The organism is Serratia sp. CY52157 (assembly GCF_052168495.1).
Taxonomy (GTDB): Bacteria; Pseudomonadota; Gammaproteobacteria; order Enterobacterales; family Enterobacteriaceae; genus Serratia; species Serratia ureilytica.
Genome location: NZ_JBJNMO010000003.1, coordinates 459499 through 572499, shown reverse-complemented (window position 1 = coordinate 572499; position 113001 = coordinate 459499). Strand labels below are relative to the sequence as shown.

Here is a 113001-nt window from a genome sequence, read left to right as displayed (position 1 = left end):
GTAACGCATGTCTGCACGCGGCTGTTCGGAAGACTGATTGCCCTCATGCAGATGGCTCTCCAGCATAATGCCGGTGATTGAGCGGTTACCCGCCTTGATCTGCTCCACCACGGACTCGGCAACCGCCGGCTGACGGCGATAGTCTTTATTCGAGTTGCCATGGCTGCAATCTATCATCAAGGACGGGTGGAGTCCCGCCTCAAGCATCTGTTTTTCACAGGCCGCAACGTGCTCAGCGCTGTAGTTCGGCGTTTTGCCGCCGCGCAGGATCACGTGCCCATCCGGGTTGCCCTGAGTCTGCAGCAGGCAAACCTGACCTGCCTGGTTAATGCCGACGAAGCGATGCGGCATGGCAGCGGCGCGCATGGCGTTGATGGCGGTGCCCAGGCTGCCGTCGGTGCCGTTTTTGAACCCGACCGGCATCGACAGGCCGGATGCCATTTCTCGGTGGGTCTGAGATTCGGTGGTACGCGCGCCGATCGCCGACCAGCTGAACAAATCGCCCAGGTACTGCGGGCTGTTCGGATCCAACGCTTCGGTAGCCAACGGCAAGCCCATGCCCACCAGATCCAGCAACAGGCGACGCGCGATATGCAAGCCTGCTTCAACGTCAAACGAACCGTCCATGTACGGATCGTTGATCAAACCTTTCCAGCCGACAGTGGTTCTGGGTTTTTCAAAGTAGACGCGCATAACGATATACAGCTGATCGCTCAAGTCAGCCGCCAGGGTTTTCAAACGACGGGCGTAGTCCAGCGCCGCATCCGGATCGTGGATCGAACAAGGCCCACACACCACCAACAGGCGATGATCGCGCCCCTGCAAAATGTTGGCGATGGTGTTACGCGCAGTGGCGATTTCATTTTCGTCGTCGGCGCTGAGCGGGAACTGGTTCTTCAGCTCCTCCGGCGTGATGAGAACCTGTTCTGCACTGATGTGTACGTTATTGAGCGCGTCTTTTTGCATGATGCTATTCCTGTCGTTTGGCGTTATGCGTTGAAATGGAACATTGAGCGTTTCAGGGGTCTACCCTAACACGATATGTAAAGTTTTCAATCCATTTTCTGTAAATAAAAGATTACCGTCATTATCTTGCTTAAAACACCTTTGAGCCAGGGTTGCGAAAATAGATTTAAACCAAACAAATACAATATATTAAACAATTAAACAGCCCATCATCACGCTGTAACCCCTCCTGCCTAACAAAGCCATTTATCGTAAACATATTTGTACATTATATTTTACAGCGAGGATGCACGCCCCATCTCGGCACCGGCGGCCGGGCGAAGCAGGATCAGCACGAAATGCCGTCGAAAGCGATGAATTTAAGTAGAAGAAAAGCGAATAAATGAGGGATAAAAATTAAAAACTTAAGCTAATGGCGGCTATTTTTGTCGCCGAAATGAACCGATATAATGTGACCGTCATCAACAATAATCACCCTTAACAACTGGATCCAAGATGCTCTCTTCCCGCGCTCGTCGCGCTTTTCCGCTGTATATTTGCTGCTTAACGACTTTCACCAGTGTTTCAGCCCTTGCCGACAATACGCTTTTCACCGCGATGGACGATCCGGCCACCGCCAAGAAACCGTTCGAAGGCAACGTGCAGGCGGGCTACAACGCGCAGTCCGGCAACTCGCAGAGTTCCACTCTGTTGGCCAATACCAACATGACCTGGTTCAACACCGACGCGGCGTACAGCCTGTGGGGGGCGGCCAACAACACCACCTCCTCCAACGTGCGCTCGTCCGAAAAGTATCAGGCCGGCGGCCGTACGCGCTATAACCTGACCGATCGCAACTACCTGTTCGGCCAGGCCAGCTGGCTGAGCGACCGTTTCAACGGTTACGACTCACGCTCCACGCTGACCAGCGGCTATGGCCGTCAAATCCTCAACGGGCCGCTCAGCGACCTGCGGGTGGAATTCGGTCCCGGCGTGCGCCATGACGAATACCATGGCGGCGGCCGCTCGACCAAAGGGCTGGCCTATGGCGCGGCCAACTATTCCTATCAGCTCACCGACAACACCAAGTTCATTCAGGGCGTCTCCGCACTGGCGAACGAAGAAACCACGCTGAACTCGGAAAGCGCGTTGAACGTGGCGATCAACGATCGCTTTTCACTGCGCGTAGCTTACACTGTGACCTACAACAGCAAGCCACCGGCCTCCGCGCCGAAGAACACCGACACGACAACCTCGGTCACGCTGGTCTACGGCCTGTAACCTGCCCGCCCATTATTTCTCGAAGCCCATCATCGATGGGCTTTTTTTATGCCTGCAGTCACCTTTTGCACAATCTGCTAAAAATATTCACCCCACCCATTGACGACTTTAGCAAATAGCTTAATACTGTATGCATATACAGTAATTATTATACGGGCCAGGAGCATGACGGATATCGATAGCGAGCTGCCACGCATCGATACCTTCGGATCCCGAGGTTCTGTAAACGAAGCGAGCATAAGCTATGGAGAAAATCACCTCATTCATCACCTATGCCATGGCGCTGTTCCTCGCCTGGCTGGGCAAACTGTCTCCGCAGGACATTGCCTTTTTAGTCGGCGCCGCAGTAGGCATCGGCACTTTCCTGGTGAACTGGTATTACCGACGTAAAAGCCTGCAGATCTTGAAGGCTATTGAGCGCAATGCGGCATCACGGAGGAAAATTTTCGATGAGTGCAATCGTTAAACGCTGCAGCGTCGCCGCCGTTTTAGCCATCGCCGTGTTGTTGCCGTCGTTCGGCGAGCTGCAAACCTCAGAAACCGGCCTCAGGCTGATCGCCGATCTCGAAGGTTGCCGACTGTCTCCTTACCAGTGCAACGCCGGGGTATGGACACAGGGCATTGGGCACACCGCCGGCGTCATCCCGGGCAAGGCGATAGATGAACGGAAAGCCGCTGTGGATTTGGTAGACGATGTTCGCCGCACCGAGCGCGGCATGGCCGCCTGTCTGCCGCAAACGCTCTCGCAAGAAACCTATGATGCGGTGATCGCCTTCGCCTTCAACGTGGGTATCAGCGCCGCCTGCCATTCCACGCTGGTCGCGCTGCTGCAGCAGGGTCAGTGGCAGCAGGCCTGCGATCAGTTGCCACGCTGGGTTTATGTAAATGGAAAGAAAAACAAGGGGCTGGAACAGCGACGCGCCATGGAACGCGCACTGTGCTTGCAAGGTATTGCCTCATCATGACGGGCTCGCTCGCCTAAGTAGTGATGCCACAACAATTTCACTTAATTTGTTCAAGGGGGTTCTTATGATGCACTGTCCATTATGCGGTCACGTGGCCCACACTCGCTCCAGCCGCTATCTGAGCGAGTCGACCAAAGAGCGTTACCATCAATGCCGCAACATCAATTGCAGCTGCACGTTCGCCACGCACGAATCCGTCGCGAGGGTGATCGTCAAACCTGGCGATGACATTATCCCGGCGCAGCCTCACCCGCCGGAGAGTCAGCAGAAACAAAGCGCCGCGGCGCTGTAATGCAAAAAGCCTGCTTATGCAGGCTTTATTATGTTGGCGGTGCGCAGACGAAATCTCGCAAATGCAACACAGCCGGATTTTCAGATAAAAAAAGGGGTTGGCATAGGCCAACCCCTGATAACTATTAACTTTTGGATGCAGCGTTAGTTAACGCGGTTCAGACGCTCTTTGATACGAGCAGCCTTACCAGTACGTTCACGCAGGTAGTACAGTTTAGCTTTACGAACGGCACCACGACGTTTAACAGTAATGCTGTCGATTACTGGGGAGTGAGTCTGGAATACGCGCTCAACACCTTCGCCGTTGGAAATCTTACGAACAGTGAATGCAGAGTGCAGACCGCGGTTACGGATAGCGATAACCACGCCCTCGAATGCCTGCAGACGTTTTTTGCTACCTTCAACGACCCATACCTTCACTTCCACGGAATCACCCGGACGGAATGCAGGTACGTCTTGTTTCATCTGCTCTTGTTCAAGTTGCTTAATAATGTTGCTCATAATATGTCTCTTACCCTAGGTAAACTGATATATCGGTCCCGTCTGATGTCAGACGTTTCCTTCATAGTCCTGTTGCCTGGTCTGATGTTCCCGTTGGAACTCAGCCAGCAACACCGCTTGCTCGTCAGTCAGAGCTAGGCTTTCTAGAAGTTCAGGTCTTCTAAGCCAGGTTCGGCCCAGCGACTGCTTTAAGCGCCAGCGACGTATCTCGGCATGGTTGCCCGACAGCAGAACCGGCGGTACTTCCATTCCTTCCAACACCTCGGGGCGGGTATAGTGCGGGCAGTCCAGCAATCCGTCGGCGAAGGAGTCTTCCTCCGCTGAGGCCTGATGGCCCAGCACACCCGGTATGAAACGGGCGACTGAATCAATCAGGGTCATCGCCGGCAGTTCCCCGCCGCTGAGAACGTAATCGCCGATTGACCATTCTTCGTCAATTTCGGTTTGGATTACGCGCTCGTCTATCCCTTCGTAACGGCCGCACACCAGAATCATCTTCTGATTGGCCGCCAGTTCGCACACGCCGGTTTGATCCAGCTTGCGCCCCTGAGGTGACAGATAAATCACCTTTGCTCCCTCGCCTGCCGCTGCTTTCGCCGCATGAATGGCTTCCCGTAAAGGCTGCACCATCATCAGCATTCCCGGGCCGCCGCCGTAAGGGCGATCGTCCACGGTACGATGCCGGTCGTAGGTGAAGTCGCGCGGACTCCAACACTGCACGCTCAGCAGGCCATTTTTTACTGCCCGGCCAGTCACCCCGTAATCGGTGATAGCGCGGAACATCTCAGGAAACAGGCTTACAATACCGATGAACACAAGCCAATCCCCTTACCGTTATTCCACTTGCTTCGACCGTTTGATCCGGGGGTCAAAAACCAGGATCCCAATCTGCCTCAATCACGCGGGCAGTGAGATCGACTTTCTTGATAACCTGCCCATGAAGAAACGGAATCAACCGCTCCTTCATGCCGAACGCATCTTTCAGGTTCGCTTTCACAACCATCACATCGTTCGAGCCGGTTTCCATCATATCGATGACTTTACCCAGCTCGTAGCCGGCGGTGGTGACTACCTGGCAGCCCATCAGGTCTTTCCAGTAGTAATCGTCACCCTCCAGCGGAGGAAGTTGCTCAGAATCCACCATAATCTCGCGATTAGTCAGCAGATTCGCCGCGTCCCGATCGTCAATGCCTTTGACTTTGATGATCAGATCCTGACTGTGGCGCTTCCAGTCTTCCAACTCGATATGCTGCCACTGACCCGCCTGCTGGATAAACCACGGCTGATAGTCAAAAATGCTTTCGGCGTTCTCGGTGGATGAAAACACTCTGAGCCAACCACGAATGCCGTAAGCGGACCCCATTTTACCGAGTACAATCGGCTGCTTAGGCGCTACCGGTTTGAGTTGCTTGCTCATTGCCACCACCGCGACAGATTAAGCTGCTTTCTTAGCGTCTTTGATCAGCGCGTGAACGCGATCAGAAACGGTTGCACCCAGACCAACCCAGTGCTCGATGCGGTCCAGGTCCAGACGCAGTGCTTCAGCCTGACCGGAAGCGATCGGGTTGAAGAAGCCTACGCGCTCGATGAAACGACCATCACGAGCGTTGCGGCTGTCGGTCACTACTACTTGATAGAACGGACGCTTTTTAGCGCCGCCACGTGCCAAACGAATTGTTACCATAACATCCTCTTTAGTTAATAAAACAGCCGGGCCCCATTGAGGGACGGGGCCCGGTTGCAATATAAAAAGCCCGAAAATTTTACTCATTTTGGCGCAAAAAGCAATCTAAAGCGTCGATCGCAGGGGACAACTTTTGCAGCCTGTCAAATTTCGGGCGGTTTTCACCGCGAACGGCGAATGCTGAAAGCGCCCGCACTCGGCGTGCGGAGGCCCGTCAGCGGCCAGGGAAGCCCGGCGGCATCATACCTTTCATGCCGCGCATCATCTTCGCCATACCGCCTTTCTTCATCTTCTTCATCATACGCTGCATTTCGTCGAACTGCTTCAGCAAGCGGTTGACGTCCTGCACCTGCATGCCGGCCCCCATCGCGATGCGGCGCTTGCGCGAGCCCTTGATGATTTCCGGTTTGGCACGCTCTTTCAGCGTCATCGAGTTGATGATCGCCTCCATGCGCACCAACACTTTGTCGTCCATCTGCGACTTGACGTTATCCGGCAGCTGGCCCGCGCCCGGCAGCTTGCTCAGCATATTGGCCATGCCGCCCATGTTGCGCATCTGCTTGAGCTGCTCCAGGAAGTCGGTCAGATCGAAACCGTCGCCCTTCTTCAGCTTGTTGGCCAGTTTCTCCGCCTGCTCGCGGTCGACCTTGCTTTCGATATCTTCGATCAGCGACAGCACGTCGCCCATGCCCAGGATGCGTGACGCCACGCGATCCGGATAGAACGGCTCCAGCGCTTCAGTCTTCTCGCCGACGCCGAGGAACTTGATCGGCTTGCCGGTGATGTGGCGGATGGACAACGCCGCACCGCCGCGCGCATCGCCGTCGACCTTGGTCAGCACCACGCCGGTCAGCGGCAGCGCTTCGTTAAACGCCTTGGCGGTATTGGCGGCGTCCTGGCCGGTCATGGCGTCGACCACGAACAGGGTTTCCACCGGCTTGATGGCCGCGTGCACCTGTTTGATCTCGTCCATCATCGCTTCGTCAACGTGCAGACGGCCGGCGGTATCGACGATCAGTACGTCATAGAACTTCAGCTTGGCCTGCTGCAACGCGCGGTTGACGATGTCGATCGGTTTTTCTTTGACGTCGGACGGGAAGAAATCGATGCCGACACCTTCCGCCAGCGTTTCCAGCTGTTTGATCGCCGCCGGGCGATAAACGTCCGCGGAAACCACCAACACTTTCTTCTTCTGTTTTTCTTTCAGGAACTTGCCGAGCTTACCGACGCTGGTGGTTTTACCGGCGCCCTGCAGGCCCGCCATCAGCACCACGGCCGGCGGCTGAGCCGCCAGATTCAGCTCGGTGTTGACTTCGCCCATCGCGGCGATCAGCTCACCCTTGACGATCTTGACGAACTCCTGCCCCGGCGTCAGGCTCTTGTTGACTTCATGGCCAACCGCGCTCTCTTTTACGCGGTTGATGAAGTCGCGCACCACCGGCAGCGCAACGTCCGCTTCCAGCAATGCCATACGCACTTCACGCAGGGTTTCCTTGATATTTTCTTCGGTCAGCCGCCCGCGGCCGCTGATATTGCGCAACGTGCGCGACAATCGATCGGTTAAATTTTCAAACATCGTCTCATGCTCAACGTGTAATGACAGGCCGCTCCGGCGACACAATTGCGCCGATGATAACACGAAGCGAGCAGGATCTCTGCCTCAGCGTTGGAGATAGGTTGGAGTGAAACGCGCGCAACGTTATACTGACACTCCAATTAACCACGCCGAAGCAAAATTAAACGCTATGCCAGTTTTCTCCATTGTGGCTTTGATGGCCTACCTGCTCAGCCTTGGACTGATCATTCCCAGTTTGTTGCGGAAGAATAGCGCATACCGTCGGCTTGCCCTCGTCTCGGCGGTGGTGGCGCTGATTTGCCACGCCATCGCGCTGCAGCAGCGCATCTTTGACGTCAGCGCCGGGCAGAATCTCAGCCTGCTGAACATTGGTTCCATCGTCAGCCTGATCATCTGCTCGGTGATGACCTTCGTCGCTTCGCGCGATCGCGGCTGGTTCCTGCTGCCAATCGTCTACAGCTTCGCGATGATCAACCTGGCCTTCGCCAGCTTTATGCCCGGCGAGTTCATCACTCACCTGGAGGCCAGCCCGGAACTGATGGTGCATATCGGCCTGGCGCTGTTCTCTTACGCCACCCTGATCATCGCCGCGCTCTATGCCTTGCAGCTCGCCTGGCTCGACTACCTGTTGAAAAACAAGAAGCTGACCTTCAGCGCCGACATGCCGCCGCTGATGAGCATTGAGCGCAAGATGTTCCATATCACCCAGATCGGCGTGGTGCTGCTGACGCTCACCCTGTGCACCGGCCTGCTGTACATGGATAATCTGTTCAGCAAAGAGAACGTGCATAAAGCCGTGCTGTCGATCATGGCCTGGTTCGTGTATATCGTGCTGTTGTGGGGCCACTACCATGAGGGCTGGCGCGGCCGCCGCGTCGTCTGGTTCAGCTTCGCCGGCGCCTTCCTGCTGACGCTCGCCTACTTCGGCAGCCGTCTGATTCAGCAGGTGATGGTGCGCTAGGCCAGCCTGGCTCAATTCTCCCTCTCTATAAGGAATACTGCATTGGAGCATGTGTCGACGGGGACCCTCATCATTATCCTGGTGATCATGATCGTGGTCTCCGCTTACTTCTCCGCCTCCGAAACCGGCATGATGACGCTCAACCGTTATCGCCTGCGTCACCTGTCCAAACAGGGCAACCGCTCGGCGCGTCGGGTCGAGAAGCTGCTGCAAAAACCGGATCGGCTGATCGGCCTGGTGCTGATCGGCAACAACCTGGTCAACATCCTCGCTTCGGCGCTGGCGACCATCGTCGGCATGCGGCTGTATGGCGATCTCGGCGTGGCGATTGCGACCGGCATACTGACTTTCGCCGTGCTGCTGTTCGCCGAAGTGCTGCCGAAGACCTTCGCCGCACTCTATCCGGAACGCATCGCCTTCCCCAGCAGCGTCCTGCTGGCCCCGTTGCAAAAGGTGATGTTCCCGCTGGTCTGGCTGCTCAACGGCATCACCAGCCTGACCTTGCGCCTGTTCGGCATTCGCACCAACGTGCGCATCAGCGACGCCGTCAGCAAGGATGAGCTGCGCACCATCGTGCGCGAATCCCAGTCGCAGATCTCCCGCCGCAATCAGGACATGCTGATCTCGGTGCTGGATCTGGAAAAGGTGACGGTCAACGACATCATGGTGCCGCGCACCGAGATCGTCGGCATCGACGTCAACGATGACTGGAAGTCGATCATGCGCCAGCTGACCCACTCGCCGCACGGCCGCATCGTGCTGTATCGCAGCTCGCTGGACGATGCGATCGGCATGCTGCGCGTGCGCGAAGCCTACCGCCTGATGACCGAGAAAAAAGAGTTCAACAAAGAGAACCTGCTGCGCGCCGCCGATGAGATCTATTTCGTTCCGGAAGGCACGCCGCTCAACGTGCAGCTGGTGAAATTCCAGCGCAACAAAGAGAAGGTCGGCATCGTGGTCGACGAGTACGGCGACATTCAGGGCCTGGTCACGGTGGAAGACATCCTCGAGGAGATCGTGGGCGATTTCACCACCTCGATGTCACCCACGCTGGCGGAAGAAGTCACGCCGCAGAGCGACGGTTCGGTCTTGATCGACGGCACCGCCAACGTGCGCGAGCTGAACAAGGCCTTCAACTGGACCTTGCCGGCCAATGAAGCCCGTACCGTCAACGGCATGCTGCTGGAAGAGCTGGAAGAGATCCCCGAAATCGGCACCCGGGTGCGCATCGGTCATTACGATATCGACATCCTCGACGTGCAGGGCAACATGATTAAACAGGTGCGGGTCACGCCGATCACCTCGCTGCAGTCCAGCGTCGGCCATCATTAGCCCTCGGCCAGAACGTAAAAAAGACGCGAAATCGCGTCTTTTTTTATTTTGCGGGCCACGCACGACTAGATATGCAGTTCCTGCAGCTTCTCTTTCGGCAGCGCCAGCTCGTCGTTGTGGTTCACCACCACGCCGTGATCCAGAATGTGCTTGGCGATTTCCTGCGCTTCTTCCAGCGAGTGCATATGGTAGGTGCCGCACTGGTACTCGTTAAGCTCAGGGATCTTGCGCTGGTCGGTCACTTTCAGCACGTCGGCCATTGCCGCTTTCCAGGCATCGGCAACGCGCTGCTCTTCCGGCACGCCGATCAGGCTCATGTAGAAACCGGTGCGACAGCCCATCGGGGAGATGTCGATAATTTCCACGCCCTGGCCGTTCAGGTGGTCACGCATAAAGCCGGCGAACAGGTGCTCCAGCGTGTGAATGCCGCGCTCGGGCATCACTTCCAGGTTCGGGCGGCAAAAGCGCAGATCAAACACCGTGATGGTATCGCCATGAGGCGTTTTCATGGTTTTTGCAACGCGGACAGCCGGAGCTGCCATACGGGTATGATCGACGGTAAAGCTATCCAGCAATGGCATTTCGCTACCTCCTCGTAAAAGAGCATTTATTTCGAAACTTTTTTTCCTAACCGGGAAACCTTTTCCAACCCTGCGAGTCTGAGTATGTGAAAGACGCGCATTTGTTATCATCATCCCTGTCATCAGAGATGCATATTTGGCCACATTGATGTGGCCTTTTTCTTTTTCAGCTTCCGCCGTTTTGCTTCAGGAACGCTTCAAAGCTTAGCGTATCATTGGCTTCTATGTCGCGTTGACGCTGCCACGAGGCTTCCCGCTCTTTATCCAGCTCGGCTTCGTTCAGGATTTCCAACGGTTCTTCCAGCAATGTCTGGCGATACTGCTCCGCCAGCTGCAAACCGACGCGCCCGGTGCCTTCCGCCTTCATTGCCTTGAGAATGCGCGCGGAGAAGGTCAGCTCAGGATCGTCAAACGCGGCGACCAGCTCATCGCACACCTGCTGGTATTGACGATCGCCGGCTTCGCCGTCCAGCACTTCTGCCACCCGACGCAGATCGGCGAACAGCGCCTTGCCGACTTTCTCCAGCGGCTCATGGCTGGCGCCACAGCCGATGCCGATGGTCTGGCCCGGCTTGCGCCCTTCGAGGATCACCCGGTTCCAGTTCTTGCGCGTGCACAGCAGCTCATCGCTGCTCATCTCCGGTGCATCCGCCAGCGCGCACCACACCAGGAACAGATCCAGGAAACGCGCCTGCACCGCATCCACGCCGATCGGCGAGAATGGGTTGATGTCCAGCGAACGCACTTCAATGTATTCGATACCGCCGCGCAGCAGCGCGTCCGACGGCGTCTCGCCGCTTTGGGTCACGCGCTTTGGCCGGATCGGCGCATACAGCTCATTCTCGATTTGCAGAACGTTGCTGTTCAGCTGCAGGTAGCGATCGCCCTCTTTCACGCCCAGCTTGGCGAACTCTTCGGAAGGCGTGGCGATCGCCCGCTTCAAACCGGCCACATAGCTGTGCAGATCGTTGAAGGTGATGCCCAGATTACTCTGCGATTTATTGGTATAACCCAAGTCGCTCAGGCGCAGCGAAGTGGCGTACGGCAGGTAGCACATCCCCTGCTCGGTGCGCTCGAACGGCAGATTGGTCTCGCGCCCTTTGAGGAACGAAGAACAAATGGCCGGCGATGCGCCGAACAGATACGGGATCACCCAGCCGAAACGGTAATAGTTGCGGATCAGGCGGAAATAACCGGCCGAGATCTGCTCTTTACCGCTTTCTGCGTCCTGCACGCCGGCCCAGGCCTGCCAAAACTCCAACGGCAGCGAGAAGTTGTAGTGCACGCCGGAAATGGTCTGCATCAGCGCGCCATAGCGATTCTTCAGCCCTTCACGGTACAGCGTCTTCATGCGGCCGATGTTCGACGAACCGAACTGCGCCAGCTCGATGTCCTGCTCGGCTTCGATAAAGCACGGCATGCTGAGCGGCCACATGCGCTCATCGCCAATGTTGCGCGCCACGTAGCGATGAATATCGCGCAGGAACGTCAGCAAGTGATCGATATTGTCATCAACCGGCGTAATGAACTCTAACAGCGCCTCGGCGAAATCCGTGGTGATCCAGTGGTGCGTCAATGCCGCCCCCAGCTTTTCCGGATGCCCGGTGGTCGCCAAGGTGCCGTTCGGCGTGACTCGCAGCGTTTCACGCTCGATGCCGCGACGAATGCCTTTTAATGCCTGGGGATGGGCTTCCAACCAAGAAAGCGCCTGTGATACGTCCGGGATCAAATTGACCTCCCGCTTCTAAAAACAATAACTCGTAAGCATACTGAATCCGCATCCGAGAGAATATTGAGTTATATTCACTTGGTTACTGCCACCAGGCGATGCCCTGTACCGTTATCATAGCCAAAACGATGTAACGCAGCGCCTTTCCGATACACAGAAACAGCGCGACAGAGCCCCAGGGCATGCGCAGCCAACCTGCCAACACGCACAACAAATCGCCCACCACCGGCACCCAGCTGAGCAACAGCGCAGCCGGGCCAAAGCGTTGCAGCCACCCGAGCGCCGTTGCCAGCCCCCGCTGTGGTTTCAACGCCGGTAACAGGCGCCCGATAATGACATTGGTCAACCCGCCAAGAGTGTTGCCCAGGGTCGCGGCCAGCACCAGCAACTCCGGCGAGACGCGACTCTGGGTCAGCAAGGCGACCAGAACGATTTCTGAATTTCCCGGCAGCAGCGTCGCACTGAGGAAGCTGCTGCCAAATAACGATATTACGGCTAGCGTACTACTCACAGCGTACGAACGTCTACCACAGCCATGCCGGCATTTTTTGCCGCCTGAATGCCAAACTCGGCGTCTTCAAACACCACGCATTTTTCCGGAGGCACGCCGATCAGTTCGGCACAGCGCAGGAAGGTATCCGGCTCCGGTTTATGGCGCTGTACATCGTCCGCACCGACGATCGCGTCGAAGCAGTTGAACAGGCCGAGATGACGCAGCAGCATTTCCGCCATGCGGTGCTCGCTGCCGGTGCCGACCGCCATCGGACGGCGGCCGTGATAGGACTTCACCACCTCGATCAATGGCAATGGACGCACGCTATCCAGCAGCATCGCTTCCACCGCGCGCGTTTTCTCCGCCGCCAGGTGATGGGGATCGAGATCGGCCTGATGGCTGGCGATAATCGCCTGAGCGATGCGCCAGGTCGGTGAACCGCTCAGCGCCACCATGGCCGCTTCATCAAACGTCATGCCATAACGGGACAGCACTTCGCGCCACGCTTTACGGTGCGTTGGCTCAGTGTCCAGAATCGTGCCGTCCATGTCGAAAATAAGACCCTGATAGCGGTCGTACATCGTTACTCCATGATCGTTGAGGAAAGAAAACTACTTTAGCGTAAAGCCGTTGGGTTGTCGCTGACTGCGTCATAGCGGAATGTGCTGTGATCGATCGGATGCAAAGAAGGAAAGGGGTGAAGAGAGAATGGCTAAATGCTGAAAAGCGAAAAACCCGCCAAAGCGGGTTTCTCTTAGATGGTGCATCCGGGAGGATGATTCGGCGCTAGCGCCTCCCCCTGCGGGCCGTTGCTTAAGCAACGTTATCCTCCCTGGTAACACTTTCTTTTTACCACCCGCATGACGATTTCTCTTCGCGATACGGGAGGTTAAACATGGTGCATCCGGGAGGATTCGAACCTCCGACCGCTCGGTTCGTAGCCGAGTACTCTATCCAGCTGAGCTACGGATGCATGACTGTTTTTGCCGCTTGCCTGTTTCACGAATAACAGAAAAGCAAAAACCCGCTAAGGCGGGCTTCTCTTAGATGGTGCATCCGGGAGGATTCGAACCTCCGACCGCTCGGTTCGTAGCCGAGTACTCTATCCAGCTGAGCTACGGATGCATTACTATTTTTACCGCGTGCCGGCTTTGCTAATAAAACCAGACTTGAAGAATGGTGCATCCGGGAGGATGATTCGGCGCTAGCGCCTCACCCTGCGGGCCGTTGCTTAAGCAACGTTATCCTCCCTGGTAACACTTTCTTTTCTTCCACCCGCTTGAAGATTTCTCTTCGCGACGAGTGAGATTAAGAATGGTGCATCCGGGAGGATTCGAACCTCCGACCGCTCGGTTCGTAGCCGAGTACTCTATCCAGCTGAGCTACGGATGCACAGGAATTCTTTTTTGATACCGTATGGTACGTTGTTACTACCCCACCATACTGCAAAATATGGTGCATCCGGGAGGATTCGAACCTCCGACCGCTCGGTTCGTAGCCGAGTACTCTATCCAGCTGAGCTACGGATGCAAATGGCGGTGAGGCGGGGATTCGAACCCCGGATGCAGCTTTTGACCGCATACTCCCTTAGCAGGGGAGCGCCTTCAGCCTCTCGGCCACCTCACCATACGCTTCTTTCGAATTGTGCCTAACTTGCTTTGGAGAAGCTCATCGGCACTGCGTGGCGCACATATTACTTTCTCCGACTTTTAAGTCAAACAATTTTTCCCAACTCATGCGCGTTTGCACAATTCGCACCCAACATGGGCGATTTCACGGCAAAAAGGGCGTTTTATCAACAGGCAACCGCAACGTCTGCAGCAATAAAGCAGGAAACTAACCGGGAAAATAATCACGAAAAAGAGAGGGGAGAACGAAAGAAGTGGGTAAAACGATGCAGTAGCGTCTCGTCTGGCAACGAGACGCTGCTTCGGAATCAGTAAGTCGTCTGCTGAGACTTCTCTGCCTGAATGCGCTGATAGATTTCTTCACGGTGAACTGAAACCTCTTTGGGGGCGTTCACACCAATACGCACCTGGTTGCCTTTTACCCCTAGCACAGTGACCGTAACCTCATCGCCAATCATGAGGGTTTCACCAACTCGACGAGTCAGAATTAACATTCTTTGCTCCTTGAAAGATTAAAAGAGTCGGGTCTCTCAGTTTCCCCGTCATTATCCATCATATGTGGTGAAAACGTAAGCCGCGCAATCCACAATAAGTGTAAGCAGACTTGGTCCCACCTCAGATAATGGTAAGTTTAGCCGACCAGAAAAACTTTGTTCCCGCAATTGTAACTAAATTGTGTTAGCACAGTATGAAAACGCCATAATCAACAAAGTATTATGGCGTTTGTCCGTGCTATTTATTTATGTTCACAGCTTTGAGGCCACCCAGGCTTCTACGCTGTTTAACGCCGCTGGCAGGGCGTTGATATCCGTCCCCCCCGCCATCGCCATATCAGGGCGACCACCGCCCTTGCCGCCGACCTGCTGCGCCACGTTGCCGATCAACTCGCCGGCTTTCACGCGGTCAGTCAGATCCTTGGTCACGCCTGCGACCAGGCTGACTTTGTCATCAGCCGTCGTCGCCAACACGATAATGGCCGAACCCAATTGATTTTTCAGGTCATCCACCATGGTGCGCAGCATTTTGGCTTCGACATTGTCCAACTGGCTGACCAACAGCTTCACGCCGTTAACCACTTTCGCCTGGCTGGACAGCGACGCGCTTTCCTGCGCCGCCTGCTGATCTTTCAGTTGCTGCAGTTCTTTTTCCAGCACGCGCGTGCGATCGAGCACCGAGCGCACTTTATCGGTCAGGTTGTTGCTGTCGCCCTTCACCAACTGAGCAACGTCTTGCAACAAATCGCTTTGCTGATGCAGCGTAGCGATAGCGCCAGCGCCGGTCACCGCTTCAATACGGCGGATGCCCGCCGCGGTGCCCGATTCGCTCAGAATGCGGAACAGGCCGATATCGCCGGTGCGGCTGGCGTGGGTGCCGCCGCACAGCTCGGTGGAGAAGTCGCCCATGGTCAGCACGCGCACGTTGTCGTCGTACTTCTCACCGAACAGCGCCATTGCGCCCTTCTCTTTCGCGTCTTCCAACGCCATCAGCTCGGTCTGCACCGGCAGGTTACGACGCACCTGCTGGTTAACCAGATCTTCCACCGCGCGAATTTGTTCCGGCTTCATCGCTTCAAAATGCGAGAAGTCGAAGCGCAGGTATTTGTCGTTAACCAGAGAGCCTTTCTGCGCAACGTGCTCGCCCAACGTTTGGCGCAGCGCGGCGTGTAGCAGGTGGGTCGCGGAGTGGTTCAGACGGATGCTGTTGCGGCGCTCGGCGTCGATCTGCGCATCCACGCGATCGTTCAGCTTCAGCGAACCTTGCGCCAGCTTGCCTTGATGGCCGATAGCCTGACCGTATTTCTGGGTGTCGTTGACCACAAACTCGGCGCCGGTGGCTTTCAGCACGCCTTTATCGCCGACCTGGCCGCCGGATTCACCGTAGAACGGCGTCTCGTCCAGCACCACCACCGCCTCTTCGCCGGCGTTGATCTGATCGACAGGCTGGCCGTCGCGGAACAGTGCGATGACCGTCGCCTGCTGCTCGTCGTGATCGTAGCCGCTGAACTGGCTGCTGCCGTCCACGCGGATCAGGCTGTTGTAGTCGGCGCCGAAGCCGCTGGATTCGCGCGCGCGGCGACGCTGTGCTTCCATCGCTTCTTCAAAGCCCGCTTCGTCGACTTTCAGACCGCGTTCGCGGCAGACGTCAGCGGTCAGATCCACCGGGAAACCGTAGGTATCGTACAGACGGAAAGCGGTTTCGCCGTCCAGGGTATCGCCCTGCAGCTTGGCCAGCTCTTCGTCCAACAGCGCCAGGCCACGCTCCAGCGTGCGGGCAAACTGCTCCTCTTCGGTTTTCAGCACCTGTTCCACCAGCGATTGCTGGCGTTTCAGCTCGTCGGCCGCCGGGCCCATCACTTCGATCAGCGGCGCTACCAGCTTGTAGAAGAAGGTATCTTTCGCGCCCAGCATGTTGCCATGGCGGATCGCGCGGCGAATGATGCGACGCAGCACGTAGCCGCGGTTTTCGTTAGAGGGGATCACGCCGTCAGACACCAGGAAAGCGCAGGAACGGATGTGGTCGGCAATAACGCGCAGAGATTTGTTGTCCAGATCGGCCGCGCCGGTCACTTTCGCCACGGCGGCGATCAGGGTGCGGAACAGGTCGATCTCATAGTTGGAGTTCACATGCTGCAACACCGCCGCGATGCGTTCCAGACCCATGCCGGTATCCACCGAAGGTTTCGGCAGCGGCAGCATGGTGCCGTCGGACTGACGGTTGAACTGCATGAAAACGATGTTCCAGATCTCGATGTAACGGTCGCCGTCTTCTTCCGGGCTGCCTGGAGGGCCGCCCCAGATGTGATCGCCGTGATCGTAGAAAATCTCGGTGCACGGGCCGCATGGACCGGTGTCGCCCATCTGCCAGAAGTTATCGGAAGCGAAAGGCGCGCCCTTGTTGTCGCCGATGCGGATAATGCGCTCCGCCGGTACGCCGATTTGCTTCTGCCAGATGTCGAACGCTTCGTCATCGGTTTCATACACGGTGACCCACAGTCTCTCTTTCGGCAGGTTGAACCAGTTTTCACCGGTCAGCAGTTCCCACGCGTAGCTGATCGCGTCGTGCTTGAAGTAATCGCCGAAGCTGAAGTTGCCCAGCATTTCAAAGAAGGTGTGGTGACGAGCGGTATAACCGACGTTTTCCAGGTCGTTATGCTTGCCGCCTGCGCGCACGCAGCGCTGCGAGGTGGTGGCGCGGGAATAGGCGCGTTTGTCGAGCCCCAGGAAAACATCCTTAAATTGGTTCATGCCGGCATTGGTAAACAGCAATGTCGGATCATTGTTAGGCACCAGGGAGCTGCTTGCTACAACCTGATGACCCTTACTATGAAAGAAATCGAGAAACGCTTGACGGATCTCAGCGGTGCTCTTGCTCATAATTTTCCTGGAAAGGCTAGAATAACGACACGTGAGCCGGTGGCGCGTCATCCCGACGATGACAACCAGCTCACGAACAAAAAGTGGGGATAAGATAAATTTTCTTCAGAGGGAAGTAAAACCCCGTGTGCGCTCATTGCGCAAAATCACGGTAAATTGACTGAATTTCTTCCTGGAAGAAGCCGCGATAGAGCAGATAACGCTGCACTTTGGCTTTCTCTTTCCAGTCAGTTGGCAACGCATCGCCAAATTTTCGCTGCGCCACCTGTTTCGCCTGCTCGCACCAGTCGATATCGCATTCCGCCAGCGCGTCCTGCACCAGCGCTTTATCCACGCCCTTTTGCATCAGTTCGCTGCGGATGCGCTGCGCGCCATAACCTTTGCGGCTGCGGCTGCCGATGTAGCTGTGGGCGAAACGCTTATCGTCCAGCCAGTTGTGCTGGTAACAGTAGACGATAACCTGATCGATCAGCGCAGGATCCACCGGCTCTTCGGCCACCGTCGGCGATGTCGGCGCATGCGGCCCCTTGCCGCCAAACCGGGCTTTCGCCACAAACGGCTGCGCCGCAAGTTTGCGGCGCAGTTCAGCTTCACTATGATCGCGTTGCGACAGCAGGCGCATGGCGCGGCTTAGCAAGTCATTCATCATTCAAGCCTGAATTCAGAGGATATGCGCCACATAAACGGCGGCGCACATCTTCAGCGATTAGAACTGCTCGCTGGTTTCTGCTTCGTCATCTTCGAAGTCGTCACCGGAGGCAGCCACCAGCTCACCGCCGCTGTGCAGCAGCAGGTCGCGCAGCTTCTTATCCAGCTCGGCGGCGATAGCCGGGTTTTCTTTCAGGAAGTTACAGGCATTCGCCTTGCCCTGACCGATCTTCTCGCCGTTATAGCTGTACCAGGCGCCGGCTTTTTCGATCATCTTGTGCTTCACGCCCAGATCGACCAGTTCGCCACGGCTGTTGATGCCTTCGCCGTACATGATTTGGAACTCAGCCTGTTTGAACGGCGCAGCGATTTTGTTCTTCACCACTTTCACGCGGGTTTCGCTGCCCACCACTTCGTCGCCTTCTTTGATGGCGCCGATACGACGGATATCCAGACGCACCGAAGCGTAGAACTTCAGGGCGTTACCGCCGGTCGTGGTTTCCGGGTTGCCGAACATCACACCAATTTTCATACGGATCTGGTTGATGAAGATCAGCAGGGTATTGGCGTTTTTCAGGTTGCCGGCCAGCTTACGCATGGCCTGGCTCATCATGCGCGCCGCCAACCCCATGTGCGAATCGCCGATTTCACCTTCGATTTCCGCCTTCGGCGTCAGCGCCGCCACGGAGTCGACGATGATGACGTCAACCGCGCCGGAGCGGGTCAGCGCATCACAGATTTCCAGCGCCTGCTCGCCGGTGTCCGGCTGGGAGCACAGCAGGTTGTCGATATCGACGCCCAGCTTTTTCGCATAGATAGGATCCAGCGCGTGCTCGGCATCGATGAACGCACAGGTTTTGCCTTCGCGCTGCGCGGCGGCGATCACCTGCAGCGTCAGAGTGGTTTTACCGGAGGATTCCGGGCCGTAAATTTCGACGATGCGGCCCATTGGCAGGCCGCCGGCGCCCAGAGCGATATCGAGTGACAGTGAGCCGGTGGAGATCGTTTCCACGTCCATGGAGCGGTCTTCACCCAGGCGCATGATGGAGCCTTTGCCGAACTGTTTCTCAATCTGGCCCAGTGCCGCAGCTAACGCCTTTTGCTTGTTCTCATCAATAGCCATTTTTGCTCCTTCGTTTCGCAATGCCGGTGTTACCCCACACTGCCACTGAATGTATGTTGTGCAGGAAATGCCACTAATTATACTGTATGGTCATACAGTATCAAGCCTAATTTACAAAAATTCGTCGATGGCGGTTTGCAGCGCGAAAATCGTCGCCTGCAGCCGCACCGCGTCGCGGTCGCCCTCGAATTGCATCTTGCGCGACAGCCCCCGGCCATCGCTGCTGGCGAAGCCGAACCACACGGTGCCGACCGGCTTTTCCGCGCTGCCGCCGTCCGGGCCGGCGATGCCGCTCACCGACAGCGCCAGATCGGCCTGCGCCGCCCGCAGCGCCCCTATGGCCATCTCGCGCACCACCTCTTCGCTGACCGCGCCGTGCGCCGCCAACGTCGCTTCGCTCACTCCCAGCAGATCATGTTTCGCCGCATTGCTGTAGGTGACGAAACCGCGATCGAAATAGGCGGAGCTGCCGGCGATATCGGTAATGGCCTTGGCGATGCCGCCGCCGGTGCAGGATTCCGCGCAGGTGATCCAGCGGCCCTGAGCCTTCAGTTTCTCCCCTGCCAGCACGCTGAGCCGGCGCAGTTGGTTTTCACTCATAACCCCTCCCTTGCGAATTCAGATATATGCGCCCGATAGTAGCATTTATCAAGGCGCTGCAGCGGCTGGCGCGTGGAAATGCGCAGCGCTTCGCAGGAGGTGCGGTTTTAAGCGCCCGGCCAAGCTGCTAGTATCAAAAGAAGCGCCCCATCGAGCGGCGGCGCACCAGCACAAGGAACATCACGGAGGCGGCACGCTGCGGCGGCCTCAGGGCGCACCAGAAGAGATTAGGATGATAGCGTGAAAAAAACGTTGGGCGTATTCTTGCCGTTGTACACCACCACCCTGCTGCTGCTGTTGGGCTCGGGCCTGCTCACCACCTACGTCTCGCTGCGGCTGACCTCCATCCACGTCAGCAGCGCGCTGATCGGCGCCATCATCGCCGCCAACTACATCGGGTTGGTGATCGGCGGCAAGGTCGGCCACTTTCTCATCGCCCGCGTCGGGCATATCCGCGCCTACGTGGCCTGCGCCGGCATCATCACCGCTGCGGTGCTGGGGCACGGCCTGACGGCGTTCATTCCCGCCTGGGTTGCGCTGCGTCTGGTGATCGGGTTGTGCATGATGTGCCAGTATATGGTGCTGGAAAGCTGGCTGAACGACCAGGCGGAATCCAACCAGCGCGGCATGGTGTTCGGCTTCTATATGGCGGCGACCTATCTTGGCATGTCGCTGGGCCAGATCGTGCTGATGCTGCAGAGCAACCTGGGCATCACCACGCTGCTGGTGATCGCGCTGTGCTTCGCGCTTTGTCTGGTGCCGATCGCGCTTACCACCCGCACCAATGCGCGCCATATGTCGCCGGCCCCGATGGAGCTGCGTTACTTTGTCGGCGCCATTCCCAAGGTGCTGGCCACCACGCTGGTGATCGGCATGGTGGTGGGCTCGTTTTACGGCCTGGCGCCGGTCTACGCCAGCCTGCAGTCCTTAACCACTCAGCAAACCGGCCTGTTCATGGCGCTGGCCATCTTCGCCGGGCTGATCGCGCAGTTCCCGCTCAGTTGGCTGTCGGATCGCTATAATCGCCCGTTGCTGATGCGCCTCAACGCCATTTTGCTGATCGTGGCGGCGCTGCCGCTGGCGCTGCTGCCGCACATCGATTTCCCGCTGCTGCTGGCGGTCGGGTTCGTCGTCAGCATGTTGCAATTTACGCTCTACCCGCTGGCGGTGGCGCTGGCCAACGATCTGATCGAGCCGGAACGCCGCGTCTCGCTGGCCGCCTGTCTGCTGATGGCGTTCGGCGTCGGCGCCAGCATCGGGCCATTGGCGGTCGGCGCGCTGATCGAACCGCTGGGCGGCAATATCCTGTACGCCTTTTTCGCCCTGTGCGGCGTGCTGCTGGCGGCCCTCAGCCGCACGGCGAAAGCGGAAGAACCGCAGCTGGCGCAGGACGCGCCGGTGCCCCACATCCCGCTGCCAGACAGCCTCGCCAGCTCGCCGCTGTCGCCGGCGCTCAATCCAACCTTCGATGAGCAGATCATTCACGACACCATGCCGCCGCCGGAAGCGGCGCCCGATGTCGAGGAGCCGCAGCCCGAAGAACAGGAGGCGGAACCCTCAGCTCAGGGGGCGGATCCGGAAGAAGACACCGGTCTGAAAAAGGCGCACGCCATGCTGTAAATGACTGCGTTACAGATCCCGGAAAGAGCCCAGCAGAAAACCGCGTTCGGCGATCGCCGCTTTCAGCGTCGGCGCAGTCAACACATCCAGCTCGGCGAGGCGCGGATGGCAGTATTGGCTCTGCAGGATCGTCGCGTCGAGAAAGGCCGGGTGGCACATCATTTCCAGTGACTCGGCGCCCTGCTCGTCGGCACGCGCCAACCTTTGCAGGAACAACGTTTCGGAAATCGTCTCACCGTAGAATCCCGCGTCAAACGCGTCGGTACTGCAGGGAGTCTGCAACGCCAGTTCGCGCCGTTTCGCCTCTTCGCGATCGAGACGCAACGGCAGACCCTGCGCTTGCGCGAACGCCTCCACCAGCGGATAAATTTGCGGCTGCATATGCACATGGTGATGGCTGTCGATATGCGTCGGCGGGCGGCCGAACAGCGTCACAAACCGCGCGAACTGGCGCTGCAGCTCCTCGTGAATTTCGTCCAGCGACAGCTCGCCGGCCTCGGCGCGGCGCCACAGCCATTTGCCCAGTTCGCCATGTTCGTTGACCAACGAAGGCATGGCGCCCAGCGGCTTGCCATGGGTCAAAACGAAATGCAGCCCGATCGGCAATCCGGGATATTGCCGGCTGAGCGCTGCAGCATGCTCCGCGCCGCCGCCGTTCACCATCGCCGTGGTGGAGGAAACGACGCCATGCTGATACGCCTCGATAACGCCATAGTTCTGCCCTTTGCTCAGACCGAAATCGTCGGCATTCACGACCAGTAGTTTTTCCATTGTGGCTCCCGCGGGATGAATTTTTGGCAAGGGAGGGCCGACCGACCGGTGCGGCATTCCCTTTCGCTAAGATAAAAATCAAATGATTAACCGGCCGGCGCCCTGAAGCTCATCGGCATATCGGCGTTGATACTGATCGGGAGCGGCCCTAAAGAGGGCCGTAACACTTTTTTCGGTAGTTGCCTGGGGTCACGTCGGTGAGCCGCTTGAAGTTTTTAATGAACAGGCTGACGTCGCCATAGCCGGAATCAAAGGCGATATCGGAAACCGAATAGTTGGTGACCTCCAGCTGCGTCTTGGCGAAGTTGATGCGGATCTCATTGATCACCTGCATCGGCGTTTTATGGTAGTAACGCCGCATCGCCCGGGTCAGGTACTCCTGGGTTTTCCCCGACAGCGCCACCATGTTCGCCAACGCCTTTTCGCCGAACATCGCCTTGTCATGCATGCCGGCCAGAGTGTTCTTCAGCCACTGCGGGATATCATCGCCGCCGTCGTTTTCTTCTTTGTAATGTCGGATGCGGCTGATCACGTAGAAGGTCAATGTTTCGAGGAATTCGGCGAAGTCGTCCTCACGAAACTGCGGGGAACTCACCACCGATTCGATATAGGCCAAAAACTCGCTTCTCAGGCTGTAGGCCTGCGAGGCGACAAAACAACGCGGCAGCTGTTGCAAGTAATGCTCTTCAAAGAACGCTTTGCTGACCGCCACGTTGAAGATTTTCGTCGCGCCGAACTCGTAAAAGCTCTGGTGGTAAGAGCCGATGGGGATAAAGACGAAATCCCCGCGTTCCAGCAGCACCCGCTTGCCGTTGATCTCCTGATAGCATTTGCCGCTCAGCACGATGGTGAATTCGTAATAGTCGTGCTGATGCAGCCCGGTGGCGCTTTCCACCTTGTTATAGATAAACAGGTGAAAGTCTTTGCTGTTAAAGAAATCCTGCTCGCGAATCAGCTTCACGTCGTTCGCACTCAGCGAAATTCGGTTATCGGACACGGCGCCGGCCTCCCGTTAGTCAAATCCGTTGCGTCTGGCCGCCTCGGCAAACCAGTAGCCGCTTTTTTTGATGGTGCGCCGCTGCTCCGCCCGATCCAGCCGCACCAGCCCATAACGATTCTTGTAGGCGTTCAGCCAGGACCAGCAGTCGATAAAGGTCCACAGATGATAGCCTTTGCACTGCGAGCCTTCCGTCAGCGCGCGGTGCAGCCACTTCAGGTGATCGCGAATAAACTCGATGCGGTAATCGTCCTCCACCCGCCCATCGGCGCCGATAAACGCCTCTTCGCCCTCAACGCCCATGCCGTTTTCGGAAATATAACAAGGCAGATTGCCGTAGTTCTCTTTCAGATCCATCAGAATGTCGTACAGCCCCTTCTCATAGATCTCCCAGCCGCGATGCGGATTGATTTTGCGGCCCGGCATTGCATAGTAACTGAACAAGTCCTCCGGCAGCGCGATCGGCTCCCCGGCGCGGCGCCCCGCTTTCGCCTGTACCCTGCGCGGCTGGTAGTAGTTGACGCCGAGGATATCCACCACGCCGCCTTCGATCAGCTGCGCGTCCTGCGGTTCGCAGTAGGGCATCAGCCCATGTCGCTCCAACAGGTGCAGCAATGCGGCCGGGTAACGCCCTTTGGCGACCGGATCGAGGAAACTGCGGTTGAGCAGCAGATCGGCGTCGTGTGCGGCCTGCCGATCCTCCGGCGCGTCGGAGCGCGGATAGGTCGGGCTCAGATTCAGAATGATGCCGATGCTCCCCGGCAGCCCCCGCGCTCTGAAACGCTGCACCGCCATGGCGTGCGCCAGTACGCTGTGATACGCCACGGTGACCGCCCGTTTGAAGTCCACCACGCAAGGGTAGTGCAGGTCATTCAGGTAACCGGCTTCCACCGGCACGATCGGCTCGTTGAAGGTGAACCAGTGGGTGACCCGATCGCCAAACAGGCCGAAACAGGTATCGGCGTAACGCGCATAGGCTTCGACCACCGCCCGGCTTTCCCAGCCGCCGCGCTGTTGCATGCACAGCGGCATATCGAAGTGATAGAGATTGATAAACGGGGTGATGCCCTGCGCCAGCAGCTCGTCGATCATCGCGTTATAGAACGCCACCGCCTGCGGGTTCACTTCACCGTCGCCGTCCGGGATCAGCCGCGACCACGAGATCGAGGTTCTGAAAGTATTATGGCCCAGCGTTTTGAGCAGCCCGATATCGGTGCGGAAATGGTCATAAAAGGTCGAGGCCTCGGCCGGCCCCACCCGATCGTGAAAGCGCTCGGGCGCGATCTCGTACCAATAGTCGAAGATGTTGCGGCTCTTGCCATCGCGCGCGGCCGCTCCTTCAGACTGCGGCGCGGAGGTGGCGCTGCCCCACCAGAACCCGTCGGCAAATTGATATTCCATATTCGCGTCCCTCGCGGGGCGACCGCGCCGCCCCGTTCCACAGTTAGAATTTCAGCGCCTTGGCGATGTCTTCTTCGCTTTCCGTCGCCGCGTCGATCTGGCTTTGCGCCTTGTTGGAAATCGCCACGAACGGCAGATAAATCACGGTGGCGACCGCCAGGTTGAACAAGCTCAGCAACAGGGCCATGATGCTGCCGTTGGTGTTGAAGAACGCTCCCAGGCCGACCGGCATGGTCCAGGGCGCGATGTTGGTGATCGGCGGGATCAGCCCGGAGTAGTAAGCCAGCGAGGTGATGAGGGTCAGCACCGGCTGCACCAGGATGAACGGAATAAACATCACCGGGTTCATGATCACCGGCAAACCGAACAGGATAGGTTCGTTAATCTGGAAAATGCCGGATGGCGTCGCCAGTTTGGCGACCTGGCGGTAATCTTCGCGGCGCGAGGCGATGAAGATGGCGATGATCAGGCCCAGCGTCGAACCGGTGCCACCGAGGTAAATATAAGAGTCGACGAACGGTTTCGCCCACATGTGGAACTCTTTGCCGGCGGCCACCGCCGCCTCGACCGAACCGTATTTATTGTACAGCTCCACGTTTTCCAGCGCGAACGGCGTCATGATGCCGCTGTCCAGCGCCGCCAGCGCCATGGAACCGTGTACCCCAAAGAACCACAGCAGCGAAGAGAAAAGCACGTATACCCAGCCCACCACGCTGCCCATCTTGGCCAGCGGTGCCGAAATGCCGTCCATGATGATCTGGTGGAAGTTGGTGCCCCAGTGCGCCAGCGCGAACGCCACCAGCCCCATGATGGAGAGGATGATGAAGCCGGGGATCAGCGCCGAGAAGGAGCGCGACACCGAAGCCGGCACGCTGTCCGGCAGGCTGATCACCCAGTTGCGCCGCACGATGAAGGCAAACATCTCAGCCACCGCCAGCCCGATCACCATACCGGAAATGATGTTGGCGCCGCCCAGCCAATTGGCGCCCACCGCATAGGCCTCGCCGACGTTGAACGGCGTGACGGTCATGAAGGCCGCCACCGCCAGCAGCGCCGAGGCCAGGGGATCGACCTTGCGCTCTTCGGCCAGCGCCATGCTGATAAAGAACGGCGTCATCAGGGACATGATCCCCAACGTACCGTTGTAAACGCTGCCGCCAATACTCTTCAGGCTATTGAGCGTCTCGATGGTGGATGCGTCCAATCGCACGCCCAGCGAATAGAAGAACGATCCCTCGCCAAAGCTCAGGAACACGTTGTTGATCAACACGAACATCGCCCCGGTCAAGGTCAGCGGCATCAGGCGGATAAAGCCGTTTTTGATGGCGTTGACGTGGGGCTGCTTACCGATTTTTACGGCGAAAGGCAGGATAACCTTCTCGAGCGAGGCAATGAGGGTATTCACGGCGGCCTCCTGTTATTGATTGGCTTTCTTGATGGCGGCCACCGCGGCCTTCAGCACGCCCAGCCCATCGACCTTGCCGTACAGCAGCGGATCGATGACTTCAACAGGTTTATTGGGCAACTGTTTCTGCACTTCCGGCAGGGTGTAGGCGATCTGCGGCCCCAGCAGGATCAGATCCGCTTCAACCCCCTTCTCCGCGGCCAGCGCTTCCGGATAGGCGGCGATGATCACCGGCACTTCATATTTTTCGGCCTGCGCCTTCATTTTTGATACCAACAGGGAAGTGGACATTCCGGCAGAACAAAACAGATAGATTTTTTTCTTTTCCATACCAAGCACCTCAGATAATCAAAAAAACCCGGTGTTATTTGTATGCCAGATGCAATCACGATTGCTTCACGCACATTCCTTATGAAAATTTCCGTCACGTTGCCCTGGTTACAGACAGTATACGGAGCATGAAAAAAGGATCGGTAAGCCAGAAGGAGACAGAACCGTCTCTCATTGACCTGATGGATTGACCCTCTTCACATTTCGCACAAAAAAATAGTGTGACCGGGCTCTCAAACAACCGATAAAAACTCAGAATATTCGTAATAAATAATCAAATAACAATTATAAACAGCAAGTTATGAACTCGCTGGGAATTTAAGGGTTTATTTGCGTCTGAACAAACGGCGAGGGAATAAAAATAGTTCAAGCTTGATTCGCCTGCGGCCATCCGAACGCGATGGCAGGTGAAGAGGATTACGTGGGCAGACGCAGCAACTCAATCACCGTGGCCAACGCCACGGAATGGTTTCTGCGGTTGGGGTAATAGAGGTAAAAACCGGGAAACGGCGCGCACCAATCGGCCAGCACCCGCCGCAGCCGCCCGCTCGCCAGATATTCTTCCACCTCCTGCTCGATGGCGAAAGCGATGCCGACGTTCGCCAGCGCCGCCTGCACCATCATCCTGCCGTCATCGAGTATCAACGGGCTGTTAACCGCCACGGAAAATCGCTGCTCCCCCTGCTGAAAGGCCCATTTGTAGCGCTCGCCTGAAGAAGCTTTGCGCCAACCGATGCAGCGATGCTGCAGTAAATCCTGCGGGTGCGTCGGTTCACCGTGCCGTTGAAAGTAATCCGGCGTGGCGACGATGGCAAAACGCAGATCCGGCGTCAGGCGCACCGCGCGCATATCGTTGTGCAGATCCTCGCCGAGCCGGATGCCGGCGTCAAAGCCCTGCTCGACGATGTTGGCGAACCCCTCGTCCGCCACCACTTCCAGCGTAATGCCGGGATATTCGCTGGCCAGCCGTCCCAGATGCGGCACGATGGCGAGATCGATCGCCGAACGCGGCGCGTTGATACGCACCAGGCCACGTGGCCCTTCGCGAAACGCATTCAGGCTCTCCAGCGCGGCGTCGATGTCGGTAAAAGCCGGCACCAGCTGCGCCAGCAGATGCTCTCCGGCCTCCGTCGGCGAGACGTTGCGGGTGGTGCGGTTCAGCAGGCGAATGCCCACCTGCGCTTCAAGTTCGCGCAGGGTGTGGGTCAGCGTCGGCGGCGTCACGCCCAATCGGGCGGCGGCGCGGCGGAAGCTGCGTTCACTGGCGATAGCCACGAAGGCCGCCAGGCCGGACAGTTCGGGTTTCTTCATGCTATTGATATAAATTATCTAATAGTGAGATGAATTTTTAGCGGATAGTTATCCGTCATCTAACAACATAGCATTGCGATCGAACCCATTACCAGGTATCGATGCGATGATTAATGCTACAGCTCCAACCCATGAAACGCCGCGCCGTCTGGCGGGCAAAGTCGTACTGGTGAGCGGCGGCGGCACCGGCATCGGCCGCGCCGCCGCGCTGGCCTATGCCCGCGAAGGCGCCAACGTGGCGCTGGCCGGCCGGCGCGCGGCGGAGATCGAAGCCACGGCGCGCGATATCGCGCTGGCTGGCGGCGATGCCCTGCCCATCGTGACCGACGTCTCCCAAGAAGACGATATCCGCCGGCTACTCGCCGCGGTGACCGCCCACTACGGCCGGCTCGACGTCGCTTTCAACAACGCCGGCATCATCGGCAACTTCGCCCCCATCACCGAACAGAGCAGCGAGGATTTTGACCGGGTGATTGCCATTAACCTCAGAGGCGTCTGGCTGGCGATGAAATACGAGATTGAAACTTTCCTGGCTCAGCACTCGGGCGGCGTGATCATCAACACCTCCTCCTGGCTGACCCACGGCGCGCTGGCCGGCTCATCCAGCTACTCCGCCAGCAAAGGGGCGCTCGATGCGATGATCCGCGCGGTGGCGCTCGAATACAGCGGCCAGGGCATCCGCGTCAACAACATCAACCCCGGCATCATCGACACGCCGATGGCACGCGGCAGCGTGGCCGACAGCGCGGCGTTCGCGCCCTTTATCGCCCATACGCCCGCCGGCCGCCTGGGTGAATCGGAAGACATCGGCGATGTGGCGCTGTGGTTGGCGACGGACGAGGCCCGCTTCATCACCGGCCAAAGCCTGCTGGTGGACGGCGGTTACACCATCGCCGGCATGCGCTGAGGAGACGATGCCATGAACTACGTTCGGCTTGGCGACAGCGGCCTGAAAGTGTCTCGTCTCTGCCTGGGCTGCATGACCTATGGCGAGCCGGCCTGGCGCCCCTGGGTGCTGAAGGAAGATGAAGCGCGCCCCTTTATCCGCGAAGCGCTGGAAGCGGGCATCAATTTTTTCGATACCGCCAACATTTACTCCGGCGGAGAAAGCGAGCGCATTCTCGGCCGCGCCCTGAAGGCGTTCGCCCGCCGCGAAGACGTGGTGATCGCCACCAAGGCCTACTTTCCGATGGACGCGCAGCCGAACAGCCGAGGGCTGTCGCGCAAGCACCTGCTGTACAGCGTCGACGCCTCTTTGCAGCGGTTGGGGACGGATTACCTCGATCTGTTTGTACTGCACCGCTTCGACACCGAAACGCCGATCGAAGAAACCGCCGACACCCTCGACGGCCTGGTGCGGGCGGGCAAAATCCGCTATCTCGGCGCCTCCTCGCTGCACGCCTGGCGCCTGATGAAAATGCTGGCCTTTCAGCGTCAGCACCGCCTGGCGCCGTTTATTTCGCTGCAAAGCCAATACAACCTGGTGACGCGTGAAGATGAAGAGGAGCTGATCCCGCTTTGCCTGGAGGAGGGGCTCAGCCTGACGCCCTGGTCGCCGCTGGCCCGCGGCGTGCTGGCCGGTTCCGGCAACGCCGGCACGCTGCGCGCCGCCACCGACGAACAGGCGCCCCGTTGGTACGGCGGCAGAAACGAAGTGGAACGCACCGTCGCAGCGGTAGCGGAGGTGGCGGCCGCGCGCGGCGTTCCACCGGCGCAGATCGCGCTGGCCTGGCTGCTGGCCAAACCCGGCGTGGCGTCGCCGCTGGTGGGCATGTCCAAGCCGCACCATCTGCAGGATGCGCTGGCGGCGCTCAATCTCAGCTTATCGCCGCAAGACGTGGCCGCGCTGGAGGCGCCGATGGCGCACGCTGCCCGCCCCGATCGCTGGTAGCCCCTTTTCTTTTCCGTCATTCCAGGAGAGAAGACATGTCATATGCGCTTACCGCGCGAGCAGCGTTGTTCACCCTCGCCGCCGCACTCCCCCTGACCACTCCGGCGCAGGCCGCCGCCAATACCCACTGCGCCGAAAGCAGCATGACGCTGCCGCCCGGCGCGCTTTATCCCAACGGCATCGCCCGCGCGGCGGACGGCACGCTGTATGTCGGCCTGATCACCAGCGGCAACGTGCTTCGCAAGCGGCCGGGTAAAGCGTGGGAAACCTTTTTCCCTGGCGCTGACACGGTGTTCGCCTCAAACGCGCTGCGGCTGGACGAACGGCGCGGGTTGCTATGGGGCAATTCGCCGGACTTCCTTTCCGGCGGCAAATCGCGCGCCAACCGCATCTATGCGCTGAACGTCGCCGATGGCACGCTCAACCGCAGCCTGGCGCTGCCGACGGGGGAAATGGGCAACGATATCGTGCTCGGCGCAGACGGTACGGTGTACGTGACAGAAACCCGAGGCGGCGGCATCCTGCGCTTGCGGCCGGGCGAAGCGGCATTCAGTACGCTGTTTCAGGATGCGCGGTTGGCGGCTCCGAGCGGGCTGGGCGCCGCCGGGATCGTGCTGCTCGACGATCGGCTGATGGCTGTCGCCAATTTCGGCACCGGTAAGCTTTACACTCTCAGCTATCACGATCCAAAGCCGCAGCTGACGGAAATGCAGCTGCCGCGCCTGATTGAAAACCCGGACGGAATGGGATTGGCGCCAGACGGCGCATTGATCGTGCTGGAGAACGGGATCCAGAGCGGCCAAGGGCGGATCCTGCGGATCGCGTTGCCAAAAGCGACCGGCATGCATCGGATTGAGGTCTTGCGCGAAGGCATGGAGTCGCCGGTCAACCTGACTATCACCCCACAAGGCTGCGCCTTCGTCAGCGAGTCGCGCATCCGCCACCGCCTGCTGCCCGGCCATGAAACCGAAGTGCCCGACAGCTTCCGCATCTATCAACTGCCCTTGCCTCTCACCGCCGCGCAATAACCTCTACGCCGCCTCAGCGGGCGGCCACTCGCGTTGTATCGTTAACATCCAAAAAATTGAAACTATTTACTTCGATGTCATTAATCATACTTATGATTAATCCTGACTTAACAACCTGATTTTAATTAAATTGTTCCGCCGCGTATCGCTGATTATACTTGCCTTATCTCCCGCCTCATTTACCGAGCGTAAGCATGAGCCGATACCATGTTTCCAGCAGCGAAGGCCAATATGAGAAAGAATCCGGCGAGCAAGTTCTAGCCAACAAGCTGGGTATTGCCGATAGCAATGAACTCGACGATGCCGAATTGGTATTGCTGGAACAGCTCTACCATTCCGTTTTCGAACAGCATTTTCCGTTAGGGAAAATCACAGTCGAGATGATCAAGGGCTGGCATCGCCGCTGGTTAGGCAATATCTATGCATGGGCTGGACAAGCAAGAACTGTCAATATCAGCAAAGGGGGCTTTATGTTTGCCCCTTCGACGCGATTGCCCAAACTACTGGACGATTTCGAGGTGGAATACCTGGCTCGTTACACACCTTGCTCAGCCATGAGCGAAGAACAGCTGATAGAAGCGATTGCAATAATCCATGTTGAACTGATACTCATACATCCCTTCAGAGAAGGGAATGGCCGTTTGTCACGGCTGTTGGCCGATGTGATGGCGGTTCAGGGCGGGCATAAACCGTTGGATTATCAAAGCTGGGAACAAAACAGAGCCCAATATATCTCAGCGATTCACTCAGGTATGAACATGAACTACGAACCGATGAAACACTGGGTCAGTCAAGCACTAAGAAGGTATTAGGCAAGGCGTAAATGAGCAAATTTTTTACGCGCTTCTTCTAAAGAAGCTTCAACTCTGGCTGAGGGTTGACCTGTTTCAACCGCCGTTGACGTCGCCACGGAACGCGCAATGTCCGTACGGGACGGCTTAGCATAACCCACCTGCACTTTTTTGCTGTTACTCATGACAACCTCTGTTCGCAAATTTGCTGAAGACATTATATCAAGGAATGTACAGGACTTCATTCCCTTGCCTCTCACTCCCGAGCAATAGCTTCACCACCACTCCGGGCGGCCACTTGCGTTGTTGCCCGCAGGCGAACAACAATCTCGCCGCGTTACAAACCCGCCTTGCGCAGCGCTTCCCATTTTTACCTGTGACAGCCGATTGCCCGCTGGGCTAGTATAAGCGTCTGTGCAAACCTCAGGTTTGAGCGCGCCGTTTGGCGTTTTGATGATTTGATTTGCGCCGCCCGCCAAGCGCTGAGTGGGGCGACGCCTGCTGAAACAATGTGATAGCGAATGACGACAATGAAAATCACAGTTCCCTTTACATTCAATGGATTGGAAAAATAATCGCATGAATAGCACCGATAAACTCGATTCGCACACGCCGATGATGCAGCAGTACCTGCGCCTCAAGGCCCAGCATCCTGAAATCCTGCTGTTCTACCGCATGGGCGACTTCTACGAGCTGTTTTACGACGACGCCAAGCGCGCTTCCCAACTGCTGGATATCTCGCTGACCAAACGCGGCGCCTCGGCGGGCGAGCCGATCCCGATGGCCGGCGTACCGCACCACGCGGTGGAGAACTACCTGGCCAAGCTGGTTCAACTCGGCGAATCCGTCGCCATCTGTGAACAGATCGGCGATCCGGCCACCAGTAAAGGGCCGGTCGAGCGCAAAGTGGTACGCATCGTCACCCCCGGCACCATCACCGACGAAGCGCTACTGCAAGAGCGCCAGGACAACCTGCTGGCGGCGATCTGGCAGGATGCGCGCGGCTTCGGTTACGCCACGCTGGACGTGAGCTCCGGCCGCTTCCGCGTCGCTGAACCGCAGGATCTAGAGACCATGGCCGCCGAGCTGCAGCGCACCAATCCGGCCGAGCTGCTCTACCCGGAAACCTTCGAACAAATGGCGCTGATCGAGCAGCGCCACGGCCTGCGCCGCCGTCCGCTGTGGGAATTCGAACTGGAGACCGCACGCCAACAACTCAACCTGCAGTTCGGCACCCGCGATTTGACCGGCTTCGGCGTCGAGCAGGCGCATCAGGCGCTGCGCGCCGCCGGCTGTCTGTTGCAGTACGTGAAAGATACCCAGCGCACTTCGCTGCCGCACATTCGCGGCATCACCATGGAGCGTCAGCAGGACGGCATCATCATGGACGCCGCCACCCGCCGCAACCTGGAGCTGACGCAGAGCCTGTCCGGCGGCAGCGACAACACGCTGGCGGCGATCCTCGATCGCACAGTCACGCCGATGGGCAGCCGCATGCTGAAACGCTGGCTGCACATGCCGACCCGAGACATCAAGGTGCTGACCGCCCGCCAGCAGGCGATCGGCGCATTGCAGGAACGGTTCGCCGATCTGCAGCCTTCGCTGCGCCAGGTGGGCGATCAGGAGCGAATTTTGGCGCGCCTGGCGCTGCGCACCGCGCGGCCACGCGATCTGGCCCGCATGCGTCATGCTTTCCAGCAACTGCCGGACATCCGCGCGGTGCTGCAAGATGTGGATACGCCGCATGTGCAGCAACTGCTATCTCAGGTAGGCCAGTTCGACGAGCTGCGCGAACTGCTGGAACGCGCGATCGTTGAATCGCCGCCGGTGCTGGTGCGCGACGGCGGCGTGATCGCCCCCGGTTACAACAGCGAGCTGGACGAGTGGCGCGCGCTGGCCGACGGCGCCAGCGACTACCTCGATCGGCTGGAGATCCGCGAGCGTGAAAAGCTGGGGCTGGATACGCTCAAAGTCGGCTTCAACGGCGTACACGGCTACTATATTCAGGTGAGCCGCGGCCAGAGCCACCTGGTGCCGATCCACTATGTACGTCGCCAGACGCTGAAAAACGCCGAGCGCTACATCATCCCGGAATTGAAAGAGTACGAAGACAAGGTACTCACCTCCAAGGGCAAAGCGCTGGCGATCGAGAAAAGCCTGTACGACGAGCTGTTCGATCTGCTGCTGCCGCACCTGGCGGAACTGCAGCAAAGCGCCGCCGCGCTGGCCGAGCTGGACGTGCTGGCCAACCTGGCCGAGCGCGCCGACACCCTGAACTACGCCTGCCCGGTCATGAGCGACCAGCCGGGGATCCGCATTACCGAAGGCCGCCACCCGGTGGTGGAACAGGTGCTGAGCGAACCGTTTATCTCCAACCCGCTCTCCCTGTCGCCACAGCGCCGCATGCTGATCATCACCGGCCCGAACATGGGCGGTAAAAGTACCTATATGCGGCAAACGGCGCTGATTGTGCTGATGGCGCACATCGGCAGCTACGTTCCGGCGGCCAAAGCCACCATCGGCCCGGTGGATCGCATCTTCACCCGCGTCGGCGCGGCGGACGATCTGGCTTCCGGCCGTTCCACCTTCATGGTGGAGATGACCGAAACCGCCAATATTCTTCACAACGCCACCGAGCACAGCCTGGTGTTGATGGATGAAATCGGCCGTGGCACCTCCACCTACGACGGCCTGTCGCTGGCCTGGGCCTGCGCCGAGAACCTGGCCAACCGCATCAAAGCGATGACGCTGTTCGCCACCCACTACTTCGAGCTGACGACGCTGCCGGAAAAAATGGAAGGCGTGGTCAATGTGCATCTGGACGCGCTTGAGCACGGCGACACCATCGCTTTTATGCACAGCGTGCAGGACGGTGCCGCCAGCAAAAGCTATGGCCTGGCGGTCGCCGCGCTAGCCGGCGTGCCGCGCGACGTCATCAAGCGCGCCCGCCAAAAGCTGCGCGAGCTGGAATCCATCTCCAGCCACACCGCGTCGGGCAGCGTTGATGCCACCCAGATGACGCTGTTGCAGGAAGAGACTTCGCCGGCAGTAGAAGCCCTGGAGGCGCTGGATCCGGATTCCCTGTCGCCGCGCCAGGCGCTGGAATGGATCTACCGGCTGAAAAATATGGTGTAGTCAGACGTCAAACGCGGGCATAAAAAAACGGTGAGCATCATGCTCACCGTTTTTATTTGATGCGGTTCAACAACCGGCGTTATTCGCGGAACAGCGCCTCAATGCTCAGGCCCTGCATCTGCAGAATCTCACGCAGGCGACGCAGACCTTCAACCTGAATCTGACGGACGCGTTCACGCGTCAGGCCAATCTCCCGGCCCACGTCTTCCAGCGTCGCCGCTTCATAGCCCAGCAGGCCGAAACGACGCGCCAACACTTCACGCTGTTTGGCGTTCAGTTCGAACAGCCATTTGACGATGCTTTGCTTCATGTCGTCGTCTTGCGTAGTGTCTTCAGGCCCGTTGTCCTTCTCGTCGGCCAGAATGTCCAGCAGCGCTTTCTCCGAATCCCCGCCCAACGGCGTATCCACCGAGGTGATGCGCTCATTCAGGCGCAGCATGCGGCTGACGTCATCCACCGGCTTGTCGAGTTGCTCGGCAATCTCTTCAGCGCTCGGTTCATGATCCAGTTTATGGGAAAGCTCGCGCGCGGTGCGCAGATAAACATTCAGTTCTTTGACGATATGGATAGGCAAACGAATGGTGCGGGTTTGGTTCATGATCGCCCGTTCAATCGTCTGACGGATCCACCAGGTTGCGTAAGTGGAGAAACGGAAACCGCGTTCCGGGTCGAATTTTTCCACCGCGCGGATCAGACCGAGGTTACCCTCTTCGATCAGATCCAGCAGCGCCAGACCGCGGTTGCTGTAGCGGCGGGCGATTTTCACCACCAGCCGCAGGTTGCTTTCAATCATGCGACGGCGGGACGGCACGTCACCGCGCAGAGCACGCCGCGCAAAATAGACCTCTTCCTCTGCGGTCAACAGAGGTGAATAACCGATCTCACCCAGATAGAGCTGCGTCGCATCCAATACGCGTTGCGTAACGCCTTGAGACAACAGCTCTTCTTCCGCTAAATCGTTCTCGCTGGCCTCTTCTTCTACCAGCGCTTTTTCATCAAACGACTCAGCCTCAGCTCCATTCTCGTCGAAATCCGCATCATCATGTAACTCGTTAACTTTCAGCGTATTTTGGCTCATATGCTGCTCCTACCCGTGATACCGCGAGCAGAATCTCAGCGTATTCTGCCCAATCTATCGCTGCGGAAGATAACGCAGCGGGTTTACGGATTTCCCCTTGTAACGAATTTCAAAATGCAAACGTACTGAACTGGTACCGGAGCTACCCATGGTGGCTATTTTTTGACCCGCCTTCACTTCTTGTTGTTCCCGGACCAGCATTGTGTCGTTATGAGCGTAGGCGCTCAGGTAATCATCATTATGTTTGATGATGATTAGATTACCGTAACCCCGTAAAGCGTTGCCTGCATACACTACGCGACCATCGGCGGTAGCGAAGATAGGCTGCCCACGGGAACCGGCGATATCGACGCCCTTATTCCCACCTTCTGATGAGGAAAAGTTATCAATAATCTTGCCGTCAGTCGGCCATCTCCAGGTACTGACCGGAGCGCTGTTGCTGACGGTGCTGCTCACTGGTGGAGCGGCTTCCGGCGCGGTAACAGGCGCAGTCGCGGTCCCAACCGCTGCGGCGCCCGCTGCAGGTAACATCTTACCTACATTCTGTTTACCCGAGTTTTCAGAATACGCGTTAGTTGATTGAGAATCAACCGTTGCCGTCTGGATCTGGGTGCTGGAAGGTGGCTTCGGAACACCGCCTTTGGTCGCGTCAGTCGTCGCCAGCATACCGCCGCCGCCATTGGCAGAACCATTACCAAGTTGAATGGTTTGGCCAACATTCAGGCTGTAAGGCTCGGGAATATTGTTGCGCTGCGCCAGGTCGCGGAAATCATTGCCGGTGATCCAGGCGATGTAAAACAGCGTATCACCGCGCTTGACCGTATAGGTGTCGCCGCCGCTGTAGCTCCCTTTAGGGATAGCGTTATAACTGCGGTTATAGACAATGCGGCCCTCTGGGCTGGCCTGCTGCGCTCCGCCATTATTATTGCCGGATGGAACGGCGCCGCCGCCGCCCACGCTGCTGATAGGGGCTGACGTCGAGGCCGTGTTTGTACAACCCGCCAACCACAAACTTACCATCGTACACACCGCAACCCGGCGTAACGTAATCATTGGGCTTCCCGTGCTCATGCTTCCCCCATGACAGCAATATCAGTGATATATCCAAAATACCCTTTACATCGTAGCCGAGCTTTTGCCACTTCCCAGTTTCTGCGATGTAAAGGCGCCGCCGGCCGATCCCTGAACGCCAGGTCATCTCCCGCCGGAGCATCAAAACGCGCGCCAATGCTAACCACATTGGCGTCACCGCACCATAAGACAACTACGTAGAAAGGCCAATTCTAGTGAAAATTAGCCTGATTGGAACGAGAAAACCTTATCCGCACGTGATGAAAGTGCAACAGATTTTTCAGACGGTCGAAAAATCAGACAATCGCTAGGCCAATTCGCCTTTCACCAGCGGCACAAAGCGCACCGCCTCTACCGCGTCGACCACGAAATCGTTGCCATGGCGCTGAATGCGTTTGAGGGTTTGGGCCTGCTCGCCCACCGGCAACACCAAAATGCCGCCGTCGTCCAACTGCTCAACCAGCGCCTGCGGGATCTCCGGCGGCGCGGCAGTGACGATGATCGCATCGAACGGGCCGCGCGACGCCCAGCCCTGCCAGCCGTCGCCGTGACGAGTGGAAACATTATGAAGGTCGAGCTGCTTTAGGCGGCGCTTGGCCTGCCACTGCAGCCCCTTGATGCGCTCGACGGAACAAACGTGTTGCACCAGATGCGCCAAGATGGCGGTTTGATAACCGGAACCGGTGCCGATCTCCAGCACCCGTGAAGTAGGCTTCAGATTCAGCAGCTCGGTCATCCGCGCCACCATATAGGGCTGAGAAATAGTCTGGCCGGAACCGATCGGTAATGCAGTGTTTTCGTAGGCTTTATGATCCAGCGCTTCGTCGACAAAACGCTCGCGCGGCACCGCTTCGATCGCTCGCAGCAGCTTTTCGTCCCGGATCCCTTGCTGACGCAGCTGCGTCAGCAATGTTTGCATACGCTTGTTCACCATTCCCCGCTAACCTCTGCCTTGGTTAACCATGTTTTCACGACTTCCTGCGCCGCGTAGGCGGTCAGATCCACCTGTAGCGGCGTGATCGCCACATAGCCTTGTTCCACCGCCGCAAAGTCGGTATCCGGCCCGACATCAAATTTATCACCAGGCGGCCCGATCCAGTAGAGATTTTGTCCACGCGGATCCTGCTGGCAGAAGACCTTATCGGCGGGATGGCGGCTGCCACAGCGAGTGACGCGCAGGCCTTTGATCTCCGCCAGCGGCAAATCCGGCACGTTGATATTCAGGATTTTTCCGGTGCGTAACGGTTCACGCTGCAGCGCACGCAAGATGCGGCAGGTAATGGCCGCTGCGGTCGCGTAGTGTTGGTGACCGTTCAGCGACACCGCCAGCGCGGGCAGCCCCAGGTGCCGGCCCTCCATCGCCGCCGCGACGGTGCCGGAATAGATGACGTCATCGCCTAAATTCGGTCCGGCGTTAATGCCGGAGACCACGATATCCGGCGCAGGGCGCATCAATGCGTTGACGCCAAGATAAACGCAGTCGGTCGGCGTCCCCTGCAGCACCGCGATATCGCCGTTGGCCAGCGTCTGCGTGCGCAGCGGCGACTCCAGCGTCAGGGCATTGGAAGAACCGCTGCGGTTACGATCCGGCGCCACGACCTGCACCTCGGCAAACTCCCGCAGCGCCGCCGCCAGCACCTGAATGCCTGGGGCGCTGACGCCGTCATCGTTACTCAGCAATATCCGCATCACTGTTATCCTGCTGCATGATTTCGCGAACCACGCTGGTAGCAAAGCTGCCTGCCGGCAACCAGAAGCGCAGTTCCACGGTAACGTCATCCCACCAGTTCCACTGCAAATTTTGCGGCTGCAACAGCAGGGCCCGGCGAGCGGGTTCGACACGCTCGCGCTTTAAAAGCGTAAGCAATTCCGGTTGTTCCGCCAAGCATTGTTGTTCAAAAGCCAAGGCTTGGCCGGCGGTGCCTGGCTCTCCGTCGCCCGGCAAGGAGGCCGTGATCGCCAGTTCGCCGGCATCCAGCCGCTGTTGCAACGTCTCCAGCTCATCGGCTTTGGCGACGAACCAGCTACCGCGGCCGCTCAACTGCAGGGCATCCCCTTCCAGCACGGTGCGCTGCAGGCCGTCGGCCAGGCGCCGGCCGGCTATCAGATTGAACAGCGCACTGCGGCTGGCGGAAAGGTAGAAGCTGCGCTTGCTGCGCTCTTTAACGCGGATTTCGTCGTTCGCCCAGCGGCGTGCCATCACCAGATTGTTGCCGCCGCGGCCGAAGCGTTGGCTGCCGAAATAGTTTGGCACGCCCTGCGCGGCGATAGCCTGCAGGCGGCGCTCAACGTCCTGACGATCGGAAATCTGGCGCAGCACCAGCGTAAAGTGGTTGCCCTTCAGATTGCCGATGCGCATTTTGCGCAGGTGGCGGGCGAACGAGAGCACCTCGCAGCCTTCCAGCGCAAACGGTGAGAAATCCGGCGTGTCTTTGCCCGGCATATGCAGGCAGAACCACTGTTCGGTCACCGCGTGGCGATCCTTCAAGCCCGCATAGCTGACGGAACGGGCGTGAATACCGGCGAAGCGCGCCAGATAGTCGGCCACGAACTGGGTATTGCAGCCGTTTTTACGGATGTTCACCAGCACATGCTCGCCTTCGCCGTCCGGCGCAAAGCCCAGGTCTTCCACCACCACGAAGTCTTCCGGATTGGCTTTCAACACCCCGGTGCTCTGCGGCTGGCCATGCAGCCAGGTCAGATTCGCCATATCCATGCGGTTATTCCTTGATCAGCAAGGCGACCGCTTCGCAGGCGATGCCCTCGCCGCGCCCGGTGAAGCCAAGCTGCTCGGTGGTCGTGGCCTTCACGTTGACGTCATCCATATGGCACTGCAGATCTTCCGCCAGGAAGACGCGCATCTGCGGGATGTGCGGCGCCATTTTCGGCGCCTGGGCAATAATCGTGATGTCGAGGTTGCCGAGGCGGTACCCTTTGGCGCGGATGCGCTTCCAGGCTTCGCGCAGCAGCTCGCGGCTGTCCGCGCCCTTGAAGGCCGGATCGGTATCGGGGAACAGCTTGCCGATATCGCCCAGCGCCGCCGCGCCCAGCAAGGCGTCGGTCGCGGCGTGCAGCGCAACGTCGCCGTCGGAGTGGGCCAACAAGCCTTTGTCGTAAGGGATGCGAACACCGCCGATCACCAACGGGCCTTCGCCGCCGAATTTATGTACGTCAAAACCGTGACCGATACGCATGGTGCGCTCCTTAATTGTCCAACTGAGTCAAATAGAACGCCGCCAGCGCCAAATCCTCCGGCCGCGTTACTTTAATGTTATCCGCCCGGCCGGCGATCAGCAGCGGATGATAACCGCAATGCTCCAGCGCCGAGGCTTCGTCGGTGACGTTCGCGCCTTCATCCAGCGCGCGCTGCAGGCACTGCTTGAGCAGCGGCAGCGGAAACAGCTGCGGCGTCAGCGCATGCCACAGATCCTGCCGTTCAACGGTGTGGGCGATGGTGTCGCGGCCAGGTTCGGCGCGCTTCATGGTGTCGCGCACCGGCGCGGCGAGAATACCGCCCACCTTGCTGTGTGCGGTGATCGCCAACAGGCGCTCGAGATCGTCGGCGTGCAGGCAGGGGCGCGCAGCGTCGTGCACCAGCACCCAGTCCGCATCACCCGCCAGTTTCAGCCCGGCCATCACCGAATCGGCGCGCTGTTTGCCGCCCTCGGTGACGGTCACCCGCGGATCCTGAGCGATGGGCAGCCGTTCGAACTGACGATCTTCCGGGCCGATTGCCACGATCACCCGTTCAATGCGCGGGTGGCGCAACAGGGCATGGATAGCGTGTTCGACGATGCTGTGCCGGCCGATGGTTAAATATTGCTTCGGGCATTCCGCCTGCATGCGGCTGCCGATACCGGCAGCGGGCAGGACGGCAATCACCGAGGGAAAGGTGCCTGCGGAGTGATTCATGCGTTATTTTTGTGCGTTATTTTGCGAGGAAGACGCCGCGTTGCGTCTGGATTGGTCAGGAACCAGACGATAGAAAGTCTCACCGGGCTTGATCATGCCCAGCTCATTACGCGCTCGCTCTTCGATCGCTTCCTGACCGCCGTTCAAATCATCGATTTCGGCAAACAGCTGATCGTTACGCGCTTTCAACTTCGCGTTGTTGCCCTGTTGGACCGCAACGTCTTCATTGACCCGCACGTAATCGTGAATACCATTTTTGCCCAGCCACAGTGAATACTGTAACCAACCGAGCAATGCCAGCAATAGCAGCGTAAGTTTTCCCATCTCCGCCCCCTGAAAAACCGACCAATCATCCCACAACTTCTCGTTGGACTCCACACTGAGAGCGGCATTTCAACGCCAAATTCAGAATACGGATGAAGGATTCCCGTGTTCAGCGCCTAATTCCGCTGCGAAAGCGGCAAAAAAAGCCGCTTTAGTCCGGCGCGCGCGCCGCGTTTTCCGCTGATACACACACTGCCCTTCCTCCATTATGCAGCAAGAATCACTGCACCATCGCATCCTGACCCGTCGCTTACGCCAAGGCAAAGCAAGAAGTGAATATTTAACACCATAGAAAGAATAATCCTCATGCAGTGGTTGCACTTTCATTTATTGAAGCTTATTTTTATGCACTCATAGTGCATAAATAATTCCAATATATAACCATTCATTATCGGGGATCGCGATGTTAAAACGTTTAGTTCTGATCGGCGCCTGCCTGGCCGCCACCTTCTCCACCGCCGCGTTGGCGGCTGAACCTACCTACGTCGTTGGCTCCGGCGGCACCTATCGGCCGTTCGAATTTGAAAACAGCCAAAAGCAGCTGGAAGGTTTCGACATCGACATAATCAAAGCCGTAGCCAAGGCCGAAGGTTTTCAAATAAAACTGATCAATACGCCGTGGGAAGGGATCTTCGCCACGCTGAATTCCGGCGATCGCGATATCATCATCTCCGGCATCACCATCACCGATAAACGCAAACAAATGGTTGATTTTTCTGCGCCTTACTTCCCGGCAGAGCAGGCCATCGTGGTGCCGCAAGACTCGAAGGTAGACTCCATTGCAGCGTTGAAAGCGCTGAAGGTCGGCGTGGTGAACTCCAGCACCGGCGACATCGTGGTGTCCGACGCACTGGGCAAAAACAGCACCGCCATCAAACGCTTCGACAATACCCCGCTGATGCTGCAAGAGCTGTATGAAGACGGCATCGGCGCGGCGGTCGGCGACGTCGGCGTGGCCAAGTTCTACATCAAAACCCACCCTGAGAAAGCCTTCAAGCTGGTGCCCGACGCCAAGTTCGAACGTCAGTATTTCGGCATCGCCGTCGCCAAAGGCAACGATGAGCTGCGCAACAAAATCAACGCCGGCCTGAAGAAAATCATCGCCGACGGCACCTACGCCAAGATCTACCAAGCCTGGTTCGACAGCAACGTACCGACGCTGCCGGCGGAATAATGCCCTGCCGCCGGCGCCCGCAAGGCCGTCGGCGCGCCACCGTTTCAGCATACCAAGAAGGAATACCCATTGAACTTCCGCTGGGAGATCATCCAGGAATACGCGCCGCTGTTTATGGAAGGCGCCTGGATGACCATCAAATGCACCATTATCTGCGTGCTGCTGGGCACCACCTGGGGATTGATCCTCGGTCTGGGGCGCTTGGCGCAGGCGCCGCACGGCATCTGGAAACCCATCCTGCATTACGGCGTTCAGTGGCCGGTGCGTATCTACATCAGCGCCTTTCGCGGCACCCCGCTGTTCGTGCAGATCATGGTGGTGCACTTTGCGCTGGTGCCGCTGTTCATCAACCCGCGCGACGGCCTGCTGGTCACCAGCGGCCTGATGAGCGTCGACTTCGCCCGCGCGCTGCGCGCCGACTACGGCGCCTTTCTCTCCTGCGTGGTGGCGATCACGCTCAACGCCGGCGCCTATGTGTCGGAGATCTTCCGCGCCGGGATCCAATCGATCGACCGCGGCCAGATGGAAGCATCCCGCTCGTTGGGCATGAGCTACGGCAAGACCATGCGACAGGTTATCTTGCCGCAAGCCTTCCGGCGCATGCTGCCGCCGCTGGGCAACAACGCCATCGCCATCGTCAAGGATTCGTCGCTGGCCTCCGCCATCGGCCTGGCGGATCTGGCCTATGCCGCCCGCACCGTCTCCGGCGCCTACGCCACCTATTGGGAGCCCTACCTGACCATTTCGCTGGTCTATTGGGTCATCACCTTCCTGCTCTCGCTGCTGGTGCAACACATGGAAAAGAGGTTCGGTAAAAGTGATTCGCGTACATAACCTGCAAAAACAGTTCGGTGAAAGCCACGTGCTGCGCGGCATTTCCTGCCGGATCGCCGCCAACGAAGTGGTGTGCGTCATCGGCCCCTCCGGCTCCGGTAAAAGCACCTTCCTGCGCTGCATCAACGCGCTGGAAACGCTCTCCGGCGGCGAGATAGAGGTGAATGGCTTCGCCGTCCACGATCAGAAAACCGACCTGAATAAGATGCGTGAAAGCGTGGGCATGGTGTTCCAGCGCTTTAACCTGTTCCCGCACATGACGGTGTTGGAAAACATCATCATGGCGCCGGTAAGCGTGAAAAAACTGCCGCGCGCCGAAGCCATCGCGCAAGCGGAACAGCTGCTGCGCAAGGTCGGCCTGCTCGACAAAATCGACGCCTATCCCAGCAGCCTGTCCGGCGGCCAGCAGCAGCGGGTAGCGATCGCCCGCGCGCTGGCGATGGAGCCGAAAATCATGCTGTTCGACGAACCGACCTCCGCGCTCGATCCGGAGCTGGTGGGCGAAGTGTTGGCGGTGATGAAATCGCTGGCCCATGAGGGCATGACCATGGTGGTCGTCACGCATGAGATGGGCTTTGCCCGCGAGGTGGCCGACCGGGTACTGTTTATCGATCAGGGGATCATTCAGGAAGAGGGGCAGCCGCAGCAGATCTTCAGTCACCCGTCCAATCCGCGCACTCAGGCATTTTTGAGCAAAGTTTTGTAACCTTCGGCACGGCTTTGCAATCCTGTGGGCGCCGGCATCGGCGCCCACTCTCTCACCACCCGGTCAGGAAGCTGAACACCAGCCAGAACAGGCACAGCACAACGGCGCCGGTCAGCAGCAGCGTCAAGATCAGACGGCCGCGCAGCAGCATGCTGAGGGTGATGCCGATCAGCACCGACAGCGGCATCAGCGCCAGGAAGAATGGCCAGGTATAAAGCAGGAAAAACAGCGTATTGGAACCGTAAACCAAAAACGGCAACGCGAACGCCAGCCAGTAGAAAACAAAGCCGCTGACGCCGCCCAGGAAAGAATAAGAAGGCTCCTCTTTCTCCTGTTTTGACTGCTTGGAGTCGATCAAGATAGGCGTGACATTTTGCATAGTGATCCCTGGTTATTCGGCTCGCTCTGCGGCGGCTTAGAGTAAAAAGCGCATGGCGAAAAACGCCACACGCTTTTTTTGAATTCAGGGTTTGATAATAGCCTGACCACGCAACACGTCTAACAATTGCGCAATCAAATTTGTTACCAATTGTTGGCCATCAAGGTGGATTTCCGGCTGCTGCGGCGCCTCGTAAACCGCGTCGATACCGGTGAAATTGCGCAGCTCGCCGGCGCGCGCTTTCTTATACAATCCCTTCGGATCGCGCGCCTCGCAGATCGCCAACGGCGTATCGACAAACACCTCGATAAAGCGATCGTCGCCGAGCATCTCACGCACCATCTGTCGTTCGGCGCGGTGCGGCGAAATGAACGCGGTCAGCACCACCAGCCCGGCGTCCACCATCAGCTTGGCCACTTCCCCCACCCGGCGAATGTTCTCGCGCCGATCCTCGTGGGAGAAGCCGAGATCGCGGCACAGGCCGTGGCGCACGTTATCGCCGTCCAGCAGGTAGGTGCTGACGCCGAGCCCATGCAGCGCCTGCTCCAGCGCGCCGGCGACGGTGGATTTGCCCGAGCCGGACAGCCCGGTAAACCACAGCACCGCGCCGCGATGGCCGTTGCGCGCTTCGCGATCCGCGCGCGTCACCGCGTGCGGATGCCAAACCACATTTTCGTCGTCCGGCCCGGTCGCCCTCAGTTCAACGGCCACCTTATCGGCCACCGAGCAGATCGCGCGCGCCCCAGTGCGGGAAGTGCTTGCGCACCAGCGCATTCAGCTCCAGCTCGAAGGCGCTGAATTCGCCGCGCGCCGCCGATGCGGCCTGCAGCGTTTCACGCACCAGACCGGCGCCAACCGTCACGTTGCTCATGCGATCGATGAAGATCAGCCCGCCGGTGTCGTGATTGCTCTGATAGCTGTCCAGCATCAGCGGCTCGTCGAAGGTCAGTTCCACCAGGCCGATGCCGTTGAGCGGCAACGTGTCGGCCGGATGCTGCGCCAGCGTATTGATCTCCACCTGATGGCGGATGCTCTCCACGCGTGCGCGGGTCTTTTTACCGGCGATCTTGATGTCGTAGCTCTGGCCCGGCACCAGCGGCTGCTCGGCCATCCATACCACGTCTACCAGCGCGCTCTGCGCCGCCTGCAGACTTTCGCCGGCGTCGACCAGCAGATCCCCCCGGCTGATGTCTACTTCATCCTTCAGCACCAGCGTAATCGCTTCGCCCGGCACCGCCTCTGGCAGATCGCCGTCGAAGGTCACGATGCGCGCCACGCTGGACTCCACGCCGGAAGGCAGCACTTTGATGCGTTGCCCCACCCGCACCACGCCGGCGGACAGCGTGCCGGCATAGCCGCGAAAATCGAGGTTCGGGCGGTTGACGTACTGCACCGGGAAGCGCAGCGGCTGGTTTTCTCGCTCGCTGACCACGTCAACGCTCTCCAGCACTTCCAGCAGGGTCGGGCCGCTGTACCACGGCATATGGGCGCTTTCGCTCGCCACGTTGTCGCCGTCCAACGCCGACAGCGGCACAAACTTGATGTCCAGATCGCCTGGCAGCTGCTGGGCAAAGGTCAGGTAATCCTGTTTGAACTGCTCGAACACCGCTTCCTGATAGTCCACCAGATCCATTTTGTTTACCGCGACCACCAGATGGCGAATGCCCAGCAGGGTCGCGATAAAGCTGTGGCGGCGAGTCTGATCCAGCACCCCTTTACGCGCGTCGATCAACAGGATCGCCAGATCGCAGGTGGAGGCACCGGTGGCCATGTTGCGGGTGTACTGCTCATGCCCCGGGGTATCGGCGATGATAAACTTGCGTTTTTCGGTCGAGAAGTAGCGATAGGCCACATCGATGGTGATGCCCTGCTCGCGCTCGGCCTGCAGACCGTCCACCAGCAGCGCCAGATCGAGCTTCTCGCCCTGGGTGCCGATGCGTTTGCTGTCGCTGTGCAGCGTCGACAGCTGATCCTCGTAGATCTGGCGGGTATCGTGCAGCAGGCGGCCGATCAGGGTGCTTTTGCCGTCGTCGACGCTGCCGCAGGTCAGAAAGCGCAGCAGGCTCTTGTGCTGCTGCGCGTGCAGATAAGACTCGACGCCGCCCTGGTCAGCGATTTGTTGTGCAATTGCGTTATTCATCCGGCGGCTCCTTAGAAATACCCTTGACGCTTTTTCAGCTCCATCGAGCCGGACTGATCGCGATCGATCATCCGCCCCTGGCGTTCACTGGTGGTGGAGACCAGCATTTCTTCGATGATCTCCGGCAGGGTTTGCGCCTGCGAGTCCACCGCGCCGGTCAGCGGCCAGCACCCCAGGGTGCGGAAACGCACCATGCGCTGGCTGATCACTTCACCCGGCTGCAGATCGATGCGATCGTCGTCCACCATCATCAGCATGCCGTCGCGCTCCACCACCGGGCGCGGTTTCGCCAGATACAGCGGCACGATGTCGATGTTTTCCAGGAAGATATACTGCCAGATATCCAGCTCGGTCCAGTTCGACAGCGGGAAGACGCGGATGCTCTCCCCTTTGTTGATCTGGCCGTTGTAGTTGTGCCACAGCTCCGGCCGCTGGTTTTTCGGATCCCAGCGGTGGAAGCGATCGCGGAACGAATAGATGCGCTCTTTGGCGCGCGATTTCTCCTCGTCGCGCCGCGCACCGCCGAAGGCGGCGTCGAAACCGTACTTGTTCAACGCCTGCTTCAGGCCCTCGGTTTTCATGATGTCGGTATGCTTGGCGCTGCCGTGCACGAACGGGTTGATGCCCATCGCCACCCCTTCAGGGTTTTTATGCACCAGCAGCTCGAAGCCGTACTCCTTCGCGGTGCGATCGCGGAATTCGTACATTTCGCGGAATTTCCAGCCGGTATCGACGTGCAGCAGCGGGAATGGCAGCGTGCCGGGGAAGAACGCCTTACGCGCCAGATGCAGCATCACGGAAGAGTCTTTGCCGATGGAATACAGCATCACCGGGTTGGCGAATTCAGCGGCGACTTCACGGATGATATGGATACTCTCCGCCTCCAATTGCCGCAAATGAGTGAGTCGTTTTTCGTCCATAACAGGTCCTTAAAAGCCTTGCCTATGCCAAATTCACGACGGCCGGGCGCGCGGCCCCTTCCGTCTGCGATTGATGCCCGAACCAGGCGATTTGGTGGTGCAGTTCCACCACTTCGCCGATCACCAGCAGCGCCGGCAACGGCGCCCGTTGGGCCAGATATTCCAGTTGTTCCAGCGTGCCGATCTGAACCTGCTGATCGGCGCGCGTGCCGCGGCTGATCACCGCCACCGGCGTCGAGGCGTCGCGACCGTGGGCGATCAGGCGCTGGCTGATGTCCGCCGCCTTCATGGTGCCCATGTAGATAGCCAGCGTCTGCCGCGCCCGGGCCAGATCGGCCCAGTCCAGGCCATCGCCGTCGGGGCGGCAGTGGCCGGTGATAAAGGTCACGCTCTGCGCGTGGTCGCGGTGCGTCAGCGGAATGCCTGCGTAGGCGGTCGCCCCCGCGGCGGCCGTGACGCCCGGCACCACCTGGAACGGAATGCCGGCGGCGGCGGCCACCTGCAGCTCTTCGCCGCCGCGGCCAAAGATGAACGGATCGCCCCCCTTGAGGCGCACCACCCGTTTGCCCTGCTGCGCTAGCTCCACCAGCAGCCTATTGGTCTCTTCCTGGATCACTGAGTGCGCGCCGGCGCGCTTGCCCACGCAGATGCGCTCGGCGTCGCGGCGCACCAGATCGAGGATTTCGCCGCTGACCAGATGGTCATACAGCACCACGTCCGCCTGCTGCATCACCTGCAGCCCGCGCAGGGTCAACAGCCCCACATCGCCCGGCCCGGCGCCCACCAACGCTATCTCGCCCTGGGCGCCCTCATCGCCTGTGGCGAAGCGGTGTAAATCCTGCTCCAGCTGGCGTTCCGCCTGCGCCGTCTGGCCGTTGGCCACCAGCGTGGCGAAACGGCCGCCGAAGGTGTTTTCCCAGAAACGGCGACGTTCGCCGATCGAAGCCAACCGCTGTTTGACCTGGCCGCGCCAGCGGCCCGCCACCTGCGCCATCAGCCCCAAACTGGCGGGCAGCAACGCCTCCAGCTTTTCGCGCAGCAACCGCGCCAGCACCGGCGCCTGGCCGCTGGACGATACGGCCACCACCAGCGGCGAGCGATCGATGATCGACGGGAAGATGAACGAACAGCGCGGCTGATCGTCCACCACGTTGGCCAGCACCCGGCGTTTATCCGCCTCGGCGAACACCGCGGCGTTCAGCGCATTGTCGTCCGTGGCGGCGATCGCCAGAAACACGTCGTCCAGCTGCTGCGGATCAAAGGTTTTCCCCAGCCAGAGCACCCGCCCTTGCTGACGTTGTTGTTCCAGTTCCGGTGAGAGCGACTGCGCAACTATCCGTATTTCAGCCCCGGCGCGCTGAAGCAGGGAGACTTTGCGCGCCGCCACGTCACCACCGCCAACGATCAGCACCGGACGTTGTTTCAGGTCGGCGAATATTGGTAGATAGTCCACAACAGCCTTTTCATATAACAGAAAGATAGTGTGACTATACGGGCTGAGATTTAGCCTCTGAAATGACGAAAAGGAATGATTAGTTCCTTTATGGAATATAGGCCGCAGCGCAGGAGGCAAACCATGCTCATCGCGACGGCAATTTGCGCGTTCGCGCGAAAATTAAGAGACAGGGAAATTGTGTAATGCCGCCCGTCGTCTCATACTGGGCGCCGAAGAAAAATGATCGGCAGCGCCGATAGCAAAGAAGGATTTTTCGGTATGTTTTCCCGTTTTTACCTGAAGACCAGCCTGCTGGCCCTCGCACTCGGCGGCGTCTTCAGCGTGTGTGCCGCACAGCCCGTAAAAGACGCGCCAATGGGCCGTTTCGCCGCCGAACAGACCCGCCACATCGCCACTTACTTCCCCGGCCGCATGGCGGGCAGCCCGGCAGAATTGCTCACCGCCGACTATCTCAAGCAGCAGTTCGGCAAGATGGGTTACCAAAGCGATATTCGCAGCGTCAATACGCGCTATCTCTACACCAGCAAAGACGGCAAGAAGAACTGGAATAACGTCACCGCCAGCTCGGTGATCGCCGCCCGCAACGGCAACAGCCCGAAACAGGTCGTGATCTTCGCCCACTTCGACACCTATACGCCGCAGAGCGACGAGGATCTGGATAACAATCTCGGCGGCCTGACGCTGCAGGGCGTCGACGACAACGCCTCCGGCATCGGCGTGATGCTGGAGCTGGCGGAACGCCTGAAGGATATCCCCACCGCCTACGGCCTGCGCTTCGTCGCCACCAGCGCTGAAGAGATCGGTTCGCTGGGCGCGCAGAACTACCTGCAGCGCATGAGCGCGGAAGAGAAAAGCAACACCGTGCTGGTGATCAACCTCGACAGCCTGATCACCGGCGATCGTCTGTACTTCAACGCCGGGCGCAACACGCCGCCGCAGATAGCGAAGCGCTCCCGCGATCGCGCACTGGATATCGCCCACCGCTACGGCATCGCCGCCGCCACCAACCCAGGCAACGCGCAGCATCCGCAAGGCACCGGCTGCTGTTCCGATCAAGAGGTGTTCGACGCCGCAGGCATCCCGGTATTGTCAGTGGAGGCCACCAACTGGTCGCTGGGCGACAAGGACGGTTACCAGCAGCGCGCCGTCAGCCCGCACTTCCCGCAGGGCATCACCTGGCACCGCCCGCAGTACGACAACCTGCAGTATCTGGATCGCTACCTGCCGGGGCGGATCGACAAACGCAGCCGCGACAGCGTGCAGATCCTGCTGCCCTTGATCAAAGAGCTGGCGCAGGCGCACCCGCCGAAAGCGCAAAAGAAAAAGTAGCCCGCAAAAAAACAGGGCCCAGCATTGCTGAGCCCTGTGATGTCATTCGCGTCGTTTAGCCTTCGTGCAGGCCGCACTCGCGCTTCAGGCCGAAGAAACGCGTCTCTTCCTCGCTCATGCCCGGCTCCCACTTCTGGGTGGTGTGGGTATCGCCGACCGACAGGTAACCCTGCTCCCACAACGGGTGGTAGCTCAGCCCGTGTTCGGTCAAATACTGGTAAATCTTGCGGTTGTCCCAGTCGATGATCGGCAGGATCTTGAACACCCCACGCTGCACCGCCAGCACCGGCAGATTGGCGCGGCTGCCGGACTGTTCGCGCCGCAGGCCGGCGAACCAGCTCTGCGCGCCCAGCGTCTCCAGCGCGCGGTTCATCGGCTCGACCTTGTTGATCTGGTTGTATTTTTCAATCCCTTCCACGCCCAGCTCCCACAGCTTGCCATAGCGCGCCTCTTGCCAGGCGGGAGACTGCTCCGCGCGGAACACCTGCAGATTCAGCTTCAGCTGGTCGGTCAGTTGATCGATAAAGCGATAGGTTTCCGGGAACAGATAACCGGTGTCGGTCAGGATCACCGGGATATCCGGCCGGATGCGCGTCACCAGGTGCAGACATACCGCCGCCTGAATGCCGAAACTGGACGAGAGTACAAACTCGCCGGGCAGATGCTCCAGCGCCCATTCGACGCGCTGTTCGGCGCTGAGGCTCTCCAGCTGGCCGTTGACCACCGCCAATGCCAGCGCCTGCCCGGATTTGGGCAACGCGTTTAGCGCCGCCAGATCGAATTCAGCCATGTTGTCTCTCCTGATACTTGAAATTACCTGTGCGGCCCCTCTGCCCAGGGGCCGCCCGGCCTCACTCCCAGAAATCTCGCGCCGGATCCAGCACCGGTTTGACGATGCCCGCGCGAACGGTGAAGTCGCCGAAGCCTTCGCCGGCGTTGCGCTCCTTCGCCCAGCGCCCCACCAACAGGTCGATCTCGCTCAGGATCTCGTCTTCGTTGATGTTTTCGCGGTACATGCGCGGAATGCGCGTGCCTTCGCGGTTGCCGCCCAAATGCAGGTTATAGCGGCCGACCGCCTTGCCCACCAGCCCCAGCTCCGCCAGCAGCGCGCGGCCGCAGCCGTTCGGGCAGCCGGTGATGCGCAGCACGATATGCTCGTCGCCCATCCCGTGCCGATGCATGATCTCCTCAACCTTGGTGACGAACTGCGGCAGGAAGCGCTCGGCCTCCGCCATCGCCAGCGGGCAGGTCGGGAACGACACACAGGCCATCGAGTTCTTGCGTTGCTCGCTGATCTGGTCGTCGATCAGGCCATGATCGCGCGCCAAGGCGTCGATCTTGGCCTTCTCGCTTTCCGGCACGCCGGCGATGATCACGTTTTGGTTCGCCGTCAGACGGAAGTCGCCTTTATGGATCTTGGCGATCTCCGCCATGCCGGTCTTCAGCGGGCGCCCCGGATAGTCCAGCAGGCGGCCGTTCTCGATAAACAGCGTCAGATGCCACTGATCGTCGATGCCCTTCACCCAACCGATGCGATCGCCGCGGCCGGTGAATTCATATGGGCGGATCGGCGCGAAGGTGATGCCGGCGCGCTTTTCCACTTCGGCGCGGAAAACGTCCACCCCGACGCGCTCCAGCGTGTATTTGGTCTTGGCGTTCTTGCGGTCGGTGCGGTTGCCCCAGTCGCGCTGCGTGGTGACCACCGCTTCCGCCACCGCCAGCGTATGCTCGAGCGGAATGTAGCCGAACTCGCTGGCCTGACGCGCGTAGGTTTTCTTGTTGCCGTGCTCAATGGACAGCCCGCCGCCCACCAGCAGGTTGAAACCCACCAGCTTGCCGTTTTCGGCGATCGCCACGAAGTTCATGTCGTTGGCGTGCAGATCGACGTCGTTCTGCGGCGGGATCACCACCGTGGTTTTGAATTTGCGCGGCAGGTAGGTCGGCCCCAGAATCGGCTCTTCGTCGGTGGTGGCCACCTTTTCCTGATCCAGCCACACCTCTGCATAGGCGCGGGTGCGCGGCAGCAGGTGTTCAGAGATCTTCTTCGCCCACTCGTAGGCTTCCTGATGCAGCTCGGACTCCACCGGGTTGGAGGTGCACAGCACGTTGCGGTTCACGTCGTTGGCGGTCGCCAGCGCGTCCAGCCCCAGGCGATTCAGCAACTGGTGCACCGGTTTGACGTTGCCTTTCAGGATGCCGTGAAACTGGAACGTCTGGCGGTTGGTGATGCGAATGCTGCCGTACAGCGTGCTCTCCTGCGCGAACTTGTCGATGCCCAGCCACTGCTGCGGGCTGATGACGCCGCCCGGCAGGCGGCAACGCAGCATCATGGCGTGGCGCGGCTCCAGCTTCTGCTCGGCGCGTTCGGCGCGAATGTCACGATCATCCTGCTGGTACATGCCGTGAAAACGGATCAGCAGGAAGTTGTCGCCGTTGAAGCCGCCGGTCAGGCCGTCGTTCAAATCTTCGGCGATGGTGCCGCGCAGGAAGTTGCTCTCCTTCTTCATGCGCTCCGCATCGGCCAGTTTGCCTTCGACTACCAAAGGCCCGGGGTGTTTATCACTCATCAGTAAACATCTCGCTGATAACGGCGCTCAAGGCGCAGCTCACTTAAAAATTCATCCGCCTGCTCGGTATCCATGCCACCGTGCTCGGCCACCAGTTCCAGTAATGTATGTTCCACGTCTTTCGCCATGCGATTGGCATCGCCGCAGACGTAAATGTGCGCGCCTTCCTGAATCCAGCGCCACACTTCCGCGCCCTGTTCGCGCAGTTTGTCTCGTACGTATATTTTATGTTGCTGGTCGCGGGACCAGGCCAGATCGATGCGGGTCAGCAGGCCGTCTTTCACGTAGCGCTGCCATTCAACCTGGTACAGGAAATCTTCGGTAAAGTGCGGGTTGCCGAAGAACAGCCAGTTTTTGCCGCCGGCGCCGTCGGCGTCGCGCTGCTGCATAAAGGCGCGGAACGGCGCGATGCCGGTGCCCGGGCCGATCATGATCACCGGCGTTTCCGGGTTGGCCGGCAGACGGAAGTTGTCGTTGTGCTCGATAAACACCCGCACGTCGCCGTCCTCCTCCAGGCGGTCCGCCAGGAAACCGGAGGCGCCGCCGCTGCGAGCGCGCCCGTCGATGTCGTAACGCACGACGCCCACGGTGATGTGCACTTCGTTCTCATTTTCCGCCTGTGAAGAGGCGATGGAGTACAGGCGCGGCGTCAGCGGACGCAGCAGCCCGACCAGCTGTTCGGCGCTCAGATCCGCCGGCGCCTGACGCACCATGTCGACGATCGGCGTGTTGTGCGCATACTGCTGCAGCGCGGCTTTATCCGCCAACAGACCGATCAGCTTTTCGTCGCGCGACAGCGCGGCGTATTTATCGACGATCGGCGTGGTGTTCTGCGTCAGTTCGAAATGGCTGCGCAGCGCCTGCGCCAGCGGCAGGGTTTGCCCTTCCACCTCGACCGGTTCGTCGCCTTTCAGCCACAATAGCTGCACCAATTCGTCCACCAGTGCCGGATCGTTGTCGAACCATACGCCGAGCGCATCGCCAGGCTGGTAGCGCAGGCCCGAATCGCCCAAATCGATCTCGATATGGCGCACGTCTTTATCGGACGCGCGGCCGGTAATTTTCTGCTTGACCGCCAGTTGGGCGGTGAGCGGTTGTTCCTTGCTGTACGGGCTGCTGTCGATCAGGTCGACCGCGCCGCTGGCCAACGCGCCCGGCGCGGCGCTTTCCGCCGGCGCGCGCGCCTTCAGCACCGACACCACCTGTTTGCGCCAGGCGGCGGCCAGTTCCTGATACTCCACGTCGGCATCCACGCGCTCCACCAGGCGCTCGGCGCCCAGTTCGGCCAACTTGGCGTCGAAATCTTTACCGGACTGACAGAAATTCTCATAAGAGGTGTCGCCCAGCCCGAACACCGCAAACGCGGTGTCACTCAGCTTCGGCGCCTTTTTCGAGAACAGGTATTTATGCAGCGCCACCGCTTCTTCCGCCGGCTCGCCTTCCCCTTGCGTGGAGGCGACGATCACCAGCAGGCGCTCTTGCGCTATCTGTTTGAATTTGTAGTCGCCGGCGCTGATCAGCGTGGCGTTCAGATTGGCGGCCAGCAAATCGTCGCGCAGCTGCTCCGCCAGGCGGCGCGCATTGCCGGTCTGCGAAGCGGAAATGATGGTGATGCCGGCGGCGGCAGGGGCGGCGGGCGCAATGGCCACGGCTCCTGGCTGTTGATTGACCATGCCCCAAAAATAACCGGACAGCCACGCCAGCTGCGTCGGCGAATAGTCGCCGATCGTCGCCTGCAGGCGTGCCAGCTGTTCGGGCGTCAGCGGGAGCAAAGATGTTGGAGGAGCCTGAGTCGTCATTGCTGTACTTATTTCCTATACTTAGCGCCTTTCCTGCCAGGCGCGCGCCAGTGTCAGTCGCTGTCTCTTCGCTGCGTCGGGTGTGCGGAAAAGATCAGGAGAGTTTGTAAGGTTACCGAGCAGAATAGCAACGATTAAATAAGGGATAGCAATAAATCATAACCAAAATGACTAAGCTGTTTTTCTGGTAAGGGATAACGCTTAAACCGTTAAACAAAGTTTTTTATCCAGATGAAAATAAAGCACTTTTTTTCATCATTTTTTCACCGTTCAACATTTCGGCTCATAACCCCAGCCGATAGGTGCCGCAGACACCAAACAAAAAAAGTGTTAACCGGATGCGTTTGCCGTGGCGGTAGACCATAACGGTATAAATGGCAAGCAGACGCGCTTTCCGGTACTATGCGGCGGTTTTTGAGTCAATGAGGCCGTAATAATGGCAACCACGCTGTTTAAAGATTTTCAGTTTGAAGCCGCACACCGTTTGCCGCATGTGCCGGAGGGCCACAAATGCGGCCGTCTGCATGGGCATTCGTTTATGGTGCGTCTGGAAGTGACCGGTGAAGTGGATCCCCACACCGGTTGGGTGATGGATTTCGCCGAGCTCAAGGCTGTGTTTTCCCCGATCTGGGAGCGGCTGGATCACCATTATCTGAACGATATTCCAGGATTGGAAAATCCCACCAGCGAAGTGCTCGCCGCCTGGATTTGGCAGCAGCTCAAGCCCCAGTTACCGGAACTGACTGCGGTGATGGTGAAAGAGACCTGTACGGCGGGATGCGTATATAAAGGTTGATGCCGTGAGGGTATGTGCAGATACCCTCACACTACCTCGCCTTGCAGATCCAGACGCCGCGCCGTCCAGGGCCTTTCCGACAGGCTCAACGCCATTCCCCCTCGATAGACAAACGTTTTGCTCTCGCCGTCCTCAATGAACGACGTCTCGTTTTCCATCGCCCGATAGCCGGCGCCGGTATAGTACTTTTCGCTTACCGCAAACAGTATGGAATACGCGATCCCTTTACTGCGCAAATAGTCATGCGCCTTCACCAGCATGTTTGCGGCCACGCCGCGGCGCCGATGCGTGTGTGCCACGGCCACCAGCCCGATGATGCCGATCACCTCGGCCTCACCGTCAATCAACACCGGCCGCTCATGCACCGCCAGTTGGCCGACGATCGCCTCGCCTTCCGTGGCGGTCACCAGGCAAGCCGGCACCTGCCGCCGATAAAATCCGTCGGTTATCTCGGGGAAAGCGTCGGACAACAACGAACGAATCGACCGCAATTCCGCTTCCGTCACCGCCTCGAATGCACGCGATACAATTTTCACCGTAACTCCCGTCCCGTTCGAAGGCCTGCGGCCAATAAAAAACTCAGGCGATATTCAGATATTTGTGGGTCTGCATCGACAACCGCCAATTGCGCGCAATGCAGGTTTCGATGCACAGGCGGGTCGCCTCTTCTTTCTGGCTGATCGGCTGCAGCGCGATAATGCGCGCCTTATCGTCCTGCAGCGTCGCCAGCAGCGCATCCAGCGCCTCGATATCGCGCTCGCGCGCCACCGGATGCTTCACCTCGTCGGCGCGCCGCAGCGCCTGATCCAGCACCTTCATGCCGCCGCGCATATTCACCTTGGGCGAAACCGTCACCCAGGTGTTGGCGGAGCAGCGGATTTCGTGGGTGCCGCTGGTTTCAATCTGGCAACGGTAGCCGTGCTGTTCGAACAGCTCGGTCAACGGCGCCAGATCGTAGATGCAGGGTTCACCGCCGGTGATCACCACATGGCGCGCGGTGTAACCTTGTTGGCGCATCACCGCCAACAGCTGCTCGGCGCCGGCATTGCCCCAGGCGTCGCTCTCTTCTGTTTTGACCAGGATCCGTTGCAGGTCGACTTCTCGATGGGCTTCCTTTTCCCAGGTATGTTTGGTGTCGCACCAGCTGCACCCTACCGGGCAGCCCTGCAGGCGGATGAAAATGGCCGGAACGCCGGTGAAAAAGCCTTCGCCCTGCAAGGTTTGGAACATCTCGTTGATCGGGTACTGCATCGGTTTCTCAATCTGGAAAAGTAAAAAGCGATTATCGCAGATTCCGGCCCGGCGACCAAACGGCCAAAATTGTATTAAATTTTATCCTCCGCGCCGCCGTCAGCATATCTCACCGCCAATGGCGTTCATTTAATTTGTTAACCGGTCTTTGGCCTTTCATCGGCGGTGCAACCTGCTCCACAGAAAACAACACGCAGTTAACAAATAAGATAATTATATTTGACATAAAGCGCCGACGCGCAGATGTATATACAAGCAAACACAAGCCGAGCGCCAGTTTCGGCCACGTTCCATCCATCACGACTACATCTGCGTTTAGAGGGTGCCATGACTCATTCCACCAGCGAGTTAAACATTCAACAGGCCATCGACGACAGCAAGTTTTCGCTGTTTCACTGGACACTGATCATTCTCGGATTTCTGATCCTCGCCATCGACGGCTTCGATACCGCCGCCATGGGCTATATCGCCCCCTCGGTCGCCAAAGACTGGGGCATCGTGAAGCAGGATCTGGGGCCGGTGCTGAGCGCTGCGCTGCTGGGGCTGTCGCTCGGCGCACTGATCGCCGGGCCGATCTCCGACCGCATCGGCCGCAAGCGCGTGCTGGTGTTTTCCTGCCTGTTCTTCGGCCTGTCGAGCCTGGCCACCGCCTACGCCGGTTCGCTCAACAGCCTGACGCTGTGGCGCTTCCTCACCGGTCTCGGGCTGGGGGCGGCGATGCCCAACGCTATTACCTTGATCTCCGAATACGCGCCGCAGCGCTGCCGTTCGCTGGCGATCAACACCATGTACTGCGGTTTTCCGCTGGGCGCGGCCGGCGGCGGCGCCATTTCATCGTGGCTGATCCCGAACTACGGCTGGCACAGCGTGCTGCTGCTCGGCGCCATCGCGCCGCTGGTCTTGACTGTCCTGCTGATCCTGCTGCTGCCGGAGTCGGTTAAATATATGGTTAACCGCGGCCAGGATGCGGCGAAGATCAAGCGCATCGCGCAGCGCTTCGTCAGCCGGAGCCTCGACGGCGTGACGCGGTTTTATCTGTACGAAGAGAAGCTGGCGCAGACCAAGACCAGCGTCGGCCTGCTGTTCAGCCGCCCTTACCTGCTCGGCACGCTGATGCTGTGGCTGACCTACTTTATGGGGCTGGTGATCTACTACGTGTTGCTGAGCTGGATGCCAATCCTGATGCAGGGATTGGGCTATCAGTTGGAGCAATCGGCGATGCTCACCTCGCTGTTCACCTTCGGCGGCACGCTGGGCATCCTGGTGGCCGGCTGGTTGATGGACCGCTGGAATGCGCACAAAGTGGTCTCGAGCGGCTTTGTCGTCACCGCCCTGCTGATCGTGGCGATGGCCACCGAGGATAAACAGATCGTGCTGCTGGGCGCCTTCATCTTCCTGATGGGCGTCACCATGAACGGCGCGCAGTCCGGGCTGCAAACGCTGGCGGCGACCTTCTACCCGACCCACAGCCGCGCCACCGGCATCGCCTGGATGCAGGGCATCGGCCGCTTCGGCGGCGTCGCCGGCACCATGATGGGCGCCCAACTGCTGGCCATGCAGTGGGAAGTGCAGAGCATCCTGATGTTCCTGTGCGTGCCGGCGCTGATCGCCGCCATCGCCACGGTGTGCAAGATGAGCCGCAAACCGACGCTACAGCCGGCCGCCTGACCCTTGCAAGCCCGCCCACGGCGGGCTTTCTTCCTGCGGTGATAGGGCTTTTTTATCCTCCGCCGTCAACTGTAATCAGACTGTAAAAATATTGTGACTAGCCGCCCAAAAATGAGTCAATTTTAATTCATTTTTGCCGAACAGCTCACTTTTCTCCGGCTTTCCGTACCTGAGACCGGCGATAAAAAATCGCATATCAACCTGATATAAAAAGAAAATAACTTTTTCTTATGCCACTTTTCAGCGGCAACTGGTCAGTGTTGCATATGCTTGTACATACAAGTATATGTTAATAAGCCCTACGCATTGTTATGCCGTGGTACTCATCCCCACCGCGGCATGGAATCTGCACCGATACTGTTTGAGGAAAATGCTGTGACTACAAATAACAAAGTTCGCAATGTCGATGTACGCGCGCCACGCGGCACACAATTAAACGCAAAAAGCTGGCTGACCGAAGCGCCGTTACGCATGCTGATGAACAACCTCGATCCTGAAGTTGCGGAGAACCCACACGAGCTGGTGGTGTACGGCGGCATCGGCCGCGCCGCGCGCGACTGGGATTGCTACGACAAGATCGTCGAAACCCTGAAAACGCTGGAAGAAGACGAAACCCTGCTGGTGCAGTCCGGCAAACCGGTCGGCGTCTTCAAAACCCACAGCAACGCGCCGCGCGTGCTGATCGCCAACTCCAACCTGGTGCCGCACTGGGCAACCTGGGAACACTTCAACGAGCTGGACGCCAAAGGCCTGGCGATGTACGGCCAGATGACCGCCGGCAGCTGGATCTACATCGGCAGCCAGGGCATCGTTCAGGGCACCTATGAAACCTTCGTCGAAGCGGGCCGCCAGCACTACGACGGCAGCCTGCAGGGGCGCTGGGTGCTGACCGCCGGTCTGGGCGGCATGGGCGGCGCGCAGCCGCTGGCCGCGACGCTGGCGGGCGCCTGCTCGCTGAACATCGAATGTCAGCAGAGCCGCATCGATTTCCGTCTGAAAACCCGCTACGTCGATGAGCAGGCCAAAGATCTGGACGACGCGCTGGCCCGCATCAAGAAATACACCTCAGAAGGCAAAGCCATCTCCATCGCTCTGTGCGGCAACGCGGCGGAAATCCTGCCTGAGCTGGTGCGCCGCGGCGTGCGCCCGGACATGGTCACCGACCAGACCAGCGCCCACGATCCGCTGAACGGCTACCTGCCGAAGGGCTGGAGCTGGGAAGAGTATCGCCAGCGCGCTCAAACCGAGCCGGCCAAAGTGGTCGCCGCCGCCAAGCAATCGATGGCCGATCACGTCAAAGCCATGCTGGCGTTCCAGCAGATGGGCGTGCCGACCTTCGACTACGGCAACAACATTCGCCAGATGGCGAAAGAAACCGGCGTCGACAACGCCTTCGACTTCCCGGGCTTCGTGCCGGCCTACATCCGTCCGCTGTTCTGCCGCGGCATCGGGCCGTTCCGCTGGGCGGCGCTGTCCGGCGATCCGCAGGACATCTACAAAACCGACGCCATGGTGAAAGAGCTGATCCCGGATGACGAGCACCTGCACCGCTGGCTGGACATGGCGCGCGAGCGCATCAGCTTCCAGGGCCTGCCGGCGCGCATCTGCTGGGTTGGCCTCGGCCAGCGCGCCAAGCTGGGCCTGGCGTTCAACGAGATGGTGCGCCGCGGCGAACTGTCCGCCCCGATCGTCATCGGCCGCGACCATCTGGATTCCGGCTCCGTTTCCAGCCCGAACCGTGAAACCGAAGCGATGAAAGACGGCTCCGATGCCGTTTCCGACTGGCCGCTGCTGAACGCGCTGCTGAATACCGCCAGCGGCGCCACCTGGGTTTCCCTGCACCACGGCGGCGGCGTCGGCATGGGCTTCTCCCAACACTCCGGCATGGTGATCGTCTGCGACGGCACCGACGAAGCCGCCGAGCGCATTGCCCGCGTCCTGCACAATGACCCGGCTACCGGGGTCATGCGTCACGCCGACGCCGGTTACGATATCGCTATCGACTGCGCCCGTGAGCAAGGCCTGAACCTACCGATGGTTGCCGCGACCCAAGGAGAAAAAGCATGAAAGCGCTGACTATTCGCCCAGGCAAACTGACGCTGGCCCAGCTACGCGACGTGTATCAACACCCGGTGACGCTGACGCTGGACGACAACGCCTACGGCCCTATCCAGCAGAGCGTGGCCTGCGTGGAACGCATCGTTGAAGAAAACCGCACCACTTACGGCATCAACACCGGGTTTGGCCTGCTGGCTTCGACCCGCATCGCCCGCGACGATTTGGAAAACCTGCAGCGTTCGATCGTGCTGTCACACGCCGCCGGCGTGGGCGAGCCCACCGACGACAATCTGGTGCGCCTGATCATGGTGCTGAAAATCAACAGCCTGTCGCGCGGCTTCTCCGGCATTCGTCTGGAAGTCATCCAGGCGCTGATCGCGCTGGTCAACGCCGAAGTTTATCCGCATATCCCGCTGAAGGGCTCGGTCGGCGCCTCCGGCGACCTGGCGCCGCTGGCGCACATGAGCCTGGTGCTGCTGGGCGAAGGCCAGGCGCGTCATCAGGGCCAATGGCTGCCGGCGACCGAAGCGCTGGCCAAGGCCGGTCTGAAACCGCTGACGCTGGCAGCGAAAGAGGGCCTGGCGCTGCTGAACGGCACCCAGGTCTCCGCCGCCTTCGCGCTGCGCGGCCTGTTCGACGCGGAAGACCTGTTCGCCGCCGCGACCGTGGCGGGCAGCCTGACGGTGGAAGCGGCGCTGGGCTCCCGCAGCCCGTTCGATGCGCGTATCCATGAGGTGCGCGGCCAGCGCGGCCAGATCGACGCCGCCCTCGCCTACCGCCACCTGCTCGGCGCGCGCAGCGAAGTCTCCGACTCGCACCGCAACTGCGAAAAAGTGCAGGATCCTTACTCCCTGCGCTGTCAGCCGCAGGTGATGGGCGCCTGCCTGACGCAGATCCGCCAGGCCGCCGAGGTGCTGGAGATAGAAGCCAACGCCGTCTCCGATAACCCGCTGGTGTTCGCCGAGCAGGGTGACGTGCTGTCCGGCGGCAACTTCCATGCCGAACCGGTGGCGATGGCCGCCGATAACCTGGCGCTGGCGTTCGCCGAAATCGGTTCACTGTCCGAGCGCCGCATCTCGCTGATGATGGACAAACACATGTCGCAACTGCCGCCGTTCCTGGTGGAAAACGGCGGCGTAAACTCCGGCTTCATGATCGCTCAGGTCACCGCCGCGGCGCTGGCCAGCGAAAACAAAGCGCTGGCGCATCCGTCAAGCGTCGACAGCATCCCGACCTCCGCCAACCAGGAAGACCACGTCTCCATGGCGCCGGCCGCCGGTCGCCGTCTGTGGAGCATGGCGGACAACGTGCGCGGCATTCTGGCGGTCGAATGGCTGGCCGCCTGCCAGGGCCTGGATTTCCGCAACGGCCTGAAGACCTCGGAAGGTCTGGAGCAGGCGCGCCGTCTGCTGCGCGAGCATGTCAGTTTCTACGACAAGGATCGTTTCTTCGCCCCCGACATTGAAGCCGCCAGCCAACTCTTGGCGGCCGGTCACCTGACATCGCTGCTGCCTGCGGCGCTGCTGCCTAGCCAGGCATAATCATCACACACTGAATCACGCAGTTTGTTCTGCCCCGCCGGGTGCGTTCCACCCGGTGCGGGCAGCGCGTGCCTGTTCGGCAAACACTTAACGGGAAACAACATGCGTAACGAAACGACACAACTCAGACGCGGACTAAACGCGCGGCATATCCGTTTCATGGCTCTCGGCTCGGCGATCGGCACCGGCCTGTTCTACGGCTCCGCCGGCGCCATCCAACTGGCCGGCCCGGCGGTGCTGCTGGCCTATCTGGTGGGCGGCGCGGCGGTATTCATGGTGATGCGCGCGCTGGGTGAAATGGCGGTGCATCAGCCGGTTTCCGGCTCGTTCGGCCACTACGCCAGCCACTATCTCGGCCCGCTGGCCGGGTTCCTCACCGGCTGGACCTACACCTTCGAAATGGTGATCGTCGCCCTGGCGGACGTCACCGCCTTCGGCATCTATATGGGGCTGTGGTTCCCGGACGTCGCTCAATGGGTTTGGGTGCTCAGCATCATCCTGTTTATCGGCGCGCTCAACCTGTGCAGCGTCAAGGTCTTCGGCGAGCTGGAGTTCTGGCTGTCGCTGGTCAAGGTCGCCGCCATCGTGGCGATGATCGTCGGCGGTGCAGCGGTGATGCTGTTCGGTTTCGGGCAAACCCAGCACGCCACCGGCATCAGCAACCTGTGGCAACACGGCGGCTTTATGCCTAACGGCATCGGCGGCGTGGTCGCGTCATTGGCGGTGGTGATGTTCGCCTTCGGCGGCATCGAGATCATCGGCATTACCGCCAGCGAGGCGAAAGACCCCGCCAAAGTGCTGCCGAAGGCGATCAACGCCGTGCCGGTGCGCATCCTGCTGTTTTACGTGCTGACGCTGACGGTGCTGATGGCTATCTATCCGTGGAACAGCATCGGCCAGAACGGCAGCCCGTTCGTTGAGATCTTCAGCAACCTCGGCATCAGCTCCGCCGCCAACGTGCTGAACGTGGTAGTGATCACCGCCGCCATTTCGGCCATCAACAGCGATATCTTCGGCGCCGGCCGCATGATGTACGGCATGGCGCAGGACGGCCAGGCGCCGCGCAGCTTCACCAAACTGACCGCCAGCGGCGTGCCGTGGATGACGGTGCTGGTGATGTCGGTCGCCCTGCTGTTGGCGGTGGTGCTCAACTACCTGATCCCGGAGAAGGTCTTCATGATCATCGCTTCGATCGCCACCTTCGCCACCGTCTGGGTGTGGCTGATGATCCTGCTGTCGCAGATCGTCATGCGCCGCACGCTGTCGCTGGAAGAAACGCGCCAGTTGAGCTTCCCGGTGCCGTGGTGGCCGGTCGCGCCGGCATTGGCGACCGCCTTTATGGCATTCGTCATCGGCCTGCTCGGCTATTTCGAAGAGAGCCGCATCGCGCTGTACGTCGGGCTGGTGTGGATCGCTTTACTCACCGTGGCTTACTGGCTGTGGGTACACAAGAAAGGCGGCGGTTCGCCGGTGACCGCGGCGACGCAACAGATGTAACGCTCGCTTCTGCTAAAACCCGCTGCGGCGGGTTTTTTATTGCGCCTGCGCCAACGCCTGCAGGATATCCGCCTGCAGATCGTCAAACGCCTCCAGCCCGGCGGACAACCGCACCAGCCCCTCGCTGATGTGGTGCCGTTTCCGCTCTTCCGGCGTGTAGGCCGAGTGCGTCATGCTGGCCGGGTGCTGCGCCAGGCTTTCGCAATCGCCCAGGCTGACCGCGCGCAAGATGAGCTGCAGCGCGTTGAGGAAACGAATGCCCGCACGCAGGCCGCCCCGCAGCTCAAACGCCAGCATGCCGCCGGGGCGCGCCATTTGCCGCTGCGCCAACGCATGCTGCGGGAAGTTCGCCAGGCCGGGGTAATATACCCGCTCGACCGCCGGATGCTCCGCCAACATCTCCGCCAGGCGCTGCGCGTTATCGCAATGACGATCCATGCGCAGCGGCAAGGTTTTCATCCCGCGCAGCACCAGCGCAGCATCCTGCGCCGACAGTACCGCCCCGGTCATGTCCTTTAGCCCCTCCAGACGGATCGCCTCGGCCAACGCCTGACGCGTCACCGCTATTCCGGCCAGGAGATCGCCGTGTCCGCCGAGGTACTTGGTCGCCGAGTGCACCACGATATCGGCACCTAACGCCAAAGGCCGCTGCAGATAGGGCGTGCAATAGGTGTTATCCACCAGCAACAGCGCCTGATGCCGATGGGCAATCTCCGCCACGGCGGCGATATCGATCAAACGCATATTGGGATTGGCCGGCGTTTCGCAATACACCAGGCGGGTACGCGGTCCAATGGCCGCCGCCAGCCGCTCCGGCCGGGTCAGATCAACGTGGGTTATCTTGACGCCAAAGCACGCCAGGCCATGATGAAAGTAGCTGAAGGTGCAGCCATACACGGTTTCGTCGACAATCAGCTCATCGCCCGGTCTGAGCAGCGTCCAGCAACAGGCGGTGATCGCCCCCATGCCGGAAGCGAACGCCACCGCCGCCTCCCCCTCCTCCAGGTTGGCGACGCGTTGCTCGAGCAGGTTTAACGTCGGATTGGCGATGCGCGAGTAAAAGTACCCCGGCTCGGTGCCGGCAAAGCAGGCGCCGCCGTATTCCGCAGTGGAGAAAGCAAACGTAGAGCTCATAAACACCGGCGGAGACAGTGCCCCCTGATACCGCTGCGGATCGTAGCCGTAATGGATAGCCCGGGTGGCAAAGTCGTGGCCAACTGCTGTAGCGGACATAACACAACTCCTTACCTGAGTGGGTGAAGCTTAATTTTTTGATTCATCCGAAAGGGCCGGCGGCAATGCGCTGTCTCGCGTGCGCTGGCCGATGATTTGTAAAGTACGCAGCAGCAGCGTCAACCCCAGCAGAGTATCCGGCTGCTTCAGCAAGGCGTACAGCGCGCGAAAACTGGCCGGCGGAGGATTCAATTGCAGCTCGCTGTGCGCCATCTGCAGCGCCGTTCCACCTTCCCAACCGATGGTCACCAAACCTTCAAAGACGCCGGCCAGTTTCTCCACCAGCGCGTTGTCGGCGATGTCCACCGCGTCCGACAGCAGCGACAACAGATCGACCACGTTATCCAAACGGCCGCCCGCCAGCAGCGGCTGCAGTTTCTCGAGCAACGCCGCCAATGATTGCAGGTCAGCCGCATGCACCGTGCTTTCCGTCATATCAGTCCCCTTACCGTGGCCCAGTAAAGGCCGCGGTTGAACCCGTTGCGCAGCATACCGCCCGCCTTGGTGGCGGGCGTCGGCAGCACGTCGTGACGGTAGTCATACACCAGCGGCATGCCGGCATTCAGCCCCATTTGCGCGACCGCCTGCACCTTGCCGTCATAATGGCTCACGGTTTGGCCCAGCCGCATTTCCGCCACGATGTTGTCGGCAATGACCGGCGCCTGATTATGGCAAGAGCCGCCGGCCTTGCTGACCGGCAAATCCACGGTATCACCTATGACATACACCCCCTGCTGGCCGTAGACCTGCAGCGTTTGATGATCGGTCGGCAGCCAGCCTTCGCCGTTTTGGCTCTCGCTCAACCCGGTATTGCGCACCGCCTCCACTGCACGGATGGGCGGCGTCGCCATCAGAATGTCGAACGGCTGTTCTTCCCCCTCGGCGGAATAGGCGATGTTGCGCTGAGCGTCCACCCGGCTGAGGGTAAACCCACGCTGGTGGCGAATGTCGCGCGCGGCAAAAATGGCGGGTAGCGCTTCGCCGGTCGGGCGCTGTAAAAACAGACAGTTGCGCAGCAGTTGAGAAATGGTTGGGTAGGTATAAACGATCTCCACCGCCTTGCGCACGCCGCGCCGCCGCAGGTAGTCGTCCAGCATCAGGGTGGTTTCGATCGGCGCGATGCCGCACTGATGGGGCACATTAGGCGTTTCAGGGAAGGACACGGTGATGAAAATGCGGCCTTTCTCGATCGTCGCCAGCTTATGCGCCAACCGCCGCGCGGCCTGATACTGGTAGAAATGATCGCCCGCCTGCGCCAACCCTTCGATGCGCTCCGGCCAGGGCACGCAGCCGGTGGCGAAAACCAGGAAGTCATACGGATAATGCTTGCCGCTTTGCGTAATGATATACCGCTGTTTTAAATCAAAAGATTCCGCTTTATCGACGACAAACTGTATTTCCGGCCGCAATAAACTCCGCTGTGAACGCGTGAGCTCCTGCTTGAAAAAATTATTGAATGCAACATACATAAACGCCGGCTTGTAATAATGCAGCGGCGAATCCGAAATCATTAATAACTCAACTTTATTATTGAGAATTTCCCAGTGCAATTTCACGGCCAGCAGATTGGCTAGCATGGTGCCGCCGGTTCCACCGCCGACAATGACGACTCGCTGTCGCATCTGGCCCTCCCCCAGCCGAAACCCGGCAGTATGAAAGAACGCATTACGATGATGGCGATATTTAACGGCAAGAAAAAAATAACGCCGCCTTATTGGCAGTCTAGTAACGAATAGTTATAAAGCAAATAAAAACGGAATATAAAAACCGGCAAGAAAACTGCACAATAAATTTATTAGGTAAACGCAGAGATTGTTAATAAATAAAACAGGGTTAACATCGGGACGTCAGCCATAAAAAAACCCGCCGCGGCGGGTTTTTATTTAGCAACCGAATCGGTCGAACTTACTGGCCTTTAACTTCTTTCAGGCCGTTGAACGGCGCACGGTCACCCAGCGCTTCTTCGATGCGGATCAGTTGGTTGTACTTGGCAACGCGGTCAGAACGGCTCATGGAACCGGTTTTGATCTGGCCAGCCGCAGTACCTACCGCCAGGTCGGCGATGGTTGCGTCTTCGGTTTCACCGGAACGGTGGGAGATCACTGCAGTGTAGCCGGCGTCTTTCGCCATCTTGATAGCCGCCAGCGTTTCGGTCAGAGAACCGATCTGGTTGAACTTGATCAGGATGGAGTTAGCGATGCCTTTCTCGATGCCTTCTTTCAGGATCTTGGTGTTAGTCACGAACAGATCGTCGCCCACCAGCTGGATTTTGTCGCCCAGCACTTTGGTCTGGTAAGCGAAGCCCGCCCAGTCGGATTCATCCAGGCCGTCTTCGATAGACACGATTGGGTACTGTTTGGTCAGCTCTTCCAGGAAGTGAGTGAACTCTTCGGAAGTGAAGGCTTTGTTGCCTTCGCCGGCCAGCACGTATTTACCGTCTTTGTAGAATTCGGAAGCCGCGCAGTCCATCGCCAGAGTGACGTCTTTGCCCAGCTCGTAGCCCGCCGCTTTTACCGCTTCAGCGATAACGGCCAGCGCTTCGGCGTTGGAACCCAGGTTTGGCGCATAGCCGCCTTCGTCGCCTACTGCGGTGTTCATGCCTTTGGCTTTCAGAACTTTCGCCAGGTGGTGGAACACTTCGGAACCGATACGCACCGCTTCTTTCAGGGTCTTCGCGCCAACCGGCTGAATCATGAATTCCTGAATGTCGACGTTGTTGTCAGCGTGCTCGCCGCCGTTGATGATGTTCATCATCGGCAGTGGCATGGAGAATTTGCCTGGGGTGCCGTTCAGTTCAGCGATGTGCTCGTACAGCGGCATGCCTTTAGAGGCTGCGGCCGCTTTCGCTGCTGCCAGGGAAACCGCCAGAATGGCGTTGGCGCCGAAGTTGGATTTGTTTTCGGTGCCGTCCAGCTCGATCATGATCTTGTCGATGTTCGCCTGGTCTTTGGCATCTTTACCCAGTACTGCCTGAGCAATCGGACCGTTTACTGCAGCAACGGCTTTCAGTACGCCTTTACCCAGGAAACGAGACTTGTCACCGTCACGCAGTTCCAGCGCTTCGCGGGAACCGGTAGAAGCACCTGACGGCGCAGCAGCCAGGCCGACGAAACCGCCTTCCAGATGAACTTCGGCTTCAACAGTCGGGTTACCGCGGGAGTCGATGATTTCACGACCGATGACTTTAACGATTTTGGACATTAGGTTTTCCTCAGTACAAGTTAAACTAAAACTCCAGACAAACAGCGCGCGGTTCTCACCGCGCGCCGCCTACCAAATATTTTATTTCACCTGGCGCTTCTGATGCTCGCCTGCGGCTTTCACGAAGCCGGCGAACAGCGGATGCCCATCACGCGGCGTCGATGTAAATTCCGGGTGGAATTGACAGGCCACAAACCACGGGTGATTCGGCAGTTCAATGATCTCGACCAGCTTGTTGTCGGCGGAACGACCGGCGACACGCAGCCCTGCGGCTTCGATCTGCTTCAACAGCATGTTGTTAACTTCGTAACGGTGACGATGACGCTCGACAATGGTCGGTTCGCCGTACAGCTGACGCACCAGGCTGTTGTCGCTCAGGTTGCACTGTTGGCCACCTACGCGCATCGTGCCGCCCAAATCGCTTTCTTCGCTGCGCACTTCGACGTTGCCGTCTTCATCGCGCCATTCGGTGATCAACGCCACCACCGGGTACTTACAGTCTGGCATAAACTCGGTGGAGTTGGCGTTCTCCATCCCCGCCACGTTGCGAGCGAACTCCATCAACGCCACCTGCATGCCCAGGCAAATGCCCAGGTAAGGAATGTTGTTCTCGCGCGCATAGCGTGCGGTCATCACTTTGCCTTCCACGCCGCGGTAGCCGAAGCCGCCCGGGATCAGGATCGCGTCCAGCCCTTTCAGCACTTCCACGCCGCGGGTTTCCACGTCCTGCGAGTCGATCAGCTTGATGTTCACGGTCAGACGGTTTTTCAGCCCGCCGTGCTTCAGCGCTTCGATCACCGACTTGTAGGCGTCCGGCAACTCAACGTATTTGCCGACCATACCGATGGTCACTTCGCCGCCCGGATTGGCTTCTTCGTAGATCACCTGTTCCCATTCGGCCAGGTTGGCTTCCGGCGCGTTCAGGCTGAATCGTTTACAAATATAATCGTCCAGCCCCTGAGATTTCAATAGGCCTGGGATTTTATAAATAGAATCAACGTCTTTCAGAGAGATAACCGCTTTTTCCGGCACGTTGCAGAAAAGCGCGATTTTCGCGCGTTCGTTAGCAGGAACCGCGCGGTCGGAACGGCAAATCAGCACATCAGGCTGAATACCGATGGAAAGCAGCTCTTTTACGGAATGCTGGGTCGGCTTGGTTTTCACTTCGCCCGCCGCCGCCATGTACGGCACCAGCGTCAGGTGCATGTACAGGGTGTGCTCGCGGCCCACTTCCACCGCCATCTGACGGATGGCTTCGAGGAACGGCAGCGATTCGATATCGCCGACGGTGCCGCCGATTTCCACCAGCACCACATCGTGGCCTTCGCCGCCTTCGATGATGCGTTCTTTGATCGCGTTGGTGATGTGCGGAATGACCTGCACGGTCGCGCCCAGATAGTCGCCGCGGCGTTCTTTACGCAGCACGTCGGAGTAGATGCGGCCGGTGGTGAAGTTGTTGCGACGCGACATTTTGGTGCGGATGAAGCGCTCGTAGTGACCCAAATCCAGATCGGTTTCTGCGCCGTCTTCGGTGACGAAAACTTCCCCATGCTGAATCGGGCTCATGGTGCCCGGATCCACGTTGATGTACGGGTCCAGTTTCATGATGGTAACGTTGAGGCCACGGGCTTCAAGAATAGCCGCCAGAGAGGCTGCGGCAATGCCTTTACCCAGAGAGGATACGACCCCGCCGGTCACAAAAATATAATTAGTTGTCATGCTGAACCTGAGAGTTTAGGTTTAAAGACGATGGAAGAACCAGGACGGGAAAGTAGTATACCCGAACCTCTCCTGACCTACAAACGATCGTTTTGCTGTCCATCATCTCGGCCGCCCTCCCGTGTTCATCAGGGTTTACTCCGCCGGCGCGCCCAAAACCCTCCAGGAAATACAAAGAGTTAGCGGAGAAAATTTCTTTTTACCGCCCCTCTCGAGCGATAAAACACCTTAGATTTCAGTTTGTTGGCCTTTTGCTGCCGACGGCAGCCCTGAACCCGTGGCCTGACCGCAAGCTTAACCGTTTCAGCCTGAGTGAACCTTGTTTGTGATCAACATTCAACATTGTCGTTGCAGCGATTCAACTTTCCTGGCGTTTCACCTGCTGCCAGGCGTCTTCCATCTGCTCCAGCGTGGCGTCTTCCAAGCGTAGCCCGCGTTGCTTGACGATCGCCTCCACTTCGCGGAAGCGGCGTTCGAACTTGCGGTTGGCCGCCTGCAATGCGTTCTCGGCCTTGTGGCCCAAATGGCGCGAGAGGTTCACCGTCGCGAACAGCAGATCGCCGATCTCCTCTTCCAGCTTGCTCTCATCGACCACCGCCTGGCGGGCTTCGTGCATCACTTCGTCGATCTCTTCATACACTTTGTCCAGCACCGGGCCCAGCGTGTTCCAGTCGAAGCCGACCGAGGCGCAGCGTTTTTGGATCTTGTGCGCCTTCATCAACGCCGGCAACGCCTGCGGAATGTCGTCCAGCACCGAGTGCAGCGCTTTTTCGGCGCGCTCGCCGGCCTTGAGCTGCTCCCAGCGCGCCGCCACGGCTTCGCTGTCTCCGCCCTCGGCGTCGCCGAAGATGTGCGGATGGCGGCGCTCCAGCTTGTCGCTGATGGCGGTGCACACCTCATCAAAATCGAACAGCCCCTGTTCCTGCCCCATCTGGGCGTAGAACACTACCTGGAACAGCAAGTCGCCCAGTTCGTCGCGCAGATCGGCGTAGTCCCGCCGTTCGATGGCGTCCAGCACTTCGTAAGTCTCTTCCAGCGTGTAGGGCGCGATGGTGGCGAAGGTTTGCTTACGGTCCCATGAGCAACCGTTCTGCGGGTCGCGCAGCGTTTTCATGATGTTCAGCAGACGCTGCAGCGGAGTGAATTGGGTCATAAAAAAATCTCTGAGAAAATGGGGGCGCACGGACATGTCCGCCGGAACTGATGGAGTTCGGGCCGCATCAACCTCGGATGCGGCCCGAAAGGCGCAGGAGTTAGTTGCCGTGCAGACGCTTGGCGTCTATCACGTCCGGGAGCTGGTTCAGCTTCGCCAGCACCCGGCCCAGCACCTGCTGGTTATAAATTTCAATGTCCATATCGATGGTGGCCAACTGCTTCTTGGTATCGCTGCGGCTGGCGACGCCCAGCACGTTGACCTTTTCGTTGGCCAGAATGGTGGTGATATCGCGCAGCAGCCCGCTGCGATCGTTGGCCATCACGCGCACCACCAGCGAATAACCGCTGGAGTAGCTTTCTCCCCACACCGCATCGACGATGCGCTCCGGCGCATGCGATTGCAAATCGGCCAGCTGATCGCAGTCCGCACGGTGGATCGAGATGCCGCGTCCCTGGGTGATAAAGCCGACGATGTCGTCGCCTGGGATCGGCTGGCAGCAGCGGGCGATGTGGTGCATCAGGTTGCCCACGCCCTCCACCACCACGCGGCCGTTATCCTTGTTGCGGGCCGGCGGCGGCGCTTTCTGCAGCACCAGCTGGCGCAGCGCCTCGCGATCCTGCTCTTCGGCGCTCGGCTTGTTGAACTTGCCCTGCAGGAAATTCACCATCTGGTTCAGGCGAATGTCCCCGCCGCCGATCGCCGCCAGCACCTCGTCCAGCGAGTTCATGTTGTAGCGCGGGATCAGCAGCTTCTCGGCCTCTTTCAGGCTGATGCCGAGGTGTTCCAGCTCGTTGTCCAACATCTGGCGGCCGGCGAGAATGTTCTTGTCGCGATCCTGCTTGCGGAACCAGTTGTGGATCTTCGAGCGCCCGCGGCTGGTGGTCACGTAGCCCAGGTTCGGGTTCAGCCAGTCGCGGCTCGGGTTCGGCTGTTTCTGGGTGATGATCTCAATCTGATCGCCCATCTTCAGTTGATAGGTAAACGGCACGATGCGGCCGCCGATCTTGGCGCCGATGCAGCGGTGACCAACGTCGCTGTGAATGTGGTAGGCGAAATCGAGCGGCGTGGAGCCGGCCGGCAGATCGACCACGTCGCCTTTCGGGGTAAAGACATAGACCCGATCGTCGAACACCTGGCTGCGCACTTCGTCGAGCATCTCGCCGGAGTCCGCCATCTCTTCCTGCCAGGCGATCAGCTTACGCAGCCAGGCGATGCGCTCTTCATAGCCGGAGCGCACGGTAACCCCCGCGCCCTCTTTGTACTTCCAGTGCGCGGCCACCCCCAGTTCGGCGTCTTCGTGCATTTGCCGGGTGCGGATCTGAATCTCGACGGTTTTGCCGCGCGGCCCCAGCACCACGGTGTGGATCGACTGGTAGCCGTTGGGTTTGGGGTTGGCGACGTAGTCGTCGAACTCATCCGGCAGATGGCGGAAGTGGGTATGCACGATGCCCAATGCCGCATAGCAATCCTGCAGACGCTCCGCCACGATGCGCACCGCGCGCACGTCGAACAGTTCGTCGAACGCCAGGTGCTTTTTCTGCATCTTGCGCCAGATGCTGTAGATGTGTTTCGGCCGGCCGTAGATCTCCACCCGAATGCCTTCTTTGGCCATCTCGGCGCGCAGCCCGGCGACGAAATCGTCGATGAACTGTTCGCGATCGATGCGGCGCTCATGCAGCAGCTTGGCGATGCGCTTGTATTCTTCCGGGTGCAGGTAGCGGAAGCAGAAATCCTCCAGCTCCCACTTCAGCTGGCCGATGCCGAGCCGGTTAGCCAACGGCGCATAGATGTTGGAACACTCTTTCGCCGCCAGCACGCGTTCGTCTTCCGGCGCGTCTTTCACCTCGCGCAGGTGGGCGATGCGCTCCGCCAGCTTGATGACGACGCAGCGGAAATCCTCCACCATCGCCAGCAGCATGCGGCGCACGTTGTCGACCTGTTCGGAGGCCATCGAATCGTTTTGGGTGGCTTTCAGTTGGCGAATGGCGTCCATGTCCCGCACGCCATGCACCAGGGCGACGATGCCCTTGCCGAACGTTTCCGTCAGGATCTCTTCCTGCACGATGCCGGCATCCACCAGCGGGAACAGCAGCGCGGCGCGCATGCTGTCGTTGTCCATGCTCAGCGTCGAGAGGATTTCCACCATCTCCAGGCCGCGCCACAACAGCAGCGAGGCGTCGGGATGGTTTTGGGTCTGCTGCTCACAATAACGCCAGGTTGCGGCCAATCGCTCACATGACTGCGGGTTGGGTAGCCCCAAGCCGGCGATCCACTCATCGAGAGCGAACTCACCCGCCGTATTCAGATGTGCACTTCTTACCGCAACCATAACTTCTCCCTACTTTGCAGCGACCTCTGGCGCGCGCTCGTTGATAAACAGCGCCATTGATTCAAGATGCCCCGTGTGCGGAAACATATCCAACATCCGCACGCGCGCAAGACGATAACCGGCGTTCAACAGCACTTTGCTGTCGCGAGCCAGCGTGGTGGGGTTACAGGAAACATACACCACCCGCGCCGGCGCCAGTTTTACAATGTGTGACATCACCCCGGCCGCACCGGCGCGGGCGGGATCCAGCATCACCTTATCAAACCCTTGTGCTGCCCAAGGTTGCCGCTCAACGTCGTCCTCCAGATTCTCATGGAAGAACGACGCATTATTCAGCTTATTCTTATGTGCATTATATTGCCCATTCGCTACCAGCGTGGCAACACCTTCGATGCCCACCACCGCAGCGGCGCGGCGCGCCAGCGGCAGGGTGAAATTCCCCATGCCGCAGAACAGGTCCAGCACCCGATCATTGGGTTGAATGTCGAGCCATTCAAGGGCCTGCGCCACCATTTGTTGGTTTACGGCGTCATTGACCTGAATAAAGTCGCGCGGACTGAAGTCTAAGCGTAGCCCGTCAACCTGATAATACGGCGTTTCACCGCACAGTTTTTCCACCCGATCGCTGTCCGGCGCCAGATAAACGGCGACCTTTTCCCGCTCGCCAAACGCCAACAGCGCCTGGCGATCCGCCTCTTTCAGGGCATCGAGATGGCGCAGCACCAGCAGCGGGCCGTTATCCGCCAGCACCAGCTCCACATGCCCCAGCCGCCGCACCGCCTGCAGCCCGCTCAGGCAGGCGCGCACCGGCGCAAGCAGCTGTTCCAGCTCCGGGCGCAGCACCGGGCAGTGCTCCACCGCCACCAGCTCGCTGGAGGCCGCCTGTCGAAACCCCATCATCAGGCGCTGCAGCTTCGGCTGCCACGCCAGGCTCAGGCGGGCGCGGCGGCGATAGCCGTATTCCGGGCCGGCGATCACCGGTTCCTGTTGCGGGGTCACCCCGGTTTCGCGGGCGATCATGCGCACCAGCGCCGCCGCCTTGCTCTGCTGTTGCAGCGCCTCATCCGCATGTTGCTGCTGGCAGCCGCCGCACACGCCGAAATGCGGGCAGCGCGGCTCCACCCGCTGCGGGCTGCGGCTCAGCAGGCGCTTGAGCTTGCCTTTGGCGAACTGGCGCTTGTCTTCGGTCAGCTGGATTTCCGCCTGCTCGCCCGGCAATACGCCCGGCACGAACACCGCTTTGCCGTCGTGGCGCGCCACGCCCTGGCCGAAAGGATCGAGATCGCTCACCGTCACGGTGAAGATTTGTGAGCTCTGCCGGGTCGTCACGCGGCGTTTGGGAGAGTAGAATTGCGCCATATTTGTCGATTGTGTGCTGGTTCATTAAGCTAGTGTCAGCTGTCAATTCTCCCACATTGGAATCCCATGACCAAATACAGCCTGCGTGCGCGCATGATGATCCTGATTCTGGCCCCGACCTTGCTGATTGGTTTGCTGCTCAGCACCTTCTTCGTGGTGCACCGCTATAACGAGCTGCAGGAGCAATTGGTCGACGCCGGCGCCAGCATCATCGAGCCGCTGGCGGTAGCCAGCGAGTACGGCATGACGTTCCGCAGCCGCGAATCGGTCAGGCAACTGGTCAGCCTGCTGCACCGCCGCCATTCGGACATCGTGCGGTCGATCACCGTGTTCGATGCGCAGAACAACCTGTTCGTCACCTCCAATTATCACCACAACTTCGCCCAGCTGCAGTTGCCGAAAGGCGTGCCGTTGCCCACCGAACTGATGCTCACCCGGCGCGGCGATTCGCTGATCCTGCGCACGCCGATCCTGTCGGAAAATCAGTATCCGGATGAAACCGCCGACGGCGGCAGCCACCCCGACAACAACCTGGGCTATGTGGCGATCGAGCTGGATCTGCAGTCGGTGCGGCTGCAGCAGTATAAAGAGGTGTTCGTCTCCACCCTGCTGCTGCTGCTGTGCATGTGCATCGCCATCCTGTTCGCTTACCGCCTGATGCGCGACGTGACCGGCCCGATCCGCAACATGGTGAACACCGTCGATCGCATCCGCCGCGGCCAGCTCGACAGCCGCGTGGAGGGCTACATGCTCGGCGAGCTGCACATGCTGAAGAACGGCATCAACTCGATGGCGATGTCGCTCACCGCCTATCACGAAGAGATGCAGCAGAACATCGATCAAGCCACGTCTGACCTGCGTGAAACGCTGGAGCAGATGGAGATCCAGAACGTCGAACTGGATCTGGCGAAAAAACGCGCGCAGGAGGCGGCGCGCATCAAGTCCGAATTCCTGGCCAACATGTCGCACGAGCTGCGTACCCCGCTCAACGGCGTGATCGGTTTTACCCGCCAGATGCTGAAAACCGATCTGAGCGCGACCCAAACCGACTATTTGCAGACCATCGAGCGCTCGGCCAACAACCTGCTGACCATCATCAATGACGTGCTGGACTTCTCCAAGCTGGAGGCCGGCAAACTGGTGCTGGAGCATATTCCGTTCGCCCTGCGCGAAACGCTGGACGAAGTGGTGGTGCTGCTGGCCCCCAGCGCCCACGACAAAGGGTTGGAGCTGACGCTCGATGTGCACAACGACGTGCCGGAGCAGGTGATCGGCGACTCGCTGCGCCTGCAGCAAATCATCACCAACCTGCTGGGCAACGCCATCAAGTTCACCGAAACCGGCAATATCGATATTCGCGTCGAGCTGCGCAAACAGCTGGAGCGCCGGGTGGAAGTGGAAGTGCAGATCCACGACACCGGCATCGGCATCTCCGAACGCCAGCAGTCGCAGCTGTTCCAGGCGTTCCGCCAGGCGGACGCCAGCATCTCCCGCCGCCACGGCGGCACCGGGCTGGGGCTGGTGATCACGCAAAAGCTGGTGAAGGAAATGGGCGGCGACATCTGCTTCCACAGCCAGCTGAATCGCGGCTCGACCTTCTGGTTCCACATCACGCTGGATCTGAACGAGGGCATGCTGTCGCTGGCGCCGAACCTGCCGGACCTGAACGGCAAAACGCTCGCCTACATCGAGTCCAACCCGACGGCGGCACAGGCGACGCTCAACATGCTCAGCGTCACGCAGCTGGTGATCACCCACTCGCCGACGCTGGGCCAGCTGCCGTCAGGCCATTACGATTTCCTGCTGGCCGGCGTGCCGATCCCGTTCCGCGACAACATGGCGCAGCATCAGGACAAATTGTTGGCCTCGCTGAAGCTGGCCGATCGGGTCATTCTGGCGCTGCCGTGCCAGGCGCAGATCGACGCCGAGCTGCTTAAGCAACAAGGCGCGCTCGGCTGCCTGATCAAGCCTATCACCAGCACGCGTCTGTTCCCGCTGCTGAGAATGGAAACGCCCGATCGGCTCGCCGCCCCGCCTGAGCGCAAACGTCTGCCGCTGACGGTGATGGCGGTCGACGACAACCCGGCCAACCTGAAGCTGATCGGCACGCTGCTGGGCGAACAGGTGGAAAAAACGCTGCTGTGCGAGAGCGGTGAGGAAGCGCTGGCGCTGGCGCGCAACAACGTGCTGGATCTGATCCTGATGGACATTCAAATGCCGAAGATGGACGGCATTCACGCCAGCGAACTGATCCGCCAACTGCCGCACCACAACTCCACGCCGATCGTCGCCGTCACTGCCCATGCCGCCAGCGGCGAACGCGAGCATCTGCTGCAGGCGGGGATGGACGACTACCTGGCCAAGCCGATCGACGAGAAAATGCTGACCCGCGTGCTGTCGCGCTACCACAGCGGCGACGTGGAAAGCGCCGTCGCCGACGATGCCCCGCTGTCGCTCGACTGGCCGCTGGCGCTGCGCCAGGCGGCCAATAAACCGGATCTGGCGCGCGATCTGTTGCAAATGCTGCTCGATTTCCTGCCGCAGGTGCGCGAACGGGTGCAGGCGCTGCTCGAGGGGCAACACGACGACGAGATCCTCGACCTGGTCCATAAGCTGCACGGCAGCTGCAGCTACAGCGGCGTGCCGCGCCTCAAGCAGCTGTGTTTCTACCTCGAGCGGCAGCTGCGCCAGGGCATCACCAACGACGAGCTGGAGCCGGAGTGGCTGGAGCTGTTGGATGAGATTGAACTGGTGATCCACGCGGCGCGCGCGCATCTGGCGCAACCGGCCTGAATCCTCATGCCATTGCCATAATGCAAAAAGGCACGCCGTAGCGTGCCTTTGTTGCTTTTAGCGCCTGACGTTTATCACTGCGCCAGCAGGTACAGCTGGCTATCGCCGCGCTGAATATTCAACGCCAGCACCGACGGTTTGCTGTCGAGGATTTTACGCAGCTCGCCCAGGTTCTGGATCGGCTGTTGGTTCACGCCCAGGATCACGTCGCCCTTTTTCAGGCCGATGCGCGCGGCGGCGCTGCCGGCTTTCACGCTGTCGACCTTGACGCCTTTCACGTTGCCGACCTGGGTATTGCTCAGCTCGGCGCCTTCAATGCCGGTGTAGATATTGCCCGAGGCCACCTGGGTCTGCGCGCTTTGCTCCAGCGTGACGTCAATCGTTACCGGCTTGCCGTCGCGAATAATGCCCAGCGACATCTTGCTGCCGACCGGCAACGTGCCGATCTCCGCCCGGAACGAGGCGAAGCTGGAGATGGCCTTGCCGTTCATAGTGACGATCACATCACCGGCCTTGATGCCCGCCTTCGCGGCGGAAGATTTCGGCATTACCTGGCTGACGAAGGCGCCGCGCTGCGCGTCGACCTTCATCGCCTTGGCCAGCTCCGAGTTCAGCTCGGTGCCCATGATGCCCAGCTCGCCGCGTTTCACCTGGCCATACTCGACCATTTGCGCCGTCAGGTTTTTCACCATATTGCTCGGAATGGCGAAGCCGATGCCGATGTTGCCGCCGTCCGGCGCCAGGATCGCGGTGTTGATGCCGATCAGCTCGCCGTTCAGGTTAACCAGCGCGCCGCCGGAGTTGCCGCGGTTGATTGCCGCATCGGTCTGGATAAAGTTTTCGTAGTTTTCGATGTTCAGGCCGCTGCGCCCCAGGGCGGACACGATGCCCGAGGTGGCGGTTTCACCCAGCCCGTACGGGTTGCCGATCGCCACGGTGTAATCGCCGACGCGCAGCTGATCGGAGTCCGCCATCTTGATCGCCGTCAGGTTCTTGAAGTCTTTCAGCTGGATCAGGGCGATGTCGGAACGCGGATCCTTGCCGATCACTTTGGCGTCGAAACGGCGGCCGTCGCTCAGCTGCACCTGGATCTTGTTGGCGTTGTCCACCACGTGATTGTTGGTCACCACATAGCCCTTGGCGGCATCGATAACCACCCCAGCGCCCAGCGCCTGGAATTTCTGCTGCGTGCCCTGCGGCTGCTGGCCATCCGGTCCGGGCTGTTCAGCGCCCTGACACATCGGCGAGCCCTGGAACGGTGAACCGTCCTGGCAGAACGGCGAATCTTCACCGAAGAACTGTTGGAACTGTTGCGGCATGCGCGGCGTATTGACCGTGGTGCTACCCTCAACGTTAATGCTCACGACGGAAGGCATCACCTTCTCCAGCATCGGCGCCAGGCTCGGCAACTGCTGGGTGCTGGAAGACGCGGTTTCAGCGGCGCTGGCCGTAACCGGGCCCATCGCCATACCGATGCTGAATGCCAGTGCGCTCAGAACTAATGCGGTTTTTTTCATCTGTGTGTCTCTTATAAAGTCGTTCAAAAAAGAATGGCTGTCTTGCGTGCTTATTCAGAGTTAATTAATAGCCCGAAGTTCCGGCACAGATGATTGGCAATAGTAAACAAATATTGTTCGTCTTTACAAAACTCGAGACAGCCAACCGGTTGGAATTGCTGATAATTATTCCTCCGCTTAATTATTCCGCCGCCATTAATCGACGATATTCATCATAGGCATAAAGGTCGGTCATTCCGCTGATATAGTCCTGCAATAAACGCGCGCGGAAATAATATTCCCGAATGGTTTGCTGCTCCGGCGATAAATGCTGCAGTCCTTCTACCGCTTCCACATAAGCCAGCCGATGCTTGGTGGACAGCTTGTGGAACAGGCGCGTTTCGATCGGGTAAGCGCGATGGCTGTCCTCGCGCACCAACCGGCTGAAGTCCGCCAGCGACATCGCCAGCAGCGGGCTGTAAATGTCCAGCAGGCCGCTGATCACCCGGTAGCCTTGCAGCTCGAGCTGCTCGACCTCCGGGTGGTTGAACACGTGCTTGAACGCCACATTTTTAAATATTTTCAGTAGCTGATAGGCCGGGCTGGAATCTTCCAGCAGCGCCTGATTGAAACTGCCCTGATAAACCGCGTCAAGATTGTCGATAAAGCGCTGCGCCGCGTGCGGCACCAGCCGCGCCACGGTAAACACCCGCAGATACATGAAGAACTGATCTTCCGCGCTGCGCCGCGCGCCGCCGCGGTCGATCTTGCGAAACGCGCTGGCGACGGTCTTGTCGAACAGATCGCCCGGCGCCACCTCGCCCCACTCCTGAATCAGGTGCTGATACAGCTGCTCGACGGTGAAAATGCTCTTCTCCACCGCGTCTTCCAGATCGGCCACGCAGTATGAGATATCGTCGGCGGCCTCCATGATGTAGGTCAGCGGAAAACGATCGAACTCGCCCATGTGCAGCTCGCGCCGCAGCCTATCGACAAAGGCTTCTTCCGCCAGATAATAGCCGGGCTTTTTCATCAAATAGCTGTGGCTGGCGGGGATGTCGCCCGCCCAATAAGCCGGGCGGGTGTATTTCAAAATGCAGCCGACCTGCGCGTAGGTCAGATTGAGTTTCAGCAGGCTGTACACCATGCGGATCGCCTGGGCGTTGCCCTCGAAATGGCTGAGATCCTGACGGATCCGGCTGCGCAGCCGGTTCAGATCGCTCTCCCCTTCATGCAGCCGCAGCGACGCGACCTGGCAGCGATCGTGACTGCCCGGCTCGCTGCCGCAGCTGGCAGGATCGAGCCGCTGGGCGAACCAGTCGTTGATCGCCGACTCGCCGAAGTGACCGAACGGCGGATTGCCGATATCGTGCATCAGACAGGCCATTTCCACGATGCTTTCAAACGGATCGAGCAGCCGGGTCAGGCCGAATTCATCGATCTTACCCGCCTGTTTGAAGCGGTTGAGGATCTCTTTGGCGATATGGCGCCCGACCTGCTGCACCTCCATCGAGTGCGTCAGGCGGCTGCGCACCGCCGCGTTGCGCTCCAGCGGAAACACCTGGGTTTTTTGCTGCAAACGGCGAATGGCGGCCGAGTTGACGATGCGCCCGCGATCGCTCTCGAACTGCCGCACGATGTCGTACTCTTCCTCGGCCTCGATCGGTTTGCTGAAAGGCCGTTGGAAGCTGATTTTTTGCTTGAAGTCGATCCCGGACATCTGTTTCTCCGCCGTTGCGCCCTGCCCCCGTGATAACAATTCCCGGCGGCGGATGCAACGCATTATCTCTGATACACAGCCATGATAGACTATGCCGCAATTCTCACGGCCAATCAGCGAGTGTTATTTATGAAAGTAGGCATCATCGGCGCAATGGAGCAGGAAGTCACCCTGCTGCGCGATCAAATCGAAAACCGTCAAACCATCCAGCGCGCGGGCTGCGAAATCTACACCGGCCAGATCGGCGGCGTTGAAGTGGCCCTGCTGAAATCCGGCATCGGCAAAGTCTCCGCAGCCATGGGCACCACCCTGCTGCTGGAGCACTGCAGCCCGGACGTGGTGATCAATACCGGCTCCGCCGGCGGCCTGGCCAGCACGCTGCGCGTGGGCGACATCGTGGTGTCGGAAGAAGTGCGCTACCACGACGCCGACGTCACCGCCTTCGGCTACGAGCCGGGCCAGATGGCCGGCTGCCCGGCGGCGTTCGTCGCCGACGACGCACTGATCGCGCTGGCGGAAAGCTGCATCAAACAGCTGGATCTGCACGCGGTGCGCGGCCTGATCTGCAGCGGTGACGCCTTCATCAACGGCGCCGAGCCGCTGGCGCGCATCCGCGCCACCTTCCCGCGCGTCGCCGCCGTGGAAATGGAAGCCGCGGCGATCGCCCACGTCTGCCATCTGTTCGGCACGCCGTTCGTGGTAGTGCGCGCCATTTCCGACGTCGCCGACAGCGAGTCGCACATGAGCTTTGACGAGTTCCTGGTGGTAGCGGCCAAGCAGTCTACGCTGATGGTCAACGCCATGCTGCAAACCCTGGCCAAGCGCGGTTGATGTGAGGCTGCGCTTCACCTCGGCGCTCTGGCTGCTGGCGTTCTGGCTAGCCCTGCCGGCCGGGGCCACCCAGCGAGTGATCAGCCTGGCGCCCAACGCCACCGAACTCGCCTATGCCGCCGGCATGGGCGAGGTGCTGGTGGCGGCGAGCGCCTATTCCGATTATCCGCCGCAGGCCGCCAGGCTGGAGCAGGTGGCCTCCTGGCAGGGCATCAACCTGGAGCGGGTGCTGGCGCTCAAGCCGGATCTGATCCTCGCCTGGCGCGGCGGCAATCCGCAGCGCGTGCTGGATCAGCTCGCCGCATTCGGCATCCCGATCTTCTATGCGGACGCCGATAATCTCGAAGGGATCGCCGGCTTGCTGGATAAGCTGGCGCAATACAGCCCGCACCCGGACCAGGCGCATCAGGCCGCCGCCGGCCTTCGCCGCCAGTTCGCAGTTCTCAGACAACAGTACGCCGATAATCCTCCGCGACGCGTGTTGCTGCAGTTCGGCACCCAGCCGCTGTTCACCAGCTCCGGCGCCACGCTGCAGAGCCAGGTGTTGGCGCTGTGCGGCGCGCAGAACGTCTTCGCCGACAGCCGCACGCCTTGGCCGCAGATCAGCCGTGAGCAGGTGCTGGCGCGCCAACCCCAGGCCATCGTCATCACCGGCGGCGCGAAAGAGGCCGCCAATGTGAAAGCCTTCTGGGCGCCGCAGCTGCAGGTGCCGGTGATCGCGCTGAATGAAGACTGGTTCAATCGCGGCGGGCCGCGGCTGCTGTTGGCGGCGCAACAACTGTGCCGCCAGCTGGCGGAGATCCGCTGATGCTGGTGTTCTGGTTGGATATTCTCGGCACGGCGGTGTTCGCCGTCTCCGGTGTGCTGTTGGCCGGCAAGCTGCGCATGGATCCGTTCGGCGTGCTGGTATTGGGCGTGGTTACCGCGGTCGGCGGCGGCACCATCCGCGATATGGCGCTGGCCAACGGCCCGGTGTTCTGGGTCAAGGATCCCACCGATCTGGTGGTGGCGATGATCACCTGCGTATTGACGCTGCTGCTGGTGCGCCAGCCGCGCCGCCTGCCGAAATGGGTGCTGCCGGTGCTCGACGCCGTCGGGCTGGCGGTGTTCGTCGGCATCGGCGTCAACAAGGCTTTCGCGGCCGGCACCGGCCCGCTGGTGGCGATCTGCATGGGGGTGATCACCGGCGTCGGCGGCGGCATTATCCGCGACGTGCTGGCGCGCGAGATCCCGATGATCCTGCGCACCGAAATTTACGCCACCGCCTGTATCATCGGCGGCATCGCGCACGCCACGGCGTTTTACACCTTCAACATGCCGCTGCAACAGGCCATGATGCTGGGCATGGTCATCACGCTGGCCATTCGGCTGGCGGCCATCCGCTGGCACCTCAAGCTGCCCGCCTTTATTCTCGAACGCTGAGCCGCCGCCCTGCGGGGCGGCGGCCTGGTGATTTATTAGACTATAAACGGGTTTGGTGGTATTATTTTCGTCCAGAAAATAGCGTAGTGACGATGTAAAGTTCTGTAACCCTCAGGTTAATTCCTTCCCCGCGCTGTTAAAACTTTTTAACTTTTTGCCGATAAGTCATCACAAGATGGCTTACGGATGGCTATTCCCGCAATGATGAAAAAAATTCTGCTTGCCTGCTGTGGCTCCCTGCTGAGTGGAGCCGCCTATGCCGATGCCGTCAGCGGCCAGATCGGCATTACCCTGACTATTGAACCGCAATGCACCGTGCGCCTCGAAGCCGCCGCCCCACGGGCCGAATGCAGCCACGCGACAGCACAGCCGAATATCATCCACAGCCCACCGGCCCAGGAGAACGGCGTGGCAGTGATCCTCGTGGAATGGTAGGCATAAAAAAACCCGCCGGCCGGAAAGCGAGCGGGTTGATATTCTGACAGACAAACTCAGATGCTGAACGACGAACCGCAACCGCAGGTGGTTTTGGCATTCGGGTTGGTCACCACGAAGCGCGATCCTTCCAGCCCTTCGGTGTAGTCCACCGAACCGCCAACCAGATACTGCAGGCTCATCGGATCGACCACCAGCGCCACGCCCTGCTTCTCGATGGTCATGTCGCCATCGTTGACCTTGTCGTCAAAAGTGAAACCGTACTGGAATCCGCTGCAGCCGCCGCCGGTAATGTAAACCCGCAACTTCAGGTTCGGATTTTCTTCGTCAGCAATCAGGTACTTGACCTTGTTTGCTGCTGCCTCGGTAAATTGCAGGGGCAGTGCCGTTTCATCACTCATACTCTTTACTCCCAACATTGTTCAGCATCAGATCGCGACCAGGGCTGCCTGATTAATATTAACGATTATCCGATACCTGAGTGTTGCGTTCAAGTATTCACCGCATTTGTTGTATTTTCTTTACTTGTTTTCTCCGCCGCTTCCCGCGCCAACTGCGCCTCCTGCCGTTGCAGGGTGCGCGCCAGGATCGACGAATACAGCGGCTTGCCGCCGAGCAGCTGTGCCACCACCGTAGCGCCGAGGCAGGTGATGATCATCGGTAAAATCAGCTGGTAGTTGTCGGTCATTTCCAGCACCAACACGATACCGGTCAGCGGGGCGCGCACCGTGGCGGCGAACAACGCCCCCATGCCGGCGATAGCGAAAGTGCCCGCCTCGATGCCGTACTGCGGGAACAAATGCGCCCCCGCCAGCCCGAAGGCGGTGCCGAACAGCGTGCCCAGCGCCAGCATCGGCGCAAAGATGCCGCCCGGCGCGCCGGAACCGAAGCACAGCAGCGTGGTGAAGATGCGGGTAATGAAAATGAACATCAACATGCCGACGCTGTAATTGCCCGCCGCGGCGATCGGGATCAGCCCAAAGCCGCCGCCCGCCGCCTCCGGCTGGATCAACCCCAGAATGCCGCACACGCCGCCGAGCAGCCCGCCCATCAGCAGCACATTGCGCATTCTGCCGCCGTGCAGGCGCGCGAACATGTCCTGAGTGCGAAAGATCAGCGCGTTGAATCCCACGCCCACCGCGCCGAATATCGCGCCCAGCACCAGATAGAGCCACAAGGTGTTGATGGGCGCCGAGGCGAGTTTGCCGACCGCGATCACCGAGCCTTGGCCGTTGAACAGCTGGAACACCACGCTCGACATGATAACGCCGATAAACACCGCTTTAATCGAGATCAGGTTGTAGCGAAACTGCGGCCGCATCTCTTCGATGATAAACAGAATGCCGGCCAGCGGCGCGTTGAACGCGGCGGACAGCCCGGCGGCGGCCCCGGTCGCCAGCAGCGAATGGCGCGCCTCGGCGCCGCGAATGCGCAGCACGTCCAAGACCATGCGCCCGACGTTGCCGCCCATCTGCACCGTAGGCCCTTCGCGCCCCAGCACCATGCCCGCCCCCAGCGTTCCCATGCCGCCGATGAATTTCACCGGTATCACGCGCCACCAGCGCACCGGCCGCAGCTCCTCCAGCGCGCCTTCGATCTCCGGGATGCCCGAACCGCCCGCCTCAGGCGCAAAGCGCCGCACCAGGTAATAACCCAGCGCCGCCAGCGCGGCGGACAAGATAAACGCCAGCGGCCACACCAGGATCCAGAAGTCGGCGACCTGCGCCAGCGAAGCCAGCCGCTGCTGCTGCACCCACTCAACCGCTTTATCGAAGGCCACGCCGAGCAAACCGGCCAGCGTCCCCACCAACGCGGCCATCAACAGGATCGCCACCGGCGTTTTATCGCGGCGGATAAACTGGCGCACCGCATCGCTGCGGCTAAGACGCGGGCTCAACGTCCCGACTGGCTGTGATTGTGATTCTGTCATCGCGAGTGATTCGTCAGGTAATTTGTAATACAAATAGGCAGGGCGATAATTCTACCCCAACCCGGCGGCGGGCGCTGCCGTTAATGGTATCTGACTGTGATCGTTTCATAACGCGGCGCTCTCCTCTAGAATAGCGCGGTCAAATCATTCAAAAGAGAATCCAGGAGCCGATTTATGAGCCTACACAGCAAGTCCGAAAGTCTGTACGCCCAGGCGCAACAGTTGATCCCCGGCGGGGTAAACTCTCCGGTGCGTGCATTCACCGGCGTGGGCGGTGTGCCGCTGTTTATCGAGCGCGCAGACGGGGCTTACCTGTTCGATGCCGACGGCAAGGCCTATATCGACTATGTCGGTTCCTGGGGACCGATGGTGCTGGGGCATAACCACCCGGCGATCCGCGACGCGGTGATCGAAGCGGCGCAGCGCGGCCTGAGCTTCGGCGCGCCGACCGAGATGGAAGTCAAAATGGCGCAGCTGGTCACCGAACTGGTGCCGACGATGGATATGGTGCGCATGGTGAACTCGGGCACCGAAGCCACCATGAGCGCCATCCGCCTGGCGCGCGGCTACACCAACCGCGATAAAATCATCAAGTTCGAAGGCTGCTACCACGGCCACGCCGACTGCCTGCTGGTGAAAGCCGGCTCCGGCGCGCTGACCCTCGGCCAGCCGAACTCACCGGGCGTGCCGGCCGACTTCGCCAAACACACCCTGACCTGCACCTATAACGATCTGGATTCGGTGCGCGCCGCCTTCGAACAGTACCCGTCCGAGATCGCCTGTATCATCGTCGAGCCGGTCGCCGGCAACATGAACTGCGTGCCGCCGCTGCCGGAATTCCTGCCGGGCCTGCGCGCCCTGTGCGACAAGTACGGCGCGCTCTTGATCATCGACGAAGTGATGACCGGCTTCCGCGTCGCGCTGGCCGGCGCGCAATCCTATTACGGCGTCGAGCCGGATCTGACCTGCCTCGGCAAAATCATCGGCGGCGGCATGCCGGTGGGCGCCTTCGGCGGCCGTCGCGAGGTGATGGACGCGCTGGCGCCGACCGGCCCGGTCTACCAGGCGGGCACCCTGTCCGGCAACCCGATCGCCATGGCGGCGGGCTACGCTTGCCTGACCGAAGTGTCGCAGGTCGGCGTGCATCAGACGCTGACCGAACTGACCGAGATGCTGGCCGCTGGCCTGCTGCACGCGGCGCAGGAAGAGAATATTCCGTTGGTGGTCAACAACGTCGGCGGCATGTTCGGCCTGTTCTTCACCGACGCGCCGGCGGTCACCTGCTACCAGGACGTGATGCAGTGCGACGTGGAACGCTTCAAGCGCTTCTTCCACCTGATGCTGGAAGAGGGGGTGTATCTCGCGCCGTCCGCCTTCGAAGCGGGTTTCATGTCCGTGGCGCACAGCAAGGAAGACATCCAGCGCACCATCGACGCCGCGCGTCGCTGCTTCGCCAAGCTGTAATCCCGGCCGGATGGCCAAAAAGAAACGGGCGCCGAGGCGCCCGTTTTGTTTTTCACGGCGGTTTACAGCAGCGTGCCGTAAATGGTCAACAGCGCCACCACCACCACGATGATCATCGTCACCTTGCGCGCCAGCGTCACCGCCGCCCGCGGCGTTTGCACCGGATCCATATGCGGATCGCGCGCCAGCGAGAACTGCGCCAGCCGCGTCAACACCTGATACGACGACGAATGCCGATCGCCGAGTGAGGCGAACCAGGCCGGCAACGCGCGCTCGCCGTGGCCGAACAACGCATAGGCCACCCCGGCCAAACGCACCGGGATCCAGTCCAACCAGTTCAGCAGATGATCGATGCCCGACTGCGAACGCTCCAGCGGCGTATTGTGGCGCGCCAGCCAGGTTTGATAGGCGCGCAGGAAGGCATATCCCGCCAGCGCGATCGGCCCGTACGGCCCAAAGACCACGAACCAGAACAGCGGCGCCAGGTAATAACGGAAGTTGATCCACAGCAGCGCGTTTTGCAGCTCGCGCAGACGCAGCTCTTCACTGCAGTCCACCGGCAAACCGTGGATCAACGCCAGCTCTTCCGCCATCTGATCGCTGGCATGGGTATCCCCCTGCCGCGCCGCTTTCAGGTAGGCGCGATAGTGTTTGCGCTTGATGCCGGCGCCGACGCACAGCAGATCGATGACGATCCACAGCAGCAGCGTCACCACGCCGAAGAATAACCCGTGCGACAACCACAGAACGCCCCAGACGATCACCATCCAGGCGGCGGTCATCGCCAGCGTCTGCGCCAGCGAAACCCGATGCAGCCGCTGAAATACCACTTCGAGGCGATGATCCAGCTGCCAGTGTTCCCCCAGCTTGAACAGGCGCTCCCAAGCCAAAACCAGCAACAGCGTAAACAGCGTCATTAGCGATTCCTCTCCCTTTTTCTTGTCTCAAGCATAGCGTCGGCGGGCGCGCCGCGTTGTTCCAGAGATGCCAGATAGCGATCCCAATCGAACGCCGGCCCGGGATCGGTTTTGCGGCCGGGGGCGATATCGCAATGCCCGGCGATATGCGCCGCCAACGGCGGATAATGTTCGGCCAGCAGCGCGGTGACCGCCTGCAGCGTGCGATATTGCGCCTCGGTGTAGGCTAACTGGTCGGTGCCTTCCAGCTCAATGCCGATGGAGAAATCGTTGCACCGTTCGCGCCCCTGATACAGAGAAACGCCCGCGTGCCACGCGCGCTGGTCGAAGGGCACATACTGCACGATCTCCCCGTCGCGGCGGATCAGACAGTGCGCAGACACTCGCAGCTGATGGATCTCGGCGAAATAAGGGTGCTGCGCGGGATCGAGCGTGCCGGTGAACAGCTGGTCGATATAGGGGCCACCGAATTCGCCGGGCGGCAGGCTGATGTTATGGATGACCAGCAGCGAGGGCGGCTCGTCATCCGGGCGCCGATCGCAGTGCGGCGAAACCACTCGCGTCACCCCGACAATCCAGCCATTTTCCAACTGCATCAGACACCTCTCTGCGGTGGTACTTATTCCTGCAACAGAGTAGCATGTTCCCCTACGAACTAACCGTCCATTTCGGAGTTTTCCATGCCGACACGCCGCTACAGTGCCGACCGTCGCCGCACCGAGCTTCTTGAACGTATTGAAAGTGATATTCCCTATGCCGTCGCCCAGGCGCTGCGCGAAGACCTGGGAGGTGAAGTTGACGCCGGGCGCGATATTACCGCGCAATTGTTACCGGCGGACAAGCAGGCCGAAGCCACCGTCATTACCCGCGAAGCCGGCGTGTTCTGCGGCCGCCGCTGGCTGAACGAAGTCTTTATTCAGTTGGGCAACCAGGTGCAGGTGGAGTGGCTGGTGGCAGACGGCGACCGTCTGATACCGAACCAACCGCTTTGCCGGCTGCGCGGCCCTGCGCGGGTGCTGTTGACCGGCGAGCGCACCGCGCTGAACTTTGTGCAGATGCTCTCCGGCGTGGCGACCGAGGTCAGCCGCTACGTGGCTCTGCTGGAAGGCACCCAGACTCGCCTGCTCGATACCCGCAAGACCTTGCCCGGCCTGCGCACCGCGCTGAAATACGCCGTGCTGTGCGGGGGCGGCAGCAACCACCGGCTGGGGCTGTCCGATGCCTTCCTGATCAAGGAAAACCACATCATCGCCTCCGGCTCGATCAAAAACGCGGTGGAAAAAGCCTTCTGGCTGCACGCCGACGTGCCGGTGGAAGTGGAAGTCGAGTCGCTCGATGAGCTGCAGCAGGCGCTGGACGCCGGCGCCGACATCATCATGCTGGACAACTTCAGCGTCGAGATGATGCGTCAGGCGGTCGCCCAAACCCAGGGCCGCGCCCAGCTGGAGGTGTCCGGCAACGTCACCAGCAAGACGCTGCGCACCTTCGCCGAGACCGGCGTGGATTACATTTCGGTCGGCGCGCTGACCAAACATGTGGCCGCGCTCGATCTGTCGATGCGCTTCAAATGATCCCCTCGCCCCCGGCCGCCGCCGGGGGCGTTACCGCAGATTTGCGAATCCCCTCGCACCGTTTTTCCCTCCGCTGCAAACGACATCAATACTGATGGAAGCACGCCGAGAAACGCGTAAAACCCGCTCGCCGTTCCCCCGCGCAAACCGCTACCGTTGTTTTCCACACCCTTATGGAGGAAACAACGCATGGAAACGCAACGCGGCTTTAGCCTGATCGAACTGATGGTGGTGATCGCCATCATCGCCATCCTCAGCGCCATCGGCATTCCCGCCTACCAGCGCTACATCCAGAAAGCGGCGATGACCGACATGCTGCAAACCATGGCGCCGTATAAGCTGGCGGTCGAGCTGTGCGTACTGGATGAAGGCGCGCCCGCCGGCTGTGAAGCCGGCAGCAAAGGCATTCCCACCGGCGGCGCGTCGCGTTACGTCAGCGGGGTGAAAGTCGTTAAAGGCGTAATCACGCTGACCGGCACCCAAACGCTGCAGGGGCTGGCGGTGGCGTTAACCCCCAAGTCGAACGCCGATGGGCTGACCCGCTGGACCCGGCTGTGCAGCAGCGAAAACGCGACGCTGGTTGAGGTGTGCCGGGAAGTCTTCCGCTTCGACGACGCGGCGGAGTAACGGCGATGAACGCGCAAATCAGCGAAGAGGTTCACACCCTGTGTCGGCGCTATCAGGCGCTGGCGTTGAGCGAGGACCCGACCACCCTGACGGTCGCGCTCAGCGAAGAAGCGCCGCAGGGGCTGCTGGCGGCGCTGCGTTTCGCCACCGGCAAACGCATCCATCTGGAACAATGGCCGGCGGCCAGGTTGGAGCTGGCGCTTAACCAGCGCCACGAACCGCTCTCGGCGCCGCTGGCGGCCGAAGAGGACACAACCGACATCGCCTACCCCGACGACGGCGATGCGCCGGTGGTGCAATTCATCAACCAGACGCTGCGCCTGGCCATCCAGCGCCGCGCCTCGGACATCCACTTCGAGCCTTTTCGGCAGCATTTTCGCATTCGTCTGCGCATCGACGGCGTGCTGCAAACCCTCGCCTCACCGCCGCCGCAGCTGACCGCGCGCCTCATCGCCCGGCTGAAGATCCTCGGCCAACTGGATATCGCCGAGCGCCGTCAACCTCAGGACGGGCAGCTCAGCCTGACGCTGGACAGCGCGCGCTATGCCATGCGTATCGCCACTCTGCCGACGCTACACGGCGAAAAGGTGGTGCTGCGCGTTCAGCAGGGCGAGCAACAAGAACTGCCGCTGGATCAGTTAGGCATGAGCCGGGCGGATCTGGCGCGCTACGCGACGGCGCTGGCCTGCCCGCAAGGGTTGATCCTGGTGACCGGCCCGACCGGCAGCGGCAAAACGGTGACGCTGTACAGCGGTCTGCGCCAGTTGAACGATGCGCAGAGCAACCTGTGCAGCGTCGAGGATCCGGTCGAGATCCCGTTGTTCGGCGTTAATCAGACCCAGATCAACGCCAAAACCGAGCTGAGCTTCGCCCGGGTGTTGCGCGCCCTGCTGCGCCAGGATCCAGACGTCATCATGATCGGCGAGATCCGCGATGCGGAAACCGCCGAGATCGCGGTCAAGGCCGCGCAAACCGGCCACCTGGTGCTGTCGACGCTGCATACCAACTCCACCGGCGAAACCCTGACGCGGCTGATGCACATGGGGATCCCCGGCTACCTGCTCGCCGGCTGTCTGAAGCTGATCGTCGCGCAGCGGTTGGTGCGCAGACTGTGCCGCCACTGCCGCTATCCGCACAGCCAGCCGACGCATTTTCCCAGCGCGATCTGGCCGGAACCGCTCACTGTCTGGCGCGCCGATGGCTGCGAGCATTGCTTCGGCGGTTACTATGGGCGCATCGGCGTGTATGAACTGTTGGCCATTACGCCGGAAATACAGGCGGCATTGCTGGCGAACGCCGCTCCCAGTCTGCTAGCGGATATCGCCCGCGAACAGGGGCAGCTTTCGCTGCTGCAAGCGGGCCTGGCGCTGGCCGCCGAAGGCACGACCTCGCTGGAAGAACTGTACCGCGTGATCGACGTCGTCCAGCCTGGCATAGCCGCGCCATGAAAGCGCGCCGGCTGTTTCTTTGGCAGGCTTTCGACGCACAGGGCGCCTTACGCCGCGGCGAACTGATGAGCGAGGAAAAATGGCAGGTGAGCCGGTTGCTGATCGAACAAGGCCTGCAACCGTGCCGAATCGGGCACGGCAAACGCGTTACGCCCGGCCAATGGCGTGGAGAACCGTTAATCCACTTCACCCGCCAGCTCGCCACTCTGCTGCAGGCGGGGTTGCCGCTGGTCAATGCGCTGCAGTTGCTGGCAGCAGAGCATCCTTCGGCAGCCTGGCGCTGCCTGTTGCGCCAGCTGGCCGACCAGGTGCGCGAAGGGCAACCGCTTTCCGAAACCCTCGCCGAACAACCGGGGATTTTTCCCCTGATCTATCGCCAGCTGATCGCCATCGGTGAACTGACCGGCAACCTCGATCGCTGCTGCCTGCAGCTGGCGCAACAACAGGAAGCCCAGTTGCTGCTGCGCCGCAAGGTGACCAAAGCGCTGCGTTATCCCCTCTTCATCTGCGCGGTGGCGCTGATGGTCAGCGTGTTGATGCTGGTGATGGTGCTGCCGGAATTCGCCAAGGTTTATCAATCGTTCGATGCGCCGCTGCCCTGGTTTACCCAAGGGTTGCTGGCGTTGTCTGCGCAGTTGATCGCCACCGGCCCCTATCTGGCGCTGCTGCTGGGCGCGTCGCTGTTCGGTTATGGCCGCTGGCTGCACCCGCGCCCGCCGTGGCGCAGACGTGAACAGGCTCTCTTGCTGCGCCTGCCGCTGATCGCCCGGCTGGTGAGCGGCGGCGCGCTGAGCCAAACATTTCGCATCCTGACCATGACCCAACGCGCCGGGCTGACGCTGGTGGAAGGGTTGAACGCGGCGGCGTTGGCGGCTGACCATCTGCTGTACAAACAGGCGCTGGAGCAGGTGCAACGGCAGATCGCCGAAGGCGAAGCCTTTCATCATGCCCTGGGCCTGCAACCGCTGTTTCCGCCGCTGTGCCGGCAGCTGGTGCGGGTGGGCGAAGAGTCCGGTTCACTGGACGCCTTGCTGGATAAATTGGCGCAGTGGTATGAACGGCAAACGCACGAGCTGGCCGATACGCTGGCGCAAACGCTGGAGCCGCTGCTGATGCTAGTGGTAGGTGGGATTGTCGGCGCTTTGGTGATCGCCATGTATCTGCCTATCTTTCAACTGGGCAGCGTGTTGGGATAAGGGTAAAAGGATAGCGGGCGCCGCGGTGCGCTGCGCCCGAATGCAAGGTGCGGCTTATTTGCTGCCGAAGACGCGGTTTTCCTGCTCCGCCACGCGGATAAAGGTGGTGCGCTTGGTCAGCTCTTTCAAACGCTCGGCGCCGACGTAGGTGCAGGCGGAACGCAGGCCGCCGAGGATATCACGCACGGTGAACTCCACCTCGCCTCGCAGCGGCAGCTTGACGGTTTTGCCTTCGGCCGCGCGATACTCCGCCACGCCGCCGACGTGGCGCTTCATCGCTGACTCGGAGCTCATGCCGTAGAACAGCATGAATTTCTCGCCGTTCTCTTCCACCACGGTGCCTTCGCACTCGTCGTGGCCGGCCAGCATACCGCCCAGCATCACGAAGTCCGCGCCGCCGCCGAAGGCTTTGGCGACATCGCCCGGCACCGAGCAGCCGCCGTCGCTGACGATTTGGCCGCCCAGCCCGTGGGCCGCATCGGCGCATTCGATCACCGCCGAGAGCTGCGGATAGCCCACGCCGGTCTTCACACGGGTGGTGCATACCGATCCCGGCCCGATGCCGACTTTAACGATGTCGGCGCCGGAGAGGATCAACTCTTCCACCATCTCGCCGGTCACTACGTTGCCGGCGCAGATGACGTGATTCGGGCAGGCTTCGCGCGCTTTCTGCAGGAAGGCGACGAAGTGTTCAGAGTAGCCGTTGGCCACGTCGATACAGATGAATTTCAGCGCCGGAGACAGGGCCAGGATCTGCTGCATTTTGGCGAAGTCGGCTTCTGAGGTGCCGGTGGACACCATCACGTGGCGCAGCACCGATTCCGGCATGCGCTGCACGAAGTCAGCCCATTGCTCGACGCTGTAATGTTTGTGTACGGCGGTGAGAACGTCGAAAGAAGCCAGGGCCTCAGCCATGCGGAAGGTGCCCACCGTGTCCATGTTGGCGGCGATAATCGGCACGCCGGACCAGCTGCAACCTGAATGCTTGAAGGTAAACTGACGTTCCAGTTCAACCTCGGAACGGCTTTTCAACGTGGAACGCTTAGGGCGGATCAACACGTCTTTAAAGCCTAACTTCAAATCTTCTTCAATACGCATGACTTATGATTTCCTGGTTAATGGCGACGGATCGCAAGGAGGATATTCGAACCTCTGCCCGACGGCTTTCCCGTGACGCGGAAAGATGACGGCGAGATTAATGCCAGTTCCAGTGACGTTATAATACGCGCTAATAATCGCCGAACAAGACTGCGAATTCGCCTTTATTTACGCTACAATCCGACAAATTTACCTGCATAATCGCAGTGTGATTGCCCGCTCATTTCTGCCGTGCCGCTGCGCTTTTTCTCGCCGTCCAAACGGGGCCGAGGCGCAAGCGCCGCCTGCCGACTTGCACTTCTGCGCGATCGCTTTATGATTCGTCTATTATTTTTTTATGAACATCGGATGCACCTAACACCATGGCCTACATTGTTGCGTTGACCGGGGGCATAGGCAGCGGCAAAACGACCGTTGCGAACGCCTTTGCGCGCCACGGCGCAGCCATTGTCGATGCCGACGTGATCGCCCGTCAGGTCGTTGAGCCAGGCACCCCTGCTCTGGCCGCGATCGCCGAGCGATTTGGTAATGAAATGTTGCTGCCGGACGGCGCGCTCAACCGCGCTGCTCTGCGTCAGCGCATCTTCAGCCACCCCGATGATAAAACCTGGCTGAACCAACTGCTGCATCCGCTGATACACCGCGAGACCCAACGCCAACTGGCGCAGGCGGCCAGCCCGTACGCGCTGTGGGTCGTGCCGCTGCTGGTGGAAAACGGCCTGCAGGATCGCGCCGATCGGGTGCTGGTGATCGACGTCGACACCGAAACCCAGTTGGCTCGCACCATCGCGCGCGACGGCATCAGCCGCGAGCAAGCGCAGAGCATTCTCGCCGCCCAGGCCACGCGCCAGCAGCGCCTCGCCGTGGCGGATGACATTATTGACAACAGCGGCGCCGCTCAGGGGATAGAGCCACGGGTCGCCGCACTGCATCGTCGCTACCTTGAACTGGCGGCAACAGCGCCCCAACAGGATTAAACTGCATGAGTGATGTTTCCCCAACCGTTCTCTTTGAACACCCGCTGAACGAAAAAATGCGTACCTGGCTGCGCATCGAGTTTTTACTGCAACAGCTGCACGGCCAGCGCGCCCTGAGCGAAACCGCCATCGCCCTTACCTTTTTCCGCACCGTCTCCGATTTGCTTGACGTACTGGAGCGCGGCGAGGTACGCACCGAACTGCTCAAAGAGCTGGAGCGTCAGCAGCAAAAACTGTTGGCCTGGGCCGATGTGCCGGGCGTGGATATGGCGCTGATCGAGCAGTTGCGCGGCCAGTTGAAGTCGCGTTCATCGGCGCTGATGGCGGCACCGCGCCTCGGTCAGGCACTGCGTGAAGACCGGCTGATCGGTCTGGTGCGCCAGCGTCTGAACATTCCCGGCGGCTGCTGCAGCTTCGATTTGCCGACCCTGCACATGTGGATGCACGCGCCGCAGCAGGATCGCGATGCCGACGTCGCCGCCTGGCTGCAGTCGCTGGATCCGCTGAACCAGGCGCTGATCATGGTGCTGGATCTGATCCGTCAGTCGGGGCCGTTCCGCAATCAAATCAGTCTGAACGGCTTTTTCCAGGACAACGCCGAAGGGGCGGATCTACTGCGCCTGCGCCTCCATCTGGCGCCGCAGCTTTATCCGCAAATTTCCGGCCACAAGACGCGTTATGCCATTCGTTTCCTGCCGTTGGACAGCGAACATGGCATGGTGCCTGAACGCCTGACGTTCGAACTGGCCTGTTGTTGAACTCATGAAAGCAAGCCTTCTCAGCACCGCCAGAAGGCGTAAGGAACCGTTATGACGACCGTAGTGAAATGCCCAACCTGTGGCACCGGCGTGGTTTGGGGCGAAGTCAGCCCGTTCCGGCCGTTTTGCAGCAAGCGCTGCCAACTGATCGATCTTGGCGAGTGGGCCGATGAAGAGAAGCGCATTCCGAGCAACAGCGATCTGTCGGAAAGTGAGGACTGGAGCGAACTCGACGACCGCTAATCGCCGATTGAAGGCCTGGCGCACGCCAGGCCGATAGTGTTATTGCGCGGCGCCAGCCTGCGCCACCAGCAGTTGGATAATGCCGGCGTTGGCTTCCGGGAACTCGTCTTCACGCAGCTCCGCCTGTTTTACCCAGCGCATCGGCTGCCCCTCACGGCCAAACGGCTCGCCCGCCCAATGCTCCACCAGATAAAAATTCAGCGTCACGATGCGATCGCTGAAGCGATGTTCCACCACCTCCAGCAGTTCGGCCCGCTCGGCTTCGATACCGGTCTCTTCACGCAGCTCGCGGCTCAGCGCCTGTTCCGGCGTCTCACCCGGTTCGATCTTGCCGCCGGGAAACTCCCAAAATCCGGCCATGTGCGCGTCAGCGGCGCGGCGGGTAATAAAGATTTCCCGTTGAGCATTGCGGATGATGCCCACGGCGATATTCAGATGTTTCATCTCACCCTCCTGATGGGTGCCAAAAAACAGGGGCTCAGCAAGCTGAACCCCCGGGTATTATCGGTCAACCGCGGCCGGCATTACTGCAGGCGGCCGTGGCACTGCTTGTATTTCTTGCCGGAACCGCATGGGCAAGGATCGTTGCGGCCCACTTTGCGCTCGGCGGTCGCCGGCGCGTTCGGATCTTCGGTCACCAGCGCGTTCTCGTCGTGGTGGCTCAGCTGTTGCTGCTGCGCCAGACGCTCGGCCTCTTCACGGCGCTGCTGTTCCAGCGCTTCCACTTCTTCCGGCATCCGCACCTGTACCTTGCTCAGCACGCTGATCACTTCATATTTCAGCGATTCCAGCATGGTGGCGAACATGTTGAAGGATTCGCGCTTGTACTCCTGCTTCGGATCCTTCTGCGCATAGCCGCGCAGGTGGATGCCCTGACGCAGGTAGTCCATCGCCGCCAGGTGCTCTTTCCACAGGGAATCCAGCGTCTGCAGCATCACGCCCTTCTCGAAGTTGCGCATCATTTCGCTGCCGACCACTTCTTCCTTACGCAGGTACTGCTCTTTGGCGTTCTCCAGAATACGTTCGCGCAGCGTCTCTTCGTGCAGCTCCGGCTCTTTGTCCAGCCACTGGGCGATCGGCATCTCCAGATCGAAGTCGTTCTTCAGACGCTCTTCCAGCCCCTGAATGTCCCACTCTTCTTCCAGCGACTGCGGCGTGATGTAGTTGTCGATGGTGCTCTTGAACACGTCCTCGCGGATGCTGGCGATGGTTTCGCTCACGTCGGACACGTCCAGCAATTCGTTACGCTGGCTGTAGATGGCGCGGCGCTGATCGTTGGCGACGTCGTCGTATTCCAGCAGTTGCTTACGGATATCGAAGTTGCGGCTTTCCACTTTGCGCTGCGCGTTGGCGATCGCCTTGGTCACCCACGGGTGCTCAATGGCTTCGCCTTCTTTCATGCCCAGTTTACGCATCATGCCGGACACGCGATCCGAGGCGAAGATACGCATCAGGGCATCTTCCATCGACAGGTAGAAGCGGGATGAACCGGCGTCGCCCTGACGGCCGGAACGGCCGCGCAGCTGGTTATCGATACGACGCGATTCATGGCGCTCGGTGCCGATGATATGCAGGCCGCCCGCCGCCAGCACCGCGTCGTGGCGCTCTTTCCAGGCGGCTTTGATGGCTTCGATCTGCTCTTCGGTCGGTTCTTCCAGCAGCGCCACTTCGGCCTGCCAGCTGCCGCCCAGCACGATATCGGTACCACGGCCCGCCATGTTGGTGGCGATGGTTACCGCACCGCTCTGGCCGGCCTGGGCGACGATGTCCGCTTCCATGGCGTGGAATTTGGCGTTCAACACCTTGTGGTCGATGCCCGCTTTGGTCAGCTCTCGGGACACCACTTCGGATTTCTCGATCGAGATGGTCCCCACCAGCACCGGCTGGCCTTTGGCGGTACGCTCTCGGATGTCTTCAATGATGGCGCCGATCTTCTCTTTCTCGGTCATGTACACCAGATCCGGCATATCCTTACGGATCATCGGACGGTTGGTTGGCACCACGATCGTGTCCAGCTTGTAGATCGAGCTGAATTCGAAGGCTTCGGTATCGGCGGTACCGGTCATCCCGGCCAGCTTCTCGTACAGACGGAAGTAGTTCTGGAAGGTGATCGAAGCCAGCGTCTGGTTTTCGTTCTGGATCTCCACGCCTTCTTTGGCTTCCACCGCCTGGTGCAGACCGTCGGACCAGCGGCGGCCCTGCATGGTACGGCCGGTGTGCTCATCGACGATGATCACTTCGCCGTCTTTCACGATGTAGTCCACGTCGCGGGTGAACAGCACGTGGGCGCGCAGCGCGGCGGTAACGTGGTGCATCAGCATGATATTGGTCGGCGAGTACAGCGATTCGCCTTCATCCATGATGCCGGCTTCCACCAGCATCTCTTCGATCAGGATCAGACCGCGTTCGGTCAGGTGTACCTGACGCGCCTTCTCATCCACCGAGAAGTGCCCTTCACCTTTGAAGGTGTCGGAGTCTTCTTTTTCCTGGCGGATCAGTTTAGGGATCAGCTTGTTGACCTTGATGTACATCTCGGAGCTGTCTTCTGCCGGGCCGGAGATGATCAGCGGCGTACGCGCTTCATCGATCAGGATGGAGTCCACCTCATCCACCAGCGCATAGTGAAGTTTGCGCTGCACGCGCTCTTCCGGGCTGAACGCCATGTTGTCGCGCAGGTAGTCGAAGCCGTACTCGTTGTTGGTGCCGTAGGTGATGTCGGCAGCGTAAGCTTCGCGCTTGGCCGGCGCCGGCATGCCCGGCAGGTTGATGCCGATGCTCAGGCCGAGGAACTCGAAGAGCGGACGGTTGTTTTCGGCGTCGCGCTGCGCCAGATAGTCGTTGACGGTCACGACGTGCACGCCGCGGCCGCTCAGGGCGTTCAGATAAGCCGGCAGCGTCGCGGTCAGGGTTTTACCTTCACCGGTGCGCATCTCGGCGATGCAGCGGTCGTTCAGTACCATGCCGCCCAGCAGCTGCACGTCGAAGTGACGCATGCCGAACACGCGCTTGCTCGCCTCACGCACCACGGCGAAGGCTTCCGGGATCAGGCTTTCCAGCGATTCGCCCTTCTCCAGGCGCGCGCGGAATTCGTTGGTTTTCGCTTTCAACTCATCATCGGACAGCTTTTCCATGTCCGGTTCCATGCGGTTGATCTGCTCAACCACTTTGCGCATGCGGCGCAGGGTACGATCGTTACGGCTGCCAAAAACTTTGGTTAATAATTTCACTAACATAATGTTTGATATCTCTGTCATGACCGCCGAGCGCGGCAGTCAACTTGCTATTATTTATGGTTTTTGTGCCCAAAGGGCGAGATCAGACGAGGGCGACGGGCCCGGCGCGAATGCCCTGCACCTGCGCCACCCACAGGCCGGTCTGGTGCCGCGCCAGCGTTGGCAGCACCTCAAGGTGGGTGTGGCGAATGATGGTCGGCGGCTTCGGCTCGTGCGTCAGCAGCGCGTTGAGAGTAGAAAGCAGCGCCAGTTGCGCTACCTGCAAAGGGGGTTCCGCTTCGGCTTCGCTCTCCTGCACCCGCGCATAAACCGCCTGCGGCGCCAGCGCGAAAGAGAGGTGACGAATAACGGTGCGCAGCGCATGTTGCTGCCAATAATCTACGCTGAAGGTAGGACGGCGATGCGCGTCCTGCAGCAGGGCCAGGCTGTTGAAGGTGCCGTTGGCCGAATTTTGCCGGTTAAGGCTGGACGATGTGCTCGGCAATGCGGCCTGATCGGGTGCGCCGGACAAATTGGAAGGCGCGCCAAGCGTGGCCGCAACCATCCCTAACAGGAGATGGGGCCAGAAATAACGTCTGCCAAATTGTCGCCAACGATTTAGAATACCGATCACGAGTTTATAATCCGCCGGAGCCCATTATGCGCGATAGCCGTCCACAATTATTAGATGTCCTGTTCGACGACGCGTCTGCCGGCAGCAAAGGGCCGCTGCATAACGTCCAGCAACGCGCGGTGGCGCTGCTCAAGCTTAACCGTGCAGTGAAGGGCCTGTTGCCCGCTCCCCTGCATCCCTGGTGCCGCGTCGCGAATTTCCGACAGGGTATTTTAGTGCTCGAAACGGCAAATGCCAGTTGGATGATGCGCTTGCGCTACGAACAACCCGCTTTGCTGTCTGCACTACGAGCGCAAATTCTACCATCATTGTCGTCGATCGACATCAGGATTAATCCGGCCTTGATGGCGAAAGGCAGCAACCAGGTGCAAAACGCCGAAAAAGCGTCGGAAAAACCCGTGCCGATGCGGCATTTGAGTCTGGAGAGTGCGGAAGAGCTGAGGGGATTAGCGAGCCGTAGCCCAGAGAAACTGCGCAAGATATTGGAACGGCTGGCTGCATTGGCCGGAGAGGGTACCAACACAACCAGTCGTGATAAGTAATCAGCGACACGGACTGCAAAATACCGGACAGCCGGCACCACACCATCGTGAGCCTGAATTCTCAGGCTCTGAGGGGATGCGCCTGCCGTTATTCGCAGGCGAGGAATGCAGACCTTACGCCAATACGGTAGACGGTGCCTTGAATGCCAATGGCATTTCGGCTTCGTCCTGGAAGGTCACGTATTCCCACGCTTCCTGCTTGGCCAGCACGGCCTGCAGCAGTTTGTTGTTCAGCGCGTGGCCAGACTTGAACGCGGTGAACGCGCCAATGATGTTGTGGCCGCACATGAACAGGTCGCCGATGGCGTCCAGCATTTTGTGACGTACGAATTCGTCTTCGAAACGCAGACCGTCTTCGTTCAGCACGCGGTAGTCGTCTACCACGATGGCGCAGTCGAAGCTGCCGCCCAGGGCCAGGCCGCGGGACTGCAGGTATTCGATATCACGCATGAACCCGAAGGTGCGCGCGCGGCTGATTTGACGCACGAACGACTCAGCCGAGAAATCAAGACGATAGCGCTGTGAGCTGGCGTCGATGGCCGGGTGGTTGAAGTCGATGGTGAAGTCCAGGCGGAACCCGTTATGCGGGGACAGCTCGGCCCACTTGTCGCCATCTTCAACGCGTACGGTCTCTTTCAGACGCAGGAATTTCTTCGCCGAGTTCAGTTCTTCGATGCCGGCATCCAGCAGCAAGAACACGAACGGACTGGCGCTGCCGTCCATGATTGGGATTTCAGCGGCGTCGACTTCGATGACGATGTTGTCGATGCCCAGCCCAGCCAGCGCGGCGTTAAGATGCTCAACGGTCGAAATACGCACGTCATGCTCATTCACCAGGCAAGTACAGAGCATGGTATCACGCACGGATTTTGCATCAGCCGGAAAATCAACCGGTGGATTCAAGTCAGTGCGACGATAGATGACCCCGGTATTAGCCGGCGCTGGGCGCATTGTCAGCGTGACTTTCTTGCCGGTATGCAAACCGACGCCAGTCGCCTGAACAATACGTTTTAATGTCCTTTGTTTGATCATCGTTTTATCTCGCAATGTTATCCATCCTACCAGCCAAGCATACAGCATGGCTGGCGGGACAGTTTAGCACAAAGAGCGGAGATTCCAAATTCTCAGGATATTCTTAGTCTGCCTGTTTACGCAGGAAGGCTGGAATATCAAGATAGTCGGGCTCTTTATTCGGCTGCGCAGCTTGGTCGTTGACCACCTTCGCGGCAGGTTTCACTTCCTGCGGCAGAGGCGACATGCCGTGCTGCTGATAACGGTGATCCATCACCGGCTGGCTGGCCTGCTTATTGGTCACCAGGGTGATTTCAGGACGCTTGTCCATACCGATACCGGTTGCAACCACGGTTACGCGCAGTTCGTCGTTCATTTCCGGATCCAGCGAGGTACCGATAACCACGGTGGCGTTGTCGGAAGCGAACGCACGGATGGTGTTACCCACGGTTTCGAACTCATCCAGACGCAGGTCGAAGCCGGCGGTGATGTTGACCAGTACGCCGCGCGCGCCGGACAGGTCGATGTCTTCCAGCAGTGGGCTGGAGATCGCCATTTCGGCCGCTTCTTCGGCGCGGTCTTCACCGCAAGCCACACCAGAACCCATCATCGCGTAGCCCATTTCGGACATCACGGTGCGCACGTCGGCGAAGTCGACGTTCATCAGGCCCGGACGGGTGATCAGCTCGGCGATACCCTGCACCGCGCCTTTCAGCACGTCGTTGGCCGCGCCGAACGCGTCCAGCAGGGAGATGCCGCGACCCAGAACTTTCAACAGCTTGTCGTTCGGGATGGTGATCAGTGAGTCCACGTGTTTGGACAGTTCAGCGATACCCTGCTCCGCGAATGCCATGCGCTTTTTGCCTTCGAAGTTGAAAGGCTTGGTCACCACGGCCACGGTCAGAATACCCAAATCTTTAGCCACTTCAGCCACCACTGGCGCCGCACCGGTACCGGTGCCGCCGCCCATGCCGGCTGCGATGAAGACCATGTCTGCGCCGTCCAGCGCTGCGCGCAGGGCTTCGCGGTCTTCTTCCGCTGAATTGCGACCCACTTCCGGGTTCGCGCCCGCACCCAGACCTTTGGTAATACCGCTACCAATCTGGATGGTTTGGCCAACCGCCGTTTTGCGGAGCGCCTGGGCGTCCGTGTTCACAGCGAAGAATTCAACACCTTCGATGCGCTCGCGCACCATGTGTTCAACGGCGTTGCCACCGCCGCCGCCGACGCCGATGACTTTAATCACCGCGTCATTGGTTAGTTCCATTGGTTCAAACATAGTTTCTCTCCGTTTTGTGCCTGTCGCTGCGAGATCATAAAAAGATTACTCAGCATGATCTCTTTGTTGAAACATTAAAACTCTTTTCTCAGCCAGCTATTGATGCGTTTAAACCAATTGCCCACCGAGGCGCGTTTTTCTACTTCTGTCTCACCGCTCAGGTGAGACTCTTTTCCATAGTGCAGCAGACCTACCGCCGTCGAGTAGTAAGGCTCCTGCGCATAATCCGTCAGACCCGTGATGTTCAAGGGTTGGCCGATGCGTACCTGGGTGTGGAACACCCGTTGCGCACAGGCTGCCAGGCCATCAATCTGGGCGGCGCCACCGGTCAGCACGATACCGGCCGCCAGATGATGCTTCACCCCTTGCTGACGCAGTTGCTCCTGCAATTGCAAAATTTCATCGTTAACCAGATTCAACAGTTCGGTGTAGCGTGGCTCAATGACTTCAGCCAGCGTCTGTCTTTGCAGACTGCGCGGAGGACGTCCCCCGACGCTAGGCACCTCTACATTCTCATCCTTGCTAACAATCGACCCAAGCGCACAACCGTGTCGAACTTTAATCGCTTCCGCGTCGGTCGGCGGCGTGCCGAAGGCGTAAGCGATATCGCTGGTGACCACGTTCCCGGCGTAAGGGATCACTTTGGTGTGGCGCAGCGCACCGCCGGTGTACACCGCCATATCCATGGTGCCGCCGCCGATATCCACCACGCAAACGCCGAGTTCGCGTTCATCTTCGGTCAGCACCGCGTAGCTCGCGGCCAAACCGGCGAAAATAAGTTGGTCAACTTTCAGGCCGCAACGTTCCACGGCCTTGACGATGTTCTTCGCCATATCGTTATGGCAGGTAATCAGATGCACCTTGGCCTGCATGCGCACGCCGGACAGCCCAACCGGGTTTTTGATGCCTTCCTGATAATCGATGGCGTATTCCTGAGGAATCACGTGCAGGATGCGGTGTTCGTCACGCACGCGCACCGATTTGGCGGTGTGCACCACGTTCTCCACGTCGTCCTGCGTCACTTCCTCTTCCGAGATAGGCACCATGCCGATTTCGTTCTGGCAGCTGATGTGTTTGCCCGACAGCGCCAGGTACACCGACGAGATCTGGCAGTCCGCCATCAGCTCGGCCTGATCGATGGCGCGCTGTACGCACTTCACCACCGACTCCAGGTCGTTTACGCCGCCCTTATCCATGCCGCGAGACGGGCAGCTGCCCACCCCGATAATGTTGACCATGCCATCGGGCAGAACTTCCCCTACCAACGCGGAGACTTTTGCAGTACCGATCTCCAGTCCAACTACCAGTTTTCTGTCCGTCGACTTGATCATTGTTGTTTTGCCTGTGCCTGATTCTGTTGCTGATTACTGTTTTGCTGACCGCCAAGCGCCTGCGGATCGACCAACACCGGAGCCCACCCTACCGAAGCGCCGGACTCGTAGCGCAAATCGACATAGCTGACACGCTTGCTCTCCGCCTGGCCCTGCTGCTGCAATACCGGGTAAAGCTCGATAAACCGCTGCAAACGCCCGTTGCGGTCATCGCGCCCCAGCTCAAGCCGGACATCGTTGTCCAGCGCCAGCTGCCAGGAATGGCGCGCGGTCATCGCCGCCATTTTCAGCGTATATTTGCTGGCCGCCAACGTGGCGCTCATCGCCCGATAGCCTTCCAACACATCCTGCTCGCTCCCTTCCGGCCCGTAGAGCAGCGGCAACTTCTGCTTGCCCGCCCGCTCCGCCGGCACGCTGAACGCTTTGCCCTCGGCGTCCACCATGTGCAAATCGTTCCAGCGCGCCACCGGGACATACTCCACCAGATGGATCTTCAGCTCATCTGGCCATTGTTTGCGCACGCTGGCCTGCTTGATCCACGGCAGACGTTCGATCTGCTGCTGGATGACGTCCACATCCTGCGTCATAAAGGTGCCGGGCGCGCCCAGCGCCAGGATCGCCTGACGAATATCATCGTTGGTGGTGTAATGGCGTTCGCCGGTCACCACCAGCCTTGAGAGCGGCAGGCGACTGGCGTCTTTCATCCAGCCAAGCACCGCCCAACCGCTCCACACGACCGTTCCCAACACCATCAGCAGGAAAATCATTCCCGCCAACTGGGTTCCATTGCTGCGGCGCGGGCCGTTATCCACCTCGCGATCGCGCGCATTCAGGGCAGCTTGCGACATATCAGTCGGCCAACTCCAAAATTCTCGCCACTAGCTGCGAGAAGCTTAATCCAAACTGGCGCGCCGCCATCGGCACCAGGCTATGACTGGTCATGCCCGGAGAGGTGTTTACCTCAAGCAGATAGAAGCTGCCATCGCTGTCTTGCATCACGTCGACGCGGCCCCAGCCGCTGCAGTCCAGACCGCGGTAGGCGCGCAGCGCCAACGCCGCCATCTCGGCTTCCTGCTCGGCGCTCAAACCGCTCGGGCAGAAGTACTGCGTATCGTCCGAAATGTACTTGGCCTGATAGTCGTAAAACACGCCGGCCGGCTGGATGCGGATCGACGGCAACACCTGGTCGCCCAGCATCGCCACGGTGTATTCCGGGCCGCTCAACCACTTCTCCACCAGCACATCGTCGTCATGGCGGAAGGCTTCTTCAAACGCCGCTGCCAACGCCGCGCTTTCGGTGACCTTGCTCATGCCGACGCTGGAGCCTTCACGGCTCGGCTTGACGATCACCGGCAGGCCGAGATCCGCCACGCGCGCCAGCAGCGCCGCTTTTTCGGCGCCGAGATACAGCTGGCGATTCAGCGCCACGTAAGGCGCCACCGGCAAGCCCATCGATTGCCACACCATCTTGGTGCGCCATTTGTCCATGGTCAGCGCCGAGGCCATCACGCCGCTGCCGGTATAAGGCAACTCGAGAAACTCCAGCAGCCCCTGCAGGGTGCCGTCCTCGCCGCCGCGGCCGTGCAGCGCGATAAACACTTTGGTGAACCCCTGCTCTTTCAGCTGGGTCACCGGGAAATCGCGGGTATCGACGCCATGCGCATCGATACCGGCTTCGCGCAACCCGGCCAGCACCGCGGCGCCGGACTGCAGAGAAACGTCACGTTCAGCGGAGGTGCCACCCAGCAGAACTGCAACTTTATCAGCCATGGTGCTCCTCCTCTTTCTTCGGCGGCTGCAGCTTCAGCTCGGCCAGTTTACGGGCGATTTTGCCCACGTTGCCGGCGCCTTGCACCAGCACCAGGTCTTCATCCTGCAACAGCTGCGCCAGGGTTTCCGGCACGGTATCGGCATCGGAAACCAGGATCGGATCCAGCTTGCCGCGGCTGCGGATGGTGCGGCACAGCGAGCGGCTGTCCGCGCCCGGGATCGGCGCTTCGCCGGCGGCGTACACGTCGAGCATCAGCAGCACATCCACCTGCGACAGCACGTTGGCGAAATCGTCGTACAGATCGCGGGTGCGCGTGTAGCGGTGCGGCTGGAAGATCATCACCAGACGCTTGTCCGGCCAACCGGCGCGCGCCGCTTTCAACGTGGCGTCCACTTCGGTCGGATGGTGGCCGTAATCGTCCACCAGCATCGCGCTGCCCGCTTTGCCGTTGACCGGCTCCAGCGGAAACTCGCCGAGGAAATCGAAGCGGCGCCCGGTGCCCTGGAAGCCCGCCAGCGCGCGCAGGATATCTTCGTCGTCGATGCCTTCTTCGGTCGCTACCGCCACCGCCGCCGCTGCGTTCAACGCATTGTGGCGGCCCGGCGCGTTCAGCGTCACCGTCAGCAACGGTTTGTCCTGACGGCTCAGGGTAAAGTGCCCCTGCGGCCCAATCTGCCGGTAGTCTTCGATGCGCACATCGGCATCTTCACTGAAGCCGTAGGTGGTGATATGACGACCCACGCGCGGCAGCAGCTCACGCACCACCGGATCGTCGATGCACATCACCGCGCGACCGTAGAACGGCAGGTTGTGCAAGAAATTGATAAACGTCTGCTTCAGGTTCTCGAAGTCGCCCTGGTAGGTGTCCATGTGGTCGGCTTCGATGTTGGTGACCACGGCCACCATCGGCTGCAGATGCAGGAACGACGCATCGCTCTCATCCGCTTCCGCGATCAGATAACGGCTGGACCCCAGTCGTGCGTGGGTGCCCGCCGCCTTCACCAGCCCGCCGTTAACGAAGGTCGGGTCCAGGCGGGCTTCGGCGTAAATGCTCGAGACCATCGCCGTGGTGGTGGTTTTGCCGTGCGTGCCGGCGATAGCGATGCCGTGGCGAAAACGCATCAGCTCCGCCAGCATTTCAGCGCGGCGGATCACCGGGATGCGCGCTTCACGGGCGGCGACGATCTCCGGGTTGTCGGCGGAGATGGCGGTAGATACCACCACCACACTCGCATCCAGCACGTTTTCCGGACGGTGATTGAAATAAATCGTCGCCCCGAGCGCGCTCAACTGCTGGGTCACCGGATTTGGCGCCAGGTCGGAGCCGCTGATCTGATACCCTTCGTTTGCCAACACTTCGGCGATACCACCCATGCCGGCGCCACCGATGCCGACAAAGTGAATGTGCCGGACGCGACGCATCTCGGGCACGATAGTACGTAGTTTCGCCAGTTGTTGTGTATTCATCACTCTCTCTAATCCGGATCCGGTATCCCGGCCTACATCACATTGCTTTTATTCAGGTTCGGCGCGCCGAACCCCTGCACTCGTTACTTGGCGAGCCGCACCAGCTCCGCCGCCACGCGCTCGGTGGCGTCCGGAATGGCGACCGCGCGCGCTTTCTCGGCCATGGCCAGCAGCGTCTTGCGATCCCAGCTCGCCAGCAGTTCGGCCACCACATCGGCGTTGAACTGCGGCTGTTCGATAATCTTCGCCGCGCCGGCTTCTTCCAGCGGGCGTGCGTTCCAGTACTGTTGACGATCCTTGTGCATGAACGGCACGAAGATCGCCGGCAACCCCGCCGCCGCGATTTCGCTGACGGTCAACGCGCCGGAGCGGCAGACCACTACGTCGGCCCAGGCATAGGCGGCGGCCATGTCGTCGATGAACTCGGTCACCTTGTGCTGTGTCTGCCCTACCCTCTCGTAGTCGCGCAGCACCGTTTCCAGCGCGCCCTTGCCAACCTGATGCCAGAGCGTAATTCTATCGCCCAAACGCGCCGCGACTTCAGGAACTGTCTGATTCAGCACGCGGGCGCCCTGACTTCCGCCAATCACCAGCACGCGGATCGGGCCTTCGCGCCCTTGCAACCGCTCCGCCGGCAACGGCAGCGCCAACACGTCGGTGCGCACCGGGTTGCCCACCACCTCGGCGTTCGGGAACGCGCCGGGGAAGGCCTGCATCACTTTGGCGGCGATGCGCGCCAGCCAGCGGTTGGTCAAGCCGGCGATGCCGTTCTGCTCGTGCAGCACCACCGGGATGCCGCACTGCCAGGCCGCCAGGCCGCCGGGGCCGGAAACGTAACCGCCCATCCCCAGCACCACATCCGGCTGATAACTGCGCATGATGGCTTTCGCCTGCCGCACCGCCTGCCAGATCCGCAGCGGCGCCGTCAACTGGGCCTTCAGGCCCTTGCCGCGCAGGCCAGAGATGCGGATAAAATCAATCTCGATCCCGTGCTTCGGCACCAGATCGGCTTCCATTCGGTCTGCGGTTCCGAGCCAGCGCACCTGCCAGCCCTGCGCCATCAGATGATGCGCGACCGCCAGCCCCGGGAACACGTGCCCGCCGGTACCGCCTGCCATCACCATTAAACGCTTAGGTTTCCCGCTCATCCCTTACCTCTTCACAAACGCCTGAGCCTTGGTCAGGCGCGTTTCATAATCAATTCGCAGCAACAGCACGATCGCCGTCGACATAATCAGCAAGCTCGAGCCGCCGTAACTGATCAGCGGCAGCGTCAGACCTTTGGTCGGCAGCATGCCCGCGGCAGCGCCGACGTTAACCAGCGCCTGGAAGCTGAACCACACGCCGATCGCGCAGGCCAGGAAGCCGGAGAAGCGTTGGTCGATCTCCAGCGCGCGGCGCCCGATGGACATCGCGCGAAAAGCGACGAAGAATACCATTAACAGGGCTAAAACCACACCGATATAGCCCAGTTCTTCACCCAAAATGGAGAAGATGAAGTCGGTGTGCGCTTCCGGCAAATACTCCAGTTTCTGCACCGAGTTGCCGAGCCCCTGCCCCCAGAACTCGCCGCGGCCGAATGCCATCAGCGACTGGGTCAACTGGTAGCCGCTGCCGAACGGGTCGGCCCACGGGTTCCAGAACGAGGTCACGCGGCGCATACGGTACGGTTCCGCGATAATCAGCAGCACCACGGCGAACACGCCGGAGCCGATGATCGCCAGGAACTGCCACATTTTCGCGCCGGCCAGGAACAGCATCGCCAGCGTGGTGATGAACAGCACCACCACGGTGCCGAGATCCGGCTGCGCCAGCAGCAGCACCGCCAGCACCACCATGACGCCCATCGGCTTACAGAAGCCCCAGAAGTTGCTGCGCACCTCTTCCACCTTGCGCACCAGATAGCTCGCCAGGTAGCAGAACAGCGACAGCTTGGACAGCTCCGCCGGCTGAATACGCAGCGGGCCGAGCGCGATCCAGCGCGAGGCCCCGTTCACCGAGCTCCCCACCACCAGGACGATCAGCAGCATCACGATCGACATCAGCAGCATCACGTTGCTGTAGCGCTGCCAAACTTCCATCGGGATGCGCAGCGTCACCAGCGACAGGCCGAACGCCAGGCCGAGGTACAACGCATCGCGTTTGGCGAACAGGAACGGATCGTCCGCCAGGCGTTGGCCGATCGGCATCGACGCCGAGGTCACCATCACGAAGCCGATAATCGCCAACCCGAAGGTCAGCCACAGCAGGGTGCGATCGTACAGCACCATGTTGACCGCGTCGTTGTCGCGCGCGCCGGTCACCCAGTCTTTCAGCCGTTCTGTCAGCCCGAAGTTCGGCAAGCGTAGTTTCATCCGCCAAGCTCCTGCGCCAGGCGGGCGAACTCATCGCCGCGCACTTCAAAATTACGGAACTGATCGAGACTGGCGCAGGCCGGCGACAACAGCACCATATCGCCGGGCTGTACGCGGCCGGCGATGGTGCGCATCGCCTGCTCCATGGTCTCGGTCAGCGTCGCCACTTCCGGCCGCAGCTGCGCCAGCTGGGCACCGTCGCGGCCAAAGCAATACAGCCGCACGTTGTCGCCCTGCAGATAGCGCGCCAGCGGCGAGAAATCGGCGGACTTGCCGTCGCCGCCCAGCAGCAGATGCAGCGTGCCGTCCACCTGCAGGCCGTTCAGTGCCGCTTCGGTGCTGCCGACGTTGGTGGCTTTGGAATCGTTGATCCAACGCACGCCGTTGTTCTCCCAGGCCAGCTGGAAGCGGTGCGCCAGGCCGGTGAAGGTGGTCAACGCCTTCAGGCTGGAGGCTCGCGGGATATTGACCGCATCCGCCAACGCCAGCGCCGCCAGGGCGTTGGTGTAGTTGTGGCGGCCGGTCAGCTTCATCTCGCGCGTGTTCAGCACCTTCTCACCGCGCACCCGCAGCCAGGTTTCGCCCTGCTGACGGTTCAGGTGATAGTCGCCCACGTCCGCCCCGAAGCTGACGCAACGTTCGTCGGCGCCGCGCACCGGCATGGTCAGCGCATCGTCCGCGTTCACCACGCACACCGCGGCGTTTTCATACACGCGCAGCTTGGCGCCGCGATACTGCTGCAGGCCAAACGGATAGCGGTCCATATGATCTTCGGTCACGTTCAGGATGGTCGCCGCCGCCGCCCGCAGGCTATGCGTCGTTTCCAACTGGAAACTGGACAGCTCCAGCACATAAAGCTGACATTCCTGGCGCAACAGGCTCAGCGCCGGCAGGCCGATATTGCCGCCCACGCCCACCGCCCAACCGGCGGCTTTCGCCATCTCGCCCACCAGGGTGGTGACGGTGCTCTTGCCGTTGGAGCCGGTAATCGCCACGATCGGCGCCTGCGCCTCGCGGCAGAACAGTTCGACGTCGCCGACGATTTCCACGCCGGCGTCAGCCGCGGCGCTCAATGCCGGGGTCGCCAGCGCGACGCCCGGGCTGGCGACGATCAGATCCGCCGCCAGCAGCCAGTCCTGGTTCAAATCGCCCAGATGGCGCTCCACGCTTTCAGGCAGTTTGTCCAACCCTGGCGGCGCGATACGGGTATCCATCACGCGCGGCGTCACGCCGCGCGCCATGAAGAAATCGACACAGGACAGGCCGGTGAGGCCCAACCCGATGATGACGACTTTTCTACCCTGATAGTCTGCCATGATTAACGCACCTTCAGCGTTGCCAGGCCAATCAGCACCAGCATCAGCGAAATGATCCAGAAGCGCACGATCACGCGCGGCTCCGGCCAGCCTTTCAATTCATAGTGGTGGTGAATCGGCGCCATGCGGAAAATGCGTTGTCCGCGCAGCTTGAACGATCCCACCTGCAGGATCACCGACAGCGTCTCTACCACGAACACGCCGCCCATGATCACCAACAAGAACTCTTGGCGCAGCAGCACCGCGATGGTGCCCAGCGCGCCGCCCAGCGCCAGCGAACCGACGTCGCCCATAAACACCTGAGCCGGGTAGGTGTTGAACCACAGGAAGCCGAGGCCGGCGCCGACGATGGCGGTGCAGACGATCACCAACTCACCGGCATGACGCAGATACGGAATATGCAGGTAGTTGGCGAAGTTCATGTTACCGGTCGCCCAGGCTACCAGCGCGAAACCGGCCGCCACGAATACCGTCGGCATAATCGCCAGGCCGTCCAGACCGTCGGTCAGGTTGACCGCGTTGCTGGTGCCGACGATGACGAAATAGGCCAGCAGGATGTACAGCAAGCCCAACTGCGGCATCACGTCCTTAAAGAACGGCACAACCAGCTCGGTGGCTGGCGTGTCTTTTCCTACGGCGTACATGGCGAATGCGACAATCAGCGCAATCACCGACTGCCAGAAATACTTCCAGCGGGCGATCAGCCCTTTGGTGTCCTTACGCACCACCTTGCGGTAGTCATCGACGAAACCGACGATGCCGTAACCCACCAGCACAAACAGCACGCACCAGACATACGGATTGGACGGGTAGGCCCACATCAGCACCGAAATGGTGATGGAGGTCAGGATCATGATGCCGCCCATGGTCGGCGTGCCGCGCTTGCTGAAGTGCGACTCGGGGCCGTCGTTACGCACCACCTGGCCGAAGGACATTTCTTGCAGACGCTTGATCACCCGCGGGCCCATCCACAGCGACAGGAACAGCGCGGTCAGCAGGCTGACAATGGCTCGGAACGTCAGATAAGAAAAGACGTTGAAGCCTGAGTAATACTTGACCAAATGCTCGGCCAGCCAAACTAACATGGTGCTTTCTCCTGTAACGCGCGTACTACCTGCTCCATTGCGGCACTACGTGAACCTTTGATTAACACGGTGATGACCGCATGTTCCGACAGTAATTCCGCCACGCGCGCGATCACTGCTGTCTTGTCCTGATAATGTTCGCCGTTGCCGGAAGCCTCGCTCAGCACGCGGCTCAACCCGCCGACGCTGATCACTTTATCGACCCCGGCCTGGCGGGCGGCTTCACCCACCTGACGGTGGCACTCTTCCGCTTCTGCGCCCAGCTCGGCCATATCGCCGACCACCATCACGCGGTAGCCCGGCATCTCCGCCAGCACCTGCGCCGCCGCAGTCATCGACCCGACGTTGGCGTTGTAGCTGTCGTCCAGCAGCAGCTTGCCTTCGGCCAGCGCCACCGGGAACAAACGCCCCGGCACCGCCTGCAATTGTTTCAACCCCTGACGCACCGCTTCGAGGGTGGCGCCCACCGACATCGCCAGCGCCGTGGCCGCCAACGCGTTGGCCACGTTGTGGCGCCCCGGCAGCGGCAGCGCGATCTCGGCGGTGCCGAACGGGCTGTGCAGCGTAAACTGCGTGCCTGCGCCGTTCACCCGCACGTCGTCCGCGAAGAAGTCCACGCCTTCGGCCGCCTGCGGCGAGAAGCGCCAGACGGTTTTGCCGCCCAGCATGCTCTGCCAGTGCGGCCAGTCGTTGTTATCGGCGTTGATGATCGCCACGCCGTCGGCCGGCAGGCCGGTAAAGATTTCACCTTTCGCCTGGGCGACGCCGGCCAGCGAGCCGAAGCCTTCCAGGTGCGCCGCCGCCAGGTTGTTCACCAAAGCGGTCTGCGGACGCGTCAATGCGGTGGTGTAAGCAATTTCGCCAATGTGGTTAGCGCCCAGCTCTATCACGGCAAAATCATGCTGCGGCTCCAGACGCAACAGCGTCAACGGCACGCCGATGTCGTTATTGAAGTTGCCGGCGGTATACAGCACTTCGCCGCATTCACGCAGAATGGCGGCGGTCATTTCTTTCACCGATGTCTTGCCCGAGGAGCCGGTCAGCGCCACCACGCGCGCCGGCACCTGCTGACGCACCCAGGCGCCAAGCTGCCCCAGCGCCAGACGGGTGTCTTTCACCACCAGCTGCGGCACGTCCACCAATAAGCGCTTACTGACCAGCAACGCCCCGGCGCCTGCGGCTACGGCATCCGCCGCAAAGTCGTGAGCGTCGAAACGCTCGCCTTTCAGCGCCACAAACAGGCAACCGGCGGTCACCTTGCGGGTGTCTGTCGTCACCTCGACAATTTGGCAATCGGCGCCGATCGGTTCAGCGCTCAATACCTCAGCCAGTGTCTGAAGAGAGACAGGGATCATGCCAGCACCCCCAGCAGTCGGGCGACCGTCGTGCGGTCGGAGTAATCCAGGCGGCGGTTGCCCACCAGCTGATAATCTTCGTGGCCTTTGCCCGCCACCAACACCACATCCTGCTCCTGCGCCTGCATGATGGCGCTGGTCACCGCTTCGGCGCGGCCGTGGATCACCAGCGCCTGCCCGGCATCCAGTAATCCGGTCAGGATATCGTTGATAATCGCGCGCGGCTCTTCGGTACGCGGGTTGTCATCGGTGATCACCACGCGATCGGCGAACTGCTCGGCGATGCCGCCCATCAGCGGACGCTTGCCCTTGTCGCGATCGCCGCCGCAGCCGAAGACGCACCACAGCTGCCCCTGGCAGTGCAGGCGCGCCGCTTCCAGCGCTTTCTCCAGCGCATCCGGCGTGTGGGCGTAATCCACCACGACCGTCGGTTTGCCCGGCGCGTTAAACACTTCCATGCGGCCGCAGACCGGCTGCAGACGGTTGCCGGTTTCCACCAGCGCCTCCAGCGGGTAGCCCAGCGACAGCAGCGTCGCCAATGCCAACAGCAGATTGCTGACGTTGAAAGCGCCCATCAGGCGGCTTTCGATCTCGCCGTCGCCCCAGCTGGAGCTGAACCGAACCGTGGCGCCGTTGTCGTGATAATCGACCGCCGTGGTTTTCAGCCAGCGGCCGTGGCAGCCCGGCTGCAGGTTGTCCTGCATCGTCACCGCCACCGCATCCGGCAGCTTGCTCAGCCAGCGCTGGCCGACTTCATCGTCGGCGTTGATGATCGCCTGCCCCACATTGTGGGCGGCGAACAGCGACCATTTGGCCGCTTCGTAATTGG

The 113001-nt window shown here is 60.1% G+C and carries 106 protein-coding genes, 5 tRNA genes and 1 pseudogene (2 of these 112 cut by a window edge); 36 read left to right on the top strand and 76 right to left on the bottom strand.

Annotated elements, in window-relative coordinates; translation table 11 throughout:
• A protein-coding gene (locus tag ACJ8IP_RS16540; RefSeq protein ID WP_016929016.1) for a 3-deoxy-7-phosphoheptulonate synthase crosses the window boundary here: on the bottom strand, positions 1-966 show its 5' portion. It extends 111 nt beyond the left edge of the window; the window shows 966 of its 1077 coding nt (coding positions 1-966); it begins with the start codon at positions 964-966; its stop codon lies off the left edge, out of view.
• Positions 967-1461: 495 nt separating this feature from the next.
• Here ACJ8IP_RS16540 and ACJ8IP_RS16535 point away from each other — a divergent pair, with 495 nt between their 5' ends.
• The 4 genes from ACJ8IP_RS16535 to ACJ8IP_RS16520 all read left to right on the top strand — a co-directional run bounded on the left by ACJ8IP_RS16535 (position 1462) and on the right by ACJ8IP_RS16520 (position 3483).
• A complete protein-coding gene (locus ACJ8IP_RS16535; RefSeq protein WP_033641933.1) occupies positions 1462-2226 on the top strand; it encodes a DUF481 domain-containing protein in 765 nt (254 codons plus the stop codon).
• A gap of 244 nt (positions 2227-2470) precedes the next feature.
• Positions 2471-2692, top strand: coding sequence for an HP1 family phage holin (locus ACJ8IP_RS16530; RefSeq protein WP_033652732.1), 222 nt, complete (start codon positions 2471-2473; stop codon positions 2690-2692).
• A complete protein-coding gene (locus ACJ8IP_RS16525) occupies positions 2676-3191 on the top strand; it encodes a lysozyme (protein ID WP_072626768.1) in 516 nt (171 codons plus the stop codon). The genes ACJ8IP_RS16530 and ACJ8IP_RS16525 overlap by 17 nt, the downstream gene beginning before the upstream one ends.
• 64 nt (positions 3192-3255) lie before the next feature.
• Positions 3256-3483, top strand: coding sequence for an ogr/Delta-like zinc finger family protein (locus ACJ8IP_RS16520; protein WP_033641912.1), 228 nt, complete (start codon positions 3256-3258; stop codon positions 3481-3483).
• A gap of 143 nt (positions 3484-3626) precedes the next feature.
• Here ACJ8IP_RS16520 and rplS read toward each other — a convergent pair whose 3' ends face one another.
• The 5 genes from rplS to ffh all read right to left on the bottom strand — a co-directional run bounded on the left by rplS (position 3627) and on the right by ffh (position 7243).
• Positions 3627-3983, bottom strand: a complete 357-nt coding sequence (rplS, locus tag ACJ8IP_RS16515) for a 50S ribosomal protein L19 (protein WP_015376707.1) — start codon at positions 3981-3983, stop codon at positions 3627-3629.
• A 48-nt stretch (positions 3984-4031) separates the two neighbouring features.
• On the bottom strand, positions 4032-4799 hold the full coding sequence (gene trmD / locus ACJ8IP_RS16510; protein WP_033641911.1) for a tRNA (guanosine(37)-N1)-methyltransferase TrmD: 768 nt from the start codon (positions 4797-4799) through the stop codon (positions 4032-4034).
• Between the two features lie 52 nt (positions 4800-4851).
• Positions 4852-5400 (bottom strand): ribosome maturation factor RimM, encoded by a 549-nt coding sequence (gene rimM, locus ACJ8IP_RS16505; RefSeq protein ID WP_019455135.1) that lies wholly within the window; start codon positions 5398-5400, stop codon positions 4852-4854.
• A gap of 18 nt (positions 5401-5418) precedes the next feature.
• The gene (gene rpsP, locus ACJ8IP_RS16500; RefSeq protein ID WP_004932501.1) at positions 5419-5667 is read right to left on the bottom strand and encodes a 30S ribosomal protein S16; all 249 of its coding nucleotides are present in this window, start codon (positions 5665-5667) and stop codon (positions 5419-5421) included.
• A 214-nt stretch (positions 5668-5881) separates the two neighbouring features.
• Positions 5882-7243: a signal recognition particle protein gene (ffh, locus tag ACJ8IP_RS16495; protein ID WP_004932504.1), complete on the bottom strand. Its 1362-nt coding sequence runs from the start codon at positions 7241-7243 to the stop codon at positions 5882-5884.
• Positions 7244-7412: 169 nt separating this feature from the next.
• Here ffh and ACJ8IP_RS16490 point away from each other — a divergent pair, with 169 nt between their 5' ends.
• A complete protein-coding gene (locus tag ACJ8IP_RS16490) occupies positions 7413-8204 on the top strand; it encodes a cytochrome C assembly family protein (protein WP_004932506.1) in 792 nt (263 codons plus the stop codon).
• A 42-nt stretch (positions 8205-8246) separates the two neighbouring features.
• Entirely contained in the window at positions 8247-9536 is a 1290-nt protein-coding gene (locus ACJ8IP_RS16485; protein WP_016929024.1) for an HlyC/CorC family transporter, read from the top strand.
• A 65-nt stretch (positions 9537-9601) separates the two neighbouring features.
• Here the strand turns inward: ACJ8IP_RS16485 and luxS are convergent, their stop codons facing one another.
• From luxS to alaS, 11 genes are all read right to left on the bottom strand, one after another.
• Positions 9602-10117: an S-ribosylhomocysteine lyase gene (gene luxS / locus ACJ8IP_RS16480; protein WP_033641910.1), complete on the bottom strand. Its 516-nt coding sequence runs from the start codon at positions 10115-10117 to the stop codon at positions 9602-9604.
• 166 nt (positions 10118-10283) lie between these two features.
• Positions 10284-11846 carry a glutamate--cysteine ligase gene (gene gshA / locus ACJ8IP_RS16475; RefSeq protein ID WP_033641909.1) on the bottom strand — a complete coding sequence of 521 codons (1563 nt, stop codon included), beginning with the start codon at positions 11844-11846 and terminating at the stop codon, positions 10284-10286.
• Between the two features lie 82 nt (positions 11847-11928).
• A complete protein-coding gene (locus tag ACJ8IP_RS16470; protein WP_004932520.1) occupies positions 11929-12357 on the bottom strand; it encodes a YqaA family protein in 429 nt (142 codons plus the stop codon).
• Entirely contained in the window at positions 12354-12920 is a 567-nt protein-coding gene (gene yqaB / locus ACJ8IP_RS16465; RefSeq protein ID WP_033641908.1) for a fructose-1-phosphate/6-phosphogluconate phosphatase, read from the bottom strand. The genes ACJ8IP_RS16470 and yqaB overlap by 4 nt, the downstream gene beginning before the upstream one ends.
• Positions 12921-13235: 315 nt before the next feature.
• Positions 13236-13312: transfer RNA gene (locus ACJ8IP_RS16460), tRNA-Arg, on the bottom strand.
• 75 nt (positions 13313-13387) lie between these two features.
• Positions 13388-13464 (bottom strand) — tRNA-Arg (locus ACJ8IP_RS16455).
• A 190-nt stretch (positions 13465-13654) separates the two neighbouring features.
• A tRNA-Arg gene (locus ACJ8IP_RS16450) sits at positions 13655-13731 on the bottom strand.
• Positions 13732-13792: 61 nt separating this feature from the next.
• Positions 13793-13869: transfer RNA gene (locus tag ACJ8IP_RS16445), tRNA-Arg, on the bottom strand.
• 3 nt (positions 13870-13872) lie between these two features.
• Positions 13873-13965 (bottom strand) — tRNA-Ser (locus ACJ8IP_RS16440).
• 310 nt (positions 13966-14275) lie between these two features.
• Positions 14276-14461, bottom strand: coding sequence for a carbon storage regulator CsrA (csrA, locus tag ACJ8IP_RS16435; protein WP_004091602.1), 186 nt, complete (start codon positions 14459-14461; stop codon positions 14276-14278).
• A gap of 252 nt (positions 14462-14713) precedes the next feature.
• Complete coding sequence (gene alaS / locus ACJ8IP_RS16430; RefSeq protein WP_164106919.1) at positions 14714-17341, bottom strand: alanine--tRNA ligase; 2628 nt, start codon at positions 17339-17341, stop codon at positions 14714-14716.
• Here alaS and ACJ8IP_RS16425 point away from each other — a divergent pair.
• Positions 17291-17434, top strand: coding sequence for a hypothetical protein (locus ACJ8IP_RS16425; protein WP_162180460.1), 144 nt, complete (start codon positions 17291-17293; stop codon positions 17432-17434). The genes alaS and ACJ8IP_RS16425 overlap by 51 nt on opposite strands.
• 40 nt (positions 17435-17474) lie before the next feature.
• Here ACJ8IP_RS16425 and recX read toward each other — a convergent pair whose 3' ends face one another.
• The 3 genes from recX to pncC all read right to left on the bottom strand — a co-directional run bounded on the left by recX (position 17475) and on the right by pncC (position 19712).
• Positions 17475-17987 carry a recombination regulator RecX gene (recX, locus tag ACJ8IP_RS16420; protein ID WP_028127836.1) on the bottom strand — a complete coding sequence of 171 codons (513 nt, stop codon included), beginning with the start codon at positions 17985-17987 and terminating at the stop codon, positions 17475-17477.
• Positions 17988-18047: 60 nt separating this feature from the next.
• Complete coding sequence (recA, locus tag ACJ8IP_RS16415; protein WP_004932541.1) at positions 18048-19112, bottom strand: recombinase RecA; 1065 nt, start codon at positions 19110-19112, stop codon at positions 18048-18050.
• Between the two features lie 111 nt (positions 19113-19223).
• Positions 19224-19712, bottom strand: a complete 489-nt coding sequence (gene pncC / locus ACJ8IP_RS16410) for a nicotinamide-nucleotide amidase (RefSeq protein ID WP_164106920.1) — start codon at positions 19710-19712, stop codon at positions 19224-19226.
• A 240-nt stretch (positions 19713-19952) separates the two neighbouring features.
• On the opposite strand from pncC, the gene ACJ8IP_RS16405 reads away from it, so the two are divergent.
• Positions 19953-21332 carry an MFS transporter gene (locus ACJ8IP_RS16405; protein WP_198793262.1) on the top strand — a complete coding sequence of 460 codons (1380 nt, stop codon included), beginning with the start codon at positions 19953-19955 and terminating at the stop codon, positions 21330-21332.
• Between the two features lie 9 nt (positions 21333-21341).
• On the opposite strand, the gene chbG is transcribed toward ACJ8IP_RS16405, so the two are convergent.
• The 6 genes from chbG to ACJ8IP_RS16375 form a co-directional block, all read right to left on the bottom strand.
• On the bottom strand, positions 21342-22103 hold the full coding sequence (gene chbG, locus ACJ8IP_RS16400; protein WP_198793261.1) for a chitin disaccharide deacetylase: 762 nt from the start codon (positions 22101-22103) through the stop codon (positions 21342-21344).
• A 148-nt stretch (positions 22104-22251) separates the two neighbouring features.
• Positions 22252-23100 (bottom strand): transcriptional regulator ChbR, encoded by an 849-nt coding sequence (chbR, locus tag ACJ8IP_RS16395; protein ID WP_442524455.1) that lies wholly within the window; start codon positions 23098-23100, stop codon positions 22252-22254.
• 15 nt (positions 23101-23115) lie between these two features.
• On the bottom strand, positions 23116-24501 hold the full coding sequence (locus tag ACJ8IP_RS16390) for a glycoside hydrolase family 1 protein (protein WP_442524454.1): 1386 nt from the start codon (positions 24499-24501) through the stop codon (positions 23116-23118).
• Positions 24502-24544: 43 nt separating this feature from the next.
• On the bottom strand, positions 24545-25906 hold the full coding sequence (gene chbC / locus ACJ8IP_RS16385) for a PTS N,N'-diacetylchitobiose transporter subunit IIC (RefSeq protein ID WP_033641899.1): 1362 nt from the start codon (positions 25904-25906) through the stop codon (positions 24545-24547).
• Positions 25907-25918: 12 nt separating this feature from the next.
• The gene (locus tag ACJ8IP_RS16380) at positions 25919-26236 is read right to left on the bottom strand and encodes a PTS sugar transporter subunit IIB (protein WP_004932561.1); all 318 of its coding nucleotides are present in this window, start codon (positions 26234-26236) and stop codon (positions 25919-25921) included.
• A 417-nt stretch (positions 26237-26653) separates the two neighbouring features.
• Complete coding sequence (locus ACJ8IP_RS16375) at positions 26654-27547, bottom strand: LysR family transcriptional regulator (RefSeq protein ID WP_042783708.1); 894 nt, start codon at positions 27545-27547, stop codon at positions 26654-26656.
• A 106-nt stretch (positions 27548-27653) separates the two neighbouring features.
• Here ACJ8IP_RS16375 and ACJ8IP_RS16370 point away from each other — a divergent pair, with 106 nt between their 5' ends.
• The 4 genes from ACJ8IP_RS16370 to ACJ8IP_RS16355 all read left to right on the top strand — a co-directional run bounded on the left by ACJ8IP_RS16370 (position 27654) and on the right by ACJ8IP_RS16355 (position 31278).
• Positions 27654-28454, top strand: coding sequence for an SDR family NAD(P)-dependent oxidoreductase (locus tag ACJ8IP_RS16370; protein WP_239508481.1), 801 nt, complete (start codon positions 27654-27656; stop codon positions 28452-28454).
• Between the two features lie 12 nt (positions 28455-28466).
• Positions 28467-29438 carry an aldo/keto reductase gene (locus tag ACJ8IP_RS16365; protein ID WP_442524453.1) on the top strand — a complete coding sequence of 324 codons (972 nt, stop codon included), beginning with the start codon at positions 28467-28469 and terminating at the stop codon, positions 29436-29438.
• A gap of 35 nt (positions 29439-29473) precedes the next feature.
• The gene (locus tag ACJ8IP_RS16360) at positions 29474-30466 is read left to right on the top strand and encodes a Vgb family protein (protein WP_230079616.1); all 993 of its coding nucleotides are present in this window, start codon (positions 29474-29476) and stop codon (positions 30464-30466) included.
• A gap of 194 nt (positions 30467-30660) precedes the next feature.
• Positions 30661-31278 carry a Fic/DOC family protein gene (locus tag ACJ8IP_RS16355; protein WP_089191196.1) on the top strand — a complete coding sequence of 206 codons (618 nt, stop codon included), beginning with the start codon at positions 30661-30663 and terminating at the stop codon, positions 31276-31278.
• On the opposite strand, the gene ACJ8IP_RS16350 is transcribed toward ACJ8IP_RS16355, so the two are convergent.
• Entirely contained in the window at positions 31275-31442 is a 168-nt protein-coding gene (locus ACJ8IP_RS16350; protein WP_162882342.1) for a hypothetical protein, read from the bottom strand. The genes ACJ8IP_RS16355 and ACJ8IP_RS16350 overlap by 4 nt on opposite strands.
• A gap of 394 nt (positions 31443-31836) precedes the next feature.
• Here ACJ8IP_RS16350 and mutS point away from each other — a divergent pair, with 394 nt between their 5' ends.
• Positions 31837-34392 (top strand): DNA mismatch repair protein MutS, encoded by a 2556-nt coding sequence (mutS, locus tag ACJ8IP_RS16345; RefSeq protein WP_089192564.1) that lies wholly within the window; start codon positions 31837-31839, stop codon positions 34390-34392.
• A 79-nt stretch (positions 34393-34471) separates the two neighbouring features.
• Here the strand turns inward: mutS and rpoS are convergent, their stop codons facing one another.
• The 8 genes from rpoS to ftsB all read right to left on the bottom strand — a co-directional run bounded on the left by rpoS (position 34472) and on the right by ftsB (position 40777).
• Entirely contained in the window at positions 34472-35470 is a 999-nt protein-coding gene (gene rpoS / locus ACJ8IP_RS16340) for an RNA polymerase sigma factor RpoS (protein ID WP_019455119.1), read from the bottom strand.
• 54 nt (positions 35471-35524) lie between these two features.
• Entirely contained in the window at positions 35525-36523 is a 999-nt protein-coding gene (nlpD, locus tag ACJ8IP_RS16335) for a murein hydrolase activator NlpD (RefSeq protein WP_033641891.1), read from the bottom strand.
• Between the two features lie 325 nt (positions 36524-36848).
• Entirely contained in the window at positions 36849-37475 is a 627-nt protein-coding gene (locus tag ACJ8IP_RS16330; protein ID WP_004932585.1) for a protein-L-isoaspartate(D-aspartate) O-methyltransferase, read from the bottom strand.
• On the bottom strand, positions 37469-38230 hold the full coding sequence (surE, locus tag ACJ8IP_RS16325; RefSeq protein ID WP_033641889.1) for a 5'/3'-nucleotidase SurE: 762 nt from the start codon (positions 38228-38230) through the stop codon (positions 37469-37471). Before surE ends, ACJ8IP_RS16330 begins: the two co-directional genes overlap by 7 nt.
• Positions 38211-39257 (bottom strand): tRNA pseudouridine(13) synthase TruD, encoded by a 1047-nt coding sequence (gene truD, locus ACJ8IP_RS16320; RefSeq protein ID WP_197782037.1) that lies wholly within the window; start codon positions 39255-39257, stop codon positions 38211-38213. The genes surE and truD overlap by 20 nt, the downstream gene beginning before the upstream one ends.
• Before the next feature lie 4 nt (positions 39258-39261).
• Positions 39262-39735 carry a 2-C-methyl-D-erythritol 2,4-cyclodiphosphate synthase gene (gene ispF, locus ACJ8IP_RS16315; protein WP_004932594.1) on the bottom strand — a complete coding sequence of 158 codons (474 nt, stop codon included), beginning with the start codon at positions 39733-39735 and terminating at the stop codon, positions 39262-39264.
• Positions 39736-39745: 10 nt separating this feature from the next.
• Positions 39746-40453: a 2-C-methyl-D-erythritol 4-phosphate cytidylyltransferase gene (gene ispD / locus ACJ8IP_RS16310; protein ID WP_004932598.1), complete on the bottom strand. Its 708-nt coding sequence runs from the start codon at positions 40451-40453 to the stop codon at positions 39746-39748.
• A 3-nt stretch (positions 40454-40456) separates the two neighbouring features.
• Positions 40457-40777 (bottom strand): cell division protein FtsB, encoded by a 321-nt coding sequence (gene ftsB, locus ACJ8IP_RS16305; protein WP_016929043.1) that lies wholly within the window; start codon positions 40775-40777, stop codon positions 40457-40459.
• Positions 40778-41180: 403 nt separating this feature from the next.
• Between ftsB and ACJ8IP_RS16300 the strand changes: the two genes are divergently transcribed.
• From ACJ8IP_RS16300 to ACJ8IP_RS16290, 3 genes are all read left to right on the top strand, one after another.
• Positions 41181-41951: a basic amino acid ABC transporter substrate-binding protein gene (locus ACJ8IP_RS16300; RefSeq protein WP_033651644.1), complete on the top strand. Its 771-nt coding sequence runs from the start codon at positions 41181-41183 to the stop codon at positions 41949-41951.
• Between the two features lie 114 nt (positions 41952-42065).
• Positions 42066-42785 (top strand): amino acid ABC transporter permease, encoded by a 720-nt coding sequence (locus ACJ8IP_RS16295; protein WP_042706788.1) that lies wholly within the window; start codon positions 42066-42068, stop codon positions 42783-42785.
• Positions 42769-43491: an amino acid ABC transporter ATP-binding protein gene (locus ACJ8IP_RS16290; RefSeq protein WP_164106926.1), complete on the top strand. Its 723-nt coding sequence runs from the start codon at positions 42769-42771 to the stop codon at positions 43489-43491. The genes ACJ8IP_RS16295 and ACJ8IP_RS16290 overlap by 17 nt, the downstream gene beginning before the upstream one ends.
• A gap of 52 nt (positions 43492-43543) precedes the next feature.
• Here the strand turns inward: ACJ8IP_RS16290 and ACJ8IP_RS16285 are convergent, their stop codons facing one another.
• The 5 genes from ACJ8IP_RS16285 to cysG all read right to left on the bottom strand — a co-directional run bounded on the left by ACJ8IP_RS16285 (position 43544) and on the right by cysG (position 48383).
• A complete protein-coding gene (locus tag ACJ8IP_RS16285) occupies positions 43544-43870 on the bottom strand; it encodes a DUF3561 family protein (protein WP_033641885.1) in 327 nt (108 codons plus the stop codon).
• Positions 43871-43954: 84 nt separating this feature from the next.
• A complete protein-coding gene (gene cysC / locus ACJ8IP_RS16280; protein ID WP_164106927.1) occupies positions 43955-44644 on the bottom strand; it encodes an adenylyl-sulfate kinase in 690 nt (229 codons plus the stop codon).
• Positions 44583-46010 (bottom strand): sulfate adenylyltransferase subunit CysN, encoded by a 1428-nt coding sequence (gene cysN, locus ACJ8IP_RS16275; protein WP_164106928.1) that lies wholly within the window; start codon positions 46008-46010, stop codon positions 44583-44585. The genes cysC and cysN overlap by 62 nt, the downstream gene beginning before the upstream one ends.
• Positions 46011-46021: 11 nt before the next feature.
• The gene (gene cysD / locus ACJ8IP_RS16270; protein WP_033641883.1) at positions 46022-46930 is read right to left on the bottom strand and encodes a sulfate adenylyltransferase subunit CysD; all 909 of its coding nucleotides are present in this window, start codon (positions 46928-46930) and stop codon (positions 46022-46024) included.
• Between the two features lie 22 nt (positions 46931-46952).
• A complete protein-coding gene (cysG, locus tag ACJ8IP_RS16265) occupies positions 46953-48383 on the bottom strand; it encodes a siroheme synthase CysG (RefSeq protein ID WP_164106929.1) in 1431 nt (476 codons plus the stop codon).
• Between the two features lie 261 nt (positions 48384-48644).
• On the opposite strand from cysG, the gene ACJ8IP_RS16260 reads away from it, so the two are divergent.
• On the top strand, positions 48645-49715 hold the full coding sequence (locus tag ACJ8IP_RS16260; RefSeq protein ID WP_164106930.1) for an aminopeptidase: 1071 nt from the start codon (positions 48645-48647) through the stop codon (positions 49713-49715).
• Between the two features lie 55 nt (positions 49716-49770).
• Here ACJ8IP_RS16260 and ACJ8IP_RS16255 read toward each other — a convergent pair whose 3' ends face one another.
• The 3 genes from ACJ8IP_RS16255 to cysJ all read right to left on the bottom strand — a co-directional run bounded on the left by ACJ8IP_RS16255 (position 49771) and on the right by cysJ (position 54081).
• Positions 49771-50505 carry a phosphoadenylyl-sulfate reductase gene (locus ACJ8IP_RS16255; protein ID WP_164106931.1) on the bottom strand — a complete coding sequence of 245 codons (735 nt, stop codon included), beginning with the start codon at positions 50503-50505 and terminating at the stop codon, positions 49771-49773.
• Between the two features lie 61 nt (positions 50506-50566).
• Positions 50567-52282, bottom strand: coding sequence for an assimilatory sulfite reductase (NADPH) hemoprotein subunit (gene cysI, locus ACJ8IP_RS16250; protein ID WP_033641880.1), 1716 nt, complete (start codon positions 52280-52282; stop codon positions 50567-50569).
• Positions 52282-54081: an NADPH-dependent assimilatory sulfite reductase flavoprotein subunit gene (gene cysJ, locus ACJ8IP_RS16245; protein ID WP_442524452.1), complete on the bottom strand. Its 1800-nt coding sequence runs from the start codon at positions 54079-54081 to the stop codon at positions 52282-52284. The genes cysI and cysJ overlap by 1 nt, the downstream gene beginning before the upstream one ends.
• A 436-nt stretch (positions 54082-54517) precedes the next feature.
• Between cysJ and queD the strand changes: the two genes are divergently transcribed.
• The gene (queD, locus tag ACJ8IP_RS16240; protein ID WP_004932638.1) at positions 54518-54877 is read left to right on the top strand and encodes a 6-carboxytetrahydropterin synthase QueD; all 360 of its coding nucleotides are present in this window, start codon (positions 54518-54520) and stop codon (positions 54875-54877) included.
• Positions 54878-54903: 26 nt separating this feature from the next.
• Here the strand turns inward: queD and ACJ8IP_RS16235 are convergent, their stop codons facing one another.
• Positions 54904-55413, bottom strand: coding sequence for a GNAT family N-acetyltransferase (locus tag ACJ8IP_RS16235; RefSeq protein WP_164057573.1), 510 nt, complete (start codon positions 55411-55413; stop codon positions 54904-54906).
• Between the two features lie 43 nt (positions 55414-55456).
• Positions 55457-56128: a 7-carboxy-7-deazaguanine synthase QueE gene (gene queE / locus ACJ8IP_RS16230; RefSeq protein WP_033641878.1), complete on the bottom strand. Its 672-nt coding sequence runs from the start codon at positions 56126-56128 to the stop codon at positions 55457-55459.
• A gap of 327 nt (positions 56129-56455) precedes the next feature.
• Between queE and ACJ8IP_RS16225 the strand changes: the two genes are divergently transcribed.
• From ACJ8IP_RS16225 to ACJ8IP_RS16210, 4 genes are all read left to right on the top strand, one after another.
• Positions 56456-57796: an MFS transporter gene (locus ACJ8IP_RS16225; protein ID WP_033641877.1), complete on the top strand. Its 1341-nt coding sequence runs from the start codon at positions 56456-56458 to the stop codon at positions 57794-57796.
• A gap of 375 nt (positions 57797-58171) precedes the next feature.
• Positions 58172-59863: a urocanate hydratase gene (gene hutU / locus ACJ8IP_RS16220; RefSeq protein WP_025159649.1), complete on the top strand. Its 1692-nt coding sequence runs from the start codon at positions 58172-58174 to the stop codon at positions 59861-59863.
• Complete coding sequence (gene hutH, locus ACJ8IP_RS16215) at positions 59860-61395, top strand: histidine ammonia-lyase (RefSeq protein WP_025301604.1); 1536 nt, start codon at positions 59860-59862, stop codon at positions 61393-61395. Before hutU ends, hutH begins: the two co-directional genes overlap by 4 nt.
• 102 nt (positions 61396-61497) lie before the next feature.
• A complete protein-coding gene (locus tag ACJ8IP_RS16210) occupies positions 61498-62892 on the top strand; it encodes an amino acid permease (protein ID WP_164106932.1) in 1395 nt (464 codons plus the stop codon).
• Between the two features lie 36 nt (positions 62893-62928).
• Here the strand turns inward: ACJ8IP_RS16210 and ACJ8IP_RS16205 are convergent, their stop codons facing one another.
• From ACJ8IP_RS16205 to rlmD, 8 genes are all read right to left on the bottom strand, one after another.
• Complete coding sequence (locus ACJ8IP_RS16205) at positions 62929-64125, bottom strand: methionine gamma-lyase (protein ID WP_164106933.1); 1197 nt, start codon at positions 64123-64125, stop codon at positions 62929-62931.
• Between the two features lie 30 nt (positions 64126-64155).
• Positions 64156-64560: a hypothetical protein gene (locus tag ACJ8IP_RS16200; protein WP_080280870.1), complete on the bottom strand. Its 405-nt coding sequence runs from the start codon at positions 64558-64560 to the stop codon at positions 64156-64158.
• Positions 64557-65747, bottom strand: a complete 1191-nt coding sequence (locus ACJ8IP_RS16195; protein WP_042783697.1) for an NAD(P)/FAD-dependent oxidoreductase — start codon at positions 65745-65747, stop codon at positions 64557-64559. The genes ACJ8IP_RS16200 and ACJ8IP_RS16195 overlap by 4 nt, the downstream gene beginning before the upstream one ends.
• 283 nt (positions 65748-66030) lie before the next feature.
• Entirely contained in the window at positions 66031-67326 is a 1296-nt protein-coding gene (gene eno / locus ACJ8IP_RS16190) for a phosphopyruvate hydratase (protein WP_004932670.1), read from the bottom strand.
• Positions 67327-67407: 81 nt separating this feature from the next.
• Positions 67408-69045: a glutamine hydrolyzing CTP synthase gene (pyrG, locus tag ACJ8IP_RS16185; RefSeq protein WP_004932674.1), complete on the bottom strand. Its 1638-nt coding sequence runs from the start codon at positions 69043-69045 to the stop codon at positions 67408-67410.
• Positions 69046-69403: 358 nt separating this feature from the next.
• Positions 69404-70198, bottom strand: coding sequence for a nucleoside triphosphate pyrophosphohydrolase (gene mazG / locus ACJ8IP_RS16180; RefSeq protein WP_147880082.1), 795 nt, complete (start codon positions 70196-70198; stop codon positions 69404-69406).
• Positions 70199-70298: 100 nt separating this feature from the next.
• Complete coding sequence (gene relA / locus ACJ8IP_RS16175; RefSeq protein WP_147880083.1) at positions 70299-72530, bottom strand: GTP diphosphokinase; 2232 nt, start codon at positions 72528-72530, stop codon at positions 70299-70301.
• Positions 72531-72539: 9 nt separating this feature from the next.
• The gene (gene rlmD / locus ACJ8IP_RS16170) at positions 72540-73889 is read right to left on the bottom strand and encodes a 23S rRNA (uracil(1939)-C(5))-methyltransferase RlmD (RefSeq protein ID WP_069101114.1); all 1350 of its coding nucleotides are present in this window, start codon (positions 73887-73889) and stop codon (positions 72540-72542) included.
• A 66-nt stretch (positions 73890-73955) separates the two neighbouring features.
• Here rlmD and barA point away from each other — a divergent pair, with 66 nt between their 5' ends.
• A complete protein-coding gene (gene barA, locus ACJ8IP_RS16165) occupies positions 73956-76682 on the top strand; it encodes a two-component sensor histidine kinase BarA (protein WP_033641870.1) in 2727 nt (908 codons plus the stop codon).
• Between the two features lie 74 nt (positions 76683-76756).
• Here barA and degP read toward each other — a convergent pair whose 3' ends face one another.
• Positions 76757-78199 (bottom strand): serine endoprotease DegP, encoded by a 1443-nt coding sequence (gene degP / locus ACJ8IP_RS16160; protein ID WP_033651660.1) that lies wholly within the window; start codon positions 78197-78199, stop codon positions 76757-76759.
• Positions 78200-78380: 181 nt separating this feature from the next.
• Entirely contained in the window at positions 78381-79898 is a 1518-nt protein-coding gene (dgt, locus tag ACJ8IP_RS16155; RefSeq protein WP_033651661.1) for a dGTPase, read from the bottom strand.
• A 129-nt stretch (positions 79899-80027) separates the two neighbouring features.
• On the opposite strand from dgt, the gene mtnN reads away from it, so the two are divergent.
• From mtnN to ACJ8IP_RS16135, 4 genes are all read left to right on the top strand, one after another.
• Positions 80028-80729, top strand: coding sequence for a 5'-methylthioadenosine/S-adenosylhomocysteine nucleosidase (mtnN, locus tag ACJ8IP_RS16150; protein ID WP_019455094.1), 702 nt, complete (start codon positions 80028-80030; stop codon positions 80727-80729).
• A gap of 1 nt (position 80730) precedes the next feature.
• Positions 80731-81537, top strand: a complete 807-nt coding sequence (gene btuF, locus ACJ8IP_RS16145) for a vitamin B12 ABC transporter substrate-binding protein BtuF (protein ID WP_198793256.1) — start codon at positions 80731-80733, stop codon at positions 81535-81537.
• Positions 81537-82151, top strand: coding sequence for a TRIC cation channel family protein (locus ACJ8IP_RS16140; RefSeq protein ID WP_033641866.1), 615 nt, complete (start codon positions 81537-81539; stop codon positions 82149-82151). The genes btuF and ACJ8IP_RS16140 overlap by 1 nt, the downstream gene beginning before the upstream one ends.
• Before the next feature lie 186 nt (positions 82152-82337).
• Positions 82338-82586 carry a hypothetical protein gene (locus ACJ8IP_RS16135; protein WP_108680175.1) on the top strand — a complete coding sequence of 83 codons (249 nt, stop codon included), beginning with the start codon at positions 82338-82340 and terminating at the stop codon, positions 82584-82586.
• A 56-nt stretch (positions 82587-82642) separates the two neighbouring features.
• Here the strand turns inward: ACJ8IP_RS16135 and erpA are convergent, their stop codons facing one another.
• Both erpA and clcA read right to left on the bottom strand, forming a co-directional pair.
• Positions 82643-82987 (bottom strand): iron-sulfur cluster insertion protein ErpA, encoded by a 345-nt coding sequence (erpA, locus tag ACJ8IP_RS16130; protein ID WP_033641865.1) that lies wholly within the window; start codon positions 82985-82987, stop codon positions 82643-82645.
• 89 nt (positions 82988-83076) lie between these two features.
• Complete coding sequence (gene clcA / locus ACJ8IP_RS16125) at positions 83077-84516, bottom strand: H(+)/Cl(-) exchange transporter ClcA (protein WP_033641864.1); 1440 nt, start codon at positions 84514-84516, stop codon at positions 83077-83079.
• Between the two features lie 174 nt (positions 84517-84690).
• On the opposite strand from clcA, the gene hemL reads away from it, so the two are divergent.
• A complete protein-coding gene (hemL, locus tag ACJ8IP_RS16120; RefSeq protein ID WP_015376661.1) occupies positions 84691-85980 on the top strand; it encodes a glutamate-1-semialdehyde 2,1-aminomutase in 1290 nt (429 codons plus the stop codon).
• Positions 85981-86042: 62 nt separating this feature from the next.
• Here hemL and ampE read toward each other — a convergent pair whose 3' ends face one another.
• Together ampE and ampD are read right to left on the bottom strand one after the other, a co-directional pair.
• Complete coding sequence (gene ampE / locus ACJ8IP_RS16115; protein WP_033631795.1) at positions 86043-86897, bottom strand: beta-lactamase regulator AmpE; 855 nt, start codon at positions 86895-86897, stop codon at positions 86043-86045.
• A complete protein-coding gene (gene ampD, locus ACJ8IP_RS16110) occupies positions 86897-87493 on the bottom strand; it encodes a 1,6-anhydro-N-acetylmuramyl-L-alanine amidase AmpD (protein ID WP_025301585.1) in 597 nt (198 codons plus the stop codon). The genes ampE and ampD overlap by 1 nt, the downstream gene beginning before the upstream one ends.
• A gap of 84 nt (positions 87494-87577) precedes the next feature.
• Here ampD and nadC point away from each other — a divergent pair, with 84 nt between their 5' ends.
• From nadC to hofC, 4 genes are all read left to right on the top strand, one after another.
• Positions 87578-88468 carry a carboxylating nicotinate-nucleotide diphosphorylase gene (gene nadC / locus ACJ8IP_RS16105; protein WP_164106935.1) on the top strand — a complete coding sequence of 297 codons (891 nt, stop codon included), beginning with the start codon at positions 87578-87580 and terminating at the stop codon, positions 88466-88468.
• Between the two features lie 189 nt (positions 88469-88657).
• Entirely contained in the window at positions 88658-89095 is a 438-nt protein-coding gene (ppdD, locus tag ACJ8IP_RS16100; RefSeq protein WP_033641862.1) for a prepilin peptidase-dependent pilin, read from the top strand.
• 5 nt (positions 89096-89100) lie between these two features.
• A complete protein-coding gene (gene gspE / locus ACJ8IP_RS16095; protein ID WP_042783693.1) occupies positions 89101-90543 on the top strand; it encodes a type II secretion system protein GspE in 1443 nt (480 codons plus the stop codon).
• Positions 90540-91739, top strand: coding sequence for a protein transport protein HofC (gene hofC / locus ACJ8IP_RS16090; RefSeq protein ID WP_042783692.1), 1200 nt, complete (start codon positions 90540-90542; stop codon positions 91737-91739). The genes gspE and hofC overlap by 4 nt, the downstream gene beginning before the upstream one ends.
• Before the next feature lie 54 nt (positions 91740-91793).
• On the opposite strand, the gene ACJ8IP_RS16085 is transcribed toward hofC, so the two are convergent.
• A complete protein-coding gene (locus ACJ8IP_RS16085) occupies positions 91794-92837 on the bottom strand; it encodes a GMP reductase (protein ID WP_015376656.1) in 1044 nt (347 codons plus the stop codon).
• A gap of 362 nt (positions 92838-93199) precedes the next feature.
• Between ACJ8IP_RS16085 and coaE the strand changes: the two genes are divergently transcribed.
• Positions 93200-93814: a dephospho-CoA kinase gene (gene coaE / locus ACJ8IP_RS16080; protein ID WP_025301580.1), complete on the top strand. Its 615-nt coding sequence runs from the start codon at positions 93200-93202 to the stop codon at positions 93812-93814.
• On the opposite strand, the gene ACJ8IP_RS16075 is transcribed toward coaE, so the two are convergent.
• A complete protein-coding gene (locus ACJ8IP_RS16075) occupies positions 93714-93944 on the bottom strand; it encodes a hypothetical protein (protein WP_227414610.1) in 231 nt (76 codons plus the stop codon). The two genes, coaE and ACJ8IP_RS16075, sit on opposite strands and share 101 nt — an antisense overlap.
• Between ACJ8IP_RS16075 and zapD the strand changes: the two are divergent.
• Together zapD and yacG are read left to right on the top strand one after the other, a co-directional pair.
• Positions 93832-94572, top strand: a pseudogene (gene zapD, locus ACJ8IP_RS16070) (cell division protein ZapD); the annotation flags it as partial. The gene ACJ8IP_RS16075 and the pseudogene zapD overlap by 113 nt on opposite strands.
• A gap of 51 nt (positions 94573-94623) precedes the next feature.
• The gene (gene yacG, locus ACJ8IP_RS16065; protein WP_025301578.1) at positions 94624-94815 is read left to right on the top strand and encodes a DNA gyrase inhibitor YacG; all 192 of its coding nucleotides are present in this window, start codon (positions 94624-94626) and stop codon (positions 94813-94815) included.
• 39 nt (positions 94816-94854) lie between these two features.
• Here the strand turns inward: yacG and mutT are convergent, their stop codons facing one another.
• From mutT to secM, 3 genes are all read right to left on the bottom strand, one after another.
• Positions 94855-95259, bottom strand: coding sequence for an 8-oxo-dGTP diphosphatase MutT (gene mutT, locus ACJ8IP_RS16060; RefSeq protein WP_042783691.1), 405 nt, complete (start codon positions 95257-95259; stop codon positions 94855-94857).
• An 80-nt stretch (positions 95260-95339) separates the two neighbouring features.
• Complete coding sequence (secA, locus tag ACJ8IP_RS16055) at positions 95340-98048, bottom strand: preprotein translocase subunit SecA (RefSeq protein WP_042783690.1); 2709 nt, start codon at positions 98046-98048, stop codon at positions 95340-95342.
• A gap of 82 nt (positions 98049-98130) precedes the next feature.
• A complete protein-coding gene (gene secM, locus ACJ8IP_RS16050; RefSeq protein WP_033641856.1) occupies positions 98131-98661 on the bottom strand; it encodes a secA translation cis-regulator SecM in 531 nt (176 codons plus the stop codon).
• Positions 98662-98687: 26 nt separating this feature from the next.
• Here secM and ACJ8IP_RS16045 point away from each other — a divergent pair, with 26 nt between their 5' ends.
• Positions 98688-99203 carry a DUF721 domain-containing protein gene (locus ACJ8IP_RS16045; protein ID WP_164106936.1) on the top strand — a complete coding sequence of 172 codons (516 nt, stop codon included), beginning with the start codon at positions 98688-98690 and terminating at the stop codon, positions 99201-99203.
• A 114-nt stretch (positions 99204-99317) separates the two neighbouring features.
• Here the strand turns inward: ACJ8IP_RS16045 and lpxC are convergent, their stop codons facing one another.
• From lpxC to murE, 12 genes are all read right to left on the bottom strand, one after another.
• Entirely contained in the window at positions 99318-100235 is a 918-nt protein-coding gene (gene lpxC, locus ACJ8IP_RS16040) for a UDP-3-O-acyl-N-acetylglucosamine deacetylase (RefSeq protein ID WP_004932754.1), read from the bottom strand.
• Positions 100236-100338: 103 nt separating this feature from the next.
• A complete protein-coding gene (gene ftsZ / locus ACJ8IP_RS16035) occupies positions 100339-101493 on the bottom strand; it encodes a cell division protein FtsZ (protein WP_004932757.1) in 1155 nt (384 codons plus the stop codon).
• A gap of 74 nt (positions 101494-101567) precedes the next feature.
• Positions 101568-102824, bottom strand: coding sequence for a cell division protein FtsA (gene ftsA / locus ACJ8IP_RS16030; RefSeq protein ID WP_004932758.1), 1257 nt, complete (start codon positions 102822-102824; stop codon positions 101568-101570).
• On the bottom strand, positions 102821-103672 hold the full coding sequence (gene ftsQ, locus ACJ8IP_RS16025; RefSeq protein WP_004932761.1) for a cell division protein FtsQ: 852 nt from the start codon (positions 103670-103672) through the stop codon (positions 102821-102823). The genes ftsA and ftsQ overlap by 4 nt, the downstream gene beginning before the upstream one ends.
• A 1-nt stretch (position 103673) precedes the next feature.
• Complete coding sequence (locus ACJ8IP_RS16020) at positions 103674-104594, bottom strand: D-alanine--D-alanine ligase (protein WP_442524451.1); 921 nt, start codon at positions 104592-104594, stop codon at positions 103674-103676.
• Positions 104587-106062, bottom strand: a complete 1476-nt coding sequence (gene murC, locus ACJ8IP_RS16015) for a UDP-N-acetylmuramate--L-alanine ligase (RefSeq protein ID WP_025301571.1) — start codon at positions 106060-106062, stop codon at positions 104587-104589. The genes ACJ8IP_RS16020 and murC overlap by 8 nt, the downstream gene beginning before the upstream one ends.
• A gap of 83 nt (positions 106063-106145) precedes the next feature.
• Positions 106146-107210, bottom strand: coding sequence for an undecaprenyldiphospho-muramoylpentapeptide beta-N-acetylglucosaminyltransferase (murG, locus tag ACJ8IP_RS16010; protein ID WP_004932773.1), 1065 nt, complete (start codon positions 107208-107210; stop codon positions 106146-106148).
• Positions 107211-107213: 3 nt separating this feature from the next.
• Positions 107214-108416: a cell division protein FtsW gene (gene ftsW, locus ACJ8IP_RS16005; RefSeq protein ID WP_015376649.1), complete on the bottom strand. Its 1203-nt coding sequence runs from the start codon at positions 108414-108416 to the stop codon at positions 107214-107216.
• On the bottom strand, positions 108413-109732 hold the full coding sequence (gene murD, locus ACJ8IP_RS16000; RefSeq protein ID WP_033651671.1) for a UDP-N-acetylmuramoyl-L-alanine--D-glutamate ligase: 1320 nt from the start codon (positions 109730-109732) through the stop codon (positions 108413-108415). Before murD ends, ftsW begins: the two co-directional genes overlap by 4 nt.
• Before the next feature lie 2 nt (positions 109733-109734).
• Positions 109735-110817 carry a phospho-N-acetylmuramoyl-pentapeptide-transferase gene (gene mraY, locus ACJ8IP_RS15995; RefSeq protein ID WP_004932782.1) on the bottom strand — a complete coding sequence of 361 codons (1083 nt, stop codon included), beginning with the start codon at positions 110815-110817 and terminating at the stop codon, positions 109735-109737.
• Entirely contained in the window at positions 110811-112172 is a 1362-nt protein-coding gene (gene murF / locus ACJ8IP_RS15990) for a UDP-N-acetylmuramoyl-tripeptide--D-alanyl-D-alanine ligase (protein WP_033651672.1), read from the bottom strand. Before murF ends, mraY begins: the two co-directional genes overlap by 7 nt.
• Positions 112169-113001: the 3' portion of a UDP-N-acetylmuramoyl-L-alanyl-D-glutamate--2,6-diaminopimelate ligase gene (gene murE, locus ACJ8IP_RS15985; RefSeq protein WP_033651673.1), read on the bottom strand. Its footprint extends 655 nt past the window's final position; the window shows 833 of its 1488 coding nt (coding positions 656-1488); its start codon lies off the right edge, out of view; the stop codon is at positions 112169-112171. Before murE ends, murF begins: the two co-directional genes overlap by 4 nt.

What these genes read in the sequence shown, in the direction of transcription:
- ACJ8IP_RS16535 (WP_033641933.1), top strand. Translation starts at nt 1,462, where the DNA reads ATGCTCTCTTCCCGCGCTCGTCGCGCTTTTCCGCTGTATATTTGCTGC.
- ACJ8IP_RS16530 (WP_033652732.1), top strand. Translation starts at nt 2,471, where the DNA reads ATGGAGAAAATCACCTCATTCATCACCTATGCCATGGCGCTGTTCCTC.
- ACJ8IP_RS16525 (WP_072626768.1), top strand. Translation starts at nt 2,676, where the DNA reads ATGAGTGCAATCGTTAAACGCTGCAGCGTCGCCGCCGTTTTAGCCATC.
- ACJ8IP_RS16520 (WP_033641912.1), top strand. Translation starts at nt 3,256, where the DNA reads ATGATGCACTGTCCATTATGCGGTCACGTGGCCCACACTCGCTCCAGC.
- rplS (WP_015376707.1), bottom strand. Translation starts at nt 3,983, where the DNA reads ATGAGCAACATTATTAAGCAACTTGAACAAGAGCAGATGAAACAAGAC.
- rimM (WP_019455135.1), bottom strand. Translation starts at nt 5,400, where the DNA reads ATGAGCAAGCAACTCAAACCGGTAGCGCCTAAGCAGCCGATTGTACTC.
- rpsP (WP_004932501.1), bottom strand. Translation starts at nt 5,667, where the DNA reads ATGGTAACAATTCGTTTGGCACGTGGCGGCGCTAAAAAGCGTCCGTTC.
- ffh (WP_004932504.1), bottom strand. Translation starts at nt 7,243, where the DNA reads ATGTTTGAAAATTTAACCGATCGATTGTCGCGCACGTTGCGCAATATC.
- ACJ8IP_RS16490 (WP_004932506.1), top strand. Translation starts at nt 7,413, where the DNA reads ATGCCAGTTTTCTCCATTGTGGCTTTGATGGCCTACCTGCTCAGCCTT.
- luxS (WP_033641910.1), bottom strand. Translation starts at nt 10,117, where the DNA reads ATGCCATTGCTGGATAGCTTTACCGTCGATCATACCCGTATGGCAGCT.
- yqaB (WP_033641908.1), bottom strand. Translation starts at nt 12,920, where the DNA reads ATGTACGACCGCTATCAGGGTCTTATTTTCGACATGGACGGCACGATT.
- csrA (WP_004091602.1), bottom strand. Translation starts at nt 14,461, where the DNA reads ATGTTAATTCTGACTCGTCGAGTTGGTGAAACCCTCATGATTGGCGAT.
- ACJ8IP_RS16425 (WP_162180460.1), top strand. Translation starts at nt 17,291, where the DNA reads ATGAAAGAAATCGAGAAACGCTTGACGGATCTCAGCGGTGCTCTTGCT.
- alaS (WP_164106919.1), bottom strand. Translation starts at nt 17,341, where the DNA reads ATGAGCAAGAGCACCGCTGAGATCCGTCAAGCGTTTCTCGATTTCTTT.
- recX (WP_028127836.1), bottom strand. Translation starts at nt 17,987, where the DNA reads ATGAATGACTTGCTAAGCCGCGCCATGCGCCTGCTGTCGCAACGCGAT.
- recA (WP_004932541.1), bottom strand. Translation starts at nt 19,112, where the DNA reads ATGGCTATTGATGAGAACAAGCAAAAGGCGTTAGCTGCGGCACTGGGC.
- pncC (WP_164106920.1), bottom strand. Translation starts at nt 19,712, where the DNA reads ATGAGTGAAAACCAACTGCGCCGGCTCAGCGTGCTGGCAGGGGAGAAA.
- chbG (WP_198793261.1), bottom strand. Translation starts at nt 22,103, where the DNA reads ATGGAAAAACTACTGGTCGTGAATGCCGACGATTTCGGTCTGAGCAAA.
- ACJ8IP_RS16390 (WP_442524454.1), bottom strand. Translation starts at nt 24,501, where the DNA reads ATGGAATATCAATTTGCCGACGGGTTCTGGTGGGGCAGCGCCACCTCC.
- ACJ8IP_RS16380 (WP_004932561.1), bottom strand. Translation starts at nt 26,236, where the DNA reads ATGGAAAAGAAAAAAATCTATCTGTTTTGTTCTGCCGGAATGTCCACT.
- ACJ8IP_RS16375 (WP_042783708.1), bottom strand. Translation starts at nt 27,547, where the DNA reads ATGAAGAAACCCGAACTGTCCGGCCTGGCGGCCTTCGTGGCTATCGCC.
- ACJ8IP_RS16370 (WP_239508481.1), top strand. Translation starts at nt 27,654, where the DNA reads ATGATTAATGCTACAGCTCCAACCCATGAAACGCCGCGCCGTCTGGCG.
- ACJ8IP_RS16365 (WP_442524453.1), top strand. Translation starts at nt 28,467, where the DNA reads ATGAACTACGTTCGGCTTGGCGACAGCGGCCTGAAAGTGTCTCGTCTC.
- ACJ8IP_RS16360 (WP_230079616.1), top strand. Translation starts at nt 29,474, where the DNA reads ATGTCATATGCGCTTACCGCGCGAGCAGCGTTGTTCACCCTCGCCGCC.
- ACJ8IP_RS16355 (WP_089191196.1), top strand. Translation starts at nt 30,661, where the DNA reads ATGAGCCGATACCATGTTTCCAGCAGCGAAGGCCAATATGAGAAAGAA.
- ACJ8IP_RS16350 (WP_162882342.1), bottom strand. Translation starts at nt 31,442, where the DNA reads ATGAGTAACAGCAAAAAAGTGCAGGTGGGTTATGCTAAGCCGTCCCGT.
- mutS (WP_089192564.1), top strand. Translation starts at nt 31,837, where the DNA reads ATGAATAGCACCGATAAACTCGATTCGCACACGCCGATGATGCAGCAG.
- rpoS (WP_019455119.1), bottom strand. Translation starts at nt 35,470, where the DNA reads ATGAGCCAAAATACGCTGAAAGTTAACGAGTTACATGATGATGCGGAT.
- nlpD (WP_033641891.1), bottom strand. Translation starts at nt 36,523, where the DNA reads ATGATTACGTTACGCCGGGTTGCGGTGTGTACGATGGTAAGTTTGTGG.
- ACJ8IP_RS16330 (WP_004932585.1), bottom strand. Translation starts at nt 37,475, where the DNA reads ATGGTGAACAAGCGTATGCAAACATTGCTGACGCAGCTGCGTCAGCAA.
- surE (WP_033641889.1), bottom strand. Translation starts at nt 38,230, where the DNA reads ATGCGGATATTGCTGAGTAACGATGACGGCGTCAGCGCCCCAGGCATT.
- truD (WP_197782037.1), bottom strand. Translation starts at nt 39,257, where the DNA reads ATGGATATGGCGAATCTGACCTGGCTGCATGGCCAGCCGCAGAGCACC.
- ispF (WP_004932594.1), bottom strand. Translation starts at nt 39,735, where the DNA reads ATGCGTATCGGTCACGGTTTTGACGTACATAAATTCGGCGGCGAAGGC.
- ispD (WP_004932598.1), bottom strand. Translation starts at nt 40,453, where the DNA reads ATGAATCACTCCGCAGGCACCTTTCCCTCGGTGATTGCCGTCCTGCCC.
- ftsB (WP_016929043.1), bottom strand. Translation starts at nt 40,777, where the DNA reads ATGGGAAAACTTACGCTGCTATTGCTGGCATTGCTCGGTTGGTTACAG.
- ACJ8IP_RS16300 (WP_033651644.1), top strand. Translation starts at nt 41,181, where the DNA reads ATGTTAAAACGTTTAGTTCTGATCGGCGCCTGCCTGGCCGCCACCTTC.
- ACJ8IP_RS16295 (WP_042706788.1), top strand. Translation starts at nt 42,066, where the DNA reads ATGGAAGGCGCCTGGATGACCATCAAATGCACCATTATCTGCGTGCTG.
- ACJ8IP_RS16285 (WP_033641885.1), bottom strand. Translation starts at nt 43,870, where the DNA reads ATGCAAAATGTCACGCCTATCTTGATCGACTCCAAGCAGTCAAAACAG.
- cysC (WP_164106927.1), bottom strand. Translation starts at nt 44,644, where the DNA reads ATGCGCTGGTGCGCAAGCACTTCCCGCACTGGGGCGCGCGCGATCTGC.
- cysN (WP_164106928.1), bottom strand. Translation starts at nt 46,010, where the DNA reads ATGAATAACGCAATTGCACAACAAATCGCTGACCAGGGCGGCGTCGAG.
- cysD (WP_033641883.1), bottom strand. Translation starts at nt 46,930, where the DNA reads ATGGACGAAAAACGACTCACTCATTTGCGGCAATTGGAGGCGGAGAGT.
- ACJ8IP_RS16260 (WP_164106930.1), top strand. Translation starts at nt 48,645, where the DNA reads ATGTTTTCCCGTTTTTACCTGAAGACCAGCCTGCTGGCCCTCGCACTC.
- ACJ8IP_RS16255 (WP_164106931.1), bottom strand. Translation starts at nt 50,505, where the DNA reads ATGGCTGAATTCGATCTGGCGGCGCTAAACGCGTTGCCCAAATCCGGG.
- cysI (WP_033641880.1), bottom strand. Translation starts at nt 52,282, where the DNA reads ATGAGTGATAAACACCCCGGGCCTTTGGTAGTCGAAGGCAAACTGGCC.
- cysJ (WP_442524452.1), bottom strand. Translation starts at nt 54,081, where the DNA reads ATGACGACTCAGGCTCCTCCAACATCTTTGCTCCCGCTGACGCCCGAA.
- queD (WP_004932638.1), top strand. Translation starts at nt 54,518, where the DNA reads ATGGCAACCACGCTGTTTAAAGATTTTCAGTTTGAAGCCGCACACCGT.
- queE (WP_033641878.1), bottom strand. Translation starts at nt 56,128, where the DNA reads ATGCAGTACCCGATCAACGAGATGTTCCAAACCTTGCAGGGCGAAGGC.
- ACJ8IP_RS16225 (WP_033641877.1), top strand. Translation starts at nt 56,456, where the DNA reads ATGACTCATTCCACCAGCGAGTTAAACATTCAACAGGCCATCGACGAC.
- hutH (WP_025301604.1), top strand. Translation starts at nt 59,860, where the DNA reads ATGAAAGCGCTGACTATTCGCCCAGGCAAACTGACGCTGGCCCAGCTA.
- ACJ8IP_RS16210 (WP_164106932.1), top strand. Translation starts at nt 61,498, where the DNA reads ATGCGTAACGAAACGACACAACTCAGACGCGGACTAAACGCGCGGCAT.
- ACJ8IP_RS16205 (WP_164106933.1), bottom strand. Translation starts at nt 64,125, where the DNA reads ATGTCCGCTACAGCAGTTGGCCACGACTTTGCCACCCGGGCTATCCAT.
- ACJ8IP_RS16200 (WP_080280870.1), bottom strand. Translation starts at nt 64,560, where the DNA reads ATGACGGAAAGCACGGTGCATGCGGCTGACCTGCAATCATTGGCGGCG.
- ACJ8IP_RS16195 (WP_042783697.1), bottom strand. Translation starts at nt 65,747, where the DNA reads ATGCGACAGCGAGTCGTCATTGTCGGCGGTGGAACCGGCGGCACCATG.
- eno (WP_004932670.1), bottom strand. Translation starts at nt 67,326, where the DNA reads ATGTCCAAAATCGTTAAAGTCATCGGTCGTGAAATCATCGACTCCCGC.
- pyrG (WP_004932674.1), bottom strand. Translation starts at nt 69,045, where the DNA reads ATGACAACTAATTATATTTTTGTGACCGGCGGGGTCGTATCCTCTCTG.
- mazG (WP_147880082.1), bottom strand. Translation starts at nt 70,198, where the DNA reads ATGACCCAATTCACTCCGCTGCAGCGTCTGCTGAACATCATGAAAACG.
- relA (WP_147880083.1), bottom strand. Translation starts at nt 72,530, where the DNA reads ATGGTTGCGGTAAGAAGTGCACATCTGAATACGGCGGGTGAGTTCGCT.
- rlmD (WP_069101114.1), bottom strand. Translation starts at nt 73,889, where the DNA reads ATGGCGCAATTCTACTCTCCCAAACGCCGCGTGACGACCCGGCAGAGC.
- barA (WP_033641870.1), top strand. Translation starts at nt 73,956, where the DNA reads ATGACCAAATACAGCCTGCGTGCGCGCATGATGATCCTGATTCTGGCC.
- degP (WP_033651660.1), bottom strand. Translation starts at nt 78,199, where the DNA reads ATGAAAAAAACCGCATTAGTTCTGAGCGCACTGGCATTCAGCATCGGT.
- dgt (WP_033651661.1), bottom strand. Translation starts at nt 79,898, where the DNA reads ATGTCCGGGATCGACTTCAAGCAAAAAATCAGCTTCCAACGGCCTTTC.
- mtnN (WP_019455094.1), top strand. Translation starts at nt 80,028, where the DNA reads ATGAAAGTAGGCATCATCGGCGCAATGGAGCAGGAAGTCACCCTGCTG.
- ACJ8IP_RS16140 (WP_033641866.1), top strand. Translation starts at nt 81,537, where the DNA reads ATGCTGGTGTTCTGGTTGGATATTCTCGGCACGGCGGTGTTCGCCGTC.
- ACJ8IP_RS16135 (WP_108680175.1), top strand. Translation starts at nt 82,338, where the DNA reads ATGGCTATTCCCGCAATGATGAAAAAAATTCTGCTTGCCTGCTGTGGC.
- erpA (WP_033641865.1), bottom strand. Translation starts at nt 82,987, where the DNA reads ATGAGTGATGAAACGGCACTGCCCCTGCAATTTACCGAGGCAGCAGCA.
- clcA (WP_033641864.1), bottom strand. Translation starts at nt 84,516, where the DNA reads ATGACAGAATCACAATCACAGCCAGTCGGGACGTTGAGCCCGCGTCTT.
- hemL (WP_015376661.1), top strand. Translation starts at nt 84,691, where the DNA reads ATGAGCCTACACAGCAAGTCCGAAAGTCTGTACGCCCAGGCGCAACAG.
- ampE (WP_033631795.1), bottom strand. Translation starts at nt 86,897, where the DNA reads ATGACGCTGTTTACGCTGTTGCTGGTTTTGGCTTGGGAGCGCCTGTTC.
- ampD (WP_025301585.1), bottom strand. Translation starts at nt 87,493, where the DNA reads ATGCAGTTGGAAAATGGCTGGATTGTCGGGGTGACGCGAGTGGTTTCG.
- nadC (WP_164106935.1), top strand. Translation starts at nt 87,578, where the DNA reads ATGCCGACACGCCGCTACAGTGCCGACCGTCGCCGCACCGAGCTTCTT.
- ppdD (WP_033641862.1), top strand. Translation starts at nt 88,658, where the DNA reads ATGGAAACGCAACGCGGCTTTAGCCTGATCGAACTGATGGTGGTGATC.
- gspE (WP_042783693.1), top strand. Translation starts at nt 89,101, where the DNA reads ATGAACGCGCAAATCAGCGAAGAGGTTCACACCCTGTGTCGGCGCTAT.
- hofC (WP_042783692.1), top strand. Translation starts at nt 90,540, where the DNA reads ATGAAAGCGCGCCGGCTGTTTCTTTGGCAGGCTTTCGACGCACAGGGC.
- ACJ8IP_RS16085 (WP_015376656.1), bottom strand. Translation starts at nt 92,837, where the DNA reads ATGCGTATTGAAGAAGATTTGAAGTTAGGCTTTAAAGACGTGTTGATC.
- coaE (WP_025301580.1), top strand. Translation starts at nt 93,200, where the DNA reads ATGGCCTACATTGTTGCGTTGACCGGGGGCATAGGCAGCGGCAAAACG.
- ACJ8IP_RS16075 (WP_227414610.1), bottom strand. Translation starts at nt 93,944, where the DNA reads ATGGCGGTTTCGCTCAGGGCGCGCTGGCCGTGCAGCTGTTGCAGTAAA.
- yacG (WP_025301578.1), top strand. Translation starts at nt 94,624, where the DNA reads ATGACGACCGTAGTGAAATGCCCAACCTGTGGCACCGGCGTGGTTTGG.
- mutT (WP_042783691.1), bottom strand. Translation starts at nt 95,259, where the DNA reads ATGAAACATCTGAATATCGCCGTGGGCATCATCCGCAATGCTCAACGG.
- secA (WP_042783690.1), bottom strand. Translation starts at nt 98,048, where the DNA reads ATGTTAGTGAAATTATTAACCAAAGTTTTTGGCAGCCGTAACGATCGT.
- ACJ8IP_RS16045 (WP_164106936.1), top strand. Translation starts at nt 98,688, where the DNA reads ATGCGCGATAGCCGTCCACAATTATTAGATGTCCTGTTCGACGACGCG.
- lpxC (WP_004932754.1), bottom strand. Translation starts at nt 100,235, where the DNA reads ATGATCAAACAAAGGACATTAAAACGTATTGTTCAGGCGACTGGCGTC.
- ftsZ (WP_004932757.1), bottom strand. Translation starts at nt 101,493, where the DNA reads ATGTTTGAACCAATGGAACTAACCAATGACGCGGTGATTAAAGTCATC.
- ftsA (WP_004932758.1), bottom strand. Translation starts at nt 102,824, where the DNA reads ATGATCAAGTCGACGGACAGAAAACTGGTAGTTGGACTGGAGATCGGT.
- ftsQ (WP_004932761.1), bottom strand. Translation starts at nt 103,672, where the DNA reads ATGTCGCAAGCTGCCCTGAATGCGCGCGATCGCGAGGTGGATAACGGC.
- ACJ8IP_RS16020 (WP_442524451.1), bottom strand. Translation starts at nt 104,594, where the DNA reads ATGGCTGATAAAGTTGCAGTTCTGCTGGGTGGCACCTCCGCTGAACGT.
- murC (WP_025301571.1), bottom strand. Translation starts at nt 106,062, where the DNA reads ATGAATACACAACAACTGGCGAAACTACGTACTATCGTGCCCGAGATG.
- murG (WP_004932773.1), bottom strand. Translation starts at nt 107,210, where the DNA reads ATGAGCGGGAAACCTAAGCGTTTAATGGTGATGGCAGGCGGTACCGGC.
- ftsW (WP_015376649.1), bottom strand. Translation starts at nt 108,416, where the DNA reads ATGAAACTACGCTTGCCGAACTTCGGGCTGACAGAACGGCTGAAAGAC.
- murD (WP_033651671.1), bottom strand. Translation starts at nt 109,732, where the DNA reads ATGGCAGACTATCAGGGTAGAAAAGTCGTCATCATCGGGTTGGGCCTC.
- mraY (WP_004932782.1), bottom strand. Translation starts at nt 110,817, where the DNA reads ATGTTAGTTTGGCTGGCCGAGCATTTGGTCAAGTATTACTCAGGCTTC.
- murF (WP_033651672.1), bottom strand. Translation starts at nt 112,172, where the DNA reads ATGATCCCTGTCTCTCTTCAGACACTGGCTGAGGTATTGAGCGCTGAA.